We start from the raw sequence: 114429 nt of genomic DNA, 5'->3' as shown, positions 1-114429 counted from the left end.
AGAAATCACCATGGAGGCGAATCCCGGGACGGTGGAAGCCGATCGCTTTGTTGATTATCAACGCGCTGGCGTCAACCGTATCTCGATTGGCGTACAGAGCTTTAGCTCCGCCAAGCTCGAACGTCTGGGACGTATTCATGGGCCGGAGGAAGCCAAACGCGCAGCGCACCTGGCGAGCGGTCTGGGGCTACGCAGTTTTAACCTCGACCTGATGCATGGTTTGCCGGATCAGACTCTGGAAGAGGCGCTGGGCGATTTACAGCAGGCCATCGCGCTCAATCCGCCGCATCTTTCCTGGTATCAGTTGACCATCGAACCCAACACGCTGTTCGGGTCCCGACCACCGGTATTACCGGACGACGACGCGCTGTGGGATATTTTTGAGCAAGGCCACCAGTTGCTGACTGCCGCCGGGTATCATCAGTACGAAACCTCAGCCTATGCGAAGCCGGGCTATCAGTGTCAGCACAACCTTAATTACTGGCGTTTTGGCGACTATCTCGGTATTGGCTGCGGCGCGCATGGCAAAATTACGTTCCCGGACGGGCGCATTCTGCGTACCACCAAAACACGGCATCCGCGTGGCTACATGCAAGGGCGTTATCTCGAAAGCCTGCGTGATGTCGCCGAAACCGATAAGCCGTTCGAGTTCTTTATGAACCGTTTCCGGTTGCTTGAGGCCGCGCCTCGCGCGGAGTTCAGACAATATACCGGGCTTACCGAGGACGTTATTCGTCGACAGATCGATGAGGCTATTTCCCAGGGCTACCTGAGTGAATGCGATGAATACTGGCAGATTACTCAACACGGTAAGCTGTTTTTGAACTCTCTGTTGGAGCTGTTTCTGGCGGAGTAATACGGTAACGATCCAGGCCGGATAAGGCCTTGAGCCGCATCCGGCAAATTGCCTGATGGCGCTGCGCTTATCAGGCCTACAGGGTTAGGTCGATAAGCGCAGCCACCTTCAGTCATTAATACTGATTAAACATTTCCTGAATCTGCTTAGGATCTTTGGTCTGCGTCAGCGCCAGCTGCAACAGAACACGCGCTTTTTGCGGGTTCAGCGAGCCAGAAGCCACAAAGCCATATTTCGCATCATCAACTTCAGCATCCTGGGTAGTAGCACCAGTCGGTACACGGGATGAACGTACGACAACGGTTCCTTTATGCGCGGCAGTTGCCAGCGTATCGAAAATGGTTTTATACAGGTTACCGTTACCTACACCCGCACTAACGATCCCTGCGTAACCCGCATCTACCAGCGCTTTTGCCGGCAGATCGGAGGCGTTAGCATAGTTGTAAACAATCCCAACTTTCGGCAGTTCGGTCAGCTTAGAAACATCGAACGGCGTGGATGTAGTGTGCTTACGCGCAGGTGTACGCTGGTAGTCGATTTTACCGTTATGAATGTAACCCAACGGGCCGTAGTTAACGGATTTGAAGGTAGCAACGTCAGTGGTATTGGTTTTGGTCACGTCGCGACCATCCATAACGGTGTCGTTCATCACCACCAGCACACCGCGGTTGGCAGAGGCTTTATCTGCGGCGGTTACCACGGCGTTATACAGGTTGAACGGGCCATCAGCGCTCATACCGGTAGATGGACGCATCGCGCCTACCAGCACCACCGGCTTGTTGCATTTGACGGTCAGATCGAGGAAATAGGCGGTTTCCTCCATGGTATCCGTACCATGCGTTACCACGAAGCCGTCGGTTTTATCACACTCGGTATTAATCTTTTTCGCCAGCGTTAACCAGACGTCGTCATTCATATCCTGGGAGCCGATATTCACCACCTGCTCACCTTTAACCACGGCGATATCTTTCAACTGAGGTACGGCCTCAACCAGATTTTCTACGCCAACCTTGCCTGCCGTGTAGTTAGATTTTGTCGCGGAATCACCGCCACCAGCAATCGTCCCGCCGGTCGCTAAAATGGTGATATTTGGCAGTGCAAGCGCCGCGCCGCTGAAACCCATAACCAGTGCGGCAAGTGCCGTTCTCTTGAAAAACTCCATGTTATTTCTCCAGTTACTTGAATTTGCAGCATTATGTCTATCTCACAGATGAATAATGTGACGAGATCCAATTAACCAGATTTATATCTCCATCAAATTGTTATTCTTAGAGATGGATATCAAAAAAACAGAAAAGTACAAAATAAAACGGCGCAGAATGTTTCTGCGCCGTTAAACAGAGGTGAAGATTATTTCAGAGTGCTAACCAGCGTTTTACGATCGTTTTCCAGCGTCACGACGCGGGCACAAACATCTTTGCCAAACTGCTGGAAGTCTTGTTCCTGATTCTTCCATTCGTTCTGAATTGAGGTTTGCAAGCCACCGAGACTCCCGAGCACGCCCTGCAACGGATTACCACCGCCTTTGAGTACGGCTTTGGCACCCATTTCGTTGATGCTGTCCTGCAAAATACCGCCCATCGCCTGATTAACCAGCTGTTGTCCGTCCGCGCGGACTTGATCAATCGCCTTATAATGGAAGGTCAGGCCATCAGTTCGATGCTCGATGATGCGGTTCATCTGCTCTTTCAATTGCGCATCCAGCTTGGTTAAGCGGCCACGCATGTTGCTGCTTTCACCGACCTCTTTGGCGATGATTTTATCCAGCGCCACGCGACCTTTCTCTACGCGCGCTCTGGCACCTTCGTCAATCCACGGCAGGCTGCTACGCAACGCCGCCTGATAATCTTTGGCTTGCTCACGCTGTGCGGCGTTCAGGTTGTACTGTTTACCGTTGAAGGTGACATCGCCGGCCTGGGTAATAATCAGGTCGCCGTTCTCGCCCTTCACCTGCACCGTTTGTGGGCTCAAAATCACATCGTCACGCGGGGTGACGCTGCACTGGTAATCTGCATGTGCGGCCATCGCCGTGAACGTTAGGACTGCCGCCAGCAGCGTTTTGCGCATCATATCTTTCCCTCAAGACAAATCGGGCCGGCATTTGCCGACCCTGTGCTACTTAGTCCCACCAAATATCGAAAAGTTCGCTGGTACGCACTTCTTCGAGTTTGTGCTCTTCCAGCCACTTACGCACGATTGCCTGGTGTTCTTCGGTGCATTTGCCGATTTCCTGCAGACAGATCAGACCTTCCCAGGCCAGATAGCCGCTGCCGTCAAAAGCCAGCTTGTTCGGTTCGATAACTTCATTGATAAAGTCATCAACGATTTGATCGACCTGCTCTCCAGATGTACCTTCCGGGAAACGCCATGCAACCGAAAATCCTACTTCCTGGAATTCTTCGATGTGCATCTTTTTACGCAGACGACGGCTACGGTTCTTTGCCATTATTTCACCCTCTCGAACATTAAGTCCCATACGCCGTGGCCAAGACGATGACCACGTTGTTCAAATTTGGTTACCGGGCGCGATTGTGGGCGCGGTACATAATCGTTACTCTCGGACTGGTTTTTATACCCGTCAATGGAGGACATCACTTCCAGCATATGTTCCGCATAAGCTTCCCAGTCGGTTGCCATGTGGAATACGCCGCCCAGCTTCAGCTTACTTAAGATATGCTCAGCAAACGGTACCTGAACGATACGGCGTTTATTATGACGTGCTTTATGCCACGGGTCAGGGAAAAACAGCTGAACCATAGATAAAGAATTGTCAGGAATCATTTTATGCAGGACTTCAACGGCATCATGGCACATGACGCGCAGGTTCTCGACACCCTCTTCATGGGCTGAAGCCAGACACGCACCAACGCCCGGCGAGTGAACCTCAATGCCGAGGAAATTCTGTTCCGGACGCGCTTTCGCCATTGCGACCAGCGACGCTCCCATACCAAAACCGATTTCCAGCGTGACTGGCGCATCACGGCCAAACAGTTCTGCGAAATTTACAGGCTCTTCGCTGAACTCAACGCCCATCACCGGCCAGTAGTTTTCCAGCGCGTGTTCCTGCCCTTTCGTCAGTCGCCCCTGGCGACGAACAAAACTACGAATCCGGCGCAGAGGGCGGCCGTTTTCATCAAATTCCGGTGAAATGACGTCGTTCTTCATAAAAGTTTAGTCTGCTGTGTTTGAGTTCTGAAAACGGGCATTATCCAAAGTTAGTTGCCGGATGCAAGTAAAGGAAGAAAGTGAGCAGCGGAAAGTTCCGGTTTACACCCCGTTGCCGCTGTGCTGCAATCTTGCCCCCGGCAATAATGAAACGGTAATCATGCAAGCGTCTCAATTCTCGGCTCAGGTGTTGAGCTGGTACGACAAATACGGGCGGAAAACGCTGCCCTGGCAAATTGACAAGACGCCTTACAAAGTATGGCTCTCTGAGGTAATGCTGCAACAAACTCAGGTTGCGACCGTTATCCCTTATTTTGAGCGCTTTATGGCGCGCTTCCCAACGGTAACGGATTTAGCCCATGCGCCGCTGGATGAAGTTTTGCATTTGTGGACCGGGCTGGGCTATTACGCCCGGGCGCGTAATCTGCATAAAGCGGCGCAGCAGGTTGTCACGCTGCATAGCGGTATATTTCCGCAAACCTTTGATGAGGTCGCCGCCCTACCTGGCGTCGGTCGCTCAACCGCAGGCGCGATCCTTTCTCTTTCTCTGGGTCAGCATTTTCCGATTCTCGACGGTAACGTCAAACGTGTGCTGGCTCGCTGTTATGCTGTAAGCGGCTGGCCGGGTAAAAAAGAGGTCGAAAAGAAGCTGTGGGAGCTGAGCGAGCAGGTTACGCCGGCCCAGGGTGTTGAGCGTTTTAATCAGGCGATGATGGATTTAGGCGCCATGGTTTGTACGCGCTCAAAACCTAAATGTTCGCTGTGTCCGTTGGAAAATGGCTGTGTGGCCAGCGCCAATGCAAGCTGGGCGTTATACCCGGGTAAAAAACCGAAACAGACGCTGCCGGAACGAACTGGCTATTTTTTACTGATGCAGCATGATGACGAAGTGCTGCTCGCACAGCGACCGCCCAGCGGCTTATGGGGGGGTTTATACTGTTTTCCGCAGTTTGACGATGAAAACGGACTGCGCAACTGGCTGGCGCAACGGCAAATTAACGCAGATAATCTGACCCAACTTAATGCGTTTCGCCATACCTTTAGCCATTTCCACTTAGACATTGTGCCTATGTGGCTTCCTGTGTCTTCATTTGGCTCATGCATGGATGAAGGCAACGCGCTCTGGTATAACTTAGCGCAACCGCCGTCGGTCGGACTGGCGGCTCCCGTGGAGCGTTTGTTACAGCAATTACGTGCCGGCACACACGTTTAACGTACCGGTCGATAGAGAGGATTTTTTATGAGCAGAACGATTTTTTGCACTTTCCTGCAACGCGAAGCCGAAGGCCAGGACTTTCAGCTGTACCCGGGCGATCTGGGGAAACGCATCTATAACGAGATTTCTAAAGAAGCATGGGCGCAATGGCAGCACAAGCAAACCATGCTGATTAACGAGAAGAAGCTCAATATGATGAACGTTGAGCATCGTAAGTTACTGGAACAGGAGATGATTAACTTCCTGTTTGAAGGCAAAGATGTGCATATTGAAGGCTATACACCAGAGTCTTAAGAACCGTTGCCGGATGGCGCTGCGCTTATCCGGCCTACGATTTAATCTGGTCCTTGCAAATAACAAACACAACACGCACTCCCGGAATGATGAAAAAATTTCTCGCGCTTGCCGTTATTGCGCCGTTGCTCATCTCCTGTTCCAGTTCGACCAAAAAAGGCGATTCTTATAACGAAGCCTGGGTCAAGGATACCAACGGTTTTGATATTCTGATGGGGCAATTTGCCCATAACATTGAGAATCTGTGGGGATTTAAGGAAGTGCTGATTGCGGGTCCGAAGGACTACGTAAAGTATACCGATCAGTATCAAACCCGCAGCCATATCAACTTTGATGACGGTACGATAACCGTCGAGACCATTGCCGGGACAGATCCCGCCGGGCACCTGCGTCGGGCGATTATCAAGACATTGCTGATGGGCGATGATCCGGGTTCTATCGACCTCTATTCCGATGTCGACGACATCAAGATTTCCAAAGAGCCGTTCCTGTACGGGCAGGTGGTCGATAATACCGGCCAGCCCATTCGTTGGGAGGGGCGTGCCACCAATTTCGCTGACTATCTGCTGAAAACACGCCTGAAAAGCCGCAGCAATGGTATTCGCATCATCTATAGCGTGACGATCAACCTGGTACCGAACCACCTTGATAAGCGCGCGCATAAATACGTCGGCATGGTGCGTCAGGCTTCGCGTAAGTATGGCGTCGATGAGGCGCTGATTCTGGCCATTATGCAAACCGAATCCTCATTTAACCCATATGCGGTCAGCCATGCCGATGCGCTGGGACTGATGCAGGTGGTACAGCACAGCGCCGGGAAAGATGTGTTTCGCTCGCAAGGGCGCTCCGGCACACCGAGCCGTAGCTTCCTGTTTGACCCGGCCAGCAACATTGATACCGGTACCGCCTATCTGGCTATGCTCAACAATGTCTATTTAGGCGGCATTGATAATCCAACCTCCCGTCGCTACGCGGTGATCACGGCATATAACGGCGGTGCGGGCAGCGTGCTGCGCGTTTTCTCGAACGATAAAATTCAGGCCGCGAATATTATCAACAGCATGACCCCGGGGGACGTTTATCAAACGCTGACCACCCGACATCCGTCTGCTGAATCACGCCGATACCTTTACAAGGTCAATTCCGCCCAAAAATCATATCGACGCCGCTAATATATCCCTCTTCTGCCCCGGTAAACGGGGCCCGGAAGAGGGTAAAGTGTTAACCCCATCACTCTTTTGCTTTGCAATCAGAAATTGTTTGCAAATATTTGTCACAGGTAACAAAAAAAGAGTGTCTCTCGTTGATAGAATCACATCATCAAGCCCCGGCAAATGTGCCTTTTAAAACATTCATCCGCATCACGGTGTGAGGAAATTAACATGAATCTTAAGCTGCAGCTGAAAGTGCTCTCGTTTCTGCAGTTCTGCTTATGGGGTAGTTGGCTCACTACCCTCGGCTCCTATATGTTTGTCACCCTAAAATTCGATGGTGCATCCATTGGCGCAGTGTATAGCTCGCTGGGGATCGCCGCCGTGTTTATGCCTACGCTGTTAGGGATCGTGGCCGACAAATGGATCAGTGCGAAATGGGTGTACGCCATTTGTCACCTGGTCGGCGCAGCAACGCTGTTCGCCGCAGCCGAAGTCACCACCCCAGGCGCCATGTTCTTTGTAATCTTGCTTAACTCTCTGGCCTATATGCCAACGCTGGGGTTAATCAACACCATCTCTTACTATCGCCTGCAGTCAGCCGGGATGGATATCGTTACAGACTTCCCGCCAATCCGTATCTGGGGCACCATTGGCTTTATTATGGCGATGTGGGGCGTGAGCTTCTCCGGCTTCGAGCTGAGTCATATGCAGCTGTATATCGGTGCGACGCTGTCCGTTGTTTTGGCGCTGTTCACGCTGACGTTGCCGCATATTCCGGTGGCTAACCAGCAGAAAAACCAGAGCTGGTCGTCCATGCTGGGCCTGGATGCTTTCGCGCTGTTTAAAAACAAGCGTATGGCGATTTTCTTTATCTTCTCAATGATGCTGGGCGCTGAGCTGCAGATTACCAATATGTTCGGTAATACCTTCCTGCACAGCTTCGATAACAACCCGCTGTTCTCCGGTAGCTTCATCGTTGAACACGCCTCGGTGATGATGTCGATCTCGCAGATTTCCGAGACGCTGTTTATCCTGACCATCCCGTTCTTCTTGAGCCGTTACGGTATTAAGAACGTGATGCTTATCAGTATTGTGGCGTGGATGTTGCGCTTCGGCCTGTTTGCCTACGGCGATCCGACACCGTTCGGTACCGTGCTGCTGGTTCTGTCGATGATTGTTTACGGTTGCGCCTTCGACTTCTTCAACATCTCTGGCTCGGTGTTCGTAGAGAAAGAGGTTCGCCCTGAAATCCGCGCCAGCGCACAGGGTATGTTCCTGATGATGACCAACGGCTTCGGCTGTATTCTTGGCGGTCTGGTGAGCGGTAAAGTGGTTGAACACTATACGCTGAACGGTATTACCGACTGGCAGACCGTGTGGCTGATCTTCGCAGGTTACTCGCTGGTTCTGGCTTTTGCCTTCGTGGCGCTGTTTAAATACAAACACGTACGCGTTCCGGCAGGTACCCAAACTATCGCGCACTAACGTTTACGCAGAGATAAGCGGGTTGCCAAAAGGTAACCCGCTTTTTTTGCGCTTACTTCACAACATATCCATACAGACGCTTAATACCGTCGGCATCCGTTTCACTGTAAACACCTTGCAGCTCCGGTGAGAAGCCCGGCAGCAGGTTAACGCCCTCTTCCAGCGCCAGGAAATAACGTTGGACCGCCCCGCCCCAGATTTCGCCCGGTACCACGCACAGAACGCCTGGAGGATAAGGCAGCGCACCTTCTGCCGCAACGCGACCTGCGGCATCACAAATACGCACCAGTTCGACATCACCACGGATAAAGGCGCTGTTCGCATCCTGCGGGTTCATCGCCACGGTAGGCAAACTCTCCTGTCGGAACATCGCTTTTTGCAGATCCTTGACATCAAAGCTGACGTATAAATCGTGCATCTCCTGACACAGTTCACGCAGCGTGTAATCCCGATAGCGTACCGGATACTTGTTGAAGATGGTGGGCAGCACATCTGCCAGCGGCGTATCGTCCTCAATATGCTGCTCAAACTGCGCCAGCATCGCCACCAGTTGCGCCAGTTTCTCGGTGCTTTCTGCCGGGGTCAGCAGGAACAGAATCGAGTTAAGGTCGCATTTCTCCGGAACAATGCCGTTTTCACGCAGGTAATGCGCCAGAATCGTCGCCGGAATACCAAACTCAGTATATTGCCCGGTTTGCGCATCAATGCCCGGAGTAGTTAACAACAGCTTGCAGGGATCAACGAAGTACTGGTCGCGCGCGTAGCCGGAAAAACCATGCCATTTAGCACCCGGTTCAAAGCTAAAGAAGCGGCGCTCGCTGGCAATCACCGGCGTCGGATAGCTTTCCCACGGTTTGCCATCGACTACCGGGGGAATAAACGGCTGAATCAGCTTACAGCGGGTAAGTATCGCTTTACGGGCCTCGATCCCCAGCGCCACACACTCCGCCCATAGCCGACGACCGTTCTCGCCTTCATGGATTTTGGCGTTCACGTCCAGCGCCGCAAACAGCGGGTAAAACGGACTGGTGGAAGCATGCAGCATAAACGCATTGTTCAGACGCTTGTGCGGGCAGAATCGCGCCTGACCACGAATATGGTTATCCTTTTTGTGGATCTGCGAGGTTTGCGAGAATCCGGCCTGCTGTTTGTGTACCGACTGGGTGACAAAGATCCCCGGATCGTCAGCATTGAGCTCCAGTAGCAGCGGTGACCCATCGGCCATCATCGGAATAAATTGCTCGTAGCCAACCCAGGCAGAATCAAACAGGATGTAATCGCACAGGCTACCGATCTTGTCGATCACCTGCCGGGCGTTGTAGATCGTACCGTCATAGGTACCAAGCTGAATGATTGCCAGACGGAACGGGCGCGGCTGGTCAGCCTTGTGCGGCGCAACTTTACGCAGTTGCTGGCGCAGATACGCCTCATCAAAGCAGTGCTCATCAATGCCGCCAATAAAGCCAAACGGATTACGCGCTGCTTCCAGATAAACCGGCGTCGCGCCTGCCTGGATCAGCGCGCCGTGGTGGTTGGACTTATGGTTGTTGCGATCAAACAACACCAGATCGCCGCGCGTCAGCAGCGCATTGGTCACCACTTTATTCGCCGCAGAAGTCCCGTTCAGCACAAAGTAGGTTTTATCCGCGTGGAAAACTTTCGCGGCAAATTTCTGCGCATGTTTCGCTGATCCCTCATGAATCAGCAGATCTCCCAGCTTAACGTCAGCGTTGCACATATCCGCGCGAAACAGGTTCTCGCCAAAGAACTCGTAGAAATGTCGACCCGCCGGATGCTTCTTAAAAAACTCACCATGCTGGTGCCCCGGACAAGCAAAGGTACTGTTCCCCATTTCAACATACTGGGTCAGCGTGTCATAGAACGGCGGCAGCAACTCTTCCTCATACCGACGGGCGGCAGACTCCAGCTCCAGCCAGTCCTGCGCATTGCCGCAGATAACCGCTTCAACGTCTGCCAGGACATCCACGTTGGTCTCTGAAAATATAAACACCGGTATGTGAAACCCGGTGCGTTTCAGCAAAGCCAGGATCCCGCTGCGGCTGTCCGCAACGGTAATGACGACTGCCGCGACGTCAGTAAAATCGGTACTGTCCAGCGTCACCACCTTGCGATGAGTAGACAGACGGGAAACCAGTTCACCACTGGCGGCAATATTCATTGATTTCATAAGTGCAAAAACCCGTATCGGGAGAATCAAAAGTCCCGGGCAAAGCCGCATTGCTATGCCCCACGAAATGACAGGTCAAACTGGTCACCAGCCCCGACCGCCAGACATCAGTAAAAGCAGATAGCCTCTGATTTTACTGTTATCCTGCAGTGAGCGTGCGCTGCCCTCACCGCATGGTGGGAGAGTATAGATAAGTCGCAGGAAGGGGCAAACGTCGCGCAAAAAGGCGATATTGAAGGCGATGTAGGGGGAGTAATGTCATCCCAGGCAGCCCCATTCAGACAGGAGAAAATTCGCGCAATCATGGCACCTTTCACCTACAGGCGCAAGATAAAATCCTGTGCTTAAACCTCACAGATAAACAAACATTTCGTCTGAAAATAGCGGCATAATAATGCAATCTGAAACATAATTTCACCCAGACAATTGCCTTTAACATCAATACGATAATAGGTATGCAGGAGCTAACGTGGTAATCGGACCCTTTATTAATGCCAGCGCCATTTTACTCGGTGGCGTTCTTGGCGCGCTGCTCAGCCAGCACTTACCCGAACGTATTCGGATCTCAATGACCTCAATATTCGGGTTGTGCTCGTTGGGGATTGGTATCCTGCTGGTTATCAAATGCGCTAACTTGCCGGTGATGGTGCTGGCAACGCTGCTCGGCGCGCTGATCGGCGAGTTCTGTCATCTGGAAAAAGGCATTAATACCGCTGTCGCCAAAGCGCAGCAGCTTTTCACCAAATCGGATGTCAATGCAACACACGAATCTTTCATCCAAAGCTACGTGGCTATCATCGTGCTGTTTTGCGCCAGCGGGACCGGGATCTTCGGTGCGATCCATGAAGGGATGACCGGCGATCCTAATATTTTAATCGCCAAGTCATTTTTGGATTTCTTCACGGCCATCATCTTTGCCTGCTCATTAGGAATCGCGGTATCGGCAATTTGTGTGCCTATGCTGGCAATTCAGTTGACGCTCGCCACCTGCGCGGCTCTGATTTTACCGCTGACAACCCCAGCCATGATGGCCGATTTCAGCGCGGTAGGCGGACTGCTGTTGCTGGCGACGGGTCTACGTATTTGCGGAATCAAAATGTTTGCGGTGGTGAATATGCTTCCCGCCCTGCTGCTGGCAATGCCGCTTTCCGCAGCATGGACGGCATTTTTTGCCTGAGAATGCGTGCAATACCAGCAATGTGGTGATAGATTGTGCAGTCTGCATTGATTTGAAGAAATTTCGTTGACGAAACGAAGTGAATCGGGTTTAATGCGCCTCGTTGCCCGGATAGCTCAGTCGGTAGAGCAGGGGATTGAAAATCCCCGTGTCCTTGGTTCGATTCCGAGTCCGGGCACCACTAATTTTGCATCAAAGCACGCTGGTTAAGAGATGAGAACCTTAACGGGCGGTTAATACAGGGGCCGGTCATTACGGAATGTCCTCCGGTGTAGGCGTATCTGCACTGGTTAACGTTTCTGAATCAGTCCCTCAAGTCAGGGAGCCTGTGTCCGCAGGCTCCCTGTTCTCGATCACTGGCAATAATCCCAGTCAATCAGTTTTGTGTCAATAGTTGTAATTCCCTTTCTACACAGAGATCTGTGTGCAGCGACAATTCTTCTTCCAGTGTTTTTCCCACAATGTCCATATTGAGTTCCACATATTCCATTGTTGTGCTTACGCTACGATGACCCAGTAAATCTTTAACCAACTGAAGATTCCTTTCCGGTGCTTTCATCAGTTCTGTAGCCAGGGTATGTCTGAAACGGTGCGGCGAAACGGCAAAACCACATTCCTTTGACAGACGGCGAAAAAAGGAGCGGATCTTTTGATGCATCACTGTCACATCATTCCTATCAAATTTTGCCTTTTTCCCGGCAATGTAAAAACTGACATCGAAGAGGTTATCTTTTGGCCCGGCTCCAGCCTCCGTTGCCCGTGTAAGAAGAAGCTGTAGCCGCAAACGCAGCTGCTTAACAACGGGAACGCGCCATTCCCTGTGCGTTTTACTCCCCTCAAGGCGCAGATCTATATAACCTTCTGTCAGATTGACGTCCCTGAGCTGAATATGCAGCAGTTGATTTTGCCTCATTCCCGTATATCTGAGCGTATCCAGGACGGTTATCCAGAACCAGGCCGGGTAAAGCGCACTCCGACCGCCACGTGCGAAAATTTTCCGGTTGGATTCAATTTCAGCCTGCTGCATTATCAGATAAAGGCGGGTTAGCTGAGAGCGGTTTAAAGTCCGCTTTTTCTTTCTGTCCCGCTGTACAGTGCAATTGTTAAAAGGGTTTTTGCCCGCAGGCAATAAACCACTTTCCATAGCATAGTTATAGAGGGCCCTGAGATGTGCAATTTTATTGTTCCAGGTCTGCGCCGATTGTTGCTTTTCTCTGAGTACATGTCGCCGCCATCTGAGTACTTCATGATGTGTAACCATTGATGGGGTTATGTCTGCCCCCGTAAATTTCAGGAATCCCTTTACAACCTTTGCGTAGCTCCATTCTGTTGCAGCTCGCAGGTTTCGGGCGAAGAAGTACTCCTCAAGCAATTCTTCCCATGTCGTATAATGGTTTTTGTCAGACATACAGCATTTCCTTTTTCTAAATCAAGCTGCCCTTAAGGGCCCTCATGGACTGCCCCTCCTTCACAGGAAAGACAGAAGCCCGCTGTCTTCAGGGGAAGACGCCCCTCTGAAAAGGTGTGTAGTCTTGACAAGATATCCACTTACAGGTTTAAACGTGCCTTCTTTGCCAGGCGAGTGGTACAGTTTTGCTTTAATAAAACGCTCTCCCCTGCGCACCCTGTGAATATGCAGCTTCTCAAATTCAATTTGTATGGAATCCCTGCTTAGCTCTGCTCCGCTTTCTCTGATGTAAAGATAAAATATGTCCGGAACCCTGAGAAAGATGAACCCTGCAACTGCATGCGCCCTCGAATCAGGCTGATTAATATCAATTCGCTTGCTCTTAAGTCCTTCAGAAAGCCACCTGACAAATTCAGTGCCAGTCTGTTTTTTTATCACTGTTTTTTGTGCGTCAATGTTAATGCTGTGTAAAGGGATGTTATCCTCTACAGCGCGTTCAGGGAAAGAGTCTTCTGCTACTGTCTGATTTATCTCAGGCTTATCAGCTTCGGGACTTAGTTCATTAAGGGGGGAAAATTCTGGCACACTTTCTGCTCTCGTACTGATTGAAGGCTCTTCATCACATGCTTCAGTCCCGGTCATATCAGGCTCTGCAATTGCACTGAACAGACTTAGCAGCATCTCTGTATCAGCCTTCTCTGTTTCGTTTGGATCACATTCCGTAATCTCGCCTGCCTTTTCATTGCTGACGAGATTGCTGTCATCAGCCATCGGCACCGGTGCAATAGAAGATGCGAGTTGAATACCCTGCAAATCTGGAACTTCTGGCGATGCAGTTTTAAGTTTTGCTTCTACTGACGGTTCTGATTCAATCTCTTGATCAGACGGCGTTTGCGTAACTGAAAGGGCCGGCTCTATGAGGGTGTTAACTTTCTCATTTGCCCCGGATACCTCCAGCGAAGGCGATTCCACCTTTTCAGCAGCTTGCTTCATTAAGCTTCTAATAAGTGGCATCGCCGGATGCTGGTTCCATAAGGCCCCGGTAAGATTGCCCAGAGCTTCGGGATTTTCTGCCAGCCATCCTGTCGCCTCTGCTGGCACAAGTTGTCCTGCTGCCAGCGCTGCAAAAGCTGAGGAGTTGTCAGCTTCCCGGAAGCGAAATCGATAAGGTGAGTCCGGAACGGTTATTCCCGGAAGCCAGCTTTTACCATCAAGCAGCTCACCCTCCAGAGACGCCAGGAGCGGCAAATGCCAGAACAGTGCAGACCAGAAAATGACTGCATTCCACATCACGTTTTGCTCTGCCTGCTCTTCTGGCGCAGCTCCGGGTGGAAACATGTATCCTTTGGCCAGTCTGACCGCACAGGTTGTGAACTGCAGCGTAAGGTCCCCGAAGCCGTCTGACTGCGACCACCTTCCCTGCTGTGTTGCCGGCACATTCTGTACCCTGGCCAGTAAGCCATGCAGTGGCGTTATATAAAACCGGTGATAAACATCCGCCGGAAGTGAGCTGTTTTCCCATATTTGTTGCAGGCAGGTTTTTCTCAACGGACTACAGCACAGCGTATCGACCGTACGCGGAGTGTGGTAGCCGGCAGGTGTGACAGCGGATACATGATGTGCTGGTTCCGGTTCACCTTTTGAAAACAGAAACCTAAGGGTCCTGATTCTGTCGCGCATGATTTTCTCCTGGTATAGGGCTGCCCAGTGTTGTGACACTCCCCGCGCTTCACCATAAAAAACCAGTTACTCACTCTCAGAAGTTTTTCCCGTTTCTTCGTGCCTGTCGGCGCTCTCTCCATTTCCGGACGGTACGTTTTCGTGCGTCGTCTCGCGGTTTTTCCCGCCTTCATCGCTCAGCCAGCGCATCAGTTCGTTAAGCACAAGCGTTCTTCTGGCCCGGGTGACAGCCACGTACAGCAGGTTAGTCTCATCCTGCCGCTCATCCTGCGAAAGAAGCGGGTCGGTAATGTCAGTAAAATCCTCACTCAGCATTACCACCGGCCATTCCAGCCCTTTGCTGCGGTGTGCGGTTGAAACCGTGACCTGAGCGTCTTTCTCATGGGTTACCACCTGACGGCGCATGATGGCCAGCTTTTGCGGTAGTGGGAAAAAGTCATCGAGAAGACGAATGGCCTGGTTCATCTCCACGTCCTGTGTGGCTTTTGCTATTGAGCAGTATTCATCAAAATCCCGGTAGTCCCGGCTGAGGCGCGGGGACTGCATCTTTTCAGGCATATCGGCGGAGAACCAGTACAGGTTTTCCAGCTCCTCTGTTTTGTAGCCTTCAATCCCCCCGACCCAGAAGACATTTTTCTCCATAAGGCTCGCCGTCAGGGCACTGCCGATCACGCCGGATACCGTCCGGCTCAGTACAGCAATATGCTCAGCCCCTGCCGGAAGGCTGCTGACGACAGCATCCTGCCCCCCGTTACCTGTCACGCGCTTTTCCTCTCCGGCACGTTCAAGCAGGATGTTGGCCATCCGCGCGACCTCAGGGCCAAACCGAAAACTCGCTGTCAGCCACAACCGGTCTGCCTGCACCAGCTGCGGGGCTCTCAGTGCATTATCTGCCCCCCGAAACCGGTATATCTGCTGGTAACGGTCGCCGACCAGAATGACCCGGCAGGGCTGATTCAGTACAAATGCACTGGTCACCGGATTGGCGTCCTGTGCCTCGTCGAAGAGGATGGTGTCCCAGCGTTTTGACAGGTCAGGATGAGAGAGCTGGAACAGTTTAAGGTAGGTGTCGTGCGTGACGGGAAAGACTGAATCAGTACGGCTCATTTCATACCAGAGGATTTGTATTGCCCCCAGAATTTTACCGGCATCGAGACCGTGGCGATCATCCTCAGACGGCAGATGTATCAGCCCCGGCTCGGGGTCAGCACTGCAGAGGAACATGTTCAGCCCGCTGAGCGCCAGCCGCGCCAGCGCCCAGTGGCGGGTATTGAGCTTTCTGGCCACATCCGTAATGCGCAGACTGGCTGTCAGCCGGTCACGGAAATGTTTGCCGAAACGGGCCCATGCAAGCTGATGCGACGTTTTACACTCTACGTTATAGGGGAATTTGCGTTCAGCCTCATCCCGCACAGCGCGATTATAGGCGAGGTAAAGCATTTTACTTTCCGGGTTGGCTTCAGCGTAACTCACTAAAGTGGAGGTTTTACCTGTACCGGCAAAGGCATTCACCACGAGATGATTGCCCTTCCACTCGATGATGGCGTTTTGTTCGGCTGTTGTTTTCCAGGTCACTGTGTTCTCCCGCAGCAGCAGATGTAAAAAAACAGCCTGACAGCGGGAAGCGTGCACTTCGAGAAAAAACCAGATCCCTTTTTTCAAAGATAAAAAACGCCCCCGAGCGGGAGCGTAAAAATGATGATCTTATTTTTTTATACTACGTATACATGACAAGTTAGCAACATCCACAAACTTGCGCTGACGTTAACAATAATCGCTATCAATTATCTTAATTGGTCTTTCATTCACTCTCTCCGCTATTCACGCACTATTTTTATCTATAGAATTCTTCAGGAGATATTTAATTTAAAACTTTACAATCCCCCTAAGCACTTAAAACGTTCATTAAGTAGCGACCTTGACCTTCTGTGTTAACACGTTGCTCCATAAGAGTTACCATCTTTAAAAGAGAATGTTGGAAACAATTATTACTTATATACTCTTCCCCAGGAGAAATGGTAGCGCATAATAAAAATGGCATAGCTGGCCTATCCGAATAAATATCAAATGATGAATTATGGAAATCTCTAATGAGTAGTTTCTCATCAGGATTTAAAATAATCAAACCAATGATGGAACTATTTGCATCTGAAATAGAATGAAGTCCATGAAGATATTTAAGCGTTAACTCAGGTAAATAATGTAAAAAGGCTTTATCAGTAGAAGTATACTTCGCATCAAGAATGAGATACTTGTCAATACCATTCCCATTGCTAATATGTATTACAAAGTCGGGAGATCGATTAGAAAATCTCCCTGAGGAAGAACGATGAGTCACCATACCATTGTAAGTTGTCCATCCTTCACTGTTAACCAAACCTCTTAGGTCTGCCATGGGATGGGTGGCCATCCAATATTTTGGCTCATATAGTAATTTTAGAGTAGCCCCTTTTCTAAGATTAAAAACAAATGATATTGATTCATTAACTGGTTCGGGCGCGGATTTAGAGCCTATATGCTGTCCTAATATCTCTCTTATATAGAAAAGAGAATAGTATTCAAACAATTTTGGAATGCTTTGTATGGATAATAACTCTTCTTGAACACTCCAATCAGGTTTCCCAAATCGGTACCAGTCAACGATCTTTTTGAAAACAGAAAGGTATAAAGGATCCTTTTTGGCTTTCATTGTAAACGTGGGCACTCCGATTATATTTTTTTTTGCAGGCATCACCTCTGCCATTATCCTTTTAAGAGAATGTAAATCTGATAATATTGATTTGCATTTTAAAATTTTTCGCCCATTAATACTCTTCTGAAATTTTTGTATTTGAGAGAAAAAACTAACATACCCTAAAGGGCTTCCATTTATTCTATTTGGATACTTATCAGGGTTTTTGAAGCCTGAAAGAAGAGAAGAAGTGGTTTGAATTAAAGTCATAACAAAACCATGCAAAACTTGATTTTCATAAACGTCAGAATCTTCTACTGCCTGGTGCTCAATAAGCTTTCTCGCCCCATAAAGCTCATCGTTAAACTCCAAAATTGCACTTTCATATGAATCTGTTTCAAATAGCTCATCAGTGTTGCTACATAGCCATGACAGCGTCAAATCATCAATATTTGTGTTGTCACTCGGATAAACATATTTCTCCCGACTTGTTAATTTAGAAATAGGTCTTTGTATTATTTTTCTTATCAGGGTTGTCGTTATTTCGACAATGCTTTCAATTTGTTCTAGTAAAATTTCAGCAGGAGTATCCCCATTTTTGAAACCTGCTTTCCGCCGAGTTACTCTGAAAAAAGCACAAAGAGCATTACTATCGATTTTTGCTATATAGTTCAGCATCTTATCAACTCGCTCTGCATTTAACTTTTTTGCCAGAACTTCTATCGATTGAAAACTAAAAAGTTCAGTCCTTTCACCGTATTGAGCTTCAAGTACTAATTCGGCTATTCCATAGTAATTATGGAAAAAACATTCATATGAAAAACGCCCTAGCCTTTTGGGAAGCCATCTGTAAGTCCAAAGCTCGCCTACACGTTCGATTAAAGTAGGTTCCACTTCATTTTCGTATAATAACAAAGAAATCTTTTCGTAATAGTTTTCACTCGTAAAGGCTATTTCTATAGCTTCATCTTCAAGAATGAATAATGATGAGTTGATTTTTTCATCGATTAACTTCAGTTCAAAAGCATCTCCCTGACGCTTCCCCCCTAAAATTGAAACCTTAATTTTCATAATCAACAATCCTAAAAATAAGAGTAAGATTCGCTATAAATATCACCATTATTTATTATATTTCTAAGTGTTGCTTTAGAAATATGAAGATCAAACTCCACAAGCTTTTGCTCAAGATTGTGCAATCTTTCTTTGAAACCTGCACCGTACCCCTCAATCAATGGCAAAACGTGCTGATTTATTGCAAAATCTAGAGGCTGAACTTGTAACCCTTCGATTTCATTAGCAATATAGCAATACCTCTTCATTGCATTATATTTTCTTTGACTGACTCTAACAGAAGTAGTTCTGGTAAGAGGAGCTTTTAATATTTCTATTATTTCATCAAGTAAGTTCTCCTCTTCCGTCGTAAAAGAAGACTCATATAAGCTCACATCAAAACAACTTTCCAACCATTCGTTTTTCACAGCGCCTTCAAATGCTAAAGATCTTATAACGTTCGATTTAAATTCTGCGTTGTGATTTAAACCTATTACGGGTACCCGGTCGATTAACCTTGGCGATAAACGTTCAGTTGACGCATCATTGTTAATAGTTGCTATAAAACGCACACCATCAGCCACGGTAATATATCTTTCGTCTTCAGATGGAATGCCAGAATCAATTTTTCTATTTCTTCCTTCGGGATCACACATACCTAGAAAGTCTGACCAATAGTGTTCGACGCTAGACAGGTTGGCCTCATCAAGTAGAATTATTTTCAAATAATCTGGATTATGATCACTCTTCAAAAACTCATAAAGACCTGTACGGGCTGGCTGGTAAACGTCTTTTAAGGAATTATAAAATCCTAAGATGTCTCGGCTTGATACCCAAGCTCTTCCGACTGGAATATTAATAAAGTTACTAGTATTGTATGTATTCTCACCATTAGTCAAGCCCATATTTTGAGCTAATCTAATAGCCGTGGAGGTTTTTCCTGTTCCCGGAGGGCCTGATAAAATTGTCATGAATGATTGATTCAAGCATATAATTAAATTCGCCATTTCATCAAATGAAAAATTCCTTCCATTATCGTTGCTAAATGAATCAACTAAGTAATTAATGTATTCTTTTCTGTTTTCTTTATTCAGTTCGATAGTTGATGGATTTATCTTTGTTTTATATATTTTCGGCGTGCTTTCTCTTGCCCTGCCACCATTCAAGAGAGTTTTGAGGTTTTGTATTGTTTGTATCTCTACAGTTTTTTCCAGAAGCTGTGGAGAGTTCAAAGTTGCTTTTTTAAGTTTAAGTGCTTTCTCAGCTGATTCTTTGTCTTTTTCAATATCCTCTTTAAGCCTTTTCAGATAATTTATTTCTTCATTCAGAGAATTATAATCATTTACCCTAGACTCCATTGAGTAGAATTGTTCAAGCTTAATGCTTGCATTTTTAATGTTTTCTTCTAACTCAGCATTTTTTTCCGTCAAAGCCTGCTGTTTTTGAAGGAGAAGGTCATGAGCATCTTCAGCAGACTGTTTTTTTATTCTCTCAAGTTCTTCTCTAGCCCTGACCTTTTCATATTCAACATTTTTTAATTCAGAATCTAATTCTGCTTTTTTATTTGTTATTAGCCTTTCTAAATCACTTATCTCTTTATTTAATTTACTCTTCTGTACTCGAGTAACTTCCTCTAGTTCTTTAGACTTTTGCTTAACCAGCAGGTCTTTATTTTTGCTGAAATAATCATCTAAATAAAGCCTGCCATCCCTACTTTCTGCTAAAAACTCTTGAACAATCTCTTGGCCGAATGGACTTGAATCTAAAAATTCTCCAAGTAGCTCCTTAAGTCTTTTAAGACGCTCGCTATTCTCTAATACTTTATTCTTCTTAACATACTCATCAATCCCTTGCGACAACTTTTGCGCTTCACTTTTTCCTAAAGGAGATTTATTTTTCGAAAATCCATTTCCAAATCCATTTTTGGTGAAGTAAGAAACAAGCCTTGTATCTGAAATGTAATCTTTTTGCTCAAACAATAAACTGGAGAGGTCTTTCAAATTTTTAATATATTTTCTAACTTCACCTTTAATAATTAACTCATAAGAAAAATCATTAGCTATAATTTCCTTTAAATCAAACCTTGCTATATGGTCTTGTTTAAGCTGTAAGGGTGACGGTGTAGATAAAGGAGATAATTGCCAATTGTTATCTTGTTTGGAGGCTTTAAACGGTCCATATACATAGCCCTCATTCTCAATAAAGAATTGAGCGCTAGGGGCGTCAATATCATGACCAAGGAAACCTGTTTTTATATCGGGGAGAGCAGATTTTATAATTGGAATAAAGTAGCTTTTATCGAGCCTTTCTACTTTACTTCCAAGTCCAAAATGCTTTTGATGTCTTGTATTAATTTTCCAGTCATCATCATTGCTTTCGTAATATTCATTAAGAATAAATAATTCATCATATCCAAACTGCTGGCTTATATTCAAAAATCCTTTGGAAATAAATATTCCTCCATTAGGAAAATCGCTAGGATCAATTTTTTCATAATTTCCATTTTCATCAAGATAAGCAACAGGAATCACAAGCCCCATATCAGGGTTAACTGTATGATTTTCTTCCTTTATAACCAATAACCTGTTCATAGAACCTCATTCGAAACCATAAGAAACGTTAATATTAATATGCTACTATTAACATGTTGAAATCATTATTAAGAATTAGCTTAATTATGAGCATTCCTTATAGAACGACTTGAAACATTTAGCAATGGATGGTAGTTGAAAACTTCTTGTTTTTGGTAAGTGGCAGGTATTGATTTGAACTCCTTAGCTCGCCAAAAAGAATTATCATTAAATTCAAATGGTTAATTATTCCGTTTGAAGCCACAATAAAAAGGAATGCATATCCTGGTCAACTGGCCGTCGGCTGAGAAAAAAATGCCACGGCAGAGCCGTGGCTGAGTCAACGGAGGAACAGGCTTTTACCCCCGGACCTCACGATATGATGCAGGTTCCTGAGCCGGTGAAGCGGGCTCATCGCTGACGAGATAAAGCACCTGTCCGGGTTGAGGCGCGCCGGACGCGCCTTTGTGTCCGTCAACATGCTCACCGCCGTCATAGCAGTCGTAACCGCTGAGCCCGCTCACGGGCTCGCTGTAGCTGTGACGCACCTCGCAGTCAAACACCGCTGAGATTTCCCCGACAACCTCACCTGACGGCGGGAGCCAGGGCATATCCATCTGCAGCGTAAGACTGTTAGGCGTATGGCGCTGCCAGTTGACGTTGTGCCCGGCCGGCCACTCCATGCCGTACTGCCGGCAGTAGAGGCTGGTTGTGGTCGACACACCGGACATCAGCCCCCCGGAGCCGTTCAGCTCTGCTGCCAGCCGCGTAGGTATGACGGCCAGCATATCGCAGGGCTGGGAGCGTTCAGGATACTGGCTGAGCCGCTCCCAGGCAGTTGCAGCATGAGACTCATCGCCGGCGCTGACCAGACCAAACCAGTCGGTATACTGTCTGGCAATCAGCTCCGCCATAACCTCACGTGCCGGGTCGGGAATATTCTCCCATTTCAGCGCGCCCAGACCTGACTGGTGATAAAGCCGGTCCACGGCTCTGATGGTTTCCGCATCGAGGATGGCATCCTTCAGCAGGAGCGCCAGCCAGCTTTCAAACGCCTGATTGGCCGCAGTGGAAAGCCCGGTGCCTGCACGGACCAGCCCCTGACAGGGCGGATACGACGTGGTCCGCACCGGCTTGAGTATCCCCGCCGCGCCAGCCAGAAACAGCTGTATGCTCTGCTGCACTGCGTGGCGGTGACGCGGTACGTCAGTGCCGTTTATCCACTGCAGCATGACATCGATGCAGACTGATTTACCGGTGATTTCCAGGCGGTTATGACACCATTCGGACATAGTGAATACTCCTCTTTCATAAAAAAAAGAGGACACAGCCCCGTGAGGAGCGGTGTCCTCACGGGACGGCGACAGTTACGGAATAACCGTCACCGGATAAGTTAATTACGCCGCCACAGCCTGACTTTCAGGCAGTGCCAGCAGATATTCCGACGCTTCCCGGGCATGCCGGCAGGCGCGGAACAGGGCCTTTTTGTCAGATTTCAGCACCTTCAGCCAGTGGTCCACATAGCTGTCGTGCTGAACCTCACCGAACACGCCGAGCTGAGCACACAAAAACGCGCTGCCCATTTCGGCGATGAGCTCCTCAAAGGCATACACCGGGTCCCCGAACTGCCGGGATGAGGAGGTTATCCCCTCCCGGTTAAGTCGCTTCGCATGACCGGTACTGTGTACAAGCTCATGCAACAGCGTGGACCAGCAGTCCGCTTCCGTAAAAAACTGCTCAGCCATCGGCATCACAATTTCATCCGTCAGCGGGCGGTAATATGCCCGGTTCTGAGGCAGCATCCGGTTTTTAACCCCAGTGGCGTTAAACATCCGGATCACCCTGTTCATCACGTCCGGACAGAGTATGCCGTCCTCATCCACCGTCGGTGGTTGCTCAGGTGAAGCCGCAACCTCTGCCGGCAACCCCTCACACTGCTCAGCGTTGAACAGCTGCAGGGGTTTGAGCATCGGCACGGTTTCCATCAGCGGTTTACCGTCACTGTCATAAAGGCGGTTACCTTCGCGATCCTCTGCCTGCTTCGTCCAGTCCTTATAAACCACCGCCAGGGTGGCTTTCTCACCCTTACGCACCTGCCCGCCAGCCTGCTGCGCCTGCCGGTAAGTCATCCAGCGGTTATTGCGAAAACCCTGCTCTTCCGCTGACATCCAGAGAAGCAGGACATTCACGCCGCTGTAGTGACGTCCGGTTGTGGCATTCAGGGGCAGACCGGCCAGACCGCTGCCGGCAGCCGCGCGCCACGGCTTACGCCAGGGCGCTACGCCGTTTTCCAGCGCGACAACAATGCGGTCGGTGATCTGGCGATAAAGGTCAGTCGGTTTTGCCGGACGGCGAGCCGCCTTGCGTGAAGTCGTTTTTTTCATGAGATATACCTTTAATCAGAGGCATACCCCTGCGCCGGCGAGCGCAGAGATACGCCCGTCGACGGGAAATTCAGAGGTCAGTTACCATGCGGCATAAAACCACAGGTATTCATGTTCAAAGTCAAAATCACTGAGCAGGCTTTCCAGCCTGTCACGCAGGGTGAAAACGTACTGCAGCCGGCGCTGAAGAAGCGGATTATCCTCATTCCCCTCTGTAAATGTCGCAATCGCACAGTCCAGCCTCTCTTTCAGTTGCTGAATATGCTCGCGTGACAGTTCCAGACAGGTCGCGTTTTCCACCTCACCGACGTGCTTATCCAGCCAGGTAATCAGTGAAAAATCGCGGCTCAGTTCACACACCGGATGATACGGTGCCGGTACTGCGACGATCTGCCGGTGCTGGCTGTAGAGAAAAATATCCAGTCCCATACGGGCCTCCTTCGGTTCAGAAAGAGGCAGGAATCTTTCCGGCAGGAAAAGTCCCTGCCGGGGTGAATTAACGTCCGGTTATTCGCAGCGCCCCCTGCGGGGTCACCTGCGATAACCTGGCCTGCAGCCTGCCACAGGCGTTCAGAAAAGTTTGATGATCTTCAGGCTTCGCCCGCTTACAGCTGATGAAGGCCGCCTGCGTCAGCAGACGCACGGCGTTTTCACGCCAGCGGCAGAGTTCATCAGGCCCGACACAGGCACTGAAGTGACAGACTGCACTCGCCAAAAGCTGATCGGCCTTCTGGCGATACTGCGCCACTTTCACCCGGTCAGTCGCAGCGGTGAGCACCTGTATCTGTGTGTCGGTAATCAGGAGCCTCAGGTCCGTCCTGCCGGACAGTACAGAGGTGGCTACCGCGTCGCTTATCGACAGTGATTCAATGAAATCATCGCCGCCGGCAAGCAGGCGTGCCGTGTCGTACCAGTCCTCATTTTTCTGAGGGTGACACCCTGCGGCATACGCAATACGCGGCACCGGATCGTTGCCCTGCCAGGCACCGGTGGCCGGCATAAGATAAACACCCTCATCCTTTGCCAGGTGAAGCTGGCCTCCCTGCATACGGGCGGTTAGCAGGACGTTAGTCAGGTCTTTATTGTCGAAAAAAAGCATGGGGCTCTCCTGTAAAAACGGGAGAGCCGCTCCGTCCGGAGTCATCTCTCCCGACGGGGTTAAAGTCAGTACTGTTTAAAACGAGTCAGATTTTTCCGCGACCCGCTTCAGTTCGTACAGATGGAATTCCGCCAGCACGAAGGCATTCCAGTCCTCATTGCTCAGCACCCGCTCACCACCGGAGAGCAGCTGCAGCAGCAGGGAATCAAACGCGCCCTCGCCTACCGGTGTTTTCAGTACCGACTGAGGCGCGGTCAGCGTCGGCTGCTCAGGCAGACCGAGATGTTGTTCAATCCAGCGTAACGGTAACGCCCAGCTGCGACCCTCGTCTGAAGAATGTATCCGGAAGCTGTCCGGACACAGGTTATGCAGCAGGACCATCACAATACGTGCAAAGAAATCGCAGGGCTGATGCTGAAAATCCAGCTCCTGGATACTCAGCGTATTGCGGTTGCGCTCCCGCTCTATAGTCATGTTGACCGGCCAGACACTGCCGCCTGTGTCGCCACGAAACGCCATGACATCAGCAACCGGAAACAGGTCAGCCGCGCGATTAAGCGACGGCAGATACGTATTCCCCGGACGCAGACGCACCGGCAGTTGCCAGAAAGTTTCTGTGACGGCCAGAACGAAAGCATGCCAGTGTCGCAACGGAACCGTGCTGACATGCTCGATGGTGTAGACAACCGACATGGAAGCCGGCGAAGAAAACTGGTTTTTCATCGATAAATCCTCCGCGAATAAAAAAGGGGGGATTTATCCCCCGGACGGGAGTAAATCCCCGTCAGGGTGTGTTCTGTCTGCTGATTACATCCGTTCGAGAGCCGCTATAGCCCGATCACACCGGGCATCCTGGATACCTTCATCCACGGCCTTCTCCCAGAAGGGCCGGTTAATTTCTTTTCCCAGCTCGTCCAGCGTGAAGAGCAGATTTTTAGACGTATCAGGCAAAGGCGGAATATCGCCTTCCCCGAGTAAAAAGACAAACCAGCCATAAGCTGTGCCGGTCCCAATGATGGAATCTTCCAGAAACGTCAGTTCATTCGTTTCATCCCGGTCCGTATGAAGATCGAGACGCTGAAATGCCCTGATGCTCAGGAGTTCACTCTCAAGCAGGCAAAGCCAGCTGAGCGTGTCCAGTGGAGTTTTAAGCGTATAAACGTCTGTGTGCATGGGTATATCCTCAGGTAAATAACGGGATATCCCCGTCAGGGTCCACAACATTTCACGGTCACGGCCTTCATCAGCCGATCAGTGCAGTGCATATGAATCAGATTGCTCCTGATACACATATTCAGGATTAAAGCGGAGGCGTTGCAGCACAGCTAACGACAGTGGATCAGCGAAATTTATGCCAGAAACGGCCACACCATCCAGTATGTCGCCGGCCTTAACCCGGGAAGAATATCCGTAATACTGACACCAGACGCAAAGTTCGGGGTCAGCCGGATCACAATCACCGAGCGGTGCGACAAAAACCTGTTCGCCACAGGAGACGTTATCTCTGAGGATTTCGCCCCTGATGAAAACGCCACTTACGGGGCCATACTGAGCGGGACATACATCCCGTCGCGTCTCAGACATCGACAGAATACGAAAAGTGACGTCGTGCAGTGCTTCAGTCATGAGAATGCCCTCCGGAAAGAAAACGGTAGCGCAGGTGTGCCAGATGCTGTGCCTGACGGCAGGCATGGCGGTATGCGTTTCGACGACCTGTTATTCCCTCAGGAAAGGAAACCGGCAGGCGGTGAAAAACATACTCGGCGCGGTGGCAGCCTGTACGAACGGTAAGAAAGACGTTAACGCCCTGGTCTTTGACAGAAGAGATATGAGCACGGACGGCATAATTGCCCGAGCCGTTGACATACCAGTTGCTGTTGCGATGCAGATAAATGAAAGATTTCAATTTCCGGACAGCTGCGTCAGCAGACTGCTGAAGCTGAGTAAGGATATGTTCAGGGAAAATCGCAGAAGAGATGACAGACATTGTGTTTCTCCATAAAAAAAGGAAACACCTGCCCGAGCGGGAAGTGTTTCCCGTCGGGGAGTCAGAAAAAACAACATTCTGACTGTCTGGTTAGTACAGAAGGAACCTTTATCGTCGCGTCATAGTGCGCTTAAATTGACGATATCTGCTCTCAAAGGTGTGCAGATTTACCAATTTTTTGCCCCTTTTCAGGTTACAGGAGCTTTTGTTGTAGCCACCCGAAGGCGATTCTCACAGGCTACTGAATCATTGGTGGTTGCAAAAGCAACGTATAAGCCTGTTCATTTTCAAAACAAAACGCAGATCTGTCAAGCCGCAGATAACCTTGTGTACTGAATCATACAACAAGTATTGGATGAGACTTATACTGAACCATCCCCCCAACCATCTCAGGAAGATGATCATGGAACTCATTACCCGCCTTGTTTATATCGATACATCTGCCTATGAACGAAAGCATTTTCAGTTTGGCTTATACATTCTTGAAAAACTGGAGAATTTTGCATCACATGATAAAGTGCGTATCCTTGTTACTGACATCACACGCAGAGAAATTGAATTACATATTCGTAAAAACGCTGAGGAAGCCTTAAAAGAACTTAATAAATTTCAGAAAACGTATGCCCCGATACTGAGAACTACTCCGGCGCATGTACCAACAGAGATATTCGTAAAACCAGGTAATGCTGCCAACTTACTGATTTAGTGTATGATGGTGATTTTAAGGTGCTTGCGTGGCTTCCATTTCCATCAGATGTCCTTCCTGCTCCGTTACTGAAGGCGTGGTGCGTAACGGCAAAAGCACTGCCGGACATCAGCGCTATCTCTGCTCTCATTGCCGTAAAACATGGCAACTACAGTTCACTTACACCGCCTCTCAGCCCGGTACGCACCAGAAAATCATTGATATGGCCATGAATGGCGTCGGATGTCGCGCCAGTGCACGCATTATGGGCGTTGGCCTCAACACGGTTTTACGTCACTTAAAAAACTCAGGCCGCAGTCGGTAACCTCGCGCATACAACCGGGCAGTGATGTGATTGTCTGCGCTGAAATGGACGAACAGTGGGGCTACGTCGGTGCTAAATCACGTCAGCGCTGGCTGTTTTACGCGTATGACAGGATACGGAGGACGGTTGTGGCGCACGTCTTCGGTGAACGCACTCTGGCCACACTGGAGCGTCTTCTGAGCCTGCTGTCGGCCTTTGAGGTCGTGGTATGGATGACGGATGGCTGACGGATGGCTGGCCGCTGTATGAATCCCGCCTGAAGGGAAAGCTGCACGTTATCAGCAAGCGTTACACTCAGCGCATTGAGCGACATAACCTGAATCTGAGACAACATCTGGCAAGGCTGGGACGGAAGTCACTGTCGTTCTCAAAATCGGTGGAGCTGCATGGCAAGGTCATCGGGCATTATCTGAACATAAAACACTATCAGTAAGTTGGAGTCATTACCCGATGCACGGTGATGCTGCCAACTTACTGATTTAGTGTATGATGGTGTTTTTGAGGTGCTCCAGTGGCTTCTGTTTCTATCAGCTGTCCCTCCTGTTCAGCTACTGACGGGGTGGTGCGTAACGGCAAAAGCACCGCCGGACATCAGCGCTATCTCTGCTCTCACTGCCGTAAAACATGGCAACTGCAGTTCACTTACACCGCTTCTCAACCCGGTACGCACCAGAAAATCATTGATATGGCCATGAATGGCGTTGGATGCCGGGCAACTGCCCGCATTATGGGCGTTGGCCTCAACACGATTTTACGTCACTTAAAAAACTCCGGCCGCAGTCGGTAACCTCGCGCATACAGCCGGGCAGTGACGTCATCGTCTGCGCGGAAATGGACGAACAGTGGGGCTATGTCGGGGCTAAATCGCGCCAGCGCTGGCTGTTTTACGCGTATGACAGGCTCCGGAAGACGGTTGTTGCGCACGTATTCGGTGAACGCACTATGGCGACGCTGGGGCGTCTTATGAGCCTGCTGTCACCCTTTGACGTGGTGATATGGATGACGGATGGCTGGCCGCTGTATGAATCCCGCCTGAAGGGAAAGCTGCACGTAATCAGCAAGCGATATACGCAGCGAATTGAGCGTCATAACCTGAATCTGAGGCAGCACCTGGCACGGCTGGGACGGAAGTCGCTGTCGCTCTCAAAATCGGTGGAGCTGCATGACAAAGTCATCGGGCATTATCTGAACATAAAACACTATCAATAAGTTGGAGTCATTACCCTTTTTTCAACTTCTGATGGATGCGAGTGATTGAACTCATACATTAATGTTTTCCCACGAAGTCTTTTTTCAGGTAAGCCTTCGCACATATCGGTAAATAGCTTGCCTGCTTTTATTTTTTCTGTCATCGACATGTTCATTTTTAACATTCCGTCCTGATAAGTTGGTCGGATAAGGCGCTCGCGCCGTATCCGACATTAATTTCTTAAGCGTCTTCATTCACCTGGCGACGCAGCAGGGAAAGTGGGCCGGGGCCGCTAAGCGTGAACACGGAAATTAAGGTGAAGCCCAGCGCCACCAGACCCAGCACCAGGTAAGCGCCCTGGAAACCGATGCTTTCATACATATTGCCCGCCAGAATAGACATAAAAATCATCGCCAGTTGCTTAAAGAAGCAGAAACAGACCAGATAAATCGTCGCTGAAAAACGCACTTCAAACTGGCTGGTAATATATTTAAAGCTGCCCACCAGCAGGAACGGTACTTCAAACATATGCAGCGTTTTCAGAATAACCACTTCCAGTGCTGAGGTAGCGAACGATGAGCCAATAATACGTACTGACATAATAGTGCCAGCCAGCAGCAGGGCGTTTTTCCCACCGATGCGATTAATGATCAGTGGCGCAAAAAACATAATCGAGGCGTTAAGTAATTCGCCCATTGTCGTTACGTAGCCAAATACCCGCGTACCCTGTTCACCGGTAGCAAAGAACGAAGTAAAGAAATTAGCAAACTGTTGGTCAAAAACATCGTAGGTGCAGGAAACGCCAATAACATACAGTGACAAAAACCACAGTTTTGGCTGTCTGAACAGTTCCAGCGCCAGCTTAAGGCTAAATGCCGAATGGTTGGCACCTACCGCATTGGCAACCGTGGCAGAAGAGGGCGCATCCGTTTTGGCGAAAAAGAGTAAAACGGCGAGGAGGAGTGCACAGCCAGAACCCAGCCAGAAAACAAACTGATTATTGATGGTGAACATGATGCCGACAATCGAGGCACACAGCGCCCAGCCAACACAGCCAAACATCCGCGCGCGACCAAATTCGAAATTACTGCGACGGCTGACTTTCTCGATAAATGCCTCTACTGCTGGCGCACCGGCGTTAAAACAAAAGCCTAGATAAATACCACCAACAATCGATCCTACTAAAATGTTGTATTGTAACAGTGGCCCGAAGATAAAAATAAAGAACGGCGCAAACATCACTAACATGCCGGTAATAATCCACAGCAGGTATTTGCGCAGCCCGAGTTTGTCAGAAAGCAGACCAAACAGCGGTTGGAATAATAGCGAGAACAGAGAAATAGCGGCAAAAATAATACCCGTATCACTTTTGCTGATATGGTTGATGTCATGTAGCCAAATCGGGAAAAACGGGAAGTAGGCTCCCATGATAAAAAAGTAAAAGAAAAAGAATAAACCGAACATCCAAAAGTTTGTGTTTTTTAAATAGTACATAATGGATTTCCTTACGCGAAATACGGGCAGACATGGCCTGCCCGGTTATTATTATTTTTGACACCAGAGCAACTGGTAATGGTAGCTACCGGCGCTAAGCTGGAATTCCGCCGACACTGACGGGCTCCAGGAGTCGTCGCCACCAATCCCCATATGGAAACCGTCGATATTCAGCCATGTGCCTTCTTCCGCGTGCAGCAGATGGCGATGGCTGGTTTCCATCAGTTGCTGTTGACTGTAGCGGCTGATGTTGAACTGGAAGTCGCCGCGCCACTGGTGTGGGCCATAATTCAATTCGCGCGTCCCGCAGCGCAGACCGTTTTCGCTCGGGAAGACGTACGGGGTATACATGTCTGACAATGGCAGATCCCAGCGGTCAAAACAGGCCGCAGTAAGGCGGTCGGGATAGTTTTCTTGCGGCCCTAATCCGAGCCAGTTTACCCGCTCTGCTACCTGCGCCAGCTGGCAGGTCAGGCCAATCCGCGCCGGATGTGGCGTATTGCTCGCCACTTCAACATCAACGGTAATCGCCATTTGACCACTTCCATCAATCCGGTAGGTTTTCCGGCTGATAAATAAGGTTTTCCCCTGATGCTGCCACGCGTGGACCGTGGTAATCAGCACCGCGTCGGCAAGCGTATCTGCCGTGCACTGCAACAACGCTGCTTCGGCCTGGTAATGGCCCGCCGCCTTCCAGCGTTCGACCCAGGCGTTAGGGTCAATGCGGGTCGCTTCACTTACGCCGTCGTTATCCAGCGGTGCGCGGGTGAACTGATCGCGCAGCGGCGTCAGCAGTTGTTTTTTATCGCCAATCCACATCTGTGAAAGAAAGCCTGACTGGCGGTTAAATTGCCAACGCTTATTATCCAGCTCGATGCAAAAATCCGTTTCGCTGGTGGTCAGTTGCGGGATGGCGTGGGGCGCGGAGGGGAGTGTCACGCTGAGGTTTTCCGCCAGACGCCACTGCTGCCAGGCGCTGATGTGTCCGGCTGCTGACCATGTGGTCGCGTTCGGTTGCACTACGTGAACCGTTAGCCAGAGTTGTCCGGCGCTCTTCGGCTGCGGTAGTCCAGGCAGTTCAATCAACTGTTTACCTTGTGGAGCGACATCCAGAGGCACTTCACCGCTTGCCAGCGGCTTGCCATCCAGCGCCACCATCCAGTGCAGGAGCTCGTTATCGCTATGACGGAACAGGTATTCGCTGGTCACTTCGATGGTTCGCCCGGATAAACTGAACTGGAAAAACTGCTGCTGGTGTTTTGCTTCCGTCAGCGCCGGATGCGGCGTGCGGTCGGCAAAGACCAGACCGTTCATGCAGAACTGGCGATCATTCGGCGTATCGCCAAAATCACCGCCGTAAGCCGACCACGGATTGCCATTTTCATCATATTTAATCAGCGACTGATCCACCCAGTCCCAGACGAAGCCGCCCTGTAAACGGGGGTACTGACGAAACGCCTGCCAGTATTTAGCGAAGCCGCCAAGACTGTTACCCATCGCGTGGGCGTATTCGCAAAGGATCAGCGGGCGCGTCTCTCCAGGCAACGAAAGCCATTTTTTGATGGACCATTTCGGCACAGCCGGGAAGGGCTGGTCTTCATCCACGCGCGCGTACATCGGGCAAATAATATCGGTTGCGAAGGTGTCGGCTCCGCCGCCTTCATACTGTACCGGGCGGGAAGGATCGACAGATTTGATCCAGCGATAGAGTGCGTCGTGATTAGCGCCGTGGCCTGATTCATTCCCCAGCGACCAGATGATCACACTCGGGTGATTACGATCGCGCTGCACCATTCGCGTTACGCGTTCGCTCATCGCGGGTAGCCAGCGCGGATCATCGGTCAGACGATTCATTGGCACCATGCCGTGGGTTTCAATGTTGGCTTCATCCACCACATACAGGCCGTAGTGGTCGCACAGCGTGTACCACAGCGGATGGTTCGGATAATGCGAACAGCGCACGGCGTTAAAGTTGTTCTGCTTCATCAGCAGGATATCCTGCACCATCGTCTGCTCATCCATGACCTGACCATGCAGAGGATGATGCTCGTGACGGTTAACGCCGCGAATCAGCAACGGCTTGCCGTTCAGCAGCAGCAGACCATTTTCAATCCGCACCTCGCGGAAACCGACATCGCAGGCTTCTGCTTCAATCAGCGTGCCGTCGGCGGTGTGCAGTTCAACCACCGCACGATAGAGATTCGGGATTTCGGCGCTCCACAGTTTCGGGTTTTCGACGTTCAGACGTAGGGTGACGTGATCGGCATAACCACCACGCTCATCGATAATTTCACCGCCGAAAGGCGCGGTGCCGCTGGCGACCTGCGTTTCACCCTGCCACAAAGAAACCGTCACCCGCAGCTCATCGCGCAGCTCGCCGTACATCTGAACGTCTGCCTCCAGTACAGCGCGGCTGAAATCATCATTAAAGTGAGTGGCTACATGGAAATCGCTGATTTGCGTGCTCGGTTTATGCAGCAACGAGACGTCACGGAAAATGCCGCTCATCCGCCACATATCCTGATCTTCCAGATAACTGCCGTCACTCCAGCGCAGCACCATCACCGCGAGGCGGTTTTCTCCGGCGCGTAAAAATGTGCTCAGGTCAAATTCAGACGGCAAACGGCTGTCCTGGCCGTAACCGACCCAGCGCCCGTTGCACCACAGATGAAACGCCGAGTTAACGCCATCAAAAATAATTCGCGTCTGGCCTTCCTGTAGCCAGCTTTCATCAACATTAAATGTGAGCGAGTAACAACCCGTCGGATTCTCCGTGGGAACAAATGGCGGATTGACCGTAATGGGATAGGTCACGTTGGTGTAGATGGGCGCGTCGTAACCGTGCATCTGCCAGTTTGAGGGGACGACGACAGTATCGGCGACAGGAAGATCGCACTCCAGCCAGCTTTCCGGAACCGCTTCTGGTGCCGGAAACCAGACAAATTGCCACTCACCATTCAGGCTGCGCGACTCTTGGGAAGGGCGATCGGTGCGAGCCTCTTCGCTATTACGCCAGCTGGCGAAAGGGGGATGTGCCGCAAGGCGATTAAGTTGGGTAACGCCAGGGTTTTCCCAGTCACGACGTTGTAATACGACGGCCAGTGAATCCGTAATCATTGTCATAGTTGTATCCTGTGTGAATTGCTATCCGCTCACATTTTCGCATAACATACGAGCCGGACACATAGAGTGTAAAGCCTGGGGTGCCTAATGAGTGAGCTGACTCACATTAATTGCGTTGCGCTCACTGCCCGCTTTCAAGTCGGGAAACTTGTCGTGCCAGCTGCATTAAGGAATCTGCCAACGTGCGGGGAGAGGTGGTTTGCGTATTGGGCGGTAGGGTGGTTTTTCTTTTCACCAGTGAGACGGGCAACAGCTGATTGCTCTTCACCGCCTGGCCCTGAGAGAGTTTCAGCAAGCGGTCCACGCTAGTTTTCCCCAGCAGGCGAAAATCCTGTTTGATGGTGGTTAACGGCGGGATATAACACGAGCTGTCTTCGGTATCGTCGTATCCCACTACCGAGATATCCGCACCAACGCGCAGCCCGGACTCGGTAATAGCGCGCATTGCGCCCAGCGCCATCTGATCGTTGGCAACCAGCATCGCAGTGGGAACGATGCCCTCATTCAGCATTTGCATAGTTTGTTGAAAACCGGACATGGCACTCCAGTCGCCTTCCCGTTCCGCTATCGGATGAATTTGATTGCGTGTGAGATATTTATGCCAGTCCGCCAGACGCAGACGCGCCGAGACAGAACTTAATGGACCGGCTAACAACGCGATTTGCTGGTGACCCAATGCGATCAGATGCTCCACGCCCAGTCGCGTACCGTCTTCATGGGAAAAAATAATACTGTTGATGGGAGTCTGGTCAGAGACATCAAGAAATAGGGCCGGAACATTAGCGCAGGCAGCTTCCACAGCAATGGCATCCTCGTCATCCAGCGGATAGTTAATGATCAGACCACTGACGCGTTGCGCGAGAAGGTTATGTACCGCCGCTTTACAGGCTTCGACGCTGCTTCGTTCTACCATCGACACCACCACGCTGGCACCCAGTTGATCGGCGCGAGATTTAATCGCCGCGACAATTTGCGACGGCGCGTGCAGGGCCAGACTGGAGGTAGCAACGCCAATCAGCAACGACTGTTTGCCCGCCAGTTGTTGTGCCACGCGGTTGGGAATGTAGTTCAGCTGCGCCATCGCCGCTTCCACCTTTTCCCGCGTTTTCGCAGAGACGTGGCTGGCCTGGTTCATCACGCGGGAAACGGTCTGATAAGAGACACCGGCATACTCTGCGACATCGTATAGCGTTACTGGTTTCACATTTACCACCCTGAATTGACTCTCTTCGGGTGCTATCATGCCATACCACGAAATGTTTTGCGCCATTCGGAGGGGGCACGCCGAAGTGAGATTCAAAATGCCGACGTCAGTTCACAGGTGGGTAATGATACCAACGTGTTGATTTCGTATTTTCACTGACACCAGGATCATCCTGATGTTACAAGGATTGAATGACTACAGATTAAAATAGTCATCAACAGGTTGACAGCATTACCCAGAATATCGCAGCCTGGCTTAAGTCATCCATTTAATTATTAATCAAGGGATTATCAATGAAAAATATCATGACGTTATTCCTCTCTATAATCCTGCCTTTTTCAGTCTGTGCTCAAACCGTGACGGCAACAGGCGATACACTGGAGCAGACGGAAGAAAAAATTCGCCAGCAGGCTGACAAGCAGGGTGACAGGTATTATAATATTACCGAAGCCCGCATGGGAAATAAAGTACATATCACAGCAGAAATCCTGCCGAAATAAATAGTTCGGGGTAATACTGCCCCCTGATTTTACAGGTATGGATATTGACGCGGTCAAAGATATTAATATCAATATTACATGCTGAAGGTTTTTATTTTTGATTCATTAATAACTTTATAAACTATCATGGGTGGGGAACTGCGAGTTACCCGTACATGGGGTCCGCTTGGAAAACGGAATCTATGGTCACTCCCGTTTTTGCAACACCGATTTTGACGATAAATTGGCTTGCTTGAATCTATCCGGCGTCTGAATGGGATTTTATTCCCGCGCCTCGATGAGTTCCGCGCCTGATGAACCTCCAGAAAATATACGGCTTCAATGAGCCTTTCCGTTTTACAGGTTCCTCAACAGGCCGGTGGGCCGTTAGTATCATCAATATCAGTATTCGCAAAACCAGATCAGTGATTCTTTAAACCGGTGTATTTCTGCCGTTATGCTACATAAGTTTGCTGTCGTGCCGTTAGGGCCCAGGCTATTCTGGCCAGCTTGTTTGCCAGAGCACAAGTGACGACAAAGTTGCTTTTCCTACACAGTAGATCCCTGACCCAATCGGCCAATTTGCCAGACTGGTGTTCCAGTTTTTGTATGAATACCCTGGCACATTGAACCAACAAAGTTCGGATCTTTTTGTTACCTCGCTTACTAATTCCCAGCAATGTCGTCCGACCTCCCGTGCTGTACTGTCGAGGCACTAGCCCTGTTGCCGCCGCAAAGTCACGACTGCTGGCGTACTGCTTCCCGTCGCCAATCTCAGTTGAAATAGTACTCGCTGTCAGTGTTCCGACGCAGGGAATGCTCAGCAAGCGCTGTCCAATCTCATCTTCGTCCAACTTTCGTTTCAACTGGGATTCCAAATCTTTAATCTGCTCAACAAGATAGTGATAATGCTGTTGTAATTTCAGCAATAACTGGCTGAGGTATAGAGGCAAACTATTGTCCTCAAGAAGGGTACTCAGTCGGCTAATAACGGCAGCTCCTCGTGGAACGCTGATGCCAAATTCCAGCAGAAAAGCATGCATCTGATTGGTTGTTTTTACCTTATCCTGAACCAGGGATTCACGGACACGATGCAGCGCACGCATTGCCTGCTGAGATTCAGTTCTGGGCTGTACAAAACGCATAGACGGACGCGATGCAGCTTCACAAATAGCTTCGGCGTCGACAAAGTCGTTTTTGTTACTTTTAACGAATGGACGGACAAATTGTGGTGATATCAGCTTAGGAAAATGCCCCAACTCTTCCAACTTGCGTGCCATAAAGTGAGAGCCACCACAGGCTTCCATTGCGATGGTTGTAGCGGGGCATGTCGCCAAAAATTCGATTAACTTTGGCCGTGTAAATTTTTTACGGTAAACAGCCTTGCCGCGACGATCCTGGCAATGAATATGGAAAGAGTTTTTACCCAGATCGATACCAATGAGCGCAATGTTTTCCATGATAGTTCTCCGAATGAAAGCCTATCCTCAGCATAGTACCGGGAAGGAGGGAGTGACCATCTCATTAAATATCCTACGCTAAGCCTCTTTTTTGTACAGACTGACATCAACTGTGCGTAACGGTCGATATTTACCGGATCCCAGCTTAAGATTATTACGCCAGATGTAATCTCCGCTCAGGTTGATATGCTCCCAGCCCAGAGGGGACAGGTGAGAAACCAACGGCTCATTAATCTGGAGCCCCTTTCGTTTTAGTGATTCGATGGCCCTTTCTATATACACCGTGTTCCACAACGTGATCGCCGCAGTCAACAGCGTCAGCCCGCTGGCGCGATAGCTTTGATTTTCCAGCCCCCTGTCTCTTATTTCGCCCAACCGGTGCATAAAAACGGCCCGCGCAAGCGCATTGCGGGCTTCACCCTTATTTAAACCGGCTTGCACACGACGACGCAGGGCCGGATCGCGAAACCAGTCCAGCATAAACAACGTTCGCTCGATACGGCCAATTTCCCGTAACGCTTTTGCCAGGCCGTTTTGTTTGGGGTAGCTGGCCAACTTTTTTAACATCAGCGAGGCGGTTACCGTGCCCTGCTTGATCGAGGTCGCCAGGCGCAGTACCTCATTCCAGTGTGTCTCAATTTCTTTGAGATTCAGACTGGTCGTGGATATGATTGACTGAAGCCCAGAATATTTTTCCGCCTTTCCATGAATGAATAGCCGTTTGTCATGGAGATCCCGGATCCTTGGTGCAAATGCAAACCCAAGTAGATGCATTAGCGCAAAAACATGTTCAGTGAAACCCGCTGTATCGGTGTAATGCTCCGTAATTTCCAGGTCGCTTTCGTGATAGAGCAACCCATCCAGCACATGGGTAGAGTCCCTGACCCGGCTGATCACTTTGGTATAAAATGGGCTGTATTGGTCTGATATATGTGTATAAACCTGCACGCCGGGTTCCTGACCGTACTTTAAATTCACCTGTCCGGCATAGCGGCCATGACTTCCGACTCGAAAATTCTGGCCGTCGGAGGATGACGTTGTACCGTCCCCCCATGATGCTGCCAGTGGGCACTTTTTTTGTGCATTCACTAGTTCGGCAAGCGCGGCTGCATACGTTTCATCCCTGATGTACCATGCCTGAATGCTTTCCAGCGACGCTTTTGTGGTTCCCGGGCAGGATTCTGCCATTTTAGTCAGCCCCAGGTTGATACCATCTGCCAGGATGGTGGTCAGCAACAGCTTTTTGTCTTTTGGTCTGACGTGATTATTTTTGAGGTGAGTAAAGTGGCGGGTAAATCCCGTCCAACTGTCCACTTCATCTAATATCTCGGTAATTTTTGGGTGCGGCAGCATGCCGTAAACCAGGTCGGCAAACGGTGATACAATCGAAGGAACGCTGTTATCAAGAGGCGTGACCTTCACACCTTTGTCCGATATATCAACATCAGGCAAATCACCGGCAATCGCCATCGCATTGACCTCTTCCAGTCGCGACGCCAGCAGTGTCATACGGGAGTGAAGGTATTCCTGGCAGTCTGTCGGAATGGCAAGCTGTAACTGTTTCTCTTTGAGTGATTTTTCAAAATCAGCAGGAGGAATGAGGTAATCGTCAAAATTCCTGTAGCGTCGTGATCCTCTAACCCAGATATCACCAGATCGCAATGCGCCTTTCAGCTCATTCAGTACACAGAATTCATAATACCGGCGATCGATACCCGATGGCGTTATTACCAACTTTTTCCAGCTCTCAGGGATAAACTTTACTGGCGCTGTTGACGGAACCTTGCGGAGTTGTTTGCGGTACATTTCTCTGACGGTATCCAGCGCATCACCGAGTGGCAGTGCTGAAGGGGCTGCACTGAACTGCAATGCAGACAACATACGGGGCGCATATTTACGCAGCGTGCTGTATTTTTCGGTGATCAGATGAAGCGGATCAAAATTATCCTTTCGGGCCAGAAACTGTGTTTCCTCCAGACTGGTGATAAATTCCGGCCAGGGAAGTACGTCTTCTATCGCCGCCCAGGGATCTTCTCCTGACTCCCGTGCGTTTAGCAGCGCCTGCCCAACAGTAAGATATTGCCTTAACTTGCTCTGGATGAGTTTTCCTGTTTTCTGAAGCCGTTCGGCTTGTGTGCGCTTTGCCCTGCTGAACAAGCTACCCAGGATACGTTCGTGTAGTTCGATGATTTCATCGGTAAGCGTTGCCCTTGCTTCTGAGATAATACAAACCAGCACGGCATAACGACGTGTGCCGGAGAATTTTGCCAGGTCCCTGCTACTCATTTTCCGGCCTTCGCGAGCCAGTTTCAGCAGTCGGTTCTGGTGAACGGAAAGCGTAATACCTTCCGGCAGTGCCAACCCCTCAATGGCATTCAACCGATCAATATGTTGCAGCACGTTTTTACCGTTAATCTTACCCGGGGGCTGAAGCAGCCAGGCAAGACGGGAAAGTTGCTCATCACCTGATGCAAGCAGATTATCCAGTGCTGTTTTATGTCGTTGTTCCAGTTGCGTCGTCAGTGTAGAAAATACGGCTCTGTCTGCAAGTGTTGCGGCTTCAGCAAGGGTTCGCTCCATCACATCAACGGAAGGGAAAATAACGTTGTTGTTGTGCAACCAAGCGAGCATCTCTTCAGCAAGAATCAGGCCTTTGTCGGTCCGCATGGCGTGCGGATATAAATGGCGGATGCATGTTTTTTGCAATGACCTGTTGAAAGGCACTAATCCCAAGTAGCGATAGAGTTCGGCAAGATGCTCCCAACGGGTTTCCTCCCTCGTTGCGTACTCTCGCCATAAATCAGGTTGAAGTTTCAATCTCTCTGCCACTCTGGACATAACGCCATCGTGAGGGAGACTGTTTTTGTCTGGAGTAAAACCCGGCCCTCGCAGATAACAGAGTAAAACGGCAAAGCCCAGGCGGTTAGCGGGTCTCCGGTGTTTGTTGATGAGGACCAGATCCTGCTCACTTAAAAAGCACATCCTGGTTAGCAGAATGTCATCATCCGGCACAATCAGTAAGCGTTCTTTTTCATCACTGCTCAGTATCTGTCGCCGTGGCATAAATGCTCTCCCTGCATACGGACGCTGTCCGCTTGGACGTTCAAAATATACGCATCAAGAACATGCTTTGAGTTTAACAATGCGTATAACCGTTCGTTCTGAAACGCCACACAACCTTGCGGTATCACGGATGCTCTGCCTGTTTTTAACCCGAAGCTCTATGATTTTTTCATGCAATTGATGATCTGCCTGACGTCCCCGAAATTTACCGGCCACCTTGGCTTTCGCTATCCCTTCCTCTTGGCGCCGGCGACGATCCTGATAGTCTTTGCGAGCTATGGCGGCCAGCATATCAAGCATCATTCCGTTAATAGCCTTAAGTATTGCAAGGGTAAAGTCATCGCCAGCATGTGTTGCAAGAGCCATATGGCTCGTTGGGAGGTCAAGACTGACAACCACAAGGTGTTTTTCCTGGATAAGATGCTTTAGTTTTTGCCAGCCCTCTTCATCCAGGCGCGAAAGGCGATCAACCTGCTCGATGAGAATAATGTCACCAGGTGCAGCATCATCAAGTAACCGTAAAAGTTCTGGCCGTTGAAGTGATGCCCCGGATACATTTTCGGTGTACCAACTGGCCAGCCGAAATCCTTTTTCTTCAACAAAGGCTTTCATCCGATTTTTTGCTCGGAGAGCATCCTGTTCTTTTGTTGATGCGCGGAGGTAACCATGAATGTACATTTTTCACCCATTTATGACGTTTAAGTGATGATCATAATGTACGTGACAGATAGGTGATGATCCAAGGGGAAAATGGCGACACTTTAGGCTATGACACTGGGGTATACATTAATGGCACATTTAATCCATGATTGACCCTGTTTCAGTTTCGTTTATAGTAAGACGCTGTTTGCCTTGGCAGACTCCGCGGCCAGCCTTGAATATCTTCATCTGGTTTATCTGATCCCTGAAGGTGTACACACCGACCATCAAGGAGTAATAAAAACTACCATGCATATGACGCCACCCTGAGTTTTCCCCTTCTCTGTCGTTCTGAGTAACCCTCAGCGCGCACTCTTTAACATCCCGTCTGCGGATGTGCTTTACCGTATCTAAATTTTTTGCCCTTTACGGGCTGACTGTATTCAAAAACTGAGAAACGACTATGTTGCTGTCCTCGACGCGTAAGGACTGGCTGGGTAACGTCCGTGGAGACGTCCTCGCCGGTATTGTTGTCGCGCTCGCGCTTATCCCTGAAGCGATCGCCTTTTCCATCATCGCTGGTGTTGACCCGCAAGTTGGGCTCTACTCTGCGTTTTGTATCCCGCTGATAATCGCCATCTGTGGTGGTCGTCCAGGGATGATATCTTCGTCAACCGGTGCTATGGCATTGCTGATGGTCACCCTAGTGAAGGACCACGGCTTGCAGTATTTACTGGCAGCCACCGTTCTTACAGGTGTGATTCAGCTTATTGCGGGCTATCTGAAGCTTGGAAGCCTGATGCGCTATGTTTCCCGCTCGGTAGTTACCGGTTTTGTTAATGCGCTGGCGATCCTCATTTTCATGGCGCAGTTGCCGGAGTTGACCAACGTCACCTGGCACGTTTACGCCCTGACGGCGGCCGGTCTAGGCATTATTTATCTGTTCCCGTACCTCAATAAAACCATCCCCTCGCCGCTGGTCTGCATCGTCGTGCTGACCGGGATCTCCATGTGGCTGCATCTGGACGTACGCACTGTCGGCGACATGGGTAAGTTGCCGGACAGCCTGCCAGTATTTCTGTTACCCGATGTACCTCTCAATCTCGATACCCTATTAATCATTCTGCCTTATTCCGCCGGCCTTGCCGTGGTGGGGCTGCTTGAGTCAATGATGACCGCGACTATTGTGGATGACATGACCGATACACCGAGCGACAAGAACCGGGAATGCAAAGCACAGGGTATCGCCAACATTGGCGCCGCATTTATTGGCGGTATGGCTGGGTGCGCGATGATCGGTCAGTCGGTGATCAACGTGAAATCTGGGGGGCGTGGCCGCCTCTCCGCACTCACTGCGGGCGTTGTCCTGCTTTGTATGGTGGTTTTCCTGCGTGACTGGGTCTCACAAATCCCAATGGCGGCCCTGGTCGCGGTCATGATCATGGTCTCTATCGGTACCTTCTCCTGGGGGTCGATCGCTAACTTACGCAGCCATCCACTGTCAACCAGTGTCGTCATGCTGGCCACCGTGGTGGTAGTGGTCGCCACGCATAATCTGGCGTATGGCGTCTTAACCGGCGTTCTGATTGCCTCATTGAACTTTGCCACCAAAGTGGCCCGTTTTATGGCGGTGTCGTCCGAACTTAAAGCGTCAACGCGGATCTACACCGTAGCCGGTCAGGTGTTCTTTGCTTCTGCCGATCGGTTCATGAGCCACTTCGATTTTCGCGAAGCGGTGGAGCACGTAGTCATTGACGTCTCACATGCCCATTTCTGGGATATTACGTCGGTCAGCGCACTCGACAGGGTGGTTATTAAGTTCCGCCGTGAAGGCACGAACGTGGAAATCCGTGGAATGAATCAGGCTACCCGCACAATTGTTGACCGCTTCGGGGTGCATGACAAACCTGAAGAAGTGGAAAAATTAATGGGCGGCCATTAACAGTCAGGAGAACAGAGATGAACAATACCGTTATTGCCTGCGTTGACGGCTCACCGTCTACCCGACCTGTGTGCGAATACGCGGCCTGGGCCGCCAATCTGCTGGATGCGCCGCTGTCCCTGCTGCACGTACTGGAGAAAGACGTACATCCTGCCGTGTCAGATTTGACCGGAAGTATCGGCATTGATAGCCAGGCGCATCTCACCGAAGAGTTGGTGAAAGTTGAAGGAGAGCGTAACCGATTATTAATGGCACAGGGCAAAGCCATACTGGCTAGCTGTGCGAAGTTGCTGAATGATGCTGGTCATGCTGATGTTCAATTACTGCAAAAACATGGCGCGTTGGATGAAATCCTGGCTGATTTAGGGGATGTTCGCCTGATGGTGCTGGGCCGCCGTGGAACGCAGAACCCGGTTGGCAGCCACCTGGAAAGCATTATTCGCCTGCAGAAAAAACCGGTACTTATCGTGCCGGAGGCTTATTCTCCACCATCCAAAGTTATGTTCGCCTATGATGGCAGCGATGAGAGTCGCAAAAACCTGACGCGCCTGACACTTAGCCCGCTACTCAATGGCCTGGTTTGCCACCTCGTGATGGTTAAGGGGGATACACGAGCCTTGCAGGAAGCACAGAGTGTGCTGCAAGCAGCTGGCATCGCGACCGAAAGCCACCTACTGGAAGGTACATCCGTTGCTGAGGCGCTCTGCCGTCACGCTAATGAAAACGACATTAACCTGATTGTGATGGGTGCCTATGGCCATTCGCCATTGCGGCGATTCTTTATCGGCAGCAACACCACCGCCATGTTGGAAAAAACACAAATCCCACTCTTAATGCTGAGGTGATTATTGTCCCCGGAAATAACTCCGGGGACAAATAAATACATTCAATTTACTGGAGTGAACATGAAACATGAAATTGCGGTGAGTGTAATAATCCCCGTTTACAACGCAGAAAAAACCATCAAATCCTTGATCGAAGATATCTTATTAGAAGACAGGATCAACATTGAAGTTATTATCGTTAACGATGGTTCCTCAGACAACACGTCAACGATAATTAACTCCATAAAGGATGGCAGAGTTCAAGTTATTGAACAAAATAATAAAGGTGTATACGCGGCCAGAAATAATGGATTAGACAAGCATAAAGGCCAGTGGGTCATGTTTCTGGATGCCGATGACGATGTGTCTGAAGGATTCATTTATAACAGGTACATCCAGGCTTCCAGCCATAATGCCGATGTGCTTTTGTCCAATGCCTGGAAGCTTTGGCATGAAAGCGATAATAAAAAACCTGTACATACCAACCAACCTTATGATGAAATTTTATCCGGCAATGCGTGGGTAAGTCACGCAGTAAAAGTCAGGGAATGGCCACATTACTTTTGGTTACAGATAGTTAGATCTGACTATATGGGGTCGTCTCAGAAAACGGAAAATAAAGCACGCTAAGCGTGCGTGGAGGCTGGCACCCAGCGGTACAGCGTCGGAATGGACACGCCGAGGTTCTTGGCCACGTCCTTGGGCGGCACCCCGCTGGCCAGCAGCTTCTTGGCCGACTCGATCTTGCTGTCGGTCATCTTCGGCTTGCGGCCGCCTTTGCGGCCGAGCTGCTTGGCGACTTCCAGCCCGGCGCGGGTGCGCTCGACGGTCAGCTCGCGCTCCATTTCGGCAAGGCTCGCCATGACGTGGAAGAAGAACCGCCCGGATGGTGTGCCGGTGTCGATGGAGTCGGTGAGGCTCCTGAACTGGACACCGTGCTTGTGCAGATCGCCGACCAGATCGACCAGTTGCTTGACCGACCGGCCCAGCCGGTCGAGCTTCCAGACGACCAAAGTATCGCCTTCGCGCAGCATTTCGAGCGTCTTGGCCAAGCCAGGCCGGTCTGCCCGCGTGCCACTCACCTTGTCCTCGAAGACCTTTTTACATCCGGCCTTGCTCAAGGCTTCGCGTTGCAGCTCCAGGTTCTGATCCTGCGTCGAGACGCGCGCATAGCCAATCAACATGGCTTGTCTCGCGCCCGGTCGATGCGTTCCTGCATCGCCTGCATCACTTCTTCGTGGGTGTACGATCTGGCGTTGGCGTCGGTGGCTTGCCGCAGGGCTTCCTCAACCTCGCGCGTCATCCGCTCGTAATCCTCCGGCCACAGCGCTTGCTCCATGCGCAGCGACGCCTGACCCAGCAGGTGCAGCAGGCTGAACAGCCGCATGTCGTTGGTGGCGACGATGCGCTCCCGAATCTGCTCCTGAATAGCTTCGCTAGCCCGATGCGCTTGTGGTGTGGCAGTCCCCTCGTAGTCAGCGGGGAATTCCGCTTCCTCGGCAATCCTTGCCCAGGCGCTGGCCAGCGCCTCGATGGTTGACGTGCTCATTTCCGCCGCTCCTGTGCTCTTTGGCGAATCAACCGGCCAAGGGGCCTCGACGCGAAAACCAGCAGCATCACGCCTATCGGATACCAGGTCGAGAAGACCACCAAGGCATCGAAGGCTGGCCGTCCGGTGTTGGTAGGCAGTACGGCGGTCACAGCCATCAACCCGCCGACCGTCCAGATGATGCGCCACACGTAGGGCATCACGCGGGGCACGTAGCCGTCATCGAAAGCGGTCTGGTAGTAGCGGCGCAGGCCGCGCTCGGCAAGCGCCTGGCGCTGCCGCTCCGACAGCGCATCCGTCCGGCCATACCAGCGCCGGAATGGTGGACAGCGCAGCAGCAAAGGGGTGAAGAGGATCATCACCGCCACGATCGCGACACCCCACGCCATGACGGCGCCGGCATCGGGCCGCTTGGCGTTCTCGATCACGGGCGCGAAGACGCCCGGAGCACCGATCATCCAGAACAGCGCAATGTGCTGATGGAAGGAGAGCTTCATTTGCTCATCCACTTGCGCAGCAGGCGCTTTTTCAGGGAGGCGCGTTCTTGCGGGTTGCGTCCCTTGTGATTGGCGATGCGATCCGCCGTGGCGGCCTGGCGCTTGACGGGCCAGTAGGAGCGGCCATCCTTGCCCATCGACCAGACGCTGCTGGCCTGGTTTTCCAGCAGGGGCAGATGGGCGCTCAGGGCTTCGGGCGACGCGCTGGTCAGCGCCGTGCGCTCACGGGTGCGCCAGCGCTGATGCCAGAGCTTCTTGTCCTCGCGCTCGCTGCCGCAGGTCGTGTGCCCGACGATGGGTGTTTTGCGGCGGCTGCGGCTCATAACGTAGTGGTCTCCAAGAACATTCAGGACTGATCCCAGGCGTCGATGGTCAAGACCTGATCGGCAGGACAGGCGGCTACGCGGTCGGGAACTGGATGGTGTTCAGTCTCATGCCGACCCCATTCGATTGATCGCGTCGCTTGCGGCACGCTGCGACGCAAGGAGGTTTGCGACCTGGTTTAGCAGCCGTGTCCGCTGCATGTCTGTTACCTATCTCCCCGACCGCTCATTGGACCAACTCCAGAGATTGGGCTCTATCGCTCAGCCAATACGAAACCGGCATTGGCTGATGCCACAACCGAGACTAACACAAATGGCTCGGTACCTGTATTTCGCGCCCCGTGCACTTGGCCCGGTCTTGCCACGGCTATCTCACCTTCCCTGAGGGCACGAACAATCCCATTGCCCTGAAAGTAATCAGCCATTCCCGACAAAACAGTCCACGTGTCTTGGCCGTGAGGATGAATGTGAGCCGCAATTTCCTGCCCGGGATGGACATGCCAAACCACGATAATTGAGTCTCGGGTTTCAAGCACAACGGAACGAATAGGCTCGCCTTCGGACGGCTGAACATACTCGGCTACAGAAAATATTCTCGATTCAACAGTCATCGGAGATCCCTCTTTCACAGTTGTCGTTACGGTCTTCATCGTCGGCATCCTGACGCACGGCGGGCAATTGCTGGAGCAACGCCGGCAGCCATTCCTGTACCGTCTCCCACACCACATCGAGGTTGATGTCGAAATAGCCGTGAGCCATGCGATTACGCATATTGCGCATGCTGCGCCACGGCACGTCGGCATGCGCCTGGGTGAACTCGACGTAGCCATCCATCACCTTTGTGGCCGCCTCGCCGATGACGATCAGGCTCATGATGACGGCCTGCTGGGTGCGCTTGTCGGCCAAGAAGTCGTCCTTGGCCATCCCTTCCACGAAGCTGCGCGCATCGGTTGCGGCCTGCTGAATGTGGTCGAGGTAATCGGGCAGGCGGTTCTCGCTCATATCGGTTGCGCCTCCGCGAGCACCTTGGCCCGGAACTTCGGCGGCAGGTCGCCGGGAGTCAGCAGATCGACGTCAACGCCGAGCAGCGATTTCAGTTCTTCTTCCAAATCGCCCAAGTCCAACAACGTGGCACCGGGCAGCGCATCGACCAACAGGTCGAGGTCGCTGCCATCCCGGTCGGTGCCATGCAGCACCGAGCCGAAGACGCGCGGGTTCGCGGCGCGAAAGCGGCCTACCGCTTCACGCACTGCGCTTCGCTTCATGTCAAGCACAACAGACGGTCGCATGCGCATCCTTTCTTATCGAAACTCGTTGAGATGATATGCAATCAAGAATAGAATTTCAAGAACTATTTTCGAGAATCGCAATGCCTTGATTCCCGTGCCGCGCCGGTTGCCTTGGCGGGCTTGTCACAAACCTACGTTTTCAAGAAGAAGGAAACCGCATGCCCCGCCGTTCGATCCTCTCCGCCGCCGAGCGCGAAAGCCTGCTGGCGTTGCCGGACACCAAGGATGAGTTGATCCGTCACTACACGTTCAGCGAAAGCGACCTCTCCATCATCCGGCAGCGGCGCGGCCCGGCCAATCGGCTGGGCTTCGCGGTGCAGCTCTGCTACCTGCGCTTTCCCGGCGTCATCCTTGGCGCTGATGAGCCACCGTTCCCGCCATTGCTGAGACTGGTCGCCAACCAGCTCAAGGTCGGCATCGAAAGCTGGGACGAGTACGGGCAGCGTGAGCAGACCCGACGCGAGCACCTGGTCGAGCTGCAAACGGTGTTCGGCTTCCAGCCGTTCACGATTGGCCACTACCGGCAGGCTGTCCAGTTGCTGACCGAGCTGGCCATGCAAACCGACAAGGGCATCGTGCTGGCCAGAGCCTTGATCGAGCACCTGCGGCGGCAGTCGGTCATTGTGCCCGCCCTCAACGCCGTCGAGCGGGCGAGCGCCGAAGCGATTACCCGCGCCAACCGGCGTCTCTACGACGCCTTGGCTGAGCCGCTGACGGACGTGCATCGCCGTCGCCTCGACGATCTGCTCAAGCGCCGCGACAACGGCAAGACGACGTGGCTGGCCTGGCTGCGGCAATCCCCGGTCAAACCGAACTCGCGGCACATGCTGGAACACATCGAACGCCTCAAGGCGTGGCAGGCGCTCGACCTGCCCTCCGGCATCGAGCGGCTGGTTCACCAGAACCGGCTGCTCAAGATCGCCCGCGAGGGCGGCCAGATGACGCCCGCCGACCTGGCGAAGTTCGAGCCGCAGCGGCGTTACGCGACCCTGGTGGCGCTCGCCATCGAGGGCATGGCCACCGTCACCGACGAAATCATCGACCTGCATGACCGCATCCTGGGCAAGCTGTTCAATGCCGCCAAGAACAAGCATCAGCAGCAGTTCCAGGCATCCGGCAAGGCGATCAATGCCAAGGTGCGGCTGTTCGGGCGCATCGGCCAGGCGCTGATCGAGGCCAAGCAAGCGGGCCGCGATCCGTTCGCCGCCATCGAGGCCGTCATGTCCTGGGATGCTTTCGCCGAGAGCGTCACCGAAGCGCAGCGGCTCGCGCAACCCGAGGACTTCGATTTCCTGCACCGCATCGGCGAGAGCTACGCCACGCTGCGCCGCTACGCGCCGGAATTTCTCGACGTGCTCAAGTTGCGGGCCGCGCCCGCCGCCAAGGACGTACTCGACGCCATCGAGGTGCTGCGCAGCATGAACAGCGACAACGCCCGCAAGGTGCCCACCGACGCGCCGACCGAGTTCATCAAGCCGCGCTGGCAGAAGCTGGTGATGACCGACACCGGCATCGACCGGCGCTACTACGAACTGTGCGCGCTGTCGGAGCTGAAGAACGCGCTGCGCTCCGGCGACATCTGGGTGCAAGGCTCGCGCCAGTTCAAGGACTTCGAGGACTACCTGGTGCCGCCCGCGAAATTCGCCAGCCTCAAGCAGGCCAGCGAATTGCCGCTGGCCGTGGCCACCGATTGCGACCAGTACCTGCATGACCGGCTGACGCTGCTGGAAACGCAGCTCGCCACCGTCAACCGCATGGCGCTGGCCAACGAGCTGCCGGACGCCATCATCACGGAGTCGGGCCTGAAGATCACGCCGCTCGATGCGGCGGTGCCCGATACCGCACAGGCCCTGATCGACCAGACGGCGATGATCCTACCGCACGTCAAGATCACCGAATTGCTGCTGGAGGTAGACGAATGGACGGGCTTCACCCGGCACTTCGCCCACCTGAAGTCAGGCGACCTGGCCAAGGACAAAAACCTGTTGCTGACCACGATCCTCGCCGACGCGATCAACCTGGGCCTGACCAAGATGGCGGAATCGTGCCCCGGCACGACCTACGCCAAGCTGGCCTGGCTGCAAGCCTGGCACATCCGCGACGAAACCTACGGGGCGGCACTGGCCGAGCTGGTCAACGCGCAGTTCCGACATCCCTTCGCCGGGCATTGGGGCGACGGCACCACGTCATCGTCGGACGGCCAGAACTTCCGCACCGGCAGCAAGGCCGAGAGCACCGGCCACATCAATCCGAAATACGGCAGCAGCCCAGGGCGGACGTTCTACACCCATATCTCCGACCAGTACGCGCCGTTCCACACCAAGGTCGTGAACGTCGGCGTGCGCGACTCGACCTACGTGCTCGACGGCCTGCTGTATCACGAATCCGACCTGCGGATCGAGGAGCACTACACCGACACGGCAGGGTTCACGGACCACGTCTTCGCGTTGATGCACCTGCTGGGCTTCCGCTTCGCCCCGCGCATTCGTGACCTGGGCGACACCAAGCTCTACATCCCGAAGGGCGATGCCACCTACGAGGCGTTGAAACCGATGATCGGCGGCACGCTCAACATCAAGCACGTCCGCGCCCATTGGGATGAAATCCTGCGGATGGCCACCTCGATCAAGCAGGGCACGGCGACGGCCTCGCTGATGCTCAGGAAGCTTGGCAGCTACCCGCGCCAGAACGGCCTGGCCGTCGCCCTGCGTGAGCTGGGACGCATCGAGCGCACACTGTTCATCCTGGACTGGCTGCAAAGCGTCGAGCTGCGCCGCCGCGTGCATGCCGGGCTGAACAAAGGCGAGGCGCGCAACGCGCTGGCCCGCGCCGTGTTCTTCAACCGCCTGGGGGAAATCCGCGACCGCAGCTTCGAGCAGCAGCGCTACCGGGCCAGCGGCCTCAACCTGGTGACGGCGGCCATCGTGCTATGGAACACGGTCTATCTGGAGCGGGCCGCGAACGCCTTGCGTGGCCACGGTCAAGCCGTCGATGACGGCCTGTTGCAGTACCTGTCGCCGCTCGGCTGGGAGCACATCAACCTGACCGGCGATTACCTCTGGCGCAGCAGCGCCAAGATCGGCGCGGGCAAGTTCAGGCCGCTACGGCCGCTGCAACCGGCTTAGCGTGCTTTATTTTCCGTTTTCTGAGACGACCCCTATATCAGGAATAACAATCTGTCATTTCATGATGGCCGGAGTCATAAAGATATTTTATGGACGATGGAATTGGCGTTGGCAAATGGGCGTTTCTACATATCAAAAGATATGGACTACACCTACAAGTACAATAATGAATCCATCACAAATCGCGGTGATTATTTCGACGTCAGAGCAGAATGCTATATTGATGTAATATCTAAAACCATCGGCCACGCAAAGTCGAAAAAAATAATGATTTGAGCGTATCGCTGTTTAGGCATGCCCTATATGAGGCCAGACACTTCCTTGGTTTATATAGAAAAAAGGTGAGGGGCAAATAAAAAATAAGGAGGTTATTTGTTAAAAAAATAGCATATAGAGATTTAGTAAAAGGTGTATATAGCCTTAGTGATATTTTCTTTTTACTAAAAGTTTTCGTAAAAACAAAAAAATTCACTGATGCTAGCCCGAAATTAAAATGGATAATTATATTTCTATTGGCTTAACATGGGGAATACTTATCTCGCTGCGAATGCCGTAGTTAATCCAGCGATACGTGACTGACGGTGAGTAATTGGTAGCATTATATCTTTCATTTTACCCTCCCATTACTGGGGATCCCTCAGTAATAGGTGGTCTTTCGTCTCCGCTTCCTTGGTATATGCAAACTTGATACGGGCACGATGAGCTATCAACATACTCGTGAGGTAGTATTGGTGATTTTTTAGCTATCACCATAGACCCGTGAAGCAATCTGTACGAAAAACAGGCTTAGCGTAGGATATTTAATGAGATGGTCACTCCCTCCTTCCCGGTACTATGCTGAGGATAGGCTTTCATTCGGAGAACTATCATGGAAAACATTGCGCTCATTGGTATCGATCTGGGTAAAAACTCTTTCCATATTCATTGCCAGGATCGTCGCGGCAAGGCTGTTTACCGTAAAAAATTTACACGGCCAAAGTTAATCGAATTTTTGGCGACATGCCCCGCTACAACCATCGCAATGGAAGCCTGTGGTGGCTCTCACTTTATGGCACGCAAGTTGGAAGAGTTGGGGCATTTTCCTAAGCTGATATCACCACAATTTGTCCGTCCATTCGTTAAAAGTAACAAAAACGACTTTGTCGACGCCGAAGCTATTTGTGAAGCTGCATCGCGTCCGTCTATGCGTTTTGTACAGCCCAGAACTGAATCTCAGCAGGCAATGCGTGCGCTGCATCGTGTCCGTGAATCCCTGGTTCAGGATAAGGTAAAAACAACCAATCAGATGCATGCTTTTCTGCTGGAATTTGGCATCAGCGTTCCACGAGGAGCTGCCGTTATTAGCCGACTGAGTACCCTTCTTGAGGACAATAGTTTGCCTCTATACCTCAGCCAGTTATTGCTGAAATTACAACAGCATTATCACTATCTTGTTGAGCAGATTAAAGATTTGGAATCCCAGTTGAAACGAAAGTTGGACGAAGATGAGATTGGACAGCGCTTGCTGAGCATTCCCTGCGTCGGAACACTGACAGCGAGTACTATTTCAACTGAGATTGGCGACGGGAAGCAGTACGCCAGCAGTCGTGACTTTGCGGCGGCAACAGGGCTAGTGCCTCGACAGTACAGCACGGGAGGTCGGACGACATTGCTGGGAATTAGTAAGCGAGGTAACAAAAAGATCCGAACTTTGTTGGTTCAATGTGCCAGGGTATTCATACAAAAACTGGAACACCAGTCTGGCAAATTGGCCGATTGGGTCAGGGATCTACTGTGTAGGAAAAGCAACTTTGTCGTCACTTGTGCTCTGGCAAACAAGCTGGCCAGAATAGCCTGGGCCCTAACGGCACGACAGCAAACTTATGTAGCATAACGGCAGAAATACACCGGTTTAAAGAATCACTGATCTGGTTTTGCGAATACTGATATTGATGATACTAACGGCCCACCGGCCTGTTGAGGAACCTGTAAAACGGAAAGGCTCATTGAAGCCGTATATTTTCTGGAGGTTCATCAGGCGCGGAACTCATCGAGGCGCGGGAATAAAATCCCATTCAGACGCCGGATAGATTCAAGCAAGCCAATTTATCGTCAAAATCGGTGTTGCAAAAACGGGAGTGACCATAGATTCCGTTTTCCAAGCGGACCCCTACATGTCGGGTAAAACTCACCCATCATCATGTACAGCAACTCCAGACTCCCCACTGGCAGCAGTACTTGCGGATATCTTGTCAAGAAAAATGCGAATGACTCACACACCCGGAATAAAGAAACGATATTTTTTGCATGTCAAAACAATTATCAGATTAAAAATAAATCCAACAAGTAAAAAAGAGACAATCAATCCTTTCAGAAACGGAAAGTCAATAAATGAAACAGTAAGACTTGCTGGCGCATCAAGCATTAAAGCTATTCGAACATGTAAATTTACTGATTGATAATTTAAAGAAGCCACAGCCCTGCATGAGCTGTGGCTGTACATCCTGAAAATTCAGTAGCGATACAATCTATTCTTTTTCCTTACGAAAATAAACTTGTTTAATATAACGCCCCCGACCATCTCCATGGCCCAGGTCCATTGAAACTAATGCCTCGGATTCATCGCGACTCATTCCATTTTTAATATGGTGATTTACAGCATCGCGGGAGTAAGCGTAACGTAAACTGTGCGGCGCATTTTTACCATTCATTCCGGCCTCTCTTACAATATTACGGTAGCGATCAATAGCGGTATGCAGAGAGGGTTTATCAATCAGTTTTCCGTTATGTTCACTGACATAACTAATTGCCTTGTCAAGAATTGATAAAACTTTTTCGCGATTAAAAACTGTCGTTTCCCTTGGACGTCCGCCTTTAGTCCCGAAAACAACACGGACACGCTCATGATTATTAATCAGTGCCTGCCTCCATGTCTTTAAAGACTTTGCAGACTGAACGGTTTCTTCTGTTCTCAATCCAAGATATCGGGAAAGTTGCACAGCAAGAGCAACGCCCTCGTCTTTTCTTTGGGCAAAACTGACCACAGCATTAAGTTTTTCGTCTGTAATGGGAAGTTTAGTTCCATCCCGGTTAGCACCAGAAATCCCGAGCGCCTGATTACTCAGGTTAATGTGACTGGGATCGGCCAGTTTATTTCTTCCTGCTGATAATAAAACAGAACGGATAGCAGACATCTCATTCTGTAACGTCCTGAGAGATAAACTATCTGCCTTCCTGCTCTCAATATACTTTTCAATATGGGAAGTTTTGATATGTTTTACGTCCCTGATCTGAATATTCAGTTCAGACAGTCGTTCAGAAAAACGTTCTGCGATTCTTGAACGGTCAGCCACCGTTTTATAACTTCCCCGCCCCTGACGGGCAAGCGTGACGAGTTGTTTGCACAGCTGTTTACTGAATCTGGACATTTCACTCTCTCCAAAGGCATACACGTCCCTCTGCTTGTAAAGAAGCAGACGGATCTGTAGACCAGCAATTCATTCCCCGACGACACGGTTGCTGTTGCGCTTCCTGCGTCTCGACTGGTATCTGTGCATCGGGGCGGCGAATTGTTGAGTTCTTGCGAGGCACCCCAGATCTCTGATCTGTTTGCTGCTTATGCAGAGCTGACTTACGTCAAGCTGCCTCCAACACTACTGCTCGTAGTGTCGCCATCGATACCGAGTCGATTTCCTCCTTACTGATAGTTGAACGTTCAGACGGCCTCCCGTCGTGCTTACGTTGATGTGAAAGTGATTTTAAAACCGCACTGACACGGGCTACATGTTGGTCAGATGGTAGTAAAACGTTGAAAACCACGTCTTACGTGGGTTGAGACGTTATGCGCTGCGCGCGTCACTTGGTAGTGTCTTCGCCACTTCACAAGTGACGCCGCGCAGCTTCGTGCTCCTAATGCAACTCCGTAAGCGGCCAAATGTACCAAATGGCCTTATCCGTCGATGCAAAAGTCGTACGAAACTCAGGGCGTATCACTGCAAATGAGAAGACGTTGAACTGATGCCGTTCACAGAACGGAAGTGAATTGAAACTGGCAGATTTGCTACACAGTAAACCTTCATCGCCGCGTCATAGTGCGCCTTCATAGACGATATCTGCTTTCAAAGGTGAGCAGATTTGCCACATTTTTCATGTACTCCCTTTCAGGCTTAGAGAGTTTTATTGTGCAGTCACCCGAAGGCGCTCCTCACAGACTGCCGGAACATTGGTGGTCGCAGCTTAAGTGCGACTGTAGCCACCCAAAGGCGCTCATCACAGGCTACAAGAGCATTGGTGGTCGCCAGTGCGACAGTACAACAGTTTGATAGTACCAACAGGGAAATACGACGTCAAATGGATGTAGACATCGTTTTTTGGGTGAGTAATATGTAGTTTTCTCCGATGAAAGTGGTTGATATGGATATTTTAAAACAACGCCTTATGATTCTGATTTTCGGATTATCTAACTTTTTATTCTTTTATTTATTATTAACCTCTATTGATCTAAATATATTCTTAATGACTAAATAGATGCGCGGAATAGTAGATCACTGAAAGGGAACTCAGCCCGGATTGTGCGATCTGATCAATCGCCAAACCAACCAAAACCACCAACCGGACTGAGCGATGCCGATCATAGCACCAATACCCCGTGGCGAACGACGCCTGATGCAGAAAGCTATTCATAAAACGCGCGATAAAAATCATGCCCGCAGACTCACGGCCATGCTGATGCTTCATCGGGGTGAACGGGTCAGCGATGTTGCCAGAACTCTCTGTTGTGCCCGTTCATCCGTTGGTCGCTGGATTAACTGGTTTACGCACTCAGGTATTGAAGGCCTGAAATCCTTACCCGCAGGGCGCTCCCGACGCTGGCCTTTTGAACATATCTGCACCCTGTTACGTGAGCTGATAAAGCATTCTCCCGGCGATTTTGGTTATCAACGTTCACGCTGGAGCACCGAATTACTGGCATTAAAAATCAATGAGATAACCGGTTGCCAGTTACATGCAGGAACCGTTCGCCGCTGGTTGCCATCTGCGGGGCTTGTATGGCGCAGGGCCGCGCCAACTCTGCGTATCCGTGACCCACATAAAGATGAAAAGATGGCGGTAATCCACAAAGCGCTGGATGAATGCAGCGCAGAGCATCCGGTATTTTATGAAGATGAAGTGGATATCCACCTTAATCCTAAAATCGGTGCGGACTGGCAGTTGCGCGGACAGCAGAAACGGGTAGTGACGCCGGGGCAGAACGAAAAATACTATCTGGCCGGCGCACTGCACAGTGGCACGGGTAAAGTCAGGTAGTTATCATTAACACATAATGATAACTACCTTTTCCCGATAAAATATCACTCACCTATAGCCACGGAATGAATTTCCTTCATCAACTTCTGTACGCCAGATCCCGATAGCCTTTCTGCAGATGCCGATGAATATGTTATATAGAGTTTACTTCCACTCCCGTTTTTTTCAATTTCTACATCTAAATGATCGTTATCATTCCAGTCAGAGCCCATTTTATAATAGCTACCAGGTATTGCCTCCCAAACTGGATGTGCATCATCTTCAGCGGCCGCTTTCCATGCCCCGTCATTAGAGCTATTCCGTAAACTATCCAGCTCCTGACTTGACATAAACTTGTAATGTCTTTTTATTCTGGCAGCAGCAGTATCTACATCAACAGCTACAGTATAATTTTTAGACTTGGATTCTTTTTTTAATGACTGAGGTAAATGCATTGGTGTCGTAACATCAGTTGATGGGTTAGAGTTTCCCCTCAAAGAGTTCATTATACCTGAAGCACCATGACTGATTTTATTATTTGTATCTGCTATTTCCTGCATGCTACAGGCTGTGACAAGAGCAGGAATTATTAAAATGGCGGTAAGACTCCTCACGATCCATATCCTCCAAACATATTTACTAAAAAAGCGGTCAATGAAAAGTACGCTTGACTTATTCACCATGTAACAGACTGTAAACCCTGCCGTATAGAGTTTGTAATGTCAATGGTGCGGTTTTGAGCAAATATAAAAAAGATTACCTTACTCTGACAATATCATCCAATCTGTTTGTAAAAGCGGGCGAAAGTCTTTCTATTCGCATCTTTCAGCCTGTGGCATCACTTTTAATGCCCTGCCCTGCAAACCAGACTGAACCCTTACCAGAGCTGTTAATGCTGTCTATGAGTGTCATTAATTCATCGCTATTACGATGAGGCTGAAGGTCATCGAACAGGGTAAGTTGTAATACTGCCGCGCTGCGAAAATCGGTGAGAATTACACCTGCGCGTTGATAACGATGCCCCGGGATGAATATTGTTTCAAGAGCTCTTACAGCCGCCTTGATGATATCCCGGGAATCACGGGCCGGAACAGCAAGCTCCGTTACAGCCTGATTTTAAAGAACGACTCATTCTCTGCAAAGGGACTGGTACTGATGAACACCGCTACTCGTTTACAAAACTGGCGCTCTGCGCGTAACTTTTCCGCTGCACGTTCGGCATGAGCGCAGACGGCCTGATGGATGCTGAATTCATCTGTAGGTTTTTCTCCAAAGGAGCGGGAGCATATGATTTGCTCCTTTGGAGCTGTAAACTCTTCAAGGCCCAGGCAGGGCATGCCGTTGAGTTCTCTTACTGTTCGTTCAACAACCACTGAAAATTGCTTACGAATAAATGAAGGAGACAGCTCAGACAGCTGGAGTGCATTGTTAATCCCCATCAACTGCAATTTTTTACCGAGCCGACGGCCAATACCCCAGACCTCTTCGACTGGCACCAAGGCCATTAACTTTCGCTGTCGCCCTATATTGCTCAGGTCAACTACTCCTCGCGTAGCTGGCCAGCGTTTACTTGCATATTGGGCCAGTTTAACCAGAGTTTTCGTTGGGCCTATCCCCACTGACCCTGACCCAAAATCCTGTTCCATTCAGAAACAGAATTCCGGCATGATAAACACTCCCCTGAACGGAGGTGGTGCCGATGAAAAAGTCACGATTCACCGAAGAGCAGATTGTTTTTGCCCTGAAGCAGGCTGAACTGGGTACGTCAGTGCCGGACGTCTGTCGCAAGCTGGGCATTTCGGATGCCACTTTCTATACGTGGCGTAAAAAATACGGTGGTATTTCTCCTTCGGAGCTGAAGCATATGCGGCAACTGGAAGAGGAAAATCTGCGGCTGAAGAGGCTGGTTGCCGATCTGAGCCTCGACAAGGCGATGCTGCAGGACGTGCTGGCAAAAAAGAGCTGACGCTGGCACACCCGCGCGAATGGGTCAGGGATTTGCAAGCCCGCTACGGGGCCAGTGAGAGACAGGTCTGTTTTGCGCTGCGGGTCAGCCGCAGCTCGTTTCGATATCGTTCTGTGGCCGCCGACGACAGCGCACTGCGGCTACGCATCCGTGAGATAACCGAAACCCGGGTTCATTACGGGTACCGCCGGGTACACGTGATGCTCAGGCGGGAAGGCTGGCGCGATAATCACAAACGGATCTACCGGCTTTACAGCGAACAGGGGCTGTCACTGCGTCTCAAACGGCCACGCCGCAATAAATCGGCCCAGCGCCGACAACCGCAGCCTCAGGGTCTGTATCCGAATCACGTCTGGGGCATGGATTTTGTCTCTGATGCGTTGTTTGACGGGCGACGACTGCGCCTGCTGACGGTTATCGACCTGTACACCCGCGAATGCCTGGGGATCTGCGTGGGGCAGAATTTGCGTTCAACAGAAGTGGCAGAAATGCTGAACAGCATAGCGCTCAGACGTCCTTTACCTCAGTTGCTGAAAACCGATAATGGTTCTGAATTTGCAGGTAAAATGCTGGACAGATGGGTGTACGAAAGAGGCATCAGAATCGACTTCTCACGCCCGGGAACACCGACGGACAATGCGACGGTGGAGTCCTTCAACGGCAGGTTACGGCAGGAATGCCTGAACGAAAACTGGTTCATGTCCCTGGAGGATGCACGGTGCAAAATCGAGGCCTGGCGCATACACTATAACCAGAGACGTCCCCATTCTGCGCTGGGCTGGATGACGCCATCTGAATTTGCTGAAAAGTCTGCCGGTTGCCTGAATATGCAGCCAACATGAAGCCGGTTATTCCTGATTATGACTGGAGCATATTCGGGGTCAGGGTCATATGAAGACATTACTAACATCACGGTGTATTAATCAACGGGGAGCAGGTCAGGGCTGCATGGCGAGCGCTACAAAACGGGCTTTCTCTTCGGGAGTATAACGGCGGCGCTTTTGCTCGCCAGTGATCACTTCGATTCTTTGCACAGGACACTCCTTAAACATAGCTCTTTGCCTATGTCTTACTGGTGAAGTGTCCGGTTTAAACGGGGGCTATTACAGGATACTAATAGCCCTTGTTAATTGCACAAAAAATCGGCTATGGCTATAGTGGTCTTTAAGGCTTACCTAGTATGGAGGAATGTAATGCCTCAATCTCAAAAAAATCGAGCTTGGAATCGTGGAGCAAGACTTGCAATCCTTTATAAGCAAATGAAAGTTAATCTCCTGAATCTTGATAAAATTTGCGTAACATTGGCAAAGAAAAATAGAATACCTACATGGATTGGCCATATACCCTTGATTCTGGTTTTTGCCGGCACTCTAGCAGGGCTTTTGACAGTGGGTTTTGTGATCTCCGCATGCCTGATCTTTCTTTTATGTATCACCTTCATTGCAAAAAATGTCAGCTCGTCAGCTCCTGACGATGATGATTCAAGCACAGGCCCCGGTTACAGATATGGTAAAGATGGATATGGTTATTATACGGGTTCTGATGACATTACGTCTGAGAAACTAGATTAAGCGAGGCATTCACGCCTCGCTTAATATGCCATTATAAACGAACACTTTTTTTAACTGAATCTACAGCTGCTCCCCCGGTTTCTTGAGGTTTAGCAACCCCAGTTTTAAGTGCCCCAGAGATTACATCGCCTATTCTTACTCCCGCCCAAGATAATGCTCCTAACCAAACGGCAGGCAGTACAATAAACATCGCTCCCATAACCAGATTCATAATAAGGTCATCGGTACTGTTCTGCAGCCCTGCCATATTAAAGCGGCTGTGAGTGTCTGAACTGTACAACGCGGTTAACAACCAGCTGTCGAGCCAGCGCGCCAGTTCCCACCAGAATGTCAGGAAGTTAAGAGCAAATATCACAAAGGTCAGCGTAATAACGGTTTTGAATTCGTAGGCCGCAAATGCCAGGATCAGCGGCAGCATGACATATATTGCCATCAGCAGGATGGCCTGCACCATTGGCAGCGCCTGCCGCATCGCATCGAACGCCGGGAACGCGGCCAGACTGCCGAGGGCCGTACCGCCAATGGAGGCCACGCGCGCCGCGGCATTATCCAGGGTAAAATCGGCGTTGCCGCCATAGCCGGCATACACGTGACCATTCTGTGAGACCGTCAGGCTTTCCGGGCTGACCAGACGACGGATGACGGCTTCCTGATAGTCACTGTCGTTAAAGCCTGACATTTTCATTGCGGCCGAGATACGCAGCCACATATCGGGGTCGGCCTGGTCCTTCACCCGTGCTTTCAGTCCGGTGTCCGTACTGCTCCACCACTCGCTGCAGGTGGGATAGCCTCCTCTTCCTGTATTGGGCCGGCCGCTGTCCCGGCTGTCGGTCCACGGGAACGCAGCCCGGGGCAGTTTGGACTGCAACGAAGGATAATACCGGCTCAGGAATGTACTGCTGCCAATCCATTCGATATCACGCAGCGTGGTTTTGTCCTTTGTCTGGCCCTGATCCTGTTGCTTCCACAGATACAACGCAACCGAATAGCAGTCGTTGGTGAAGTCCTGCAGTTCCTGCGCCAGCGCTTTGTTGTCGATACGCGTATGCTGCACTTCAAAGCGGATCTGGCGCATGTCAGGGCGGCAGGGAATGGTCGCCACGGCTGCCTGGGTTACCCCTTTTGAGAGTTTATGAATCAGCACCCACCATACCGGTGCTGCAGCCGTCTGGCCGTTGAGACTGGTGACCACGCCGGCATAGCCGCTTTCATCCGGCGCTTTTGGCGTCCACACACCACAGCTCTTTGCCCGGGTTGTGTCGTACTGCATCGTACTGAGGCTGACATTAATCAGCGGTACGCAGCAGGCAATCATCACCAGGAAACCGGCATACAGCGCGTTCTCGATACGGGGCAACGACAGCATCCCCTTGTTGCCTTCATCCTCCCCCTCTTCGCGGACCCTGAGCCAAACCCCCACCACCTTAAACGCCAGCGGCAGGACAAAAAGCCCGGTACTCAGCAGGACATTCCACAGGCCGTTATTGATCACCCAGCCGAGCAGCGTGAGAAAATACTCAAGATAGCTGTTTGTCGTCATCTTCAGGCTCCCGGACCGGTAAACATCGCGTACTCACATAACGCGATAAAAAGTACACTGACCACACTGATGCGCAGCAGTGGTCGCCTGTACGACTCTTGCAAACCCGGCGCATGCCGGATTTTCAAGAGGCCCCACGCAACCAGCGCATACAGCGCCAGTCGCCATATCAGCCAGCCGTAGCGCGTCGACTGCATCCAGCTCCGGAATGCAGCAGCTTCAGTCGGATGTTTCATGGCGGTGTCAGCCACCATCAGTGAGACCACCATGAACAGCGCCATGCAGGCGAGGAAAATGCCGGCACGGGTCAGGACTTTCCTGACAGTCGTTTTTTTACGCATCCTTATTCCCTCATTCAGCCGACTGCGGCGCTGCCATCTGGTTGAAGCGACTGTCGGTATTGTCATCAGACTGGGTCTGCGGGTTGGTTTCGACGCGCTGGTTCTCCCTGTCGATAATGGTCAGCACCGAATTACGTGACAGTTCACGCTTCATCTCCATCTCGTTTTTCAGCGCCGCGATTTCCCGATCCAGCGCCTCAATACGCTGGCCGGCGGTATCAATGGCCTTTGGCTGAGCGGCAGCATTCGGCTCCGACATACCGGTAACCATCATGCGACGCATCAGCAGCGCCGTTTCCACCGTGTCAGACATGGCCAGCTCGCCTGCAAGGCGGGCGGTCAGGGCCGCGTTATCCGGATCACGCTGCAGGGCTTTAATCACGCCGGCCGTCACCGGCAGTCCGCCTGTTTTCAGCTTCGCCAGATTCGCGGCCGTGGGCTTTTCCGTACCGTTGACGAGCCTGACCAGCTGCTCAGCGTTGGCTTTGGTTGCCTCTTCCAGCAGTGGGGCAAAGCCGGTGCCGGCAACGGTCGTACCGGGCTGGTCATCCGCATCACCGCTGGTACATTCGCTCGCGTTGGCACAGGTGCGCATCGAACGATCGCCCAGCACCTTCACGGTCATGGCCGCCGCCTCTTCCGCGCTGCCGAATTTAGAGCATGCGCCACCGTTACAGCTGCTTTCGCCGACAGTCGAATTAGCGGTGACAGGCAGACCGTTCATCATGTTGTAGCCGGCAGCAACAAGGTCATGGGTGACACGGATGGCGGGCTGCCCCGCCCCCCCACGTTTCTGACCGCCAATCCAGTTATTGCCCGACGTGCCGGTGACTTTCCGCCCCGCCTCATCTGCACGAACCGCGTCAGTGTCTCCGCTGTTCACAACAGACTTGTATTCATCCATCATGGCCTGCTGCGTCCAGTTACTGCTGTCGCTGAAGTCCATCATCTTTTTCGCCATGTTCTGGCAGTTGAGCTGCGCCTTGTCGAATGACACATTGGCCTGAAGCACGCCGTTTGTGAGCATGTCATACAGACCGGGGTTGGCCCGCTGAATGACCATCGCCGGCAGACTGGCCACCGCGCCGGTGGCCCCCTGAATCACGTCGCCCATCAGGTTTTTAAAGCCTGATGTGACGCCGTTGAGCTGGTTGCCGACGGTGGTTTTCAGGTCAAAATTGCCGCACATCAGGTCACTGCTCCAGCCGGTATTCAGCCCCAGCTTCTGCATATTGCCGCGCGTGGCCGGCTGGGAAATGACCGAGCCGCCGCCGAGGGTGTAGAACAGTTTGTCTGACACCGCCCCATCCACGGACTTGCCGTAACCGATGGCGCTGTTGTTCACCTGCGGCAGGGACATGCCCAGGATGGTATTGTCATCATCGGCTGCGTGCGCGGCCGGGAGGACGTTCAGCAGGGAGCCGGTCAGCAGCAGGCTTACGCGAGCGGCTGAAAATGAAGGTGTTTTTTTCACGGTTTTCCTCATCAGATATCAGTGCTGCCCAGAAATGTCTGCCCGCGTCGTTTGCAGCAGCTGTAGGGCTGCCAGAACGCAAAGGCTTCGTTGTTGTCGCTCGCGGCGGTGTGGCTCCCGTCCGGGAAGACGGCACATGACTGTGTCATGTGGGGGGCCAGCCGCTGCCATTTGTGATTGCGTGTGCCGGTGTTTTCCTTAACCTCGCCCGGTGGCCAGTACCCGTCATGACGGTTGCCTTTGAGCACCTGATACACATGCGGCTGCCCGGCGCGGGTGATAATGTCTGCGACACGCTGTGCCACCACGGCAGAGGCTTTATCATCATCGGTCTGGCTGACAAACCCCGAACGGGGATAGACGTTGCCCCACATATTTGCTGCGGCCTGACTGCCGATTTCCCGCTGGCCGGGCACAAGCGCCTCCGGATAGAGGGACTCCGGCACGCCCGTGCGCCAGGCCGCCGAATCCAGCGTACTCAGGAAGTAAGGCATTAACGGGGTGGCTGCGGTATCACAGGAATAGCCCGGAATACTGCCGCCAATCAGGGAGGTGGCCGGGTGGCCAATCGCATCGGCATATTTGAAACGGACGGCAGACTTGCGCTGGCCGGGATTTTTCATGTCGGCCGGATTGGCTCCTCCGGCAGAAACACCGGAAAGCCCGCTGGTCACAGCACTCTCTAACCCGCCGGCGGTCTGGCTGACAAACGCCATTTCCTGCCACGGGTTGCCGCCCGGAGCGACATAGGTCGAAACGACTGTCTGAGGAATGAAGTGGGTGACTTTGACCGATGTGCGCACCTTGCAGCCAAAGGGGGTGCAGAACAGCCAGTAACAGATGCCACTCACACGCCAGCTGATACAGTTTTGCGACACGGCGCTGGCAATAATCTGCGCGGTGTTAAGTGCTGCAATAGCTGCCGGCGCGGTTGCCGTACCCAGTACCGTGGCAACCGCCAGCGAGCACACCGTGGTTCTGATGCGGGAAGGTTTTGTATTCACTGACCACCTCCCCGGTTACGCAGGGAAGTGGCCACGGCCACATCCGTGGTGCCGTACACCACATCGCGGTCATCAAATACCACAGCCGGCACTTTTTTGATGCCCAGCTCCCAGGCCCGGACCACCTGCCGATAAGAATCGTTTAGTTGCAGCTGTTTTTGTTGCCAGGCAGGAGACGTCATAATCTGCCTGACCTGTGCTTCGGCCTGCTGCGGGTCTGCAGGCAATTCCCCGAACATGTCGGCCTGCAGCCGGTCAGGACCATCAAGAAGGACCACCGGCACGTCCGGCGGCAGATTTGTCGGCAGATGTTGACTGTCGGTGAAGAAGACCGTGCCGGCCAGTGCGAATGCCGGCAGCAGAGCCGGCAGGAAAACAAGAGGGGTCAGTTTCATGAATCGGGACTCCGTCAGACTGAATCGTCTGTCAGCGTGCCCGCGGCCGTTCATAAAAGCCGCAATAAACTCATTTTCAGAACTCAAAAATTAATCTGCAAGTTTAGAATTTTCCTTTCCCACTGCTTTACCTGTTCTGACTGACCGCTGCGTGCCCAAGCCGTGTGAAAACTGTTTTGGTCGCTTAATCTGAGAAAAACGGGGCTGAAAACTACGCTCATACGTAAAATTTGGCTCAGCTAAACAGTCGAGTAATTACAGATTTTGCGTAGGTGCGCGAACTTCAGTTTTGGGTTAGGGCCCATAGCGCAGTCGGACTGACGGCTCGGTCTGAGGAGGATCCGGGGGCGGACTAAACCGGGCAGTGGCTGAAGTTTTGATGATCAGCAGCAGGCACTTTGGAATGCCCCCGCTTCCGCAGACAGTATCTGTCCTCACGGTGAGGCCTTTTCGAAGGCCTCCGGACTGACGCCTTCCAGGTGACTGTTAAACCCGTGGCGATTCATCCTTTTTGACTTACGCAGCATACACCAGATGGCTGATGCAGAGTTCATGGCAGGGATAATATGTTTAACCTGATAGAGGATCGTAATCCCGGTGAAGTAATACCCATCAAATCATTTATGAAATGTCCGCGCCTCGTGCGGGATGAAAATAAAGTTTAATACTAACTAACGGCAAAAGCCGCCTGGATCGGTGTTTTTTTGTTCGAAAAAGGAGGGGTTATCATCCTAAACCAGAGGCCGGGCGCACCTGCCGGTCGGATCCGTAGAAATAAAGTTTCATACTTAGCGATTAGAAAGCCTTAAAGGCATACTGGTACGCCAACGCTTGGAACTACTTAACCTGCTGTTATGGCGCAGTCAAGCTCCTGGCTGCCGACAATGTTAAACGTTTTCAGACCGCCCCTAAATGTAAAATCAACCATCGCTAAATCTGTTAGGAAGAAGCCCTTGAATCAATCACACAAAGGCTGCTGTAACCCCAGCAGCCATGTTTGCGGCAAATAATCTGAGAGCTCCCGCCCTAGAAATCAGGCGGCTCTCGATCTGAATGCCCACGATTTGCACGGCATCCACCACAGCCTTTTCAAAGACAGTGCACGTCCCTACGGGCTGCGGGGCATCGCTTGGTTGTGCAGGATAGGCTAGTGCCACTAGGTTGCATCCAGTAGCCTTGGAGAAGGCCAGGGCTTCGTAGATGTCAGCTTCACTGATGCGAAGCTGTCCCTTCTCCACGTGGCCCTTGTACTTGGCATCCAGCAGCATCCTGGGCCTTGTTCCATCGAGCTCAATTACACAGTCTGGGTACACTGAAAGCTTGCTCACAGCACCGGTAATCATCCTGATCTTAGTGCCTAAGGGATAGCCCTGTTGGGGCACTACGGCACTGCGACCAAAGCCCAATCGTGCGGCCACCGTTAACAGATCTTCCCACACGCGCCAGGTATTCACTAAGTAACCAGGTGCATGGGCCTGTCCCTGCTTGTAGTTAAGCCCCAGGCCTCCGAGCACATCGATAGACAGCTCATGCAGTGGCTTCCACGCTCGGTGCCGTGCAGGAATGGGGTTTCGACGGTTAGCAGCAACGTTCTGAGGCGAAAGGTCCTCAATCAAACGCACCAGCGAACTTGCGGCTGAAGGGTCACTTACTTCAGGGAGTAACTCCCTGGCCGCTGCCACGATATCCCCGTTCCAACCGTTCTTGCGATCAAAGCGAATGAGCTCTTGCTCAAAGCCATCAGGTGAAGGAAAGATGAGATCCACCGGATCAGGATCCCCATCGATGAAGAAGTCTGCTTCACGCACACTACGATAACTGCGCAGTGGCCGACGTTTACGGGCCTCGTACATGCTCGTGATGGAACGAGCTACTAGCGTAGACAAATCCCTTGGGGTACCACCTGATGCCGATAAGCGTTCGGAAGCCAAGAGCCGCCCATGACGTGAAAGCGTGGAGAGGAAAAAGAAATCTTCGCGCCACGCTGCATCTGTGTCGTCGAGTCCCAAAAACTTGGGAGCAACTTCCAGTTCCAGTGAAGGTGCCAGGCGAATGAGGCCCGCAAAATCGATGGCACGTGTGCCCTTGGCATCCACACTGATAGGGTTGTAGCTAAGCCTTAAGCTCGACGCAATCCGGCTCCCAGCCTCCAATAAAAGGCTGTTGGCCTTCGTGCGATCCACCCCAATCGCTTCAGCAATCGCACGGCTCAGGTCAACGGGTGTACCGTACTCAATAAGGGACAGCCGTGTTCGGGGGTTCACCACGTGCTACCCCCTCGGATTGGCAAATGCCCTGAGAGCTGCGTAGATATTGTTCTCAGCAAAATTCGTGGGCCCTTCAAAACGAAAGCGTAAATCATCCGCAAAAGTTGTCTCGGTGAGCTTGAACGGATTAAAGGCTGGCCCATCCAGCGCATTAAGAGCCGCTGCAATTCCTCGTGTGTCCCCGAAGAATACCTCTTCCACGTGTGCCCGCACCTTCGCCCACCCTACACACAGCGTGCCCAAAGCTTCATTAAGGCCCAATGTTTGCGGCTTCACATCCGACATCAGTACACCATGCCCGATCTGAAACTCGGGACCACGGCCCAGAGCAATTTGCGCGTTTACAGCAATCCAGGCACTCACCGAAGCCTCCAAGGCATCGTTCACGCTGGCAGGTACATCAGGCAATGCATTGACACCCTTGGCACCCAAACCGTAAAACGTCCGCAAAGCCGCCTCATCGGGCTCTAGGCGCATAGGTTCCCAACGACGCAAGAACGCGACATCCAAGGGCTCCACAGACGCATCGGCCTGATTCATCGCAGCCAGGATATAGAGGTCATGGGGCAGTGCGTATTCGATCACATCACCAGAGACGGGATCGAGCATTTCAAAGAACTGCGTTTCAGCAAGTTTGGCCCCATCAGAGGCCAAGCGTTTATCGGACTCAATGGCCACAATGGCACCACCGAACACCTGCACCGCAGGACCTCGGTTGATCTCATCAATGATCAACAGTGCAGCCCCATTGGCACCCTTCGCATGCTCACTGGCACGGTACAGAGTCCCCTTCACGATGGTGAAGTCTGGGTCTCCTGCTGTCTTGTTGACCGCAGGCGTGATGCCCGATAAGAAATCGCGGTACTTGGAGTTTTGGTGGAAGACCGTCCGAAAGACTTTGCGGTCCATCTTGGTGGGTGCAGGAATGTCTTTAACAACCCCAGCAGCAGGGGGAATAGGGATGCCGCCCATGGGATTGAGCTGCGGTGGGCCACCTGCAGGAGCAAGACCAAAGGCTGTTTCAAAGGCCAAAGCAACTTCGGCCAAGAGCTTGGACTTGCCCGTGCCAGGTGCACCAGACACCAGCACGTTGCGCGAACGTGCGAGTAGCTTTAACACCTGTTTGCAGTTTTCACTTACCATTACAGAACCTACGCATGTTCGTGAAGTCGATATAGCCAATTACGGCTCGATTAGCAGCCCGCTGTGCATCCAAACAACTCAATAGCTCTTGAGCAACTGAAGGATCCCAAACGCCTTTAACACGAAGAGTTGCTTCTTCCGCGAAGTGCGGCCAAACCGACTGGTCATGAAGCTGAATCAGAAGCAACAAAACGCGATTCCCAATTCCCCCTGATGGCATTCGGTCCGAATCAAAACATGAAAATTTCGGCACCTGAGAAATCCATCCCTCTCTCGGCCGAGACTTTGTGGGTGACATAAACTCAGCTGCTCTTGATACAACCTGTGTTGAGTCCGGCTCGTTCCAAAAGAAGGTACCTTGATGTACTGCCTTTCCACCCCGGAGAATTTTATTGGGAAATATCAACTCAACAGCTGGCAACACCGCCTCGTAGGGAAATCGAAAGTCTCTTGCCCCCCCTCCAGAATCAGAGTCATTAGACTCCGCATCAGCTTTCCGTCGATCTCCCTCAACAATCTCCTTGTACAGAATTCGAGCAACCTGTCCCGCTCCATTAGCCATGAATTTTGGATCCTTCTTCTATTTCTTCGCCCCCCAGAGCGAACTCAGAGGGTACATAAGCAATCGCCCCCAGCGCGCGTGCCTGCATCGCACGGTGCGACCAAACTGTAGACAGACTTCCTGTGCGTTTTGCCATTGCAGCCAAAACATTATCTCGGGTAATTGTGGACTTGGCCTCACCTGGCAAGCCCACTTGGCCCCGATCCAAAAGCGGGAAGTCTTGGAGCACTAACTCCATGTCCTTCAAATCGAGCCCATAGGCCACGGCCACTTCCGCATCAATCTCCCCACGAAGCTGCGCCATGCGCTCGTAGGTTTCACGAGTAGCCCCCGCACTGTCAAGTGTGCGCAATTCGCGTGCAGCACTCACCAGCCTCTTCCATGGCAAACCATCTTTGGCGAGTTTTGGCATGGGCACGCTTTGCAGCAGGAAGTAATTCACCGTCGTAGTGAGCACACGCCGAAGCATCCAGTCAAAGGCAAAACTGTTAGCGATGGACACCCACACCAGCAGCCGTTCTTCTGATGGGTCTTCAGGGAAAAGGATCGTGGGCACCTTATTGCCACAGACCACCCCAGCAGGAATTAACGAGGCCATGAGCGAACGCTCATTGGTCTGACCCGCAATGTCGCAAAAGCCCACACGCAGCACGTCCGCACGGTGCTGGTTAGCACTGGGCATGTCGGAGAGACGAATCCAAAACTGGGGGGCAAGGCGTGAGTCTCCGATGGCATAAGCCTCCCACAACGCACGGCGACCAGTGCCTGACACGTGGCCTTTTACACCAAAGCGATGCGCCTGCACCATTCGACCTTCCACCAGTGGCAAAGCGCCAGGCGTGGCACGCCCCAGGAACTTAGGACGCTCCTTGGTCATATCAACTTCACGGCAAAACTTCGGGGTCCAGCCATAACCAGGCTCTTCCCACGAAACACCTGCTTCTCCGATCTTTGAGAAGAGCTTCCACTCAGACACGTTACGAACCTCGGGCAGGCTCAAATCGCCCCGAACACCCGCAAGTGCTGCACGCCCAATAGTGGCAGTTCCCGTAATCTCCAATCCCGTAGGGGTGCCCCGCTCATGCATGAGAGTGATGGGCTCACGCTTGCTCTTTTCAGAGCCAGCCTTAGTGAGAGCCACGGCCAGGAACTTAAAGCGTGTGTCGATCGTAAAGAACCGTGCACGGTTATCGATGATCGACATGGACACGCTTTGGCTCGCATCAAAGATTTTCTGCCGCATGGCGCGGGTACCTTGCGAGCGAATGAGCCCACCCGGAATTAGTGCAACCACCACACCCTGCTTTTTGCAGAGTTCAAAAAAGAGGTCCGTGAAAGCAATGTATAGGTCTGGCTCTCCATTACCCAAATCGGGATAGCGAGCCAACAGGCGACGAGAGTAGTTCGCTACCTCATTGCGCTGCTGGGCAAACAGATCCTCATCAAGCCCATGAATTTGGGCCCCGTAGTGGCGCTTGGTGCCTGAGGACTTCAAGAATTCGTGCCGTGAGAGCTTGACCTTTTCCCATGGTGGATTGCCGATCACCGCATCAAACCCCTCAGGGACCATGGCAGTCCAAACCTTGCGATCAGCCATCAAGCTATCGCCACAGTACCAACGGGCACGCATAGCCTTAAGAGTCGATACATCATCAGTGAACGAAGCAAGCGCAAGCAGTGCCGCACGCAAAGAGTTGCCAGAAAGATCCGCTGCATACACACCGTGAGCCAACCAATGCGCCGTCTTGGCTCTATCCATACCACACACTGCGTGAGTCAGCGCTGCTAGCAAAATTCCTGCACCGCAGGCAGGATCAATCACCTTGCTCTTGTGTGTGAGCTTGGGGGCTGCGAGCTGCGCCAGTCGTGTAGCCAGGCGAAAATCCGTATGGTAGGCGCCCGTGCTTTTTCGATCCTGCTCATGCAAGACCTCACGCGCCAAGACACTCAGTGCCAAAGCAGGGTGAATAGGTGAACGCTCGATGGCACTTGCTACAGGTACCGCAAGCTCCAAAAGATCTGATGCTGCGCGCTTGCTCTTGACTCCAAAAGCCTCATGAAACGCCGTTAGGTCAAACCCGCCAAAACGCGCTGATGCTGCCTCCAAAACTTGAAGCCGAAGCTCAAAGCTGGTTTCCCCTCCCACAGCCTGAGTGAGTGCCGCTTCTGCTGGGGCCAGGTACTCTGATTCAACAGGCCGAGGAGAACTCATGCATAGCTCCTCACGAGAACGGGTTTGATAGCTTTAACTGTTTTTGACTGGGCTTGGGGAAGCTGTGCCATGGACCGTTTCACGACCACCAAAAACTCATTCACATCGGACGCCGAGCTACTGGCTGCCTTGTTTGGCCGGTATCGACCAATGGCGCCCAAAGGGTACATTGTGGACGAGCCGATCTTAGAAAGCTCAGCCTTCATGTCCTGCATGCAGATGTGCCCTTCACTACTGTACGAGAGCAGTACCCTTTGAGCCTTCAAGCCATGAACCAGACGCGAGAGTGTTTTGAGAGCACGGCTCTTGTAGCAAAAGTCAGAAGCCAAGGCCTTCCATGGACGAAGTCCCGCAACCCCCTCCACCACAGGCTCATCGCCAAGAGCCACCGTTTCAAGGATGTGGTAATAGCTCGCGTATTGACGCTTGGTGTACGGGGGGTCCAAATACACGAGGTCGTGTGCAACATTCGGAACGTCGAACACATCACCCACGCTAGCCTCAACACACACTCCAGTTTCTTTGAGATCACGGCAACGCATGGCAATCTTGTTTTGAGATTGGCTTGTCCATTTGGAGAGGAAGCAGCCAAAAGTGCCCGCAATGTTGGCAACGCGGTTCAGTGCACTAAAGAGATCGGCAATCAATAGCCTCTCCTCAATTTCGTCAATATATCCGGCACCTTTCCACTCAACAATCAAGCAGCGCATAGCGTCTATCTTAGCTGCATTTTCTTCGGTGAAGTACCTACGCTCAATTCCACACGTATCGATCGAAGCGGGGCTATAAGTGCGCCACATAAAATCATGCAATGGCTTAACTGCGTTTAGCTTGCTAACAGCACCAGAGTACCCACCAAGTTTTTTGAAGGTCACCTGATCATGGCTGATAAGACGTGCCCCAGCAGAGATAACAGCTGAGTGCAAGCTATCATTAATCCGCACATTCCAACCATGCTCCGCAGCAGCCTCAGCTACAGCTCCAGTTCCACAAAAAGCATCCACAAAAAACGCGCCCTTTCTAGGCGGCCCAATGTGGGATGCTATCTTGTCGACGAGTCTAGATTTGGAGCCAATATAGCGAAAAGTCATATAGAAACCCCTACGTTTTTTTTACGGCCAGTTACTGCTCGACCCTGACCAAGTTCTTGGCTGGCTTCTGGGCTTTGCAACACAATGCCTTTGTGGTCGCAATAGTCACAAAGGAGTACCTCAAGCATATTCACCATGCTCCGCTGCTCATGCTCCGCTGCCTTCTTTAAGGCCTGTTTGAACTTTCTGGAAACTCTTAGATTTAAGGTCTCACTTTTGAGGTCAGTGAATCGCATGAAAACGCCCCGCATATGTCTGTGCAATTGCGTTATTGTATATGCACACATACTGAATAGATACACTATGACAGCGATTCTTAACCTTACGTACAATGCAGCACTTTTCACTCGCGGACCAGACGGCATCCTTCATGGTTTCTCCTACTCCGAAGGCGAGCTATAGGGAATCCTGACTGCTTAGCAATACATTTATCCAATTTTCGACGTATCTCGAGTCTTAATGTGCCAGCCATAACAAAGCCAACGTCCTAGTTGATATCATCAACATAGCGCACGTTGGCTTAGGGTGAAACTCTATTTTCAAGGAGGAAACTTTATTTTCATCCCACACCTCGCGCGTTACCGTTTTACTAAAACTCGCCAGTCATAAAAAAACCGGCCCCAGCGGCCGGCATCAAAAAAGCATTCTGTTCTTTTTGTTATCATGCTCCTGGTGAAGACAAGTTTTCGTTTTAAACGTCCAGCCCGTTAATCCACAGCATCAGATACGCCAGGTCGGCCGAATCCGGCACCGTGATATACCAGCGCGGATGCGCATACTCCTCTTCCTGCGGCCAGCTCGTCTGTCCCGTCACGGTGATAAGGATGTTCACCGCCTGCTTCAGCTTTCCCTCAAGATAGATGGCCACGCTGCTGCTGAGTCCCACCCGGTGCGGGTGACAGGTCATTCTGACCGGACCGGTCAGGCGCTGCCTGAGCATTGCCCGCAGCCTCACCAGGTGCTGATGGGTCGCCGGGAGCACACCGGGCTCCCCCTGAGGCGACAGGGTGAACAGGGCTGAGCCACTGTGCTCATGAATAGTGGGTTCAGGGTACTTCAGTGTCATCATACCGTGGCAGGCTCCTGTTGTTTTTCCGTCAGACCGCGCAGACGGTCCAGATTCTGCGCGACGCGTTTTGCCGCCTCCAGTTCGCTGCAGTGAAATTCATTCATCAGCGCCCGGCGTTCGGCTTTCTCTTCTTTTTCCGTCATGCCCAGTGCCAGGAAGAGACTGGGCGGCACGGCACGAAACAGCGCTTCGATCCGTTTCGCCAGCACCACGCCTTCCGTATAACACCCCGACAGTTTACTGGCGGAAAGCAGCACCGATTCCTGCTCCGGCGTGAGCGCGCGAAAACGGCTGATATCTTTGACCTCTTCCGGAGGCATGGTCAGACAAATCCACCATTCCGCCATGTTAAGCATCTTTTCGGCAATGTCTGGGTAATCCTTAAGATTCTGGGTGGCCAGCCACAACCAGGCCCCGAGCTTACGCCACATCTTGACCACCTTGGTCATGTACGGCGACAGCAGCGGATTAACCGTCACGATATGCGCCTCATCCACCGTGAAGACAATATCCCGGCCCAGGAACTGGTCACGCTCCGCGATGTTGTTAATCATGTTGGTCATCGAGACCATGGTCAGGGCCATCTGCGCCTCGTAGCCCTCACGCGCCAGATGCCCCAGGTCGACCAGCGTCACGTCCGCTTCCGGCCACAGCTCCCCTTCACGGTTGAACAGCTCCGCTTCAAAGCTCCCGGCCTGAGTGAACATGCCCAGGGATTCCGCCATTTCCGCCGCTTTCGCCTTGCGCTGGGCATTGCGGACATTGATGACGCCCTCATCGTTGTCAGAGGCAATGTCGTACAGCGCCTTCTGCAGGTCAGACGGCAGCATCTGCCGCCCTTCCTTATACGTGGCATGTGCCGCCATCAGCAGCGCCTCACGTATCATCGCCCTGTCGGCACGCTTAAGGTCAGCCTCTTCTTTCGGGTCACCGCCGGTGATCATCATGCGCGCGGAGATTTCCATTTCACCGAGAACGTCACGCTTGTCATCCTCGCCATCGTCGTCCGTGTCGATATCCGGCAGGTCGCTCTCATCAACGGCCTGGGCGGCCAGGCCTTCTTCCACCAGTTTGTGAGCATCAGCAAACGGCGGCAGACTGACGCCGCTCCCGGGTTTGACGCTGATTTTATTCACCGTCAGCCCGAGGCTGTCAAAGAAGTCGGCCAGCAGGCCGAACGAATTCCCGGCCTCCGCAATAAACAGCCGCGGACGATGGACGGCCATCAGCTGGGAGAGCGCGGCACACAGCGTGGCCGACTTGCCCGCCCCGGTCGGGCCGAACAACAGCAGATGCGCGTTCTGGGTGCGGTCGAGCTTGTTGAGCGGATCGAATGTCAGGGTATCCCCGCCGCGGTTGAAAAAGCTGAAGCCGGGGTGCCCCGTGCCGGTTTCCCGCCCGGTTACCGGCAAAAGTCCTGCCAGGTGCTGAACCCATGTCAGACGGGTATACCAGTGTTTTCTGTCGCTGTCCGGGTTAAAGCACATCGGCAGCGCCCGCAGCCAGCTGTTCAGCGGACCTTCTTCAAACTCCGGCCGTACCGGCTGCAGACCGGCCCCGAGCAATACGGTGGACAGCTCCAGCCGCTTGCGCTTCAGGCTGGTCATGTCGTCGCCGCGCAGCAGGAAGGTGATCCCCGCCCGGTACAGCTTGTGCCGGTTGCCCAGATACTCTTTGACCGTCTTCACATCCTGGCGGACGCGGCCCGACTCGGTATTCTCACCGACCGCATTTTTCGACAGCCGGTTAAACTGCTCTTCAAGCCGGTCCTGGGGCTGTACCACCACGGTCATGCACACCATGGTCCCTTCCGGAAACATATCCATCAGGGCATTAATTTTCTTTTCACCCCGGCTTTTCTCGCCGGTCAGGGTGCCCGGCTCCGGCGGTGTACGCAGTTTTTCCACCGCCACCGCGCAGTGCGGCTTGTTGTCAATCCACCACACGCCGTTTTCCGGGTCTGAAACCGGCGGCGTGAACCACAGGGTTTCGGCAAAATCATTGCTGACCGGCACGGTGCCTTCAGGTGTCTCGCGCGGGTCTGCGTAAGCAGCCTGCCGATAGAGCGTGGTTTTCTCCACCCAGTCCGGTGACGGATTGAACAGCCGCAGCAGCCAGCCATGCACCTGCAGGCCGTTCTGCCGGGTGCAGCGGATCCCCGCCCCGCCCAGGGCATTAACGACCCGGTCGCACACCTGATTGAGCATCGCCACCGGCGGCATCGGATCCCGGCTTTTACCAAGCCAGCGATAAACAACCATCCGGGTGCGGCGCTGCTGCCCGCGCCACGGCTGGCCGGTAATCAGCGAGTCAGTAAAAAGTCCCTCAGGCCGGGAGATACTGCGGATATGGCGCTCCATTTCACCCAGCCAGGCGTCGGTAAACGCCGTGCGCTGTGCATGTGGTTTGACATACCCGCGCAGCCTGTCCAGGTACGCGTCAGTGTCGTCCTCGTCCTGGCAGAAGAACTGCACGACCCAGGGATTCACGTCATGTTCATCAAAGCTGTCCTGAAGTGCATCCTCAACCGAGTCCCGGATCTGTTCCAGGCGCTCTTCGGTTCGCCCTTCGGTCGCCACCGGTGTCACATCATAAACGGCCCCCACCGACACGCCGTCATCGAGCAGGAGACACTGCTCTTCATCGAGAAATTCTGCCCAGGGCAAAAAGTCAATGATGGACGGATTGGCGTGATAAACCTTCTCCTCATCCTGGCGCGTCATTTTCCCGGGGCGCTTCAGAGGTTGCCGGCCCTTCACGGCCGCGGTCAGGGTTTCATCTGCCTGAACGGACTGGCCGTCATCAACCGGCGTCTGCCGGTCGGTGGATTTATTACGCGTAAACAGTGAAAGCATTACAGGGCCTCCGTGCGCTCGCCAGGCATGGCATACTGCGTCTGGCTGTAGAACGGGAACACAGTGCTGTAACCCGGCACCGGCGTGTTACCGTCTGCCAGATGGGGATACAGGTACATCACCATGTCGGGGTTGGGCAGCCGGGGAAACTGCTGGGTGATTTCGCTTTCCTGAGTACGGCTGTAGCTGCGGTCGGCCTGCGCGTCCGCCTGCGTTTCGCTGCCAGTCAGCGGGCGTCGCAGCGTGTCGCGGACCGCCGCAGACTGGCGGGAAGTACTGCCGCCACCGTCCGCCCCGTTCCACAGTTCCAGCATGGTGTTATCGCCCGCCGGCAGCATTTCCTCTTTGGAGGTTGAGCAGCCGCTGAGCATCACACAGCTCAGGGCCAGAATGAAAACCGTTCTGTACATTACCGGTATCTCCTTTGTGAGGCGGCCGGATCGTAACCGCCGCAGATAAAAACGAACGCACTGACATTCAGCAGGTGCCCCAGCTCCCGTAATGTCATACGCGGGCAGTAAAGCCGGCGCGGGATTTTCGGGCTGCGCCACGAAACGGCACACTCCCGGGCACTGAGCGGCAGGGAGAACCTGCCGATATCCAGTAAAAGCTGGCCATCGCGCCAGCGCAGTAAAGGTGCGCCGGCAGGCAACAGCGCTACGGGTCGCAGCAACAGAACCGCAGAAGACGCAGGGATCACGTCAATATGCCAGCCTGCCCCGTCGCTGAACGTCCAGCACACGGATGAAAGAGGGAAAAACGTTATCTGTCCCGCCATGGCCGTGTACTCAGTCCAGTCCGCCGTTGTCACTGATGCCACCCGGCAGGGTGAAGTCGTAGCGCACCTTACGGCCCTTATCTTCATAATCAATGGCCAGCTGACGGGTGATATGCACGGCGAGACGGGCACCAGGCGGCACATAAATGGCATCAAACGTCATCCCGTAACGCTGTTTGATCCAGTCGGTGGTTTCAGACATGCCGCCGGAAATGGCTTTCCCCAGCGCCGCCTGTCCGGCGTCGCCGGTCATGGTGGCGGAAATGCCATTCACGTTATTCTGTGTGGTGTACTGCCCCTGGCTCATCGCTTCACCCGCCGCACCGGCAGCCGACAGGCCAAAAATGGTGGGCAGATAGGTGGAGGCATTGGACTTACGTTCGCCGCCAATGCACGGGATCCCGTTTTCATCCGAAATCCAGCCGATACCGCCACTGGTGCCGGTATCCTGTTTAGCCTGAGCGTTATTATTTTGCCCGCTGGCGTTGTTACTGGCGTCGGGTCTGGGGAGGGTGCGTACCGTACCGTCGGAAAAGACAAAGGTGACGCTGTTAACCTGCCCGCGCACACAGGACAGTGTCCAGTCTCCGCTGGCCGTCCCGGAAACAATCGCCCCTTCGACGTCCGGTAACTCGATGCCGTTCGCCGTCAGGTTATCCTTACCGATAAGCACCTTAAACGGATAAGGATCGGTCACGGTGCCGTTGATGGGCACACGGCCAAGCAGTGCCGTCATGGCGCGGCTGCCGACCAGCGTGGAATTTTCCGGCAGCGTGTAAACCGGCTCTGCGCTCTCTTCCGCCCCTTTTTCATTCGTACGTCCCTTCACTTTCTCCTCATAGGCCGCTTTCTGTCGGGTCAGCTCATTTTCACCCAGAAAAGAAGTCGGGAACTGAGGAGATGCCTTGCCGCTGGCCGCGTCCCGCGGGTCCGTCTCTTTCTGGTCCGTCGGCGCGACCCACATCATGCCGTCGCTGCCCTGAGAAGCCGCCCCCCCGGTACTGCTGCCCATGCCGTCCAGGCCCAGCCCCAGCGGGATATCGCTGTCCGCCGTTTTTTTCTCGGTGTCAGGCTTTTTGAGTTTGTCGGTCAGCTCCTGGATTTTCGCCGTCAGGCTCAGTTGTTCGTTCTGAAGCTGCGCCTGCCGCTTGTCGTACTGCTCGCGCAGACCATTAACGGCCTCATTCACCTGTCCTGAAACGTCCTGATTGCGTCGGCGCAACCGCTCGTTTTCTTTCACCAAATCCGCGTTCTGCTTATCCAGCGTTTTCTGGCGGTCACGCACATCGTTCAGCCGGCCGATAAGCGTGCGCAGGGTGTCCTCCGGCGTGTCGCCTTCCACACCCAGCGCCTTCAGTTCATCCGGCGAGAGATTATGCAGGGGGCCGCCGCTTTGTTTTGCCTGAGATTGTTCTGCCGGTTCGTTTTTGCAGCTTTTGAGCCCCACGGCCAGCCCGGCAATCACCACGGCCGGCACGATAATTTTCACCAGGGCATTAGATTTAATCTGCATGGCGGGCCTCCTGTTTTACCGTGCGGGCCGCTTTACGCAGCGCAGACGGCTCAGCAATAAATGCGCTCTCCGGACGACCGGCGGTCACCACATACACCGTGGTGGTGTCTTCCGGCGTGCCGGCAGGACCGACCCAGCGGTGCTGGAAGGTGGCGGACACAAACTGTCCCTGCAGCGAGCGTGGATCCAGAACGACCTTACGGCTGCCGGTGTTCGTGAGCCTGAGTGCCACCACGCTGCGGTTTGCCACACCCCAGCCAGCCAGCGGCGTGACCGTTAATGGTTCAGAGGGATACAGCGTGCTGACACGTCGGGGCAGATGAGGATTGACCGGATGAATACCCGGGACCGCCTCGACCGTACGTGCCGGAGCATAAAGGCTCTGAGCGGCATAGCGGGTCAGCAGCACCGGGATGGGGGCGCTGTAGCGGATTTTTTTACGCTTTGCCTGAGTACCATCATCGCTGCCGGTGGGAGCAGATGAGCCTGATCCGGAAGCAGCCCGGTCTGCACCACCTGGCTGACCGGCCGCATCGCCGGCGTGACTCAGCGTGCTGACATCACCGCTGTAGACCAGCCGCACCGGCTCAGTCGGCCCTTTTTCACCAGCGGCGATATCAAACAGCAGAACCTCGCCGCTTTCCACATCCTGCAGCTGCACCCGCGTCTGCGGAAAGGCGCTGTCGGCTTTCAGGTAGACGGCTCCCCCGGTGCTCTGCACCCGGAGTTTACCGTTAAGCGCCGGCGGAAAACCGACGCGGACGTTTTTGTCCACAAAGACCACCCGCTCCTGCCCCACCTTCAGGGGGATCTGCAGCGGAATACGCTCCCATTTCATCAGCTCATCTGCGCCGGCAGGACGTGATACCAGCATTGCCAGGGGCAGCAGGGCGAAGGACAGCGCCATCAGCCCGGCGCGGTAGTGGGGGTTTTTACTCATCACTGAAACACTCCTGACTTCTCCGGTTTAGGTGCAGGCGGTGCCGCCTCCAGACGCTGGGGCACACCGGCATAACAGTCCAGCGCCAGACCGAACGGGTTGCGCTCCGCATCACCTTCCCAGCGCACCACTTTAAGCGGGTAACGTACCAGGGCGCGTTTGACCGGCTCGGCATGGAAATATTCGTCGGCCACCACGTCCAGGCGGGCAATCCAGTGATCGCGATCCTGTACGGTCACGCTCTGTGACTGGTAACCGCGACCGGGCACTTCATACACCACGCGCACGCGGTCGGTGAGCTCCCCGGCGTCACCGCGTTTCTTTGCATCCGCTTTCAGGAAATCCTGACAGGACGGCGTCAGATACGGCGACAGCGCATTGATTTTGCCGGAATAATCCACCTCGCCGTTTTTCGGCCAGGCATTGAGCTGCTGAAAAATGTAGAACGCAAAGGAGTAGACCGTCGGGGGTGGCACTTCCCACCAGGGCCGCGTGCTGCCGGTACGTAAATCCGGCGGGTTATGCACGGTCAGCTTGCTGGGCGCCAGCATCCAGCCGGCACAGGTGAATAAAAGGAAAAAGGCGAGCACGGCGCAGGCGATGCGCAGCGTCTGAATATGCTGGTCGCGGTCTTTTACCGCATGGCGAAAACGGCTCATGAGGCTCTCCTGTTACGTTTCACTGACCAGCCCCGGGCATCCACTATCAGTTTCGGATTGCCCATCCCCAGCCGGCGTTTTTTCGTCTCCAGTCGCTGCCAGAGCCAGTTCTCAGGCTTACCGCGCTTGAGCCTGGCCATCCAGCGGCCGCCGAACCAGACGAGCAGCAGCGGCATGACCAGCAGGCCGGTGGGAACAACAACCCAGCCGGCAAGCGGGATAAACGGCAGTGACAGGAGCAGACCCGCACCCGCGCCGGCAAGGGCTGCCAGCCCCATCTCATGGGTGGTAAACCCGCGAAACACCACGGGCTCACTGTTGAGACGGTCAGGTAAAAAACGAATGGTCTGCATCGTCGCAGGCTCCTACAACAGAATGTCGGCAGACTTGCCGAGCAGCCAGATAACGGCAACCAGCAGCACCACACCCACCACCACAATGGCCCCGAATTTGGTCCAGGTGGCTTTCTCATTGCGGACTTCGGTGAAGGTGTGCAGGGCGGCAATGGCAACGTTGATAAAGGCAACGGCCGCCACGACCAGCCCCCCGATAACAATGCCGTCCTGCAGGTAGCCCTTGATTTGTCCCGACAGCCCGCTTCCGCCTCCGGACTCAGGCGCTTCAACGCTTGGCAAATCCGCAAAGGCCGGTTTGCAGGTGAGCCAGCCCAGCAGGGCAAGCGTACCGGCGCGGGTCAGCGTACGACTGCCGAAACGGCGCAGGCGGGCAACAACAGACTCAGAATGGTGCATGGGATTCATCTCCTGACTTAACGTTTTGAATGAGTTAACTGGCAAACATCCAGATACACACAAGCAACAGCAGCACGGTGCGGACGGCAAAACGCCCCAGGGCCGCGTCACGCACTTTGGTGTTACTCCAGCCGGTCCAGACATCCGACAGCGCCCACGCGGCCCATAAAAAAAGAAACGCCAGCAGTGCCCCGATGCAGAGCAGATGAAGGATGTTCACATCAAGACTGCCGGAGCCGGCTTTAAACGCGTTCGTTTGTTCGGATGTCATGGGCATCAGGGCCGCTCCCGCCGGTAATTACCGGCCACAAAAGACGGGTCACGCGGTTGCGCGCGGGAGGGCTCCAGATAGCGGTCAATGCCGCTGCGGATGGTGTTGAGATCGGATGTGGCCTGACGGTAATCAAAGAAAAAGCGGCCACGGTCAGCCGGGTCGGCCTGTGCAACCGCCACGCGGGCCCGTTCAAGCGACGCCTGAACCTGGTCCAGCTGACGCTGAACAGACGCAAGCTCGTCTTTCTCGGATGCCTGTGCAGCAGCTGATGCCAGAAAGGTCAGCAATACCAGGCCAGTGATGCCCGGGACACGACGGTTGCGCCGCATGGCCGGACGATGTGAGTTCATACGCACCTCCAGAAGGATTAAGGGGTGCGGACAGGATGCGGAAGAGGGAGCGTCGGGTCAGCGATAAACCCTAAACAGGAATTTCAAAATTAATTGCAGGTCTGTGCCGGTGGCAGGTTTAGCTGTAAATAAAGGTTCATTGTGATATTAAGAAAACTCAACGGTAAACAGAGGGAAAATGAAAATGATGAAGACTGTTCTGAAGGCCACGTTAATCACTGCACTGATTACCGGCCCTGTTCTTGCGGCCGACGGTACTGGCAAAGTCCAACTTTCAGACCTGCATTTCGCCACAGCAGCAAATGGTTTGCAGCAAATTGAAGGCACGGGAACAAACGTGTCAGGTGGGCCTGTGAAGACTGTAATTGTCAAATTCAACTTGCTTCAGAATGGGGCAGTAATAGGAAATACGGCAGCGATGGCTGAAAATCTGGAGCCGGGTCAGCAATGGAAGCTACAGGCCCCCTACGACAGCATAACCAACAAGCCAGACAGCTTCAAAGTGACAGAACTGACGGTATTTAATAACTGACACTGACGCGCCAGTAACGGTCGTTTCATGGCTTGTCTGCTGACGGCAGGCGCGCAAAACAAGTTTTGCACGCCTCCGTCCAGCCCTGATTTAAAGATACTTCTTGAACGACGCAGTGGTCACCGTTACGGCGATCCCCAGCAGAACAGCCGCCGGCAACAACAGCAGATTGGGGTAGACTGCCGTGGGCCAGGAAAGGTACAGCATGGCGGGCACCACAGCGGCCGGTTTGACCAGCTTCTTGGCATGATGATAGACAAACGAACTTTCATACCCCGCGCCGTACCGCCGCAGATCACGCCGCCCCAGCCCCTCAACCAGCGCCACCACCACGACCAGCACAAACAACGGCACGGACAGCACCAGGATGGTGACGCGTACCAGGGTGATAATGCTGATCCATACCGTGGCCAGCAGGTATTCACGCAGGTAGCCGGCAAGCCAGCCGCTCCAGCTGTTGATTTCCCGGGTGACGGCATTGTCACTGTGCATCTGGTGTGCATACTGCTGCCGGACCCAGTCCAGGAAGCCACTGTCCACAAAGGCCCACTGATAGGCGGTGCTCACCCAGCGCACAACCGTCACCGATGGTTCAGACAGCAGCAGGCTGCGGGTGAACTCTGTGGACAGCCACCCCAGCTCGGTGTTCATGACCGCTTCACTGTGCGCCGCCCCGGCTTCCGGCCAGAAGAAGGCGATGCCGATATATTCAATCAGCAGGCTCAGCAGCAGCGAGGACAGCACCACGCCCACCAGGGCCCATGGCCAGCCCCAGAGCAGATTATACAGAATGCCGTGCTTGCGTTCCGGCAGCGTCTGCTGCTGTGGGGGACGTTTTACCTCAGCCATTCGCCCCTCCTGTGACCGGCACGTTCAGGGCCGGACCGTCCCGCCACCAGGATTCGCCGCTGTGATAGCTGCGCCGCATCTCCTCCGCTATTTTCTCAATACTTTCCGGCATCAGCACATCATCAGCATCCCCGGCAGGCAGCGGCATGCGGATTTTCCACAGTTGCCCGCCTTCCAGCAGGGCAAACGCCTGCCCTTTTGGCAGCGTCACGATATCGGCCGGCTCCAGCAGCGGGACTTTTACCGTCCCGACGCGGTCCTGGGTGCTTGAGGTGAAGTCCTGGTCTGCATTGACATCCGCCGTGTCCTGGTGCCCGGAGACCAGCGTTTTGGTGTAAATCTCCACCTGCGGCAGCTGCGTGGTCAGCAGCTCGGCGGTGCGGTTCTCCCTGACGCGCAGCATAATCAGGTTGTTAAAGTTACCCTGTACCTGGGCCGTCTTGGCCGCATTCCCGATGCGTGCCTCAATATCAGAAGACGTCTGGGTATAGGCTGTCACCTGCATGCCGGCACCGCCCCCTTTGTTGATGAGAGGAATAAACTCATCCCCCATCAGCTCGTTAAACTCATCGCAGTGCAGGTTAATCAGGGACTTCCCTTCTTTCCCGCCCGGCAGGCCAGCATTGATACCGTGTTTATAAATGTGCCCGGCCACACTCACCAGATCGGCGAACATGGAGTTACCGACCGCGCTCGCCACTTCACTGTCACTGAGCGCATCGAGCCCCACATACACCACGGCTTTTTTACGGATGATCTGTTCCCAGTCAAAAATCGGCCGCGTGTCGTCAATGTCCTGATAATCCGGCGACAGCAGCTCGGCGGTCTTGCCGGTGGTCAGTTTTTCCAGCAGCGGCAGCAGCGACGCCACGATTTTGTCAAAGTAAGTACGGTCATAACGTACCGCTGACCGCAGCCCGTCAAGGATGGGATCATAGAGTTTTTTACCCTCTTCTGAACTCAGGGCAACCTCAATGGCCCAGATACGTAAGGCATCCGGCTGACCCTGCATGTTACGGGGCACGTCGTCCTCTCCCAGCACCTGCTGATTATTCTCAATCTGCGTCTGCAGAGCCGGCAGCTGCGCCTGGATGATTTTTTCCGCATAGCGGATATAGAGATCGGCGATATTGTTCACGTAGCGCATGATCAGCGTGTAGTCAGGGCGCTCACCCAGGGCGACCAGCGCACGGGCGATGATGTTGACGAACCGCCAGGCAAATTCGCGGAATGCCGCGCTGTTCCCCTCACCCGACAGCTGACCGGCCACGCGGGACGCCACCTCTGACACGCGACCAAAACGCCCGACGGCATTATAACGGGCTGAAATTTCAGGCCAGCCAAGATGAAAAATATACAGCTCGTCCCCGCGTCCGGCCCGGTGGGCCTCTGCCCAGACACGTTTCATCAGGTCTGCGTCGCCTTTCGGATCAAACACGATGGTGACTTCACCCCGCCGGATATCCTGGGTGACTAGCAGCTCTGCCAGCCGGGTCTTCCCGACGCGCGTGGTGCCGTACACCACCGTATGGCCAACGCGCTCCCCCAGAGCCAGGGTGACGTCTTTTTCGTCGGGCTCGATGCCGTGCAGCGCCGGATTGCCGCCCACCGGTGGTAACGGCCGCACCGGGTTCAGCGGCGTATCGGCACTCAGCAGCTTACCCAGCCAGGGCAGACGGTGCTCTGTCATCATTTCGAGCTGACGCGCCCCCAGGTAAAAGCGGTTTGGCTGCAGGTAACGGGCCACTTCAGGGCGCAGCGTATCCTGCAGCCGCTGGGTGTGTTTTTGCGTCCAGCGGAACCCCCGGCCTAGAAACAGGCGACGATGACTGACGGGGATCTGTTTAGTACTCATGACATAGCGCGTCAGGCGGCGGAGATTCCGGCGGTAGCGAATAATCTTCATCCCCTGATGCGTGCGGGTGACGGCCAGCGCCGCAAACCCGGCTGCGGTGACATAGCTGACAGTCGGAGCCAGAGCGACAGCCCAGGGTGCCTGCACACAGACATACGCCGCCATGCCCGATACCACGGCGGTATTCAGCTCAACGGCCGGACGCAGCAGGGCCTCAATGACGTAACGGTTACTCATCGTCTGCCTCCTTTATAATTTTACCGTCGGCCATACGGATATACGTTCCCCTCCCGGCACCGGCTTCCCTGCAGGAAAGGGAGTGGTAACGCAGGGCATCCGCCAGTAAGCGCCAGAGCACATACAGAACATTCGACAGGATGAAAAAAATGATCCATACGGCCCGCAATGACAGCAGGTAATTGTTCGCCGCGGTTTCTGTGGAGACGGCAGTGACGGTACAGGCTGCCGGCTTTGCCTCAGGCGGAGCCGCATTATCAGGCACCGGGCATTCCTCCCACATGTAATGTCCGGGCGGCGCGGTGCGCCATGCCGTTGCCTCCTTCTGCAACTGGTCGTTCAGGTCACTGACCGGATGGCCGAAAACAAGCCAGGCGAGCAGGCAGACACCGCCGAAAGCGGCAGGCACGAAAACGGCATGACGGAATAAACAGAACACAAGCCACAAAGCGTAGCGCAGGCTGTTCAGGATGATGTGCATAAAAGATTCCTCAGAGATACTGCCGGACGTCCTGCCCGGCGAGAATGGCCAGCAGGCGTTGCCCGCTGATGATGCGCAGGCGCGGTGACGCCATATGAAGGGTGCGGCTCATTTTTCCGGTACGGCCCGTGTGGATAAAGAGCCCCCGGCGGCCGGAGTGCAGGAGAAGTCGGTCGAAGTCCTCAACATGTGCGGGGGAAACAGCACGACTGTACCGTTTGGCCTGGATAAGCCAGTGCTCGCCGTCGATGATGACCTGGCCATCAAGGCCGCCGTCACCGCTGTAGGAGGCATTGCGCACCACGGTTAGCCCCTGACGTTCAAAGGCAGACAGCAACAGCTCTTCAAAGACATAGGGGCTGATTTTGCGCAGATAGGTCAGACGCTGCCCGTCTCCCGGCAGGAGGGTCAGTTTATTCAGTACCCGCCCCGCCGTTGCCCGGTATCGCCGGTGACGGCGGGTGCTGGCTTTCTCACGCCAGCGCAGGTTCAGAAAGGCCATCACCACCAGGAAAAGGACTATCAGTATGACCGCCCCATAAGGGTGTGCCATCAGCAGACCGTTGATATCTGGCGTGCTCATTACGGCTTAAACTGCTGCGTCAGGCCGGTATCGGTGATGAGTACCGGATAATGCTCAATCTGCAGGCGACGGGCCAGCTCGCTGCCGGAAGCCGGGGCCAGGCTGACACCGGGTGCCAGTTCGCGCAGCTCGCGCACGGTATCCATGTCTGTGACGTTGACTATCATCCCGGCCGCATGCTGTTCAGCCAGCGCGCCGGCATTGGCTTTCAGCCATTCACGGGACAGAGCATCATCCCCGATCAGAAACAACGCCCCGATGCCGGGCAACTGCAGCGGCCGGTCTGCTGTATTCCCCGGGCTCAGTTCAGGTGTGTTAACGGGTAACATACCCGCCATCCCGTCAGCCAGCGGAACACCGTGGTCCGGCTGGCGTGAAGGCTGTACGTCACTGACGCCGGGCATGCCGGGCTGTTTATTAACGGCCTCAAAATACGGCGCAGCATCTTCACCGCCCAGATCAGCAATCACATTCAGTTCAGCATGGCCGGTCAGGGGAAGGAGGGTAAACAGCAGTAAGGACAGCGTTTTCATCAGGGTTATCTCCCGGGTTCAGTCCAGACGAAGCCTGGATCGGGGGTGAGCGCAGCAACCGAGCGGGGCGCTTCAGCTGCCGGCGCAGAAATGCGGGGTGCAGGGCTGATTTTTGCCAGATGCCCTCTCACAATGGCGCGGTAACGTGCAGCAGGCTGACCACCTGCGGGATGGTGGTAGCAGCCGGCCGCATCCAGCCAGCTGCCTGGCTTACGCGCCCAGCACTCACGCAGAATGGTGGCGGCGGCGTTCAGGTTGGTGTAAGGGTCAAACGCATCCCACGTCGAGGCAAAATGATGACCGTTCCAGCCCAGATTGACCTGGGCAATACCGACATCGATGCGCTTAAGCGGGTGACTCTTCATAAAGACCTGCAGCGCCTGCCAGGCCTGCAGGCGCGTCTCATAGCGATACCCTTTGCCTGCCACATTGATGGTCCAGGGCCATGGCCGTATTCCGCGGGGAAGTTTGCGCGAAGACTCGCTCAGTGATACCGAGTAAAGCGCTTCGGGGGGCACGCCGTGCGCCATGGCCACGCGGACGTAACCCTCCGGCACCGTCTGGTCAGCATGGCCGTCAGGGACGGCCGACATCAGTAAGCCCAGCGCCAGTGCGCCGGTCAGAATGCTGCGATTGCCCATTTACCGTCTCCCGCCTGCTGCAGTAAAACCGGCATCAGGCCGTTACCAAAGCGCATCCACCGGCCGCCGTCGTGGTTAAGCGTGATCTGGCGCTTGCGGACCTTTTCCACGGGAATGTGATGGTCCCGCGCCCAGCTGCGAAGCGCATCATCACTGCCCTGGCTGTCGACCAGATAGATGTCCACCGGCCGGTTGTCAGCCAGCACGGCAGACAGTTTCGCGTCGCAGGTTGCGCAGTCTTTTGACCTGACGAACAGCGCCAGCCGGCCGCCACTGTCGTGCGCCACGCCGGAGGCGTTCCCCATATTGACCGGCAGTGTGCCCGGATACAGGCGCTGCCAGGCCGCGTTCACCTCACGCTGGAAATCAAGCTCTTTCTGGGTGCGGGCAAACTCTTCCTTCACCCACTTTTCAGCAAACTTACGGCGCTCTGCCGGCGTCTGCGCCTCGATACCGAGGGTGGAAAGCGGATCGAGACCCGGCGACTGGGTACCCCGGGGTCCCTTCATCAGCTGCTGATAACGCTGATAATCGTCGGCACTGAGTCCCCACTGACCGGCCTGCTGCTGCAGGTTTTGCTGTGCGGAGTCCGCCCGTTGTGTTGATTCCTGTCGGCTGACATCCATCTGTCCTGATGTGGTCGCGGCCAGGGTCAGGGGACTCAGCAGCATGGCGGCTAAAAAGGTATGTTTCAGTTTCATCATTCGCTCCGTTATTCTGCTCTGAGCACGGTCTGGCGGCCGTTAACCCGAAACGTCGCCTCACCATAACCGGCACTGACCAGCGTCCAGCCGGACACGGTTTCACCCTCTCCGACCAGGGCCACCTGCGACAGGTTGCTGTAGCCCCGGGGCGCGATGGCAGCCCAGGACTCTGCCCCCCGCTTCTCCACTCCCGTCAGCACAAAAGGCGCAGTGCGGGCCACGCGAAGGGATGGAGCAGAACGACGTGTGTCAGCGGGACGGGGCTTTTTTGCAGCAGGCTCGTTTTTTTTTACCGGTGAGGCGACAGGTGCGGCGGGTGCGGGTGCCGGCTGTGATTTCAGCGCTGTCAGCTGCTCAGTCAGCGCACTCAGGCGGGTTTCCAGCCCCTGCTGGGCGTCCTGAAGGGTTCGCAATGACTGACGCACGGCGTCGTCGCTGCCGGCCTGTTTCGCTGCTGCGCTCAGCTCCTGCTGCATCTCGCCAAGTTTTTTCCGGGTATCCTGCAGGCCGGTTTTGAGCGTGGTCACATCTGACTGCAGGGCCGCGACTGTCTCAACAGTGGCCGCTGTACTGCCCTGAGATTCAAGGCGTGCAAGGCGTTCATCAAGGTTCGATATGCCCAGACTGAAGGCGGTGTAGCCCAGCGCCAGAATGCCGGCCAGCGCCACACCGCTGGCAGCGCCCCAGATGAGGCGGCGGCGGGGACGCCAGCTGAATCTTTTACGGGCCGGAGCGGGGTCAGTATGGAATGGTTGCTGTTCGCTCATTTTCTCAGAAACCCTCCGCTGACAGGTTTAACGGGTACTGACTGAGGGGCGCTGATGGCCGGTTGTGACACGGCGGACGGCGCAGGCGTGGACCAGGTGCTGACCGGCGGCGGAAGCTGGGAGACCGGCAGCTGGTAGCCGTCGCGCAGGCTGTGGCAGACCACACGCTGTACATCATCCACCTCAAGCTGCCAGGCCGGACCGGCCAGGACCTGCAGGGCAGTACGCAGGCGCATCGGGCCCAGCTGGTACTGGACGGCCGGCAATGCCTGGCGGTAAAGCACGCCGTTGGCGGAGCCGGTCGCGCACAGGGAATAACCGGACTGGCGCAGGGCGTAACGCAGCGCATCCGCCACAGTAGGATGCAGGGATGACGGGATGCGAATATCAATAATTTGCGAGAGAGGGTCACGCTGGGCCGCCTGCGGATCGGTACTGACCAGCAGATAACGATCGTAGCGCACCACTTCCGGCGTCCGCGCATACTCGTCCGGAGAGACCGGCTGAACGTTGCGGGTGACGGTGGTGCCGGGTGTCGGGTCCGCAGGCTCACGTTGCTGCAACTTTTGCGGCTGGGAAACACAGCCCGCAAGGAGCAGCAGGGGAAGAACAGTGGCAAGCCTGCCTGGTGAAAATATGTTGTGAGAGGTGTTACGTTTCATCCGGAATTTTCCTGTACAGTGATAAAACAGCCCTCACTGTGCGGAATCAGTCCGGTTTCACTCAATTAACAACTGATTTTCCGTTGATGAAAAAAAACGCCGGCAAAAGCCAGCGTTTTTCACTAATAGCGCGCTGTCAGGCTACTTTATGGGGACGATGGGTCACATCGCCGCGGCCTTCAAGCAACCCCGCAATAGAAATGTCTTCGTCCAGCGCGTCCCAGTGGATACCACGGGGACTCAGTTCATAGCTGTTAAGCTGTTCAGTTGAAGCATGCAACAGGCGTGGAAACCATGCCAGCGGCACACCGATGGTACGGGCGTCGTTGAGTTCAACCCACATCGTGGCCTCATCGAAGCTGACCCGTTTAGCTGAAATAGTCATTCCAGGCCTCCAGAAACAATGCTTGGTTATCTTCAACGATCCCCGTCAGTTCTTTTAATACCCGTGAATTAAACCCATCGTTACTGGCCAGAGCCACTGATGGCGTTAACCAGAATTTGGCTTCACTACCTGCTTTCATTACGTGAATGTGTGCAGGTTCGAGCGGGTTACCTTCATTAGAATAAAAAAAGAACCGGAAACCGTTGATCCTCAGTATAACAGGCATGTCAGTTATCCTTAAATGCTGACCGGATTATGTGTAAGTTCAGAGCAACTGCCATAAAGGCTGTTCAGAGTGCATGGATTGCCGATTTTGGTACTCCATACCCGAATCCAATGAACGGTATATCGTCATCGAAGTCCATCGGTGGCGCACCGGCACTGCTGCCGGAAGCCTGGCCACTGTGAGTCGGTCCGGAAGGTTGCTGAGGCTGGCCCCAGTCATTCCGGGAAGACGTATTCTGACCGCTGCCGGACTGGCGACCGCCAAGCATCTGCATGGTGCCACCAATGTTTACCACCACCTCTGTGATGTATTTCTCCTGGCCAGACTGATCGGTCCATTTGCGTGTGCGCAGCTGGCCCTCGATGTAAACCTGGGAGCCTTTGCGCAGATATTCACCCGCAATTTCTGCCAGCTTGCCGAAAATAACCACCCGGTGCCATTCGGTCACTTCTTTCTGTTCACCGGACTGCTTATCACGCCAGCTCTCAGACGTGGCCAGAGAAAGGGTGGCAACTGCACTGCCATTGGGAATATAACGCACTTCAGGATCCTGGCCGAGATTACCGACAAGAATCACCTTGTTAACGCCGCGTGAGGACATAATCATTTCTCCTGTAAAGAATAAAGAAACACCCCGCGAACGGGGTGTGTCAGGTGCGCATCAGAATGAGTTTTCTGCGTAGTTTTGTTGTGCGGCAGAGCCATTCTGCGGCGGCACGGAGTCAGATTTTTCAGTCTTGTAGACCATGTCCTGGCCTATTTTGATCCAGTCCACCTTTATCAGGCGGGCTTTCAGACTGACACGCTGTTCGCCGGCATGCTCGCCCTTGTTCAGCGTAAATATGTCCGTGGACGGATTACTCAGGTTAAAGCCCAGCAGGACTTTTTTGTCTTCATCGACGGCTTTCTGGCAGCGGGCGATAAGGCTGGTAGCCTCTTTACCTGCGACAGAAATGTCAAAACGGACGTAGGCCGGATTGTCAGTCGGACCGCTCAGTGCATTGATTACGCAGCTGAGGAACGAGCCATTCTGATGGTTAACCTGGCGGATGTTGCTGAGATACCCGATGCCTTTAATAGTCAGGTTGAAGTACTCAGATTTTGCAGATGCAGAAGTATTGTTTGCAGACATGATGTTTTCTCCATGGAGGTAAAAATAGGTACGACGGAGAAACCATCTGCCCTGACGGGAGTGGTTTCCCGTCGGGGGTCAGGATCGGTTGAATCCTGAGAGTCTGGTATGTTGAAGGAACCTTCATCGCCGCGTCGTAATGCGCTTGTACAGGCGATATCTGCTTTCAAAGGTGCGCAGATGTACCAAAGTTTGCTCCCTTTCAGGTTACAGGAGCTTTCGCTGTAGCCACCCGAAGGCGATTCTCACAGGCTACTGAATCATTGGTGGTCGTATGAACGACGGTTTAGCACTTTTATAATTAAACCGTCCTCCCTGAATGTCAACGGTCAAAATGGAAAACGTGATCCGTAAAAATAAAAGGGCACCGTTTCCGGTGCCCTGGGGTCAGTGCCTTAACCTGCGGTCGTCTCATCTGTCTCCGGGGAATAATCCCGACGCGGTTTTCACGGAGTGCATGCGTCTTACAGGTCAGTTAGTGTGCAATAACTTCCTGCCAGGCCTGCTGGGGGTAAATCCCGTTAAAGTTTACCTTACAGCACCGTGGCCAGCGGGGCACCTATGCATCAAAGCCTGGCAACAATAGCAGAACCCGGCCCGGGGTTGTACAGTGAAATAGTTCAATACTGCGCGGATTATTCTGTTTTAGCCTTAACCGATGTTTTTTTACGCTTCGCTGCTTTCTTCTTACCTGTACTGATAATTCCCTCACAGTCCGGATAGCGTATGCACCCCCCAAAATCACCATTTTTACCTTTACGTTTACGCGGGGGTCCTTTGCATAACGGGCAGGGAGGCGTGACGGGAGCAGTAATTTTCACACTGTCCTGGCGGCCTTTTTCGACAAGGTGACGGGTCCACTGCAGCTGCTTTTGCATAAAGACCGCAAGCGACATTTTCCCCTGCGAAATATCATCCAGTGCCTGCTCCCATAATGCGGTCATGCCCGGGCTCGTCAGCGTTTCCGGCAGGGCCGCAATCAGCTCCCGGGCCATCTGCGTTGAGTGGATGTGCTTCCCTTTTTTCTCCAGATAGTGTCGTTTGAAGAGGGTTTCAAGCACGGCCGCACGCGTCGCCTCTGTGCCCAGACCGGCGTTATCACGCAGCACTTTCTTCAGCTTCGGGTCACTGACGAAACTGGCCGCGTTCTTCATGGCAGCAATCAGCGTCCCCTCCGTGAACGGTTTGGGCGGACTGGTTTTCATATCCTTAACCTCAGAACCGGTGACAGCGCAAATATCCCCTTTTGCCAGCGCCGGCAGCGCCATACTGTCACCGTCGACGTCCTCTTCATCGTCATCTTTTTCAGCCAGGAACAATGACTTCCAGCCCGTCACCACACCGACTTTCCCGCGTGTACGGAACAGCTGTCCACCGATATTGAAAGAGGCCTCCGTCACGTCAGATTCCTGCAGCGGAAGGAACTGGGCGAAATAATGCTGGCGAATCAGCTGGTAGACCTTCAGCTCATCGGCGCTGAGGCGTGACAAATCAAATGCCTGTCGGGTGGGAATGATGGCATGGTGCGCGGTGATTTTTTTGTCATTCCAGACACGCGAGACAAACTGCCTGTCCAGCTGATTCAGTACCGGGGCCACAGCCGGATCGGATTTCGCCACTGCCGCCAGCACGTCGGATATTTCCTGCTGCATGGAAGTTGGCAGAAAACCGCAGTCTGTACGGGGGTAGGTGGTCGCTTTGTGGGTTTCGTAAAGTGACTGAGCAATGGCGAGCACATCATTTGCGCCCATGCCGAATTTTCGGGAACAGACCTGCTGAAGGGTGCCCAGGTCAAAACAGAGGGGTGCCGCCGTTTTCTCCCGCTTCTGTGTCACCTCCAGTACCGCAGCCCTGCCCTGCTGCTGACACAGCTGTCCCACCGCCCGGGCAGCCTGAGGATTGATGCAACGCTTTTCCTCATCACAGTACTGCTCAACGGGCACCCAGCCAGCCCGGAACCGGACGCCCTCTTTTTCAATAAGCGCATGTACCTGCCACCAGGGCTTTGGCACGAAGGACGTAATTTCATTATCCCGGTTAACCACCATGGCAAGCGTCGGCGTCTGTACCCGCCCGACGGACAGCACTTCTGACACCCCTGAGTCACGGGCCTTGAGAGTATAAAGGCGGGTCAGGTTCATACCGATGAGCCAGTCAGCCTGGCTCCGGCCCTTGCCGGCATCGTACAGCAGGGCTGTTTTTTCTCCGGGAAGAATATTGCCCAGTGCTTCCTTCACACTGGCCTCATCCAGGGCTGACAACCAGAGCCGGCGTACCGCGCCACTGTAGCGGCAGTATTCCAGCAGCTCACGCGCGATCACCTCGCCCTCGCGGTCGGCATCGGTGGCGATGACCACCTCAGAGGCCTTTTTGAGCAGCTTACTGATAACAGTGAACTGCGATTTTGTCTGCTCCTTGACGACCATTTTCCAGGCCTCAGGCAGCACAGGCAGAACATCGGCACGCCACGGCCTGCCATACTGCTCGCCATAGGCTTCAGGGCTGGCAGTTTCGAGTAAATGGCCGACCGCCCAGGTCACAACGATGTTACCGCCGCTGATAAATCCCTGCTCACGCTTGCTGATGCCCAGCACGCGGGCAATATCCTTTGCCTGGGAGGGTTTTTCACACAGAAAGAGTTGCATGTGTTGCCTCCCGCATCAGCTTTTTTCACCCGCCGCAACAGCGCGGACATCATTCATCAGTTTCGTGACGCCGGACCGGGCCAGGCGCTGTGATGATGATGAGCGATAGACAACATAGAGCCTGCTGCCGGACCCGTTTTTTTCGATTTCGATATCCAGGTGATCACGTCCGTTCCAGTCGGAGCCCATTTTGTAGTAGCTGCCCGGCATGGCGTCCCAGACGGGATGCGCATCATCTTCAGCCGCCGCTTTCCAGTCCCCGTCATTTGCTGCCTGGCGCATGGACTCAAGCTCCTGCGTGGAAATGAATTTATAGTGCCGCTTTAAGCGGGCCGCTGCCGTATCCACATCGACCGGCACGGAGAACGTTTTATCGACGGACTGCATGGCCTGTTGCCCTGCCGGGCTCATCAGCGGCATCCCGCCACTTTCTCCGCTGCTGTTGCCGCCCAACGTTTTTGTCAGGTTTGCGGCTGTGTCACTGACCTGTTTATTAATCGCAGCCCAGTCCGTTGTTGCGCATCCGCTCAGTAAAAAGAAGGAGGTGAGGAGGAACACAGGACGAATCATATTATTCCTCCTCTGCTATGTTGTTTTTAAGCGGAGGTGAGAACGAAGAGCGTTTTTTACCGCTTAACACATCCGGATCAGGTTCGCCATTTCGCTCAATGGCAACAAGCCCTTGCGTGGTTTTTTCTGCAATATCACGGCGAGTCACTGCAAGTGTTCGGTAAGGCTGAATCACGCCATAGACCTGACGAACAGCATGGCCACCATTGTCCAGGATAGTGTCACGTTGCGAACGCGAAATCAGCCCGTAATGAAAAGCCTGGAAAGCTTTCATTGCTAACTGATCATATCCAACCAGAAGCCATACGCACCGGTATCCTAACGGTGAACGGCTGAAAACGCTGACATTTAACGGATCGGCTGATTCAACTTCCGAGAGCGTTACCCCTTTGGGTACGGCTGACAATATGGCATCCAGTGAACTGAAGTTTTCATTAATTTTAAGTGTTGCTCGTTGCAGGGCTTCTTCGAGCCGTACCAGAGCCATATCGGCATAGGGATTATCTGCCGCTGAGTCTCGGGAAGCATTACCAGCTCGCGCAATGGCTTGCGGCATGCTGATTATTTCAGGCCTCTTTTTTTTCACCCCTGTATCGTCCGGAGCATCACGTTTCCTGCCCTCCCAAAGCCGGATTGCATAATGTGTATGGAGCAGGATATTAACAGAGGACTGTAGGGCCCCCGCTCGTGAAGCGGTCGTTCCGCCCTTTGTTTTACCATCAGACATGTCTAACGCCTCTCTTTAGTGGGTAATGAGTTTTGACACGCTTGAGATAGTCCGGGCGAGAGGGGTATATGAACAACTTAAAATCAGATCGTCACCATTACAAATTTGCAGGACCTTCATCTCTTTTATGGCGAAGAAATATTGCCTGGCTTTTAACCACTGTTGCCACTGGCAACAGTGCTCGCTTTTTAGCCAGTGTTGCCACTGGCAACAGTGCTTACTTTTTAGTCAGTGTTGCCACTGGCAACAGCGCTCACTTTTTAGCCAGCATTTTTGCTGACAAAAGTGCAAGACTTCATGCGCCGCTGCCTGTAAAAATCTGCAATCTCATGAATTTATGATTTTTTCCCGAATTTTCTTCACCAGATCCCTGATATTTTCCTCCGATACCGGGCGGGCAGAGGCGCGTGGTTCGGGTTTCCATTGTTGCTGTTCGGGACGCTGAACTGTTTTTTGCCCGACACTGTCAGATATATCGCCACCCTGACGGGGCGCGTATAACCTGCCCTCACGCGCTTTCTTCATCACGGCCAGCAACCAGCCTACCGGGTTGCTGAGCTGCTGGCGTGCCATCACCTTTTGCAGGCTGAGCAGCACAAGTTGTGCCTGCTCCTCAGGCAACGCCTGCAGCTGTGCGGTCAGCATGGCAATATCTTCTGCCGGAACAAGTTCATGCAGACTGTCGGGAAGCACAGGTTTACCCGGTACGTACGTATTTTTATTCACACTGTGTGTGATACTACGTACGTAATGGTTCGGTTTCCGAACCCGGCCATAACTGACTGTTTTTACTGGCAGTACGGATTCCGAACTTAGTGAGTTGTTATGCCTTTCTGGACTGAGTTCGGTATCCGAACCCTGTTTTTTAGCGGCGATTCCTGGCCGTTTATGACTGAGTTCGGTTTCCGAACCCGGTGCGGGACAGGGTATTCGGTGATGATGTTTCGCCATCTGGCTGGGCGTCTGTGGGCGGTCCAGACGCGATTCGATCAGCGCAAGATGGCTGCGATAATGGCGCATGGTGGGGTCGTTTTTTATATCGTCGAGCACTTCGCGGGCGGTCTGGCTGATAGTCCGGTTTTTACTCAGGCAGGCATCCGCCACCGTATCAAGGAAGCGGGGGTCGAGCATTTCCGCATCGCTGAACGTCAGGGGCTCATCGTGCTGAGCATAGATATTCCCCCGCACCCGCCCTTTATCATCCCGCACGCGTTTACAGAGGCTGAGCCAGCCGGTTATTCGCAGCATAAGCAGGACGCGGCTTACCGTTTCCCTTGAGGCTTTCCCCTTTCCGGGTGAGGCAAGCTGCAGCTGCAGTTCGTCATAGCTGGGGAAAACCGCCCCCTCATTATTTTGTGCATACAGCCGGATCATCATCCAGCCCATCTTGTCCAGTGGTGACAACCGCGTGTCGAGCAACAGCCGGCGGGGAATGGAATCATGCACATTTCCAGTAAACAGCAGGCCGTTACGTATCCTGCCATCATCCCGCCGGGGACTGGCCGCAAGGCGGGCATTCATTTTATCCAGCGTATAAGCAATCAGGCTTTCTGCAGGCAGACTCATTATTTTTCCTTTTCGGCCGCCATCACGGCCGTTCTGAACTGTCAGTATGCTTAGTACTGCACCCGCGTACGGGTGCAGGGTAAACAGGCTGTCATGCTGCTATTTCCGTATGGCGCTGTTATAGCGTTCGTGGCTGAGAAGAAGCCATGTCCGGCCTTCGTTGCGACTCAGCAGACGCCAGAACGGGCCGAGATCGATTTTGTAGTAACCGCAGCCTTTCTCATCGAGCCGGGTGTAATTACGCGCCCCCTGCCGGAAACGGCGAACCTGACGTAACGCCTTTTGACAGCATTGCGGCGGCGTACCATGGGGAGCCCGCAGGCCCGGCGCAACCATTCTGTATTTCATGCCGTCTTCCTTACCGGCGTTCGGGCCGGAGAAGGCTGCCGGGTCTTGTGCCAGCCGCGGACGGCATGCCAGACCGACGTCAGCGAGACGTTCATCTGTTCTGCAGCCAGCATCATTACGTCCAGCCCGTCAGCACTTTCCGCGTCTTCAACGCCGGACTTTTGCCACTGACGCCACAGGGCGGCGTTTTCCTCATCACCCAGTGCGTTACCGCGCCCCGGCCGGACATCGATACCGGCAATGCGACGGCGGGCCGCCACGTCCGTACTGGAGAGCCCGAAGTAATTGGCCATCAGTTCAATGGAGCCGCCCAGCGCCAGCGCCCGATCGATACGCTGGAGTCGTTTCTGTTCCGTCCGGGCCTGCTGTAGCATGCGCACCAGATTGCCGTGATTGATGCCCACACTGATGATCGACACCTCACTGCCGGAAAGGTAGTGAAGCTCTTCGAGCGAGAGCCCCTGCAGCATCTGCATTTCCTCGCGGTTCAGTCCCAGCGATTCGCAGCGGCGGAGATAGCCACTTCTGAGATCCATAACCAGCTGCATCAATAATCCGTTTGCAGCCTGAGATAAACTGTTCATCATTCCCCCTTAATCCTGACGGTAACCAATGGCTGCCGGACCCCGGCCGCTGACACCCTGATGAAGACGGGCATTTTGTCCGGCTTCATACCCCTGATAACGTGCTGTATCCGCCCCGCGGCAGGCTTTCAGTTCACGGGTTGTGACTGTTTTCATACTGCGGCTTTCCAGCCAGTGACTCATCACCTGCTGCTCCTCGCTGCTGATGTCAGTTGCCGATATCACCTCACGCACCCCACATACCCAGCCGTCACGGAACTGCTCCGCTCTCGCCCGGCGTGTGGCCAGTTTCAGCCGCTTACTCTGGGTTTTGAGATAAGAATTTGTGGCATCTTTCAGCTGGCGCGTCAGCACATCAAAGGCATAGGCTGCTATCTCAGGTTTTTCACTGAATCCGTAAAAGGTTACCGAACGGCGATACCCGGCAGAGGTCTGACGCCATGAGTAATAAGCCTGGCAGCCAAAGGCATGACAGACGCCCCGGACAAGGGTCACCATCCATTCCGGAACTTTTTCAGCATCCGAAGGGGCCGTGCGGGAAGACGCTTCGCGCACGGATGTAAGGCCGGCATCAAGCTCGCTGATACCGTATCTGGCCATCAGCTTCTGGGCACGCTGCAGGGCCAGTCCTGCCTCATGGGCATTACTGTTGCTGCGGCCCAGCTTCAGCAGTTTCCTGACAAGATTCAGCAGTCGCAACTGTCGCTGTGTAGTGGCACAGTAAATTTGGCCACCTGATTAAAGGTGATATTCTCACCACAACATAAAACAGGTGACTTAATGAACAAGAAAACTAAACGTACTTTCACCCCTGAGTTCAGGCTGGAATGTGCACAGCTGATTGTTGATAAAGGCTACTCATATCGACAAGCCAGTGAAGCAATGAATGTTGGTTCTACCACGCTTGAGTCCTGGGTACGCCAGCTCAGACGAGAGCGCCAGGGGATTACGCCCACTGCCACGCCCATTACTCCAGACCAGCAACGTATCCGCGAGCTGGAAAAGCAGGTTCGCCGTCTGGAGGAACAAAATACGATATTAAAAAAGGCTACTGCGCTCTTGATGTCCGACTCGCTGAACGGTTCACGATAGTTGCCAGACTGAGTGACAGCCACACGGTTGTCAGCCTGTGCTCCGCGCTGGAAATACACCGCAGCAGTTACCGGTACTGGCGAAAACGACGCGATATGGTTAATCCGGTACACGTCAGGTTGTGCAGCGAAATACGTCGGGCGTGGAACCAGAGTCGGGGCTCTGCGGGGGCACGCACTCTGGCTGACATGCTGACCCAAAACGGCGTCGCGATGAGCCGTTACCGTGCCGGACGTCTGATGAAATATCTGAACCTGAGCAGTTATCAGCCCGGAAAACATCAGTACAAAAATGCCCGTCAGGAGCATACCTGCCTGCCGAATCTGCTCGAGCGTCAGTTCGCTGTGCCCGAACCAGACCGGGTGTGGTGCGGAGACATTACGTATCTCTGGGCAGGAAATCGCTGGTGCTATCTGGCGGTCGTCATGGATCTTTTTGCCCGCAGGGTTGTCGGCTGGAGTCTGTCAGTACATGCCGATACCGCACTGATAAGCAGTGCCCTGCGGATGGCCTATGAAACGCGTGGTCAACCGCGTGATGTCATGTTCCATAGCGACCAGGGAAGCCAATATACAGGTCTGAAATATCAGCAACTTCTCTGGCGTTACAGAATAAAACAAAGCGTCAGTCGACGGGGAAACTGCTGGGATAACAGTCCAATGGAACGCTTCTTCCGCAGTCTGAAAACAGAATGGGTGCCAGCACATGGTTATGCAGGCAAGGACGAGGCCCGGCAGCAAATTAATGATTACATACTGAACTACTACAACAGCGTCAGACCTCACCATTATAACGGTGGACTGACGCCGGAAGAGTCTGAGAACAGATACCATTTTTACTGTAAAACTGTGGCCAGTATTACTTGACCACTACACTGTGAGTTATTCATCACTGTTATCCTCCCCGTACTTCAGACCGCGTTGCAGCTCCCGGAGACGGCGCATAACGCGCATCAGGCGGAGCAGTTTCAGAGCATCTTCATCTGTCAGGGCAGGTGCTTCCCCCTCACCCGGGCCGCCGGTGAAAAGCTCCGGCAGACCACACACCCCTGCCGCCGGATGCAGCACAGGCGCTTCGCCGGTCAGGCCCAGCAGAAATGCGGCGGCTTCAGAACACACCTCACCTGCCCCGACGTAACCGGCAGACATGTCCTTGTCGCGTTGAGGAAGAATTTCATCTTCGCAGCCAAGGACCTCACCCAGCTCCCATGCCAGACGAAAAGCGGTATTCTGCAGGTGTTCGATATCGTCCTGATGGGCCGGCACATGCCAGATGCTGTCATTACTCACCGGCGCGTCATCCTGCAGGACAACTTCAGGTTCTGGTGTTAAAAGAGAAAGCAGGCCATCCTCCCCATTGTCCTCTTCTCCACCATTCTCTTCTCCGTACCCATCGGAGAGGGTAACCAGCCCGCTAACATCCCCACTCTCACCTGAAATAACCGGCGCGGCACCGTACATATCTGGCTGAACCTCATGCCGAGGGGGCTCATTAATCGGTGTTTCAGAAGGAGAAGACGCATTACCCGGAACGGGCGTTACAGCCCCTCCTGAGACCTCAGGACGTGAACTGGAGACAGGTAGCGGGACGCCTTCACTCTCATCTGAGCCTGTGGTATGCAGGGCGTGATCAGCATTAACAGACTTGTTTGCGGCGGGAAAGGCAACCGTCTCCGGCTCGCCAAAGTGATGTCTGCGGTTGCGTTCTTTAGGATCGAGTTCCATCATCCAGCGGTCATAGTCCAGTTCCGGATGGGGTAACGCCTGCAGTAAATCACCAATAAATTCATCGCGAAACATCTCCAGAGACCACAGTTCCGGGGAGTTGAAACGGCCACAACACTGGCCAAAAACGTCGCTGAAGGATTTATCGCCTGTGTCTGAAATCAGGCAAAACTCATCCCACACGCGTTCCGCATCATGCCGGAGCGCCAGCAGTGACGTTATTTGTGGCCTGCCAAGCCCGGACTCAAGCAGGTCTGGGATCCACGGATAAAGATATTTCAGCGCATCTTCCATACGGCTGACTGTTGAGTAATGGACTGGCAAACCTTCACGGGTCAGTAGCTCTGACAACTGACGCAACGAAACCGTCTTTCCCATCTGCTCTTCATATATAGAGCGGGCTTTGTGGATCCCCTGCGCTTTTTCAATAAAACTCAGCTCCCCGCGCACTTCATTCTCTGCCAGATGGCCAATAACACACTGCAGCCGTCCCGGCCACGGCTTGAACAACACATGGACGCGGAAAAACCGGTCTTCTCCGGTTTCCTGCCACAGTTCTGACAGGATCTGATAACGTGTATTACCCCCGTCGCTGAAGATGTACATATCGGGCTCACCATCCGGGTCACGGGTGACTTTGGGCACGGTGTCCAGCCCGCGCGAACGGATGGAAGCCTTGATATCGTCATAACGCGGATTGCGTGATGTTCGCGGATTATCAGGATTCGGGCTTAACTGGTCGAGCGTCAGGACCATGGGCATTTCAGCCGCCGGCATGACGCTGATATTGCCGGCCGCCTGCGACTGGCGTCCGGGCTGCAGCATGGCAGCCCCCACATTAGAACTTTTACGGCTCATGCCTGTTTCCTCCCGCTGCGGTAACCGAAGTCATAGCTGCCTTCCTGAAACTCCGAAAAGAGGGTGTAACGCCCGTCAAATTTGACTTTTACCGTGCCGGTTGGCCCCTGCCGCTGCTTGCCGACAATGATCTCAGCCACCCCGGCATCAGGGGTGCCGGGGTTATAAACCTCATCCCGGTAAATAAACATGATGAGGTCCGCATCCTGCTCCAGCGCACCGGAGTCACGCAGGTCACCATTATTGGGGCGTTTATCGGCCCGCTGCTCCACCAGGCGGTTGAGCTGGGAAAGCGCCAGTACCGGACAGCCCAGCTCTTTACCGAGCGCCTTAAGCGAGCGGGAAATTTCCGCTATTTCCTGCGTGCGGTTTTCCTGCTCGGGGGAGCGGACAAGCTGCAGATAGTCCAGCATGATGAGAGAGGGTCTGCCGTATTTGCGGACATAGCGACGGGCGCGGGCGCGCAGTGTGGCCGGGGTCTGGTAACTGGTATCATCAATGATCAGACGGTTTTTCCACTCAATAATGCGACCGGTTGCCTCGGACACGCGAGCCCAGTCTTCATCATCCATGTTGCCGCTGCGAAGCCGGGACAGTTCCACCCGGCCTTCCATCGCCAGCAGGCGCATCATCAGCTGCTCTGAGGGCATTTCAAGACTGAACACAAAGACGTGATCGTCAGGTTTTGCGCTCACGGCCGCTGTGCAGGCGGCCATGGCCAGCGACGTTTTCCCCATGGAAGGACGGGCGGCCAGCAGGGCCAGATCGCCGGGCTGGAGACCACAGGTCATCGCGTCCAGTTCACTGAACCCTGTCGGTGTCCCGGTGAGGCCGTCACTGGCGGACATGCTTTCCAGCTGCGTCAGCAGTTTATCCAGCGCCTCGTTAACACCGGTCTCACTGTTGAGCTGCATGGCTCCCTGTTCGGCAATGTTAAACAACTTACCTTCGGCCGACTCAAGAATGCCCGCCGAGCTGGCTTTCGGGGCTTGCACATCGGAAAGAAGACTGTTACCCACAGTCATCAGCTGCCGCAGGCGGCTTTTCTCCGCCACCACCCCGGCGTATGCCAGGATATTGGCTGCAGACGGCGTGTTTTTACTCATTTCAGCCAGATAAGCAAAGCCGCCACACTGTTCAAGGTCGCCTCTGTTCTCCAGCCGTTCCGTAATAGTGATGAGATCGAGCGGTAGCCCTTCTCCGGCCAGCTCGGCCATCACGCGAAAGACCATACGGTGCGGCCGGGAAAACAAATCTTCCGGGGAGATTTGCAGTATCACCTCATCCCACCGGTCGTTATCAAGCATCAGTCCGCCCAGTACGGCCTGCTCAGCCTCATAAGAGCAGGGCATCATCATCTCAGACATGACGCACCTCCCGGGTCAGAACGTCACTGAAATGGCTCTGCCACTCGGGGAACAGTTCAGACGCGAGGTCGTGCATGGTGACGGCTGCGGCCGGACCTTTGCGGCGTGTTTTGTATTCCAGACGATGCACGGGCTGCTGCTTGACGTGCCCCAGTTTGAAAATATCCAGCGCCTCGATACGGGTATCGAGTAAACGATAAACGTCACGGTTGCCCAGCGCAGAGGCGTCGTAATGTTTTTCGTTAATGATGGCGGCAAGACCGTCCATTGCTTCACGGTCAAGCAGAGTGTTTTCGATACAGTTGACGAGAATGGAAATATCAGGAAGGCGGATACCGTAATTTTCATAGGTTTTCAGGCGGGTAAGCATATGAAGGGAGCCGCGGATAAATTCACGGACATCCGGAAGGATGGGTTTAACAACGCCCATCACATTACCGGTAGAGGAAAGGAGGGAAAGCTCGGTCATGACGCCTGTTGCGCCTTTCGAATCCACAATAATGACGTCATAACGGTTAAAGAAAGGATGCTGAAGTATGTTACGCAGGCGCAGACGGCCGTCTGCAGCGTGGAGCATCGCGGTCGGCAACAGTTCGTCCGGGTCGTTAGAGTAGATGACATCGAGATTTTTTATGGCGGTCTGCGAAATGCATTGCGTATGGTCACTGACCATCTGCATCAGCAATTCATAGAGACCGAAAGGGGATTCATGCTCCAGCGCGAAGATACTGCTGGCTGTGGGCTGGGAATAGTCTGCATCCACAAGAAGGGTGTTCAGGCCGGCATCGGCAAGAAAACCGGCAAGGTAAGCAGCAAACGTGGATTTGCCTTCTCCACCTTTGGGAGAGATAACGGGAAGTATTTTCATTTTGCACACTCTTTACAGTATGCAAATACGCCTGTTTACAAACTATTAACTTTGACTCAGGGATTGAAAATCCCCGTGTCCTTGGTTCGATTCCGAGTCCGGCACCACTATTTGGAAGAACCCGCCCACAAGGCGGTTTTTTGCTTTTGTTTGATATAATTTACTCCCTCCCCGTAGCGCTTTGTTTCAATAGAGCATAACGATTAAGAAGCTGATTAAGCCGCATATCAAGCTGCTGATACAACGCGGGTGATACCCTCCCCTGCAGGCTTAATTCCTCATCGATTTGACGCAATAACTCTTCTGTCGGCGGCGTTTGGTCAAGCTGGCGGCGGATAGTGAAAATGGCTGATTTCAGCTCCGACCCCGTCAGATATTTACCTTTGCGTTCATCAAGCGTATTTAGCCTGGCGGTTAACGCTTCCAGCCCCTGCTGGGCATCATGCCAGTTTTGCAGAGCGCTTTCCGGCAACGCTTCCGTGGTTAACGCTTTCTGTAACCCACTAACGAATGTCGTAGTCTGCGATTCCTCCGGCCATAGGGTGACTAACTGCTGCGCTAATGATGCGGCATACTCCCTCGACCATAGAGGTGACAGGTCATGTAAAACGTCCAATTGCCCTTGCGTTGCGGCGATTAATTCCTGTTTCTTCTCCTTCAAATCTGAAGATTGCTTCAAGGTGGACAATTGTTCAGGCGTCAACACCTGCGGCAATGGCCTGATCAGTTCATATTCATCAGCTCGCATATGCTTAATACTAATAAAAGCGCCTGTACTTACTAACGCAGTCACCATGACACCGATGATAAACCCCAACCACATCCGTCGGGTTCTGGGATCGGTTTGAGTAGCAAAAACTGCTGTGTTTGATTGCCCGGACGACGCGGGTTCATTCACCACAAAGATCAACTGGGGCAAAGCGATCTCAGCGTTATTGGTTGAGCCAGAAGCCGGTATCATCACAACGGCTGAGCCAGAATCCGCTTCTGACTTCTCCAGGCGTAAAGCTGCGTTATGCATCCAGGTAACGACGACCTCCAGTTTACTCAGCGCTTTCAGTTCGAGCCGTTGCAGCACTTCGCAGGCATGTTTTAAACGCTGTTCAACCCGATACACCACGGATAAATCAGCATATGACAGCGTTAGCGTACGCAATTCTTGCTGTAAACGGGCTGACAGCCATGTCAGGATTTCAACGCGAGCATGGGTTTGCTGCGGCCATATGGCACTCCAGTGATGCGTCAGTAACGCCTCCAGAAGCTCGGCGCCTTCGGCAAGTCCCAGCAGCCCGGCATTACGCATTCTGCTGACGGTATACCAGGCCAGGGTTTGCAATTCGACGCCGTTATGGCGAAACAAAGTCAGGCTTAACTGTTCAACCTTTTGCCAATCAACGTCCGGGCGCGCGGGATGAGTCAGCTTGCTGATTTCATCGCGTAGCTGCCCGAACTCCGTGAAAGCACGCGGGTCGCCACCGGTGCTGATGCGATTCTTCTCCATATCAGTACGCTCCTGTCTCAAGCCAACCCTGTTTTTTCAGGTGGCGGATGAGCACCCGCCCTTCGGGGGTAAAATCAGTGCCATAACGAACAACGCCAAGGTCCTGAAGTTCGGCATCGATGGAGTAGCGTAAATGCCCTGGCGTTTCCTGCTCCTGCATTGTGACCTGAATACCTTTCAGTCGCGGTTCATACTTCAACAAAACCCGGGAAAGCGTACTGATAAGCTGATGGGCAGTTCCCGGCATACCCTGGAGGATTTTGGTCATATCCGGCAGCCCGTAATCGGGTAAATGTTTGAGGCTACCGGCACGCGTATTCAAAATGCGCTGCATATTATCGAGAACGGACAAGATGACCTGCGTGTTTTCACCAACTGCATGCAAAGGCAAACCACCGGAGAAATTACCCAACAACATGTCATAAAGAGAAGGCCGTTTAATCATTACTTGTCCTCCTGTATCAGGAGAGCCAGAGCCTGAGAATTTAATTCAATGATTCGCGCTTTATCAGAATCGAGATCTTCACGACCTAATACCACGCGCCATGAATCTTCAGACTGATCGGGAGAAATAAACATTCCCGCCACCGCAACATATTGCGCTTCTTTTTCGAGTGGAATGTCGACGGTTACGCTTTCACCAGGACGAACCCGAACATCTTTCTGAGCCAGTAAATCGGCCTTCACCACCGTACTGTCTTGCGCAAATAAGGACTGATAGTTTGCTGAATCAAATGTTTTACGACCTTTGAGTTGGTAAATACGCACGACCGTTGAAAGCGCTATCCCCTGCGCATTTTGATTAGCGGCTTCTCTGGCGCAGAGATCCAAATGCAGGGTTTTAATTTCCTTATAAAAAATTGACCTGGTTAATGACACCGTACCTTCAGATACTTTCTGTGTCAGACCACATCCGGTTACCAGACTGGTCATTGCGGTTATTACGGCAAAATTAATAGCGATAATCGCCAGTCTCATCGGCTTCCCTCCGCTGATCATGTTGGCTAAGGCTCTGCCAAAGCCCAAGTTTAATGGTGATAAGTTGATTCTTAGCCTCCGGGTTATCCAGACGCATAACAGCCGTGCGACCGAGCTGTACTGCTCGTTCGCTGTTATTACTGGTAAGTTGAGCATCCGGAAGCGCCGAGCGAGGAATGCGTAATTGCAACCTCGCATTCACTCTGGCACCTAAATAAACGTGCATGAGCGCGAGAAAATCATGGTAAAGCTGGCCGCCGGGGAGCCAGTCGCGAACCTCATCGGGAACATCCGTGGTAAGCGTAATGCGCACCTGACTGTTAATATCTACGGCGCTATGTCCCATCACCGGACGAGAATGGAGGCTAACGGGTTGCCGCGCACTCATTTTTAACGCCTTATCCAGCAGGATTAAGCGTTGATCATGTGGCGTCACGGTAATATGTGTTGTTGGCGATAATAAAGAAACCAGCGCGGATATTCCTTCCGCCGTACGCGTCGGCATTCTCATTATTCCCAACAGCGCCAGAAAACGCGATACCGGGGTAGCTGTTTGCGTGGCGCAACCCTGAATACCCAGCCCGGTCAGCCCCAGTAAATATTGCGATGTTTCATCTGTACCGCCTGGGCGAAAGGTCGCCGGATAGCTGTATTTACGCCAGATTCGATAAAACTGCGTAATTAAGCGATGGTTAAAAATATCCAGAAACTCAGCGGCAACGTCCGAACCTTCCTGACGCTGGGCGATATCATCCTGATAGGTTGTCGGTAGCGGCGACTCCACGCCATACAACCCCATAAAAGTGACACGAACCGTTGGCGGCAGTGTGGGATGCTGCAGATCATATTCTGCACTTTTTAGCTCACCCGCCGGGAACCCCATCCCCGGATGAGGGCGAAAACGAATGGCATCGAAGCGCGGACTTTGCTGGCTTCCTGGAGCTGGCGCTTGCGGGTTCCCCTGTTCCAACAACTGGCAGAAACGATAAAAATTGGTACGTGGCAGGTTTTCGCCAAGGCTATTTAGCAGCCGGGTAGCCGCTGATTGTGATTCTCTTTCCATCGCAAGCTTTTCCCTGCCGGCTGTATGATTAAAGTAAGCTGATTAAACAAATGAATATCCGCATATAATGCAAAAAAGCGGTTAAGCATTTCTCCAAACAGATGAATATCGCCCTCACCGGTAAATCCGTTCTCATCAAGCGTTATTTCGATGTCCACACCACGGAGTAGAAATCCTTTTTCAAAGCGCTGTATTTCATGTTGTTGAACATCCATGATCGCATCCAGACGACGATAATTAAGCTCATCATCCTGCCAGTTATAGAGAGACAACGTTCCTTTGAGCACTTCAGCGCTGGCCATCATATTCAGAAAGCTGGACCCGAGGTGGCTTAAGACGCGCCAGTGAAAACGATCCTCGGCGGGAGGATAAGCCGGTAGCGTCGGTTTACACAGATTGCGCACGGCAAGCGGCGTCTGGAGGATCTGCTCACAACGATTAAGCAATGAACTCTGCAAAGCTCGCCTGGGTAGCTGACCGTTTGTTCCGGTCACTTTCAATGACACGGTTTCATACTCAGCAAGACGATCCCGCTCCCAGGCGTCACCGCCGAGGATCAGCCAGGTGTCATACAATCCGGATACGCCGCGCCTGACGCGTGTATGGTAGTAACGTTCGGGCGCATTACGACGCATCATGCCTCCCTTGTGGCGAAAGCTGGTGAATGGGGCATAAACGGCATTACGCGCCCGCTGCGAACCAGAAACCGCATCCACCGAATAAATTTCCGTGTGACCATCCTGCAATCTGCGCGGACGCAGCAAATATTCGCTTTCCAGTCCATTAACCACCAGCGGATCGGCTTCCAGAGTGAAGAGATTAATAACCGGAACGCAGTGCAGACGGATATTTTCACTCCCCAAAGGAAGCTCAGAACTCCACTGTTGAGTCAGTACAGCTTCTATTTCAAAACAATCTATACCGGCAGGAAACGTTACCTTTTCCAGACCGTTAAGATGGACAAACATAAATTTTTCGCGGAACGTAAAATACTCAAGCAATAATTGCCAGCCGCCAAACGCCGCATCACCTTTTGGCCATAAACTGTCTTCACTGGCAAATCCGCCCGGGGAAAAGTGCCCCTCCAGGTGAATACGCTCTACGCTGTTGGGGAGTCTCAAATAAAGAGAGGCCAGACGCTTTGTCAAAGCAAGGTGCAGCGCGTGGGTCACCGGCGCGTCACCGCTCAGGTAAAGGCTGAGACGCGTCAGATCGGTTTGCGACCAGTCCATCTGTGGATTGCACTTTATTCGCATACGGATGACCGAGCGTCCGTCAGGTTCGGCATCGATATTCACCGCCGTAACAGACAGTGGGCTGAGCGTGACGGGCTGGGTAGTACGATACTGACATACCGTTTTTTTAGGACCGACGGGCTGGGACAATACGCCAAACCCCGCATTAATCCGTTCGCTCATTTTCAGCACATTAGTATCCGGTAAAAGTTCGACAATGCTTAAGGAGGGAATAGTGCGTAAATAATGTGGCCATAGCAGACTCATCAAGCCTTCGGTAAATTCAGGAAGATGATCGTCTATTTTGGCGCGCAATCGCCCCATCGAAAATGCAAAACCTTCGAACAGCCGCTCCACATAGGGATCGGGGATACCGGCTTTGTCCAGATCCAACATGGCGGCACGATCCGGATGCGCCTGCGCAAACTCTTTTGCCGCTTCCCTTAAATAGCGCATTTCCGCGTCATAATAACGCAGAGTTAAATCTTCCATTTTACAGTTCGCTTATTTTGTTTTTTCTTTAGCCGCATAAAACGGCGGCTCTGGCGGGATCAATGGCGACCAGCCCAGACAACAGTGACTCCATCTCTGGCGCCAGACGTGCTTTGTCGCTTTCACTGCGATTGGCTTTTAAACGCAGAAGCTTCAGCCGTCGCGCTTTGACTTCAAACAGCAGTTCAGGCTCCCACTGTTTGAGAGTGAGAGAGTGCGCAGTCGTATTCAACTCGCCAAGCAAATGCAGCGCGAGATCGTTGCGCCCACACTGTTCCGTCAGACGGGCCATCAACAGCTGGCGTACCCAACGCTGTCGACGTGAAATAATGCCAGGTCGAGCCTGAAGCCAGGCGAGCGCTGCTTCAATGCCTTCGCTATCCGCCAGCGTCAGGGCCTCGCTTTCAAGCAGCAGGATATCGTCATCCTCCCCGACGGTAGCCGCCGCAATTTTATCCGTCTGCCAGTCGCTTTCCTGCAGCACGTCACGGGCTATCCATTCACGCGTGACGTCATCGGCAAAGGGCGTTCCGTCATTAAATGCCAGCGTTTCCAGACCCGGCATCCGATGCAGCAGCATTTTCAGATCGCTGATGATAATGGCGGCATGTTTATCCCATGGCGATCCCGCCCTGGTTAATGCCTGATGAAGGTACCACTGCACGTCCAGCCAGAAATGATTCACTCCCTCAACAAATAAGCTGTCAGTTAGCTCAATCAGTTCGGTCCAGCTTTGCTGCAAATACAGACGCTTTAGCTGGGCGCGGTAATCACTCTTAGGTGGCACCAGCCGTGTACGCCCGGCGCCATCTGGCGGTGGAAGCTGGCTAACCGTATCGAGCCGCACGCTTTTCATCAAATGATGCGCCGCCAGCCAGCCGTCCGGCTGATCGCTCAGGTATTTCGCCAGCACCCGTGCCTGCTCCAGCAGCTCCCGGCCAGAGGCAATACTTTTGAGGACGGGAGTTTCTGCGCTGTACCGACCGGTTTGCGGACTGACATTTTGCGGAACCAGCGCCTGAGCGCCGCCAGACTGTGCCAGACGATTCTCCAGCGCGCTATACAGCGCCCCAAGCCCTGGACGAATGCTCTCTTCTTGCTGAACAAACTGCTGCTCCAGCAGCATCAGCGCACCGGCGATCCGCTGCGCGTCAGGTCGTGAAACTTCGGGGAAACGTGTCAGACTATCCAGCATCCGCCCGCCGGCCAGCCATTCCAGCGCGGCCTTATGGCTGTTGGCTCTTAAGGGATGGAGAGAATTGCCATACTGCTGCATCAGGCCAGCCAACAAAATCAGACCATCGGCCAGGCCGGACTCACCATCCTGATGCAAACGCGCCCAAGTGTAGTAGGTGACAACACGGACATCCTTACAGGTGTGGATCAGCAGTTTTTCCGCAAGCTCAACGATGAGATCCGTTTGTGCGCCTGAAAGTTTATTCACCTCCTCTCGCATGCGCTGAAAATCATCGTCATAGCCGGGATCTTCCCCGCCCGGGTTGGTTGCGGAAACGGGCAATAACCAGTTTTGCCACAGCGCAATTTGCGTTTGCGCCTGTTCCATTAGCTGCTGTTGTTCATCTGGCGAAGCTGTGCTGGCAGCCAGTAGACGTTTCAAAGCGCTCATTCTTCTTCCTCAGAGGGGGACTGGCTGACAACAAAAATTGCTTCTGGTAGTTCAAAGTCGCGGAGTTTGAGTAATGCGAGCGGGCCTTCACCCGCTTCCGTTCGCAGGGTGTAGTTCAGCGGCAATCCATCCTGAGCAGTCCAGCGCAGGTTAAAACCGCTGCTCACGCCAGCGTTGTCGGTTACCTCCGCTTTCTCAAGCAGTCTTATCCACCCCCAGGTGCCAGGGTTATCTGAGTAGATTCGGGTTCCCGTATTTGTACTCACCCAGCTTAGGGTGGCCCCTGACGCTGGCGTATCGGCTGGCCAGACAAGGTTTTTCCAGGCTGGCATCTGATTAACGTAGGTGAGTTTTTGCCCATCCAGTACGAGATCGGTTTGCATCACATCCCGCGCCGTTCCAGGACGCAGTTCAAAACGCATCCCGGCTTCTCCACGAATAAATGCGACATCCGCAATTTGACTGAGCTGGTCCATCGCCTCAAGGAACGTCGGATTAAACACCAGTCCCTGAGCATTCACCGTGTCGGCAACCCAGTGGCTTCCCTGTTTATGCAGCACACCGCTTAAATGGCTTTCGAGAAAATGCGGGATCCGGCCATTATCGCTTCGCAGATATTGCGCCAGCAGCGGCAGAGAAGCCTCGCTGCCGACATCACGAAACGGATAACGTCCACCGAATGCGCTGTTCCAGTCATTCACAATCAGCGCCTTCCATTGCGCATTCAGGCCCGCCGCGGTTGGTTGCAACACCTGCTGCCATGACTGCTCCAGCGGCTGAACAAACATCGTTTGACCAAATCCACCCCATGCTTGCCCCAGACTGGCCGCCACGAGATTGCCATAGTCACGCGTGGTAGTGAGATCGACGGTTTTACCCTGAAACACCGTTTGCGCCAGCGCCTGACTCATTCCCTGCGGATCGGCAGCGTTAGTAATCTGCTGGAGTTTCAGCCTGACTTGCGTTACCCGGGTCAGGTAGGTTTGCAGACTAAGGTGGCTGATATCCTGGCCAGCCGATTGTTCATCCATCAATGCCAGGATTGGCGAGAAGGTACCCGCCATAGGGCCTTCTTCTCGCGCATGCTGGTCAATAGTCTGATTTTCTTTAGTGTTAAACAGATCCTTTGCCGACTTCACCAGTGAGTCCGACAGCGCTTCACCGGTTAACCCTGTGCGTCCCTGAACGGCGAGCGTATTCATTAGCGCAACCAGAGGAGACTGACGGATATCTGCAATCAACGTGAGCTGATCGATAGCATCACTTAGCGTTTGGGTGCGCTGCCAGCGAATACTGTTGAGAAAATCCAGCCAGCTGTCGGCAAAATCCGTGAAGTAACGCTCGCTAAGACGCGCCTTTAAGGCCTGAGGAGAGAGAGGGTCGCTTGCAGAATGCGTATCATCTCCCAGCACCTGATCCATTTCTTCCCGGCGGTTGTTGACGATTTTCTCTATGGCGGGCAAAACCTCCTCTTCCCAGGCTTTGCGGGTATACACGCCAGCAACTGAATTCCGGGTATAAAATACGTGGTCTGCCCGGGTATCGCCGGTCATGTCTTCCAGACGAAGTTCGGTGTAATGCGGCGTTACCTGTTCAATGATTTTCTGATACAGGGCGGCTTCGCCATTGCGGATCCCCATCTGACGAATTAACAGCGTTCGCACCTGGCTAATAAGATTTTTATCCGCTGTTATTTTCCATTCAGGATGCACCTGAAGGTTTTCGCCCCAGAATTGCCAGAGTCCTGGCCCAACGCCCTGCCATGATGCGCGCGAAATACCCGCTCTCTCCGGCCAGTCTTGCATCAGAGCCTGACTAAAAAATGATGCCTCCATCTGCTCAGGCCGGGAGAGCATCAGATACATTTTCAGCTGGTTGTAGGCGATCTTTGCCTGGGCGGAAAACTGCGGACTGTCTGGAGCCAGTCGGGTTAACGCCGTTAATTCCTGAGTGAGATGTTGCGCGGCTTCATCACGCAGGAGCGGAATAGCGATACGCGTATAACGTGGCCATAGCGCATCCAACAGAGCATCATTTTGGCTTAAGCCGAAGCGGTAGTACCACGGCGCCCCATTCAGTTGACGCCAGCGAAGCATGCTTGGGGTTTGCTGAAGCGCGGACAGCGCCGTAAGACGCTCGGCGGGCGGTTCATCCGCACCACCTGCCAGTCTCGCCTGGTCCAGGCTTTCGCCGATCAGATTGCGATTCGCCAGAAAAGATACCACCATTCCTGCGCCCCATAGCAGCATCAAACCAGCGGTACCGACTGCCAGCACACGCATCCCTGAACGGCCTGTGCGCTGTGCCCTAAGTTCAGCAGGTAACGCAGGGAGCGAATCAAGCAGCGCGCGCCAGCGCTCATCACGCGTCCAGGCATGCGCCACACGCGGTGAAGTACTTTCCACATGCTGACTCAAGATTACCGCCGCCAGCGGCAGAGGCCGATGCAGGCTGAAAAAAGCAGATAACGCGTCGCTGATGGCTTCTGCGTTTTGCGTGAGCGCATTCGCCATTTTTAGTAAGAAGTTATCGTGGATATTGCGCGTAACCTGCTGCGAACCCTGTTCCGCCAACTGCATTACCAGCGCGGCCAGCTGCGAACGGCATAACGCCGTTGTACATCCTGCAGGGAAAAAACACGTCGCAGACTGGGCTATCGCGGCATTCAGAACGGATTGAGCGCCATGCAGCGACCAGAGGTATAACGGCACTCGCCAGCGAAGCGTGGTAAAAACAGCCTGAAGATGGCGGGCAGCATTATCTATTTGTTCTGCGGTTAAAGAGACAACAGGTGCCGATTGAACCAATGAATCCTGGTGCTGAAAAGTGGGGGTTACCCATACAATCCCATCCAGCGGGCGCCGATGCAGCTTGCGTATCGCCTCGAACAGCGTGGCATCTGGGACACCAGTTAGCCCGCCCCCCCAGATTAACACCACGCCATCCCCTTCAACCCAGCGCTGAGAGGCGAGTTTAGGTACCAGTAGATCAACCTGAGAGGCATCTCCCATCACCAGCAGGATACGCGTTTTGGCGCGCCAGCGATGGCCGTAATTCTGACGAAGATATGTGAGTACATGATTCAAAATTTTAGCGCGGCTATTTTTAATAATTTTCTTTGATTTACTCCCAGTATTACTTAAACCAGACAATAGGTTAAAACGCTGAAAATAACTTCTTGAAATAATTATTTGCCATAAACGAACAATTGCATCATCAAAAAGTAATATTGTGATACATATACCAGCAACTATCAGTGACGCATTTAGTTTTTTCTCCATGGTCGAAATATGAATCAATGGATTTTCTACCCAAATGAAAAATCCCCCCGTAGCTACTATCAGCATAACAATAAACCACGTACTTACACGCTTATTATTTTTCACATCATCACCCTTCATCAAGGTTATACCGGATGAACAATAAGCATATGAGTGGTTTTATCATTAATTAATAGCCATTGTGCCATATTTGATTTAGCCGCATGTTCATTAGCACAAATTAAAATGACATTTCCTACTACAGAATTCAGCCTGCCAAATGTATCATCCAACACGAAATCTCCTTTTTTCGATAACATATATCCAGATTGTTCCATTGACTGGAGTACCAGCGCCAGTGTTTCGCTTTGTATCTGGCTACGCCAAAAAAACCACGGCAGGTCAGCCGTTATATTCCCCCATAATGTCACGGTTGTTACTGATTCCACAGCCTCGTCCATAACTACCGGACGATGTATCCATGACTGCGGTGTTACATGATGGTGAGTTAACCAGGCAGGTGAGGCCAACAATATAGCAGATACCGATTCAACCTGCTGGTCTCGTGGTTCAAGGAACAAATTAATCTCAATAGAAAGAATTAATATCGCCTCCTGACAATCCAGACAGTTATCAATCCACATTATACCGTCACTTTCTGTACAGATAGTCAGATTTTGGTCATCAAAAGATAATGAACAGACCCGACGCCAAACGGTATTAATCGTTTCATTCTTGAGCGTGCCATCGTGTTGAATACGGACATGGAGGTTTCCAGAAAATTTCTCTAATTCAGGTTGTAACTGTCGGATAATATCCGTCAGTAATTGTTCCATGCGTAGCAGATAACCGTCCTCACTCATATTGGTAAGTTGTAGGGAGATTAGTGCAGTACTTAACATCCTCTGGTATTGAGGGTAAAAAAATGGTTGAAGTTCACTCCCCCCTTGTAAAAGCGCTGCTGCCAGTTTATTTCTGGCGACTGGAGTAATATATGCTGTTGCCAACACCCCCATAGCCAATTTTCCTAAAGCAACCTGCTCATCGTATTGCTGCTGGTGTAAATGATTCCACCAAATGACACGATCGCGTTCATTTTCATAACGTCGCAATTGAAAAATATAACCCATAAAACCAATTAAAAAAGGAATAAAAAAAGAGCAAAACCAAAACCAGATTGTATGTGTAGGTTCATTTTCACGCCAAAATGAGAATACTAATATTGCTCCCAAAAAAACACAGAGAAGTATAGTAGTTAACCAACGAAATTTATCTGGGGGGACTGGTAATTCGGCTTTCTCAGGGATCTTTTTAAGATCGATTGGCATATATTACAGCCTTCCAGCAATAGGTAATGAGGAAATCAATGTACAACCGCATCCACAACGGTGGCCATGGAGAGCGATAGGCTTACCATTAATTCTGGAACCGAAATCTCCTTCAATTATAATTGTTTCGCCATGTATTGGGCAGAAAACTTTATCCAGCATACAAGAAACCGGCAATCCCATAAAAATAACGCCAGAACTCCCTTCAAGGACAATACCGCCATGAGTCGTTTTATCTGAAAGACGAATAACACCAAGCATATTTTACCCTCTTTATTTTGAACAAAACTATCCGATATCAACTGATAACATCTTCCATATACTCTCTTCCTGGATCATGACAATAGTAATATCGAATACATTACCATCGTTAAATTTAACACTTCCTGAAAGTACACCTCTGTTACCTTCAACGGAGATATTATTAAAACTATAATCCTCTATATTTTCAAATTTATAAGATTTCATTGCCAACTTAAAATCTTCACTTGTGATTTTCTCGCGCATCTCACTCGCAGTTTGTGCATAGGCTAAGATATAGGAATTGTCACGTAACAAATCTATTTCCGCTCTTGCTGCCTCCTTAACGCCGGTCGTCATAAAAAATATGAAGGAAACAATAGATATTGTAAGAATAGCGACAAATGCCAGACAGACAAAAACCTTCCATTTTGCTGATCTCTTCGCTCCAGCAGAAAAAGTTGATTTTACACGCCAGCCGGATTCTTTTACGACATTAAAAAGAGGAGCGGTAACACTGGATGATTCAAAATCGTAACTGTATATCTTTCCTACCTTGCCATTTTCTTTTAATCCCCAGGCACCTCCTAATTTGAATTCTTTTCTTCTCCCTAACTGAAATTCCTTTTTAAAACCAATTCTTTCTGGCCCAACTTCCCATTCAGCACTGGTTGATTTCTCCTGATAACCCACCTGTTTACCAACATCATCAAACACCAGTCGAATCTGAAAACTTTCTTTTAAACCTCCGGCATCATAGATATTTGACCAGTTAGCATCGACATAATTATAAATAACAATAAGGTCATCACTATCCTCCTGTATTGTAAATGGAATATCTTGACATTCATTTAAATCCAACAATCGTTTTTTTAAGGAAATTAGGGTACAAGACCCCGTTGATGATGTAGACATATTTTGAGGCATAATTCTCTCTTCACAATTAATAAATAACAGTAAATGTTTATTTCACCGCCTCCGCAGCGTTCACCGCACAGCGTACGGTGGTGCCATCGGGGTAAGGCTTGTCCTTGATGGCATAGCCGCGAAAAAAGGTCAGGCCCACATCAAACCCGGGAGAAGGACGATAACCTCCGCGGCGGACCTTCATATATTGCCCATTATCGTCATCCAGGAAGACGCCCTTCTCCGGA

Annotated in this window: 109 protein-coding genes, 1 tRNA gene and 4 pseudogenes (1 of these 114 only partly in view); 23 read left to right on the top strand and 91 right to left on the bottom strand. The window is 52.8% G+C overall.

Features of this window, described 5'->3' with window-relative positions; translation table 11 throughout:
- Positions 1-856, top strand: partial view of a radical SAM family heme chaperone HemW gene (gene hemW / locus HV041_RS00565; protein WP_121585039.1) — the 3' portion only. Its footprint begins 281 nt before the window's first position; 856 of the gene's 1137 nt are visible here — the last part of the coding sequence; its start codon lies off the left edge, out of view; the stop codon is at positions 854-856.
- 115 nt (positions 857-971) lie between these two features.
- Here the strand turns inward: hemW and ansB are convergent, their stop codons facing one another.
- The 4 genes from ansB to trmB form a co-directional block, all read right to left on the bottom strand.
- A complete protein-coding gene (ansB, locus tag HV041_RS00560) occupies positions 972-2018 on the bottom strand; it encodes an L-asparaginase 2 (protein WP_101742768.1) in 1047 nt (348 codons plus the stop codon).
- A gap of 188 nt (positions 2019-2206) precedes the next feature.
- A complete protein-coding gene (locus tag HV041_RS00555; protein WP_048213199.1) occupies positions 2207-2926 on the bottom strand; it encodes a DUF2884 domain-containing protein in 720 nt (239 codons plus the stop codon).
- Positions 2927-2975: 49 nt separating this feature from the next.
- Positions 2976-3302 (bottom strand): YggL family protein, encoded by a 327-nt coding sequence (locus tag HV041_RS00550; protein WP_003027115.1) that lies wholly within the window; start codon positions 3300-3302, stop codon positions 2976-2978.
- A complete protein-coding gene (gene trmB / locus HV041_RS00545; RefSeq protein WP_003027117.1) occupies positions 3302-4021 on the bottom strand; it encodes a tRNA (guanosine(46)-N7)-methyltransferase TrmB in 720 nt (239 codons plus the stop codon). The genes HV041_RS00550 and trmB overlap by 1 nt, the downstream gene beginning before the upstream one ends.
- 160 nt (positions 4022-4181) lie before the next feature.
- Here trmB and mutY point away from each other — a divergent pair, with 160 nt between their 5' ends.
- The 4 genes from mutY (at position 4182) to HV041_RS00525 (ending at position 8170) form a co-directional block, all read left to right on the top strand.
- Positions 4182-5234 carry an A/G-specific adenine glycosylase gene (gene mutY / locus HV041_RS00540; protein WP_121585505.1) on the top strand — a complete coding sequence of 351 codons (1053 nt, stop codon included), beginning with the start codon at positions 4182-4184 and terminating at the stop codon, positions 5232-5234.
- Between the two features lie 27 nt (positions 5235-5261).
- Positions 5262-5531: an oxidative damage protection protein gene (locus HV041_RS00535; RefSeq protein WP_003027126.1), complete on the top strand. Its 270-nt coding sequence runs from the start codon at positions 5262-5264 to the stop codon at positions 5529-5531.
- Positions 5532-5617: 86 nt separating this feature from the next.
- Positions 5618-6703: a membrane-bound lytic murein transglycosylase MltC gene (gene mltC / locus HV041_RS00530; protein ID WP_153070212.1), complete on the top strand. Its 1086-nt coding sequence runs from the start codon at positions 5618-5620 to the stop codon at positions 6701-6703.
- Positions 6704-6913: 210 nt separating this feature from the next.
- The gene (locus HV041_RS00525; RefSeq protein ID WP_003027130.1) at positions 6914-8170 is read left to right on the top strand and encodes a nucleoside permease; all 1257 of its coding nucleotides are present in this window, start codon (positions 6914-6916) and stop codon (positions 8168-8170) included.
- 52 nt (positions 8171-8222) lie between these two features.
- On the opposite strand, the gene HV041_RS00520 is transcribed toward HV041_RS00525, so the two are convergent.
- Positions 8223-10358 carry an ornithine decarboxylase gene (locus HV041_RS00520; protein ID WP_121585041.1) on the bottom strand — a complete coding sequence of 712 codons (2136 nt, stop codon included), beginning with the start codon at positions 10356-10358 and terminating at the stop codon, positions 8223-8225.
- Between the two features lie 469 nt (positions 10359-10827).
- Here HV041_RS00520 and HV041_RS00515 point away from each other — a divergent pair, with 469 nt between their 5' ends.
- Both HV041_RS00515 and HV041_RS00510 read left to right on the top strand, forming a co-directional pair.
- Positions 10828-11535 carry a DUF554 domain-containing protein gene (locus HV041_RS00515; RefSeq protein WP_048213202.1) on the top strand — a complete coding sequence of 236 codons (708 nt, stop codon included), beginning with the start codon at positions 10828-10830 and terminating at the stop codon, positions 11533-11535.
- A gap of 105 nt (positions 11536-11640) precedes the next feature.
- A tRNA-Phe gene (locus HV041_RS00510) sits at positions 11641-11716 on the top strand.
- 195 nt (positions 11717-11911) lie between these two features.
- Here HV041_RS00510 and HV041_RS00505 read toward each other — a convergent pair.
- The 13 genes from HV041_RS00505 to HV041_RS00445 all read right to left on the bottom strand — a co-directional run bounded on the left by HV041_RS00505 (position 11912) and on the right by HV041_RS00445 (position 26384).
- The gene (locus tag HV041_RS00505) at positions 11912-12943 is read right to left on the bottom strand and encodes a site-specific integrase (RefSeq protein ID WP_016807923.1); all 1032 of its coding nucleotides are present in this window, start codon (positions 12941-12943) and stop codon (positions 11912-11914) included.
- Positions 12944-13003: 60 nt separating this feature from the next.
- Positions 13004-14623, bottom strand: a complete 1620-nt coding sequence (locus tag HV041_RS00500) for a TraI domain-containing protein (protein ID WP_016807924.1) — start codon at positions 14621-14623, stop codon at positions 13004-13006.
- 66 nt (positions 14624-14689) lie between these two features.
- Entirely contained in the window at positions 14690-16198 is a 1509-nt protein-coding gene (locus HV041_RS00495) for a UvrD-helicase domain-containing protein (RefSeq protein ID WP_026055876.1), read from the bottom strand.
- Positions 16199-16508: 310 nt separating this feature from the next.
- Positions 16509-18365, bottom strand: a complete 1857-nt coding sequence (locus HV041_RS00490) for a DUF2357 domain-containing protein (RefSeq protein ID WP_016807926.1) — start codon at positions 18363-18365, stop codon at positions 16509-16511.
- An 11-nt stretch (positions 18366-18376) separates the two neighbouring features.
- On the bottom strand, positions 18377-20935 hold the full coding sequence (locus tag HV041_RS00485; RefSeq protein ID WP_016807927.1) for an AAA family ATPase: 2559 nt from the start codon (positions 20933-20935) through the stop codon (positions 18377-18379).
- A 338-nt stretch (positions 20936-21273) separates the two neighbouring features.
- Positions 21274-22206 carry a DUF1281 domain-containing protein gene (locus HV041_RS00480; protein ID WP_016807928.1) on the bottom strand — a complete coding sequence of 311 codons (933 nt, stop codon included), beginning with the start codon at positions 22204-22206 and terminating at the stop codon, positions 21274-21276.
- A 105-nt stretch (positions 22207-22311) separates the two neighbouring features.
- A complete protein-coding gene (locus tag HV041_RS00475) occupies positions 22312-23298 on the bottom strand; it encodes an ArdC-like ssDNA-binding domain-containing protein (RefSeq protein WP_016807929.1) in 987 nt (328 codons plus the stop codon).
- A gap of 81 nt (positions 23299-23379) precedes the next feature.
- Positions 23380-23727 (bottom strand): hypothetical protein, encoded by a 348-nt coding sequence (locus tag HV041_RS00470; RefSeq protein ID WP_016807930.1) that lies wholly within the window; start codon positions 23725-23727, stop codon positions 23380-23382.
- A gap of 67 nt (positions 23728-23794) precedes the next feature.
- The gene (locus tag HV041_RS00465) at positions 23795-24397 is read right to left on the bottom strand and encodes a DUF3085 domain-containing protein (RefSeq protein WP_016807931.1); all 603 of its coding nucleotides are present in this window, start codon (positions 24395-24397) and stop codon (positions 23795-23797) included.
- Positions 24398-24472: 75 nt separating this feature from the next.
- Positions 24473-25120, bottom strand: coding sequence for a hypothetical protein (locus tag HV041_RS00460; RefSeq protein ID WP_016807932.1), 648 nt, complete (start codon positions 25118-25120; stop codon positions 24473-24475).
- Between the two features lie 84 nt (positions 25121-25204).
- Positions 25205-25570 (bottom strand): hypothetical protein, encoded by a 366-nt coding sequence (locus HV041_RS00455; RefSeq protein ID WP_016807933.1) that lies wholly within the window; start codon positions 25568-25570, stop codon positions 25205-25207.
- A 78-nt stretch (positions 25571-25648) separates the two neighbouring features.
- Complete coding sequence (locus tag HV041_RS00450) at positions 25649-26023, bottom strand: hypothetical protein (protein ID WP_016807934.1); 375 nt, start codon at positions 26021-26023, stop codon at positions 25649-25651.
- The gene (locus HV041_RS00445; RefSeq protein WP_045282254.1) at positions 26016-26384 is read right to left on the bottom strand and encodes a hypothetical protein; all 369 of its coding nucleotides are present in this window, start codon (positions 26382-26384) and stop codon (positions 26016-26018) included. The genes HV041_RS00450 and HV041_RS00445 overlap by 8 nt, the downstream gene beginning before the upstream one ends.
- Before the next feature lie 403 nt (positions 26385-26787).
- On the opposite strand from HV041_RS00445, the gene HV041_RS00440 reads away from it, so the two are divergent.
- The 3 genes and pseudogenes from HV041_RS00440 to HV041_RS00430 all read left to right on the top strand — a co-directional run bounded on the left by HV041_RS00440 (position 26788) and on the right by HV041_RS00430 (position 28603).
- Positions 26788-27090 carry a PIN domain-containing protein gene (locus tag HV041_RS00440; RefSeq protein WP_016807936.1) on the top strand — a complete coding sequence of 101 codons (303 nt, stop codon included), beginning with the start codon at positions 26788-26790 and terminating at the stop codon, positions 27088-27090.
- A 28-nt stretch (positions 27091-27118) separates the two neighbouring features.
- Positions 27119-27827: pseudogene (locus tag HV041_RS00435) on the top strand (IS1 family transposase).
- A 78-nt stretch (positions 27828-27905) separates the two neighbouring features.
- A protein-coding gene (locus HV041_RS00430) for an IS1-like element IS1A family transposase (RefSeq protein ID WP_100214959.1) occupies positions 27906-28603 on the top strand; the annotation gives its coding sequence in 2 pieces (ribosomal slippage) (positions 27906-28155 and positions 28155-28603; 699 coding nt in all).
- Between the two features lie 14 nt (positions 28604-28617).
- On the opposite strand, the pseudogene HV041_RS00425 reads toward HV041_RS00430, so the two are convergent.
- The 4 genes and pseudogenes from HV041_RS00425 to lacI form a co-directional block, all read right to left on the bottom strand.
- A pseudogene (locus HV041_RS00425) lies at positions 28618-28758 on the bottom strand (maltose acetyltransferase domain-containing protein); the annotation flags it as partial.
- Positions 28759-28823: 65 nt separating this feature from the next.
- Positions 28824-30077, bottom strand: a complete 1254-nt coding sequence (gene lacY, locus HV041_RS00420) for a lactose permease (RefSeq protein ID WP_035891885.1) — start codon at positions 30075-30077, stop codon at positions 28824-28826.
- A gap of 51 nt (positions 30078-30128) precedes the next feature.
- Positions 30129-33200 carry a beta-galactosidase gene (gene lacZ / locus HV041_RS00415; protein WP_017145107.1) on the bottom strand — a complete coding sequence of 1024 codons (3072 nt, stop codon included), beginning with the start codon at positions 33198-33200 and terminating at the stop codon, positions 30129-30131.
- Between the two features lie 121 nt (positions 33201-33321).
- Entirely contained in the window at positions 33322-34404 is a 1083-nt protein-coding gene (gene lacI, locus HV041_RS00410) for a DNA-binding transcriptional repressor LacI (protein ID WP_016809493.1), read from the bottom strand.
- A 293-nt stretch (positions 34405-34697) separates the two neighbouring features.
- Here lacI and HV041_RS00405 point away from each other — a divergent pair, with 293 nt between their 5' ends.
- Positions 34698-34904 carry a DUF1471 domain-containing protein gene (locus HV041_RS00405; protein ID WP_016809494.1) on the top strand — a complete coding sequence of 69 codons (207 nt, stop codon included), beginning with the start codon at positions 34698-34700 and terminating at the stop codon, positions 34902-34904.
- A gap of 434 nt (positions 34905-35338) precedes the next feature.
- Here HV041_RS00405 and HV041_RS00400 read toward each other — a convergent pair whose 3' ends face one another.
- The 3 genes from HV041_RS00400 to HV041_RS00390 all read right to left on the bottom strand — a co-directional run bounded on the left by HV041_RS00400 (position 35339) and on the right by HV041_RS00390 (position 40084).
- Positions 35339-36343, bottom strand: coding sequence for an IS110-like element IS4321 family transposase (locus HV041_RS00400; protein WP_000427620.1), 1005 nt, complete (start codon positions 36341-36343; stop codon positions 35339-35341).
- A 78-nt stretch (positions 36344-36421) separates the two neighbouring features.
- Entirely contained in the window at positions 36422-39406 is a 2985-nt protein-coding gene (locus HV041_RS00395; RefSeq protein ID WP_016809495.1) for a Tn3 family transposase, read from the bottom strand.
- Between the two features lie 54 nt (positions 39407-39460).
- Positions 39461-40084 (bottom strand): recombinase family protein, encoded by a 624-nt coding sequence (locus HV041_RS00390; protein ID WP_016809496.1) that lies wholly within the window; start codon positions 40082-40084, stop codon positions 39461-39463.
- Between the two features lie 424 nt (positions 40085-40508).
- Between HV041_RS00390 and HV041_RS00385 the strand changes: the two genes are divergently transcribed.
- Genes HV041_RS00385 through HV041_RS00375 form a run of 3 tightly spaced genes read left to right on the top strand, consistent with a single transcriptional unit; the run spans position 40509 to position 43441 of the window.
- Positions 40509-41987, top strand: coding sequence for a SulP family inorganic anion transporter (locus HV041_RS00385; RefSeq protein ID WP_016809498.1), 1479 nt, complete (start codon positions 40509-40511; stop codon positions 41985-41987).
- 17 nt (positions 41988-42004) lie between these two features.
- Positions 42005-42832 (top strand): universal stress protein, encoded by an 828-nt coding sequence (locus HV041_RS00380; RefSeq protein ID WP_016809499.1) that lies wholly within the window; start codon positions 42005-42007, stop codon positions 42830-42832.
- 60 nt (positions 42833-42892) lie between these two features.
- Complete coding sequence (locus HV041_RS00375; protein WP_016809500.1) at positions 42893-43441, top strand: glycosyltransferase; 549 nt, start codon at positions 42893-42895, stop codon at positions 43439-43441.
- Here HV041_RS00375 and HV041_RS00370 read toward each other — a convergent pair.
- The 7 genes from HV041_RS00370 to HV041_RS00340 form a co-directional block, all read right to left on the bottom strand.
- Positions 43438-43995 (bottom strand): recombinase family protein, encoded by a 558-nt coding sequence (locus HV041_RS00370; protein ID WP_003100847.1) that lies wholly within the window; start codon positions 43993-43995, stop codon positions 43438-43440. The two genes, HV041_RS00375 and HV041_RS00370, sit on opposite strands and share 4 nt — an antisense overlap.
- Entirely contained in the window at positions 43989-44360 is a 372-nt protein-coding gene (locus HV041_RS00365) for a hypothetical protein (protein ID WP_003100853.1), read from the bottom strand. Before HV041_RS00365 ends, HV041_RS00370 begins: the two co-directional genes overlap by 7 nt.
- A complete protein-coding gene (locus HV041_RS00360) occupies positions 44357-44857 on the bottom strand; it encodes a hypothetical protein (protein WP_003100856.1) in 501 nt (166 codons plus the stop codon). Before HV041_RS00360 ends, HV041_RS00365 begins: the two co-directional genes overlap by 4 nt.
- Entirely contained in the window at positions 44854-45180 is a 327-nt protein-coding gene (locus tag HV041_RS00355; protein ID WP_003100858.1) for a hypothetical protein, read from the bottom strand. The genes HV041_RS00360 and HV041_RS00355 overlap by 4 nt, the downstream gene beginning before the upstream one ends.
- Positions 45181-45434: 254 nt before the next feature.
- Complete coding sequence (locus HV041_RS00350; RefSeq protein WP_000215515.1) at positions 45435-45791, bottom strand: cupin domain-containing protein; 357 nt, start codon at positions 45789-45791, stop codon at positions 45435-45437.
- Positions 45781-46182: a DUF86 domain-containing protein gene (locus HV041_RS00345; RefSeq protein WP_001293886.1), complete on the bottom strand. Its 402-nt coding sequence runs from the start codon at positions 46180-46182 to the stop codon at positions 45781-45783. The genes HV041_RS00350 and HV041_RS00345 overlap by 11 nt, the downstream gene beginning before the upstream one ends.
- Positions 46179-46469, bottom strand: coding sequence for a nucleotidyltransferase (locus HV041_RS00340; protein ID WP_001247892.1), 291 nt, complete (start codon positions 46467-46469; stop codon positions 46179-46181). The genes HV041_RS00345 and HV041_RS00340 overlap by 4 nt, the downstream gene beginning before the upstream one ends.
- A 158-nt stretch (positions 46470-46627) precedes the next feature.
- Here HV041_RS00340 and HV041_RS00335 point away from each other — a divergent pair, with 158 nt between their 5' ends.
- From HV041_RS00335 to HV041_RS00325, 3 genes are all read left to right on the top strand, one after another.
- Positions 46628-49594, top strand: coding sequence for a Tn3-like element ISPa38 family transposase (locus tag HV041_RS00335; RefSeq protein ID WP_015065644.1), 2967 nt, complete (start codon positions 46628-46630; stop codon positions 49592-49594).
- A gap of 868 nt (positions 49595-50462) precedes the next feature.
- A complete protein-coding gene (locus tag HV041_RS00330; RefSeq protein WP_000427620.1) occupies positions 50463-51467 on the top strand; it encodes an IS110-like element IS4321 family transposase in 1005 nt (334 codons plus the stop codon).
- A 280-nt stretch (positions 51468-51747) separates the two neighbouring features.
- Positions 51748-52032, top strand: a complete 285-nt coding sequence (locus HV041_RS00325) for a hypothetical protein (RefSeq protein ID WP_129008949.1) — start codon at positions 51748-51750, stop codon at positions 52030-52032.
- 69 nt (positions 52033-52101) lie between these two features.
- On the opposite strand, the gene HV041_RS00320 is transcribed toward HV041_RS00325, so the two are convergent.
- Positions 52102-53001, bottom strand: coding sequence for an integrase domain-containing protein (locus HV041_RS00320; RefSeq protein ID WP_026056053.1), 900 nt, complete (start codon positions 52999-53001; stop codon positions 52102-52104).
- A 1195-nt stretch (positions 53002-54196) separates the two neighbouring features.
- Here HV041_RS00320 and HV041_RS00315 point away from each other — a divergent pair.
- Positions 54197-54874: pseudogene (locus HV041_RS00315) on the top strand (IS630-like element ISEc33 family transposase); the annotation flags it as partial.
- A 50-nt stretch (positions 54875-54924) separates the two neighbouring features.
- Here HV041_RS00315 and HV041_RS00310 read toward each other — a convergent pair.
- The 3 genes from HV041_RS00310 to HV041_RS24935 form a co-directional block, all read right to left on the bottom strand.
- Positions 54925-55473 (bottom strand): hypothetical protein, encoded by a 549-nt coding sequence (locus tag HV041_RS00310; RefSeq protein ID WP_221891797.1) that lies wholly within the window; start codon positions 55471-55473, stop codon positions 54925-54927.
- A 211-nt stretch (positions 55474-55684) separates the two neighbouring features.
- Positions 55685-55924: a DUF4113 domain-containing protein gene (locus HV041_RS25210; RefSeq protein WP_326928816.1), complete on the bottom strand. Its 240-nt coding sequence runs from the start codon at positions 55922-55924 to the stop codon at positions 55685-55687.
- 38 nt (positions 55925-55962) lie between these two features.
- Complete coding sequence (locus HV041_RS24935) at positions 55963-56505, bottom strand: hypothetical protein (protein WP_050547113.1); 543 nt, start codon at positions 56503-56505, stop codon at positions 55963-55965.
- Positions 56506-56558: 53 nt separating this feature from the next.
- On the opposite strand from HV041_RS24935, the gene HV041_RS00300 reads away from it, so the two are divergent.
- Together HV041_RS00300 and HV041_RS00295 are read left to right on the top strand one after the other, a co-directional pair.
- A protein-coding gene (locus HV041_RS00300) for an IS3 family transposase (protein WP_182294033.1) occupies positions 56559-57667 on the top strand; the annotation gives its coding sequence in 2 pieces (ribosomal slippage) (positions 56559-56820 and positions 56820-57667; 1110 coding nt in all).
- 351 nt (positions 57668-58018) lie between these two features.
- Positions 58019-58396, top strand: a complete 378-nt coding sequence (locus HV041_RS00295) for a hypothetical protein (protein WP_016808242.1) — start codon at positions 58019-58021, stop codon at positions 58394-58396.
- A gap of 31 nt (positions 58397-58427) precedes the next feature.
- On the opposite strand, the gene HV041_RS00290 is transcribed toward HV041_RS00295, so the two are convergent.
- The 21 genes from HV041_RS00290 to HV041_RS00190 form a co-directional block, all read right to left on the bottom strand.
- The gene (locus HV041_RS00290; RefSeq protein ID WP_016808243.1) at positions 58428-59936 is read right to left on the bottom strand and encodes a conjugal transfer protein TraG N-terminal domain-containing protein; all 1509 of its coding nucleotides are present in this window, start codon (positions 59934-59936) and stop codon (positions 58428-58430) included.
- A 2-nt stretch (positions 59937-59938) separates the two neighbouring features.
- The gene (locus tag HV041_RS00285; protein WP_016808244.1) at positions 59939-60277 is read right to left on the bottom strand and encodes a hypothetical protein; all 339 of its coding nucleotides are present in this window, start codon (positions 60275-60277) and stop codon (positions 59939-59941) included.
- 10 nt (positions 60278-60287) lie between these two features.
- Complete coding sequence (locus HV041_RS00280; protein WP_016808245.1) at positions 60288-61763, bottom strand: integrating conjugative element protein; 1476 nt, start codon at positions 61761-61763, stop codon at positions 60288-60290.
- Positions 61763-62755, bottom strand: coding sequence for a TIGR03756 family integrating conjugative element protein (locus HV041_RS00275; RefSeq protein WP_016808246.1), 993 nt, complete (start codon positions 62753-62755; stop codon positions 61763-61765). Before HV041_RS00275 ends, HV041_RS00280 begins: the two co-directional genes overlap by 1 nt.
- Entirely contained in the window at positions 62752-63150 is a 399-nt protein-coding gene (locus HV041_RS00270) for a TIGR03757 family integrating conjugative element protein (RefSeq protein WP_016808247.1), read from the bottom strand. The genes HV041_RS00275 and HV041_RS00270 overlap by 4 nt, the downstream gene beginning before the upstream one ends.
- A gap of 962 nt (positions 63151-64112) precedes the next feature.
- Positions 64113-65417, bottom strand: a complete 1305-nt coding sequence (locus HV041_RS00265; protein WP_016808248.1) for a restriction endonuclease — start codon at positions 65415-65417, stop codon at positions 64113-64115.
- A 3-nt stretch (positions 65418-65420) separates the two neighbouring features.
- A complete protein-coding gene (locus tag HV041_RS00260) occupies positions 65421-66560 on the bottom strand; it encodes an AAA family ATPase (RefSeq protein ID WP_016808249.1) in 1140 nt (379 codons plus the stop codon).
- A complete protein-coding gene (locus HV041_RS00255; protein WP_016808250.1) occupies positions 66550-67122 on the bottom strand; it encodes a hypothetical protein in 573 nt (190 codons plus the stop codon). The genes HV041_RS00260 and HV041_RS00255 overlap by 11 nt, the downstream gene beginning before the upstream one ends.
- Positions 67115-69334 (bottom strand): N-6 DNA methylase, encoded by a 2220-nt coding sequence (locus HV041_RS00250; RefSeq protein ID WP_016808251.1) that lies wholly within the window; start codon positions 69332-69334, stop codon positions 67115-67117. Before HV041_RS00250 ends, HV041_RS00255 begins: the two co-directional genes overlap by 8 nt.
- The gene (locus HV041_RS00245) at positions 69331-70425 is read right to left on the bottom strand and encodes a DNA adenine methylase (protein WP_016808252.1); all 1095 of its coding nucleotides are present in this window, start codon (positions 70423-70425) and stop codon (positions 69331-69333) included. Before HV041_RS00245 ends, HV041_RS00250 begins: the two co-directional genes overlap by 4 nt.
- 691 nt (positions 70426-71116) lie before the next feature.
- Complete coding sequence (locus HV041_RS00240; protein WP_016808254.1) at positions 71117-71494, bottom strand: hypothetical protein; 378 nt, start codon at positions 71492-71494, stop codon at positions 71117-71119.
- Positions 71491-74349, bottom strand: a complete 2859-nt coding sequence (locus HV041_RS00235) for a conjugative transfer ATPase (RefSeq protein ID WP_016808255.1) — start codon at positions 74347-74349, stop codon at positions 71491-71493. The genes HV041_RS00240 and HV041_RS00235 overlap by 4 nt, the downstream gene beginning before the upstream one ends.
- On the bottom strand, positions 74349-74759 hold the full coding sequence (locus HV041_RS00230) for a TIGR03751 family conjugal transfer lipoprotein (RefSeq protein ID WP_016808256.1): 411 nt from the start codon (positions 74757-74759) through the stop codon (positions 74349-74351). The genes HV041_RS00235 and HV041_RS00230 overlap by 1 nt, the downstream gene beginning before the upstream one ends.
- On the bottom strand, positions 74759-75160 hold the full coding sequence (locus HV041_RS00225) for a hypothetical protein (protein ID WP_223479954.1): 402 nt from the start codon (positions 75158-75160) through the stop codon (positions 74759-74761). Before HV041_RS00225 ends, HV041_RS00230 begins: the two co-directional genes overlap by 1 nt.
- The gene (locus HV041_RS00220; protein WP_016808257.1) at positions 75138-76640 is read right to left on the bottom strand and encodes a TIGR03752 family integrating conjugative element protein; all 1503 of its coding nucleotides are present in this window, start codon (positions 76638-76640) and stop codon (positions 75138-75140) included. Before HV041_RS00220 ends, HV041_RS00225 begins: the two co-directional genes overlap by 23 nt.
- On the bottom strand, positions 76630-77580 hold the full coding sequence (locus HV041_RS00215; protein WP_016808258.1) for a TIGR03749 family integrating conjugative element protein: 951 nt from the start codon (positions 77578-77580) through the stop codon (positions 76630-76632). Before HV041_RS00215 ends, HV041_RS00220 begins: the two co-directional genes overlap by 11 nt.
- On the bottom strand, positions 77580-78239 hold the full coding sequence (locus HV041_RS00210; protein WP_016808259.1) for a PFL_4703 family integrating conjugative element protein: 660 nt from the start codon (positions 78237-78239) through the stop codon (positions 77580-77582). Before HV041_RS00210 ends, HV041_RS00215 begins: the two co-directional genes overlap by 1 nt.
- Positions 78236-78592 (bottom strand): TIGR03750 family conjugal transfer protein, encoded by a 357-nt coding sequence (locus tag HV041_RS00205; RefSeq protein ID WP_004115534.1) that lies wholly within the window; start codon positions 78590-78592, stop codon positions 78236-78238. The genes HV041_RS00210 and HV041_RS00205 overlap by 4 nt, the downstream gene beginning before the upstream one ends.
- 12 nt (positions 78593-78604) lie before the next feature.
- Complete coding sequence (locus HV041_RS00200) at positions 78605-78991, bottom strand: TIGR03745 family integrating conjugative element membrane protein (RefSeq protein WP_016808260.1); 387 nt, start codon at positions 78989-78991, stop codon at positions 78605-78607.
- A 34-nt stretch (positions 78992-79025) separates the two neighbouring features.
- Complete coding sequence (locus HV041_RS00195; RefSeq protein ID WP_003029734.1) at positions 79026-79268, bottom strand: TIGR03758 family integrating conjugative element protein; 243 nt, start codon at positions 79266-79268, stop codon at positions 79026-79028.
- Entirely contained in the window at positions 79268-79615 is a 348-nt protein-coding gene (locus tag HV041_RS00190) for an RAQPRD family integrative conjugative element protein (protein WP_016808261.1), read from the bottom strand. The genes HV041_RS00195 and HV041_RS00190 overlap by 1 nt, the downstream gene beginning before the upstream one ends.
- A gap of 184 nt (positions 79616-79799) precedes the next feature.
- On the opposite strand from HV041_RS00190, the gene HV041_RS00185 reads away from it, so the two are divergent.
- Positions 79800-80147: an FxLYD domain-containing protein gene (locus HV041_RS00185; protein ID WP_016808262.1), complete on the top strand. Its 348-nt coding sequence runs from the start codon at positions 79800-79802 to the stop codon at positions 80145-80147.
- Positions 80148-80237: 90 nt separating this feature from the next.
- Here HV041_RS00185 and HV041_RS00180 read toward each other — a convergent pair whose 3' ends face one another.
- The 16 genes from HV041_RS00180 to HV041_RS00105 all read right to left on the bottom strand — a co-directional run bounded on the left by HV041_RS00180 (position 80238) and on the right by HV041_RS00105 (position 93144).
- A complete protein-coding gene (locus HV041_RS00180; RefSeq protein WP_006785966.1) occupies positions 80238-80996 on the bottom strand; it encodes a TIGR03747 family integrating conjugative element membrane protein in 759 nt (252 codons plus the stop codon).
- Positions 80989-83088: a type IV conjugative transfer system coupling protein TraD gene (gene traD / locus HV041_RS00175; RefSeq protein ID WP_016808263.1), complete on the bottom strand. Its 2100-nt coding sequence runs from the start codon at positions 83086-83088 to the stop codon at positions 80989-80991. Before traD ends, HV041_RS00180 begins: the two co-directional genes overlap by 8 nt.
- Positions 83081-83569: a hypothetical protein gene (locus HV041_RS00170; protein WP_016808264.1), complete on the bottom strand. Its 489-nt coding sequence runs from the start codon at positions 83567-83569 to the stop codon at positions 83081-83083. The genes traD and HV041_RS00170 overlap by 8 nt, the downstream gene beginning before the upstream one ends.
- Positions 83570-83579: 10 nt before the next feature.
- On the bottom strand, positions 83580-84152 hold the full coding sequence (locus tag HV041_RS00165; protein WP_017145109.1) for a restriction endonuclease: 573 nt from the start codon (positions 84150-84152) through the stop codon (positions 83580-83582).
- On the bottom strand, positions 84152-84685 hold the full coding sequence (locus HV041_RS00160; protein WP_016807967.1) for an integrating conjugative element protein: 534 nt from the start codon (positions 84683-84685) through the stop codon (positions 84152-84154). Before HV041_RS00160 ends, HV041_RS00165 begins: the two co-directional genes overlap by 1 nt.
- A 5-nt stretch (positions 84686-84690) precedes the next feature.
- A complete protein-coding gene (locus tag HV041_RS00155) occupies positions 84691-85326 on the bottom strand; it encodes a transglycosylase SLT domain-containing protein (protein WP_016807968.1) in 636 nt (211 codons plus the stop codon).
- Positions 85305-86027 carry a TIGR03759 family integrating conjugative element protein gene (locus HV041_RS00150; RefSeq protein WP_016807969.1) on the bottom strand — a complete coding sequence of 241 codons (723 nt, stop codon included), beginning with the start codon at positions 86025-86027 and terminating at the stop codon, positions 85305-85307. Before HV041_RS00150 ends, HV041_RS00155 begins: the two co-directional genes overlap by 22 nt.
- Positions 86028-86038: 11 nt before the next feature.
- Positions 86039-86797 (bottom strand): hypothetical protein, encoded by a 759-nt coding sequence (locus HV041_RS00145; RefSeq protein WP_016807970.1) that lies wholly within the window; start codon positions 86795-86797, stop codon positions 86039-86041.
- The gene (locus HV041_RS00140) at positions 86794-87459 is read right to left on the bottom strand and encodes a PilL N-terminal domain-containing protein (protein WP_016807971.1); all 666 of its coding nucleotides are present in this window, start codon (positions 87457-87459) and stop codon (positions 86794-86796) included. The genes HV041_RS00145 and HV041_RS00140 overlap by 4 nt, the downstream gene beginning before the upstream one ends.
- 136 nt (positions 87460-87595) lie before the next feature.
- Positions 87596-87844 carry a DUF2442 domain-containing protein gene (locus HV041_RS00135; protein ID WP_004115558.1) on the bottom strand — a complete coding sequence of 83 codons (249 nt, stop codon included), beginning with the start codon at positions 87842-87844 and terminating at the stop codon, positions 87596-87598.
- Positions 87828-88070, bottom strand: a complete 243-nt coding sequence (locus HV041_RS00130) for a DUF4160 domain-containing protein (protein ID WP_016807972.1) — start codon at positions 88068-88070, stop codon at positions 87828-87830. Before HV041_RS00130 ends, HV041_RS00135 begins: the two co-directional genes overlap by 17 nt.
- A 64-nt stretch (positions 88071-88134) precedes the next feature.
- On the bottom strand, positions 88135-88671 hold the full coding sequence (locus HV041_RS00125) for a single-stranded DNA-binding protein (protein ID WP_016807973.1): 537 nt from the start codon (positions 88669-88671) through the stop codon (positions 88135-88137).
- Positions 88672-88731: 60 nt separating this feature from the next.
- Positions 88732-89202 carry an STY4534 family ICE replication protein gene (locus tag HV041_RS00120; protein ID WP_016807974.1) on the bottom strand — a complete coding sequence of 157 codons (471 nt, stop codon included), beginning with the start codon at positions 89200-89202 and terminating at the stop codon, positions 88732-88734.
- 635 nt (positions 89203-89837) lie between these two features.
- On the bottom strand, positions 89838-91847 hold the full coding sequence (locus HV041_RS00115) for a DNA topoisomerase III (RefSeq protein ID WP_016807975.1): 2010 nt from the start codon (positions 91845-91847) through the stop codon (positions 89838-89840).
- 15 nt (positions 91848-91862) lie between these two features.
- Positions 91863-92417 carry a hypothetical protein gene (locus HV041_RS00110; RefSeq protein WP_016807976.1) on the bottom strand — a complete coding sequence of 185 codons (555 nt, stop codon included), beginning with the start codon at positions 92415-92417 and terminating at the stop codon, positions 91863-91865.
- Position 92418: 1 nt separating this feature from the next.
- The gene (locus HV041_RS00105) at positions 92419-93144 is read right to left on the bottom strand and encodes a PFL_4669 family integrating conjugative element protein (RefSeq protein ID WP_016807977.1); all 726 of its coding nucleotides are present in this window, start codon (positions 93142-93144) and stop codon (positions 92419-92421) included.
- A 68-nt stretch (positions 93145-93212) separates the two neighbouring features.
- On the opposite strand from HV041_RS00105, the gene HV041_RS00100 reads away from it, so the two are divergent.
- On the top strand, positions 93213-93485 hold the full coding sequence (locus HV041_RS00100) for a hypothetical protein (protein WP_085381310.1): 273 nt from the start codon (positions 93213-93215) through the stop codon (positions 93483-93485).
- Here the strand turns inward: HV041_RS00100 and HV041_RS00095 are convergent.
- The 4 genes from HV041_RS00095 to HV041_RS00080 form a co-directional block, all read right to left on the bottom strand.
- The gene (locus HV041_RS00095; protein ID WP_016807978.1) at positions 93472-94710 is read right to left on the bottom strand and encodes an STY4528 family pathogenicity island replication protein; all 1239 of its coding nucleotides are present in this window, start codon (positions 94708-94710) and stop codon (positions 93472-93474) included. The two genes, HV041_RS00100 and HV041_RS00095, sit on opposite strands and share 14 nt — an antisense overlap.
- Positions 94711-94809: 99 nt before the next feature.
- On the bottom strand, positions 94810-95058 hold the full coding sequence (locus tag HV041_RS00090) for a hypothetical protein (protein ID WP_004115572.1): 249 nt from the start codon (positions 95056-95058) through the stop codon (positions 94810-94812).
- Entirely contained in the window at positions 95055-95645 is a 591-nt protein-coding gene (locus HV041_RS00085) for a DUF2857 domain-containing protein (RefSeq protein WP_006777722.1), read from the bottom strand. Before HV041_RS00085 ends, HV041_RS00090 begins: the two co-directional genes overlap by 4 nt.
- 6 nt (positions 95646-95651) lie before the next feature.
- On the bottom strand, positions 95652-96368 hold the full coding sequence (locus HV041_RS00080) for a DUF2786 domain-containing protein (protein WP_182294273.1): 717 nt from the start codon (positions 96366-96368) through the stop codon (positions 95652-95654).
- An 18-nt stretch (positions 96369-96386) separates the two neighbouring features.
- Here HV041_RS00080 and HV041_RS00075 point away from each other — a divergent pair.
- A protein-coding gene (locus tag HV041_RS00075; RefSeq protein WP_148735742.1) for an IS3 family transposase occupies positions 96387-97600 on the top strand; the annotation gives its coding sequence in 2 pieces (ribosomal slippage) (positions 96387-96681 and positions 96681-97600; 1215 coding nt in all).
- 15 nt (positions 97601-97615) lie between these two features.
- Here HV041_RS00075 and HV041_RS00070 read toward each other — a convergent pair.
- From HV041_RS00070 to HV041_RS00005, 14 genes and pseudogenes are all read right to left on the bottom strand, one after another.
- A complete protein-coding gene (locus HV041_RS00070; RefSeq protein ID WP_016807980.1) occupies positions 97616-99316 on the bottom strand; it encodes a ParB family protein in 1701 nt (566 codons plus the stop codon).
- Entirely contained in the window at positions 99313-100683 is a 1371-nt protein-coding gene (dnaB-PI, locus tag HV041_RS00065; protein ID WP_004115579.1) for an SPI-7-type island replicative DNA helicase, read from the bottom strand. Before dnaB-PI ends, HV041_RS00070 begins: the two co-directional genes overlap by 4 nt.
- Positions 100676-101551, bottom strand: a complete 876-nt coding sequence (locus tag HV041_RS00060; protein ID WP_016807981.1) for a ParA family protein — start codon at positions 101549-101551, stop codon at positions 100676-100678. Before HV041_RS00060 ends, dnaB-PI begins: the two co-directional genes overlap by 8 nt.
- A 160-nt stretch (positions 101552-101711) precedes the next feature.
- Positions 101712-103052, bottom strand: coding sequence for a VasL domain-containing protein (locus HV041_RS00055; protein WP_165712641.1), 1341 nt, complete (start codon positions 103050-103052; stop codon positions 101712-101714).
- Between the two features lies 1 nt (position 103053).
- Positions 103054-103497 (bottom strand): type VI secretion system baseplate subunit TssE, encoded by a 444-nt coding sequence (gene tssE, locus HV041_RS00050; protein ID WP_165712644.1) that lies wholly within the window; start codon positions 103495-103497, stop codon positions 103054-103056.
- On the bottom strand, positions 103497-104030 hold the full coding sequence (gene tssJ / locus HV041_RS00045; RefSeq protein WP_165712646.1) for a type VI secretion system lipoprotein TssJ: 534 nt from the start codon (positions 104028-104030) through the stop codon (positions 103497-103499). The genes tssE and tssJ overlap by 1 nt, the downstream gene beginning before the upstream one ends.
- Positions 104005-105093 (bottom strand): type VI secretion system baseplate subunit TssG, encoded by a 1089-nt coding sequence (gene tssG / locus HV041_RS00040; RefSeq protein WP_165712649.1) that lies wholly within the window; start codon positions 105091-105093, stop codon positions 104005-104007. Before tssG ends, tssJ begins: the two co-directional genes overlap by 26 nt.
- Positions 105054-106820 (bottom strand): type VI secretion system baseplate subunit TssF, encoded by a 1767-nt coding sequence (gene tssF / locus HV041_RS00035; RefSeq protein WP_142879089.1) that lies wholly within the window; start codon positions 106818-106820, stop codon positions 105054-105056. The genes tssG and tssF overlap by 40 nt, the downstream gene beginning before the upstream one ends.
- Before the next feature lie 28 nt (positions 106821-106848).
- Positions 106849-108447 carry a type VI secretion system protein TssA gene (gene tssA / locus HV041_RS00030; RefSeq protein ID WP_086523453.1) on the bottom strand — a complete coding sequence of 533 codons (1599 nt, stop codon included), beginning with the start codon at positions 108445-108447 and terminating at the stop codon, positions 106849-106851.
- On the bottom strand, positions 108444-111533 hold the full coding sequence (locus HV041_RS00025) for an ImcF-related family protein (RefSeq protein WP_226814024.1): 3090 nt from the start codon (positions 111531-111533) through the stop codon (positions 108444-108446). The genes tssA and HV041_RS00025 overlap by 4 nt, the downstream gene beginning before the upstream one ends.
- Positions 111534-111853: 320 nt before the next feature.
- Complete coding sequence (locus HV041_RS00020; RefSeq protein ID WP_165712655.1) at positions 111854-113035, bottom strand: hypothetical protein; 1182 nt, start codon at positions 113033-113035, stop codon at positions 111854-111856.
- Between the two features lie 3 nt (positions 113036-113038).
- Positions 113039-113296 carry a PAAR domain-containing protein gene (locus tag HV041_RS00015; RefSeq protein ID WP_071887387.1) on the bottom strand — a complete coding sequence of 86 codons (258 nt, stop codon included), beginning with the start codon at positions 113294-113296 and terminating at the stop codon, positions 113039-113041.
- A gap of 27 nt (positions 113297-113323) precedes the next feature.
- Complete coding sequence (locus HV041_RS00010; RefSeq protein WP_115642856.1) at positions 113324-114202, bottom strand: hypothetical protein; 879 nt, start codon at positions 114200-114202, stop codon at positions 113324-113326.
- A 37-nt stretch (positions 114203-114239) separates the two neighbouring features.
- Positions 114240-114429: pseudogene (locus HV041_RS00005) on the bottom strand (hypothetical protein); the annotation flags it as partial.

It is taken from the genome of Citrobacter sp. RHBSTW-00029, assembly GCF_014104295.1.
GTDB lineage: Bacteria > Pseudomonadota > Gammaproteobacteria > Enterobacterales > Enterobacteriaceae > Citrobacter > Citrobacter youngae.
This window is presented reverse-complemented; position numbering and strand designations above follow the sequence as displayed.

What these genes read in the sequence shown, in the direction of transcription:
- lacY (WP_035891885.1), bottom strand. Translation starts at nt 30,077, where the DNA reads ATGTACTATTTAAAAAACACAAACTTTTGGATGTTCGGTTTATTCTTT.
- HV041_RS00480 (WP_016807928.1), bottom strand. Translation starts at nt 22,206, where the DNA reads ATGTCCGAATGGTGTCATAACCGCCTGGAAATCACCGGTAAATCAGTC.
- HV041_RS00095 (WP_016807978.1), bottom strand. Translation starts at nt 94,710, where the DNA reads ATGAGTCTGCCTGCAGAAAGCCTGATTGCTTATACGCTGGATAAAATG.
- HV041_RS00250 (WP_016808251.1), bottom strand. Translation starts at nt 69,334, where the DNA reads ATGAGTTCTCCTCGGCCTGTTGAATCAGAGTACCTGGCCCCAGCAGAA.
- HV041_RS00325 (WP_129008949.1), top strand. Translation starts at nt 51,748, where the DNA reads ATGTCGGGTAAAACTCACCCATCATCATGTACAGCAACTCCAGACTCC.
- HV041_RS00345 (WP_001293886.1), bottom strand. Translation starts at nt 46,182, where the DNA reads ATGAGCGAGAACCGCCTGCCCGATTACCTCGACCACATTCAGCAGGCC.
- HV041_RS00255 (WP_016808250.1), bottom strand. Translation starts at nt 67,122, where the DNA reads ATGGCTAATGGAGCGGGACAGGTTGCTCGAATTCTGTACAAGGAGATT.
- HV041_RS00165 (WP_017145109.1), bottom strand. Translation starts at nt 84,152, where the DNA reads ATGAGCACGCCAGATATCAACGGTCTGCTGATGGCACACCCTTATGGG.
- HV041_RS00230 (WP_016808256.1), bottom strand. Translation starts at nt 74,759, where the DNA reads ATGTACAGAACGGTTTTCATTCTGGCCCTGAGCTGTGTGATGCTCAGC.
- HV041_RS00260 (WP_016808249.1), bottom strand. Translation starts at nt 66,560, where the DNA reads ATGGTAAGTGAAAACTGCAAACAGGTGTTAAAGCTACTCGCACGTTCG.
- HV041_RS00440 (WP_016807936.1), top strand. Translation starts at nt 26,788, where the DNA reads ATGGAACTCATTACCCGCCTTGTTTATATCGATACATCTGCCTATGAA.
- HV041_RS00320 (WP_026056053.1), bottom strand. Translation starts at nt 53,001, where the DNA reads ATGTCCAGATTCAGTAAACAGCTGTGCAAACAACTCGTCACGCTTGCC.
- HV041_RS00500 (WP_016807924.1), bottom strand. Translation starts at nt 14,623, where the DNA reads ATGCGCGACAGAATCAGGACCCTTAGGTTTCTGTTTTCAAAAGGTGAA.
- HV041_RS00405 (WP_016809494.1), top strand. Translation starts at nt 34,698, where the DNA reads ATGAAAAATATCATGACGTTATTCCTCTCTATAATCCTGCCTTTTTCA.
- HV041_RS00105 (WP_016807977.1), bottom strand. Translation starts at nt 93,144, where the DNA reads ATGTCTGATGGTAAAACAAAGGGCGGAACGACCGCTTCACGAGCGGGG.
- HV041_RS00380 (WP_016809499.1), top strand. Translation starts at nt 42,005, where the DNA reads ATGAACAATACCGTTATTGCCTGCGTTGACGGCTCACCGTCTACCCGA.
- HV041_RS00390 (WP_016809496.1), bottom strand. Translation starts at nt 40,084, where the DNA reads ATGTACATTCATGGTTACCTCCGCGCATCAACAAAAGAACAGGATGCT.
- traD (WP_016808263.1), bottom strand. Translation starts at nt 83,088, where the DNA reads ATGAGTAACCGTTACGTCATTGAGGCCCTGCTGCGTCCGGCCGTTGAG.
- HV041_RS00090 (WP_004115572.1), bottom strand. Translation starts at nt 95,058, where the DNA reads ATGAAATACAGAATGGTTGCGCCGGGCCTGCGGGCTCCCCATGGTACG.
- HV041_RS00470 (WP_016807930.1), bottom strand. Translation starts at nt 23,727, where the DNA reads ATGGGACTGGATATTTTTCTCTACAGCCAGCACCGGCAGATCGTCGCA.
- HV041_RS00335 (WP_015065644.1), top strand. Translation starts at nt 46,628, where the DNA reads ATGCCCCGCCGTTCGATCCTCTCCGCCGCCGAGCGCGAAAGCCTGCTG.
- mltC (WP_153070212.1), top strand. Translation starts at nt 5,618, where the DNA reads ATGATGAAAAAATTTCTCGCGCTTGCCGTTATTGCGCCGTTGCTCATC.
- HV041_RS00205 (WP_004115534.1), bottom strand. Translation starts at nt 78,592, where the DNA reads ATGCAGACCATTCGTTTTTTACCTGACCGTCTCAACAGTGAGCCCGTG.
- tssF (WP_142879089.1), bottom strand. Translation starts at nt 106,820, where the DNA reads ATGGAAGATTTAACTCTGCGTTATTATGACGCGGAAATGCGCTATTTA.
- HV041_RS00340 (WP_001247892.1), bottom strand. Translation starts at nt 46,469, where the DNA reads ATGCGACCGTCTGTTGTGCTTGACATGAAGCGAAGCGCAGTGCGTGAA.
- tssJ (WP_165712646.1), bottom strand. Translation starts at nt 104,030, where the DNA reads ATGAGACTGGCGATTATCGCTATTAATTTTGCCGTAATAACCGCAATG.
- HV041_RS00010 (WP_115642856.1), bottom strand. Translation starts at nt 114,202, where the DNA reads ATGCCTCAAAATATGTCTACATCATCAACGGGGTCTTGTACCCTAATT.
- HV041_RS00115 (WP_016807975.1), bottom strand. Translation starts at nt 91,847, where the DNA reads ATGCAACTCTTTCTGTGTGAAAAACCCTCCCAGGCAAAGGATATTGCC.
- HV041_RS00055 (WP_165712641.1), bottom strand. Translation starts at nt 103,052, where the DNA reads ATGGAGAAGAATCGCATCAGCACCGGTGGCGACCCGCGTGCTTTCACG.
- HV041_RS00185 (WP_016808262.1), top strand. Translation starts at nt 79,800, where the DNA reads ATGATGAAGACTGTTCTGAAGGCCACGTTAATCACTGCACTGATTACC.
- dnaB-PI (WP_004115579.1), bottom strand. Translation starts at nt 100,683, where the DNA reads ATGTCTGAGATGATGATGCCCTGCTCTTATGAGGCTGAGCAGGCCGTA.
- HV041_RS00070 (WP_016807980.1), bottom strand. Translation starts at nt 99,316, where the DNA reads ATGAGCCGTAAAAGTTCTAATGTGGGGGCTGCCATGCTGCAGCCCGGA.
- HV041_RS00220 (WP_016808257.1), bottom strand. Translation starts at nt 76,640, where the DNA reads ATGCAGATTAAATCTAATGCCCTGGTGAAAATTATCGTGCCGGCCGTG.
- HV041_RS00290 (WP_016808243.1), bottom strand. Translation starts at nt 59,936, where the DNA reads ATGACGACAAACAGCTATCTTGAGTATTTTCTCACGCTGCTCGGCTGG.
- HV041_RS00180 (WP_006785966.1), bottom strand. Translation starts at nt 80,996, where the DNA reads ATGGCTGAGGTAAAACGTCCCCCACAGCAGCAGACGCTGCCGGAACGC.
- HV041_RS00280 (WP_016808245.1), bottom strand. Translation starts at nt 61,763, where the DNA reads ATGAGGAAAACCGTGAAAAAAACACCTTCATTTTCAGCCGCTCGCGTA.
- HV041_RS00460 (WP_016807932.1), bottom strand. Translation starts at nt 25,120, where the DNA reads ATGAAAAACCAGTTTTCTTCGCCGGCTTCCATGTCGGTTGTCTACACC.
- HV041_RS00525 (WP_003027130.1), top strand. Translation starts at nt 6,914, where the DNA reads ATGAATCTTAAGCTGCAGCTGAAAGTGCTCTCGTTTCTGCAGTTCTGC.
- HV041_RS00445 (WP_045282254.1), bottom strand. Translation starts at nt 26,384, where the DNA reads ATGTCTGTCATCTCTTCTGCGATTTTCCCTGAACATATCCTTACTCAG.
- HV041_RS00130 (WP_016807972.1), bottom strand. Translation starts at nt 88,070, where the DNA reads ATGCCTGTTATACTGAGGATCAACGGTTTCCGGTTCTTTTTTTATTCT.
- HV041_RS00235 (WP_016808255.1), bottom strand. Translation starts at nt 74,349, where the DNA reads ATGCTTTCACTGTTTACGCGTAATAAATCCACCGACCGGCAGACGCCG.
- HV041_RS00360 (WP_003100856.1), bottom strand. Translation starts at nt 44,857, where the DNA reads ATGAAGCTCTCCTTCCATCAGCACATTGCGCTGTTCTGGATGATCGGT.
- HV041_RS00155 (WP_016807968.1), bottom strand. Translation starts at nt 85,326, where the DNA reads ATGGGCAATCGCAGCATTCTGACCGGCGCACTGGCGCTGGGCTTACTG.
- HV041_RS00450 (WP_016807934.1), bottom strand. Translation starts at nt 26,023, where the DNA reads ATGACTGAAGCACTGCACGACGTCACTTTTCGTATTCTGTCGATGTCT.
- HV041_RS00085 (WP_006777722.1), bottom strand. Translation starts at nt 95,645, where the DNA reads ATGATGAACAGTTTATCTCAGGCTGCAAACGGATTATTGATGCAGCTG.
- tssE (WP_165712644.1), bottom strand. Translation starts at nt 103,497, where the DNA reads ATGATTAAACGGCCTTCTCTTTATGACATGTTGTTGGGTAATTTCTCC.
- HV041_RS00110 (WP_016807976.1), bottom strand. Translation starts at nt 92,417, where the DNA reads ATGATTCGTCCTGTGTTCCTCCTCACCTCCTTCTTTTTACTGAGCGGA.
- HV041_RS00195 (WP_003029734.1), bottom strand. Translation starts at nt 79,268, where the DNA reads ATGCCCATGACATCCGAACAAACGAACGCGTTTAAAGCCGGCTCCGGC.
- HV041_RS00355 (WP_003100858.1), bottom strand. Translation starts at nt 45,180, where the DNA reads ATGAGCCGCAGCCGCCGCAAAACACCCATCGTCGGGCACACGACCTGC.
- HV041_RS00535 (WP_003027126.1), top strand. Translation starts at nt 5,262, where the DNA reads ATGAGCAGAACGATTTTTTGCACTTTCCTGCAACGCGAAGCCGAAGGC.
- trmB (WP_003027117.1), bottom strand. Translation starts at nt 4,021, where the DNA reads ATGAAGAACGACGTCATTTCACCGGAATTTGATGAAAACGGCCGCCCT.
- HV041_RS00520 (WP_121585041.1), bottom strand. Translation starts at nt 10,358, where the DNA reads ATGAAATCAATGAATATTGCCGCCAGTGGTGAACTGGTTTCCCGTCTG.
- HV041_RS00295 (WP_016808242.1), top strand. Translation starts at nt 58,019, where the DNA reads ATGCCTCAATCTCAAAAAAATCGAGCTTGGAATCGTGGAGCAAGACTT.
- HV041_RS00370 (WP_003100847.1), bottom strand. Translation starts at nt 43,995, where the DNA reads ATGTTGATTGGCTATGCGCGCGTCTCGACGCAGGATCAGAACCTGGAG.
- mutY (WP_121585505.1), top strand. Translation starts at nt 4,182, where the DNA reads ATGCAAGCGTCTCAATTCTCGGCTCAGGTGTTGAGCTGGTACGACAAA.
- HV041_RS00270 (WP_016808247.1), bottom strand. Translation starts at nt 63,150, where the DNA reads ATGAAACTGACCCCTCTTGTTTTCCTGCCGGCTCTGCTGCCGGCATTC.
- HV041_RS00490 (WP_016807926.1), bottom strand. Translation starts at nt 18,365, where the DNA reads ATGAAAATTAAGGTTTCAATTTTAGGGGGGAAGCGTCAGGGAGATGCT.
- HV041_RS00465 (WP_016807931.1), bottom strand. Translation starts at nt 24,397, where the DNA reads ATGCTTTTTTTCGACAATAAAGACCTGACTAACGTCCTGCTAACCGCC.
- HV041_RS00210 (WP_016808259.1), bottom strand. Translation starts at nt 78,239, where the DNA reads ATGAGCCGTTTTCGCCATGCGGTAAAAGACCGCGACCAGCATATTCAG.
- HV041_RS00400 (WP_000427620.1), bottom strand. Translation starts at nt 36,343, where the DNA reads ATGGAAAACATTGCGCTCATTGGTATCGATCTGGGTAAAAACTCTTTC.
- HV041_RS00455 (WP_016807933.1), bottom strand. Translation starts at nt 25,570, where the DNA reads ATGCACACAGACGTTTATACGCTTAAAACTCCACTGGACACGCTCAGC.
- HV041_RS00365 (WP_003100853.1), bottom strand. Translation starts at nt 44,360, where the DNA reads ATGAGCACGTCAACCATCGAGGCGCTGGCCAGCGCCTGGGCAAGGATT.
- HV041_RS00150 (WP_016807969.1), bottom strand. Translation starts at nt 86,027, where the DNA reads ATGAAACTGAAACATACCTTTTTAGCCGCCATGCTGCTGAGTCCCCTG.
- tssA (WP_086523453.1), bottom strand. Translation starts at nt 108,447, where the DNA reads ATGAGCGCTTTGAAACGTCTACTGGCTGCCAGCACAGCTTCGCCAGAT.
- HV041_RS00555 (WP_048213199.1), bottom strand. Translation starts at nt 2,926, where the DNA reads ATGATGCGCAAAACGCTGCTGGCGGCAGTCCTAACGTTCACGGCGATG.
- HV041_RS00330 (WP_000427620.1), top strand. Translation starts at nt 50,463, where the DNA reads ATGGAAAACATTGCGCTCATTGGTATCGATCTGGGTAAAAACTCTTTC.
- HV041_RS00160 (WP_016807967.1), bottom strand. Translation starts at nt 84,685, where the DNA reads ATGAAAACGCTGTCCTTACTGCTGTTTACCCTCCTTCCCCTGACCGGC.
- HV041_RS24935 (WP_050547113.1), bottom strand. Translation starts at nt 56,505, where the DNA reads ATGGAACAGGATTTTGGGTCAGGGTCAGTGGGGATAGGCCCAACGAAA.
- tssG (WP_165712649.1), bottom strand. Translation starts at nt 105,093, where the DNA reads ATGGAAAGAGAATCACAATCAGCGGCTACCCGGCTGCTAAATAGCCTT.
- HV041_RS00170 (WP_016808264.1), bottom strand. Translation starts at nt 83,569, where the DNA reads ATGCACATCATCCTGAACAGCCTGCGCTACGCTTTGTGGCTTGTGTTC.
- HV041_RS00190 (WP_016808261.1), bottom strand. Translation starts at nt 79,615, where the DNA reads ATGAACTCACATCGTCCGGCCATGCGGCGCAACCGTCGTGTCCCGGGC.
- HV041_RS00145 (WP_016807970.1), bottom strand. Translation starts at nt 86,797, where the DNA reads ATGAGCGAACAGCAACCATTCCATACTGACCCCGCTCCGGCCCGTAAA.
- HV041_RS00125 (WP_016807973.1), bottom strand. Translation starts at nt 88,671, where the DNA reads ATGTCCTCACGCGGCGTTAACAAGGTGATTCTTGTCGGTAATCTCGGC.
- lacZ (WP_017145107.1), bottom strand. Translation starts at nt 33,200, where the DNA reads ATGACAATGATTACGGATTCACTGGCCGTCGTATTACAACGTCGTGAC.
- HV041_RS00135 (WP_004115558.1), bottom strand. Translation starts at nt 87,844, where the DNA reads ATGACTATTTCAGCTAAACGGGTCAGCTTCGATGAGGCCACGATGTGG.
- HV041_RS00285 (WP_016808244.1), bottom strand. Translation starts at nt 60,277, where the DNA reads ATGCGTAAAAAAACGACTGTCAGGAAAGTCCTGACCCGTGCCGGCATT.
- HV041_RS00475 (WP_016807929.1), bottom strand. Translation starts at nt 23,298, where the DNA reads ATGAAAAAAACGACTTCACGCAAGGCGGCTCGCCGTCCGGCAAAACCG.
- HV041_RS00060 (WP_016807981.1), bottom strand. Translation starts at nt 101,551, where the DNA reads ATGAAAATACTTCCCGTTATCTCTCCCAAAGGTGGAGAAGGCAAATCC.
- HV041_RS00020 (WP_165712655.1), bottom strand. Translation starts at nt 113,035, where the DNA reads ATGCCAATCGATCTTAAAAAGATCCCTGAGAAAGCCGAATTACCAGTC.
- HV041_RS00120 (WP_016807974.1), bottom strand. Translation starts at nt 89,202, where the DNA reads ATGTCTGCAAACAATACTTCTGCATCTGCAAAATCTGAGTACTTCAAC.
- HV041_RS00100 (WP_085381310.1), top strand. Translation starts at nt 93,213, where the DNA reads ATGAACAACTTAAAATCAGATCGTCACCATTACAAATTTGCAGGACCT.
- HV041_RS00485 (WP_016807927.1), bottom strand. Translation starts at nt 20,935, where the DNA reads ATGAACAGGTTATTGGTTATAAAGGAAGAAAATCATACAGTTAACCCT.
- HV041_RS00200 (WP_016808260.1), bottom strand. Translation starts at nt 78,991, where the DNA reads ATGCACCATTCTGAGTCTGTTGTTGCCCGCCTGCGCCGTTTCGGCAGT.
- ansB (WP_101742768.1), bottom strand. Translation starts at nt 2,018, where the DNA reads ATGGAGTTTTTCAAGAGAACGGCACTTGCCGCACTGGTTATGGGTTTC.
- HV041_RS00245 (WP_016808252.1), bottom strand. Translation starts at nt 70,425, where the DNA reads ATGACTTTTCGCTATATTGGCTCCAAATCTAGACTCGTCGACAAGATA.
- HV041_RS00215 (WP_016808258.1), bottom strand. Translation starts at nt 77,580, where the DNA reads ATGAGTAAAAACCCCCACTACCGCGCCGGGCTGATGGCGCTGTCCTTC.
- HV041_RS00550 (WP_003027115.1), bottom strand. Translation starts at nt 3,302, where the DNA reads ATGGCAAAGAACCGTAGCCGTCGTCTGCGTAAAAAGATGCACATCGAA.
- HV041_RS00385 (WP_016809498.1), top strand. Translation starts at nt 40,509, where the DNA reads ATGTTGCTGTCCTCGACGCGTAAGGACTGGCTGGGTAACGTCCGTGGA.
- HV041_RS00350 (WP_000215515.1), bottom strand. Translation starts at nt 45,791, where the DNA reads ATGACTGTTGAATCGAGAATATTTTCTGTAGCCGAGTATGTTCAGCCG.
- HV041_RS00395 (WP_016809495.1), bottom strand. Translation starts at nt 39,406, where the DNA reads ATGCCACGGCGACAGATACTGAGCAGTGATGAAAAAGAACGCTTACTG.
- HV041_RS00140 (WP_016807971.1), bottom strand. Translation starts at nt 87,459, where the DNA reads ATGAAACGTAACACCTCTCACAACATATTTTCACCAGGCAGGCTTGCC.
- HV041_RS00375 (WP_016809500.1), top strand. Translation starts at nt 42,893, where the DNA reads ATGAAACATGAAATTGCGGTGAGTGTAATAATCCCCGTTTACAACGCA.
- HV041_RS00240 (WP_016808254.1), bottom strand. Translation starts at nt 71,494, where the DNA reads ATGATGACACTGAAGTACCCTGAACCCACTATTCATGAGCACAGTGGC.
- HV041_RS00015 (WP_071887387.1), bottom strand. Translation starts at nt 113,296, where the DNA reads ATGCTTGGTGTTATTCGTCTTTCAGATAAAACGACTCATGGCGGTATT.
- HV041_RS00505 (WP_016807923.1), bottom strand. Translation starts at nt 12,943, where the DNA reads ATGTCTGACAAAAACCATTATACGACATGGGAAGAATTGCTTGAGGAG.